At 56.8% G+C, this 114232-nt stretch carries 109 protein-coding genes, 1 tRNA gene and 2 pseudogenes (1 of these 112 cut by a window edge); 40 read left to right on the top strand and 72 right to left on the bottom strand.

The window, feature by feature from the left end:
• From QRN38_RS08130 to ffh, 8 genes are all read right to left on the bottom strand, one after another.
• A protein-coding gene (locus QRN38_RS08130) for a homoserine dehydrogenase (protein WP_005765880.1) crosses the window boundary here: on the bottom strand, nucleotides 1–893 show its 5' portion. It extends 412 nt beyond the left edge of the window; the window shows 893 of its 1305 coding nt (coding positions 1–893); the start codon lies at nucleotides 891–893; its stop codon lies beyond the left edge, outside the window.
• Nucleotides 894–1039: 146 nt separating this feature from the next.
• Nucleotides 1040–1780, bottom strand: a complete 741-nt coding sequence (gene dsbC, locus QRN38_RS08125) for a bifunctional protein-disulfide isomerase/oxidoreductase DsbC (RefSeq protein ID WP_007245372.1) — start codon at nucleotides 1778–1780, stop codon at nucleotides 1040–1042.
• A 145-nt stretch (nucleotides 1781–1925) separates the two neighbouring features.
• Nucleotides 1926–2822: a site-specific tyrosine recombinase XerD gene (gene xerD, locus QRN38_RS08120; RefSeq protein WP_005765876.1), complete on the bottom strand. Its 897-nt coding sequence runs from the start codon at nucleotides 2820–2822 to the stop codon at nucleotides 1926–1928.
• Nucleotides 2823–2925: 103 nt separating this feature from the next.
• Nucleotides 2926–3276, bottom strand: coding sequence for a 50S ribosomal protein L19 (gene rplS, locus QRN38_RS08115; RefSeq protein ID WP_002552524.1), 351 nt, complete (start codon nucleotides 3274–3276; stop codon nucleotides 2926–2928).
• Between the two features lie 44 nt (nucleotides 3277–3320).
• Entirely contained in the window at nucleotides 3321–4073 is a 753-nt protein-coding gene (gene trmD / locus QRN38_RS08110; protein WP_005765874.1) for a tRNA (guanosine(37)-N1)-methyltransferase TrmD, read from the bottom strand.
• A gap of 5 nt (nucleotides 4074–4078) precedes the next feature.
• The gene (gene rimM, locus QRN38_RS08105; RefSeq protein ID WP_057418891.1) at nucleotides 4079–4618 is read right to left on the bottom strand and encodes a ribosome maturation factor RimM; all 540 of its coding nucleotides are present in this window, start codon (nucleotides 4616–4618) and stop codon (nucleotides 4079–4081) included.
• Between the two features lie 5 nt (nucleotides 4619–4623).
• On the bottom strand, nucleotides 4624–4881 hold the full coding sequence (gene rpsP, locus QRN38_RS08100; RefSeq protein WP_003377687.1) for a 30S ribosomal protein S16: 258 nt from the start codon (nucleotides 4879–4881) through the stop codon (nucleotides 4624–4626).
• A gap of 247 nt (nucleotides 4882–5128) precedes the next feature.
• Nucleotides 5129–6505, bottom strand: a complete 1377-nt coding sequence (gene ffh, locus QRN38_RS08095) for a signal recognition particle protein (RefSeq protein WP_057418890.1) — start codon at nucleotides 6503–6505, stop codon at nucleotides 5129–5131.
• Nucleotides 6506–6720: 215 nt separating this feature from the next.
• Between ffh and QRN38_RS08090 the strand changes: the two genes are divergently transcribed.
• The 3 genes from QRN38_RS08090 (at nucleotide 6721) to QRN38_RS08080 (ending at nucleotide 10234) form a co-directional block, all read left to right on the top strand.
• A complete protein-coding gene (locus QRN38_RS08090; RefSeq protein ID WP_003377684.1) occupies nucleotides 6721–7533 on the top strand; it encodes a cytochrome C assembly family protein in 813 nt (270 codons plus the stop codon).
• Nucleotides 7534–7545: 12 nt separating this feature from the next.
• Nucleotides 7546–8793, top strand: a complete 1248-nt coding sequence (locus tag QRN38_RS08085) for a CNNM domain-containing protein (protein ID WP_007245369.1) — start codon at nucleotides 7546–7548, stop codon at nucleotides 8791–8793.
• Nucleotides 8794–8923: 130 nt separating this feature from the next.
• Nucleotides 8924–10234 (top strand): MFS transporter, encoded by a 1311-nt coding sequence (locus tag QRN38_RS08080; protein ID WP_122223253.1) that lies wholly within the window; start codon nucleotides 8924–8926, stop codon nucleotides 10232–10234.
• A 119-nt stretch (nucleotides 10235–10353) separates the two neighbouring features.
• Here the strand turns inward: QRN38_RS08080 and purT are convergent, their stop codons facing one another.
• The 5 genes from purT to QRN38_RS08055 all read right to left on the bottom strand — a co-directional run bounded on the left by purT (nucleotide 10354) and on the right by QRN38_RS08055 (nucleotide 14258).
• Nucleotides 10354–11535, bottom strand: coding sequence for a formate-dependent phosphoribosylglycinamide formyltransferase (gene purT / locus QRN38_RS08075; RefSeq protein ID WP_007245367.1), 1182 nt, complete (start codon nucleotides 11533–11535; stop codon nucleotides 10354–10356).
• Nucleotides 11536–11638: 103 nt separating this feature from the next.
• Nucleotides 11639–12106 carry a preQ0 transporter gene (locus tag QRN38_RS08070; RefSeq protein ID WP_005765859.1) on the bottom strand — a complete coding sequence of 156 codons (468 nt, stop codon included), beginning with the start codon at nucleotides 12104–12106 and terminating at the stop codon, nucleotides 11639–11641.
• A 754-nt stretch (nucleotides 12107–12860) separates the two neighbouring features.
• Nucleotides 12861–13079 (bottom strand): DUF1289 domain-containing protein, encoded by a 219-nt coding sequence (locus QRN38_RS08065; protein WP_005771683.1) that lies wholly within the window; start codon nucleotides 13077–13079, stop codon nucleotides 12861–12863.
• Nucleotides 13079–13603 (bottom strand): gamma carbonic anhydrase family protein, encoded by a 525-nt coding sequence (locus QRN38_RS08060; RefSeq protein ID WP_005615845.1) that lies wholly within the window; start codon nucleotides 13601–13603, stop codon nucleotides 13079–13081. The genes QRN38_RS08065 and QRN38_RS08060 overlap by 1 nt, the downstream gene beginning before the upstream one ends.
• A 58-nt stretch (nucleotides 13604–13661) precedes the next feature.
• The gene (locus QRN38_RS08055) at nucleotides 13662–14258 is read right to left on the bottom strand and encodes a CoA pyrophosphatase (protein WP_007247472.1); all 597 of its coding nucleotides are present in this window, start codon (nucleotides 14256–14258) and stop codon (nucleotides 13662–13664) included.
• A gap of 150 nt (nucleotides 14259–14408) precedes the next feature.
• Here QRN38_RS08055 and QRN38_RS08050 point away from each other — a divergent pair, with 150 nt between their 5' ends.
• Together QRN38_RS08050 and QRN38_RS08045 are read left to right on the top strand one after the other, a co-directional pair.
• Nucleotides 14409–14960 (top strand): NUDIX hydrolase, encoded by a 552-nt coding sequence (locus QRN38_RS08050; protein ID WP_024666923.1) that lies wholly within the window; start codon nucleotides 14409–14411, stop codon nucleotides 14958–14960.
• 59 nt (nucleotides 14961–15019) lie between these two features.
• A complete protein-coding gene (locus QRN38_RS08045) occupies nucleotides 15020–15583 on the top strand; it encodes a L,D-transpeptidase family protein (RefSeq protein ID WP_007247474.1) in 564 nt (187 codons plus the stop codon).
• A gap of 138 nt (nucleotides 15584–15721) precedes the next feature.
• On the opposite strand, the gene QRN38_RS08040 is transcribed toward QRN38_RS08045, so the two are convergent.
• Together QRN38_RS08040 and purL are read right to left on the bottom strand one after the other, a co-directional pair.
• A complete protein-coding gene (locus QRN38_RS08040; protein ID WP_057419115.1) occupies nucleotides 15722–16033 on the bottom strand; it encodes a YqfO family protein in 312 nt (103 codons plus the stop codon).
• A 5-nt stretch (nucleotides 16034–16038) separates the two neighbouring features.
• Nucleotides 16039–19935 (bottom strand): phosphoribosylformylglycinamidine synthase, encoded by a 3897-nt coding sequence (purL, locus tag QRN38_RS08035; RefSeq protein WP_057419114.1) that lies wholly within the window; start codon nucleotides 19933–19935, stop codon nucleotides 16039–16041.
• Between the two features lie 212 nt (nucleotides 19936–20147).
• Between purL and mltF the strand changes: the two genes are divergently transcribed.
• Nucleotides 20148–21641: a membrane-bound lytic murein transglycosylase MltF gene (gene mltF, locus QRN38_RS08030; protein ID WP_007247478.1), complete on the top strand. Its 1494-nt coding sequence runs from the start codon at nucleotides 20148–20150 to the stop codon at nucleotides 21639–21641.
• On the opposite strand, the gene tadA is transcribed toward mltF, so the two are convergent.
• The 4 genes from tadA to QRN38_RS08010 form a co-directional block, all read right to left on the bottom strand.
• A complete protein-coding gene (gene tadA, locus QRN38_RS08025; RefSeq protein ID WP_057419113.1) occupies nucleotides 21638–22147 on the bottom strand; it encodes a tRNA adenosine(34) deaminase TadA in 510 nt (169 codons plus the stop codon). The genes mltF and tadA overlap by 4 nt on opposite strands.
• Complete coding sequence (locus QRN38_RS08020) at nucleotides 22147–23520, bottom strand: multicopper oxidase family protein (protein ID WP_057419122.1); 1374 nt, start codon at nucleotides 23518–23520, stop codon at nucleotides 22147–22149. The genes tadA and QRN38_RS08020 overlap by 1 nt, the downstream gene beginning before the upstream one ends.
• A gap of 328 nt (nucleotides 23521–23848) precedes the next feature.
• The gene (locus QRN38_RS08015; protein WP_057419112.1) at nucleotides 23849–26572 is read right to left on the bottom strand and encodes a DEAD/DEAH box helicase; all 2724 of its coding nucleotides are present in this window, start codon (nucleotides 26570–26572) and stop codon (nucleotides 23849–23851) included.
• A gap of 359 nt (nucleotides 26573–26931) precedes the next feature.
• Complete coding sequence (locus QRN38_RS08010) at nucleotides 26932–27417, bottom strand: hypothetical protein (protein ID WP_057419111.1); 486 nt, start codon at nucleotides 27415–27417, stop codon at nucleotides 26932–26934.
• Nucleotides 27418–27652: 235 nt separating this feature from the next.
• Between QRN38_RS08010 and QRN38_RS08005 the strand changes: the two genes are divergently transcribed.
• The 6 genes from QRN38_RS08005 (at nucleotide 27653) to QRN38_RS07980 (ending at nucleotide 35877) form a co-directional block, all read left to right on the top strand.
• Nucleotides 27653–28642 carry a dipeptidase gene (locus QRN38_RS08005; RefSeq protein WP_057419110.1) on the top strand — a complete coding sequence of 330 codons (990 nt, stop codon included), beginning with the start codon at nucleotides 27653–27655 and terminating at the stop codon, nucleotides 28640–28642.
• Nucleotides 28643–29067: 425 nt separating this feature from the next.
• Complete coding sequence (locus QRN38_RS08000; protein WP_003317600.1) at nucleotides 29068–29253, top strand: Com family DNA-binding transcriptional regulator; 186 nt, start codon at nucleotides 29068–29070, stop codon at nucleotides 29251–29253.
• 11 nt (nucleotides 29254–29264) lie between these two features.
• Complete coding sequence (locus QRN38_RS07995) at nucleotides 29265–30560, top strand: glycoside hydrolase family 68 protein (RefSeq protein ID WP_057419109.1); 1296 nt, start codon at nucleotides 29265–29267, stop codon at nucleotides 30558–30560.
• Between the two features lie 219 nt (nucleotides 30561–30779).
• The gene (locus QRN38_RS07990; protein WP_057419108.1) at nucleotides 30780–31961 is read left to right on the top strand and encodes a glycoside hydrolase family 10-like protein; all 1182 of its coding nucleotides are present in this window, start codon (nucleotides 30780–30782) and stop codon (nucleotides 31959–31961) included.
• Nucleotides 31962–32906: 945 nt separating this feature from the next.
• A complete protein-coding gene (locus QRN38_RS07985) occupies nucleotides 32907–34745 on the top strand; it encodes an ATP-binding protein (protein ID WP_057419121.1) in 1839 nt (612 codons plus the stop codon).
• Between the two features lie 37 nt (nucleotides 34746–34782).
• Nucleotides 34783–35877 carry a hypothetical protein gene (locus tag QRN38_RS07980; protein WP_057419107.1) on the top strand — a complete coding sequence of 365 codons (1095 nt, stop codon included), beginning with the start codon at nucleotides 34783–34785 and terminating at the stop codon, nucleotides 35875–35877.
• Nucleotides 35878–36697: 820 nt separating this feature from the next.
• On the opposite strand, the gene QRN38_RS07975 is transcribed toward QRN38_RS07980, so the two are convergent.
• The 3 genes from QRN38_RS07975 to QRN38_RS07965 all read right to left on the bottom strand — a co-directional run bounded on the left by QRN38_RS07975 (nucleotide 36698) and on the right by QRN38_RS07965 (nucleotide 38709).
• Complete coding sequence (locus QRN38_RS07975; protein ID WP_144433591.1) at nucleotides 36698–36907, bottom strand: hypothetical protein; 210 nt, start codon at nucleotides 36905–36907, stop codon at nucleotides 36698–36700.
• A 193-nt stretch (nucleotides 36908–37100) separates the two neighbouring features.
• Nucleotides 37101–37922 (bottom strand): hypothetical protein, encoded by an 822-nt coding sequence (locus QRN38_RS07970; RefSeq protein WP_217998292.1) that lies wholly within the window; start codon nucleotides 37920–37922, stop codon nucleotides 37101–37103.
• A 499-nt stretch (nucleotides 37923–38421) separates the two neighbouring features.
• Nucleotides 38422–38709, bottom strand: a complete 288-nt coding sequence (locus QRN38_RS07965; RefSeq protein WP_144433590.1) for a hypothetical protein — start codon at nucleotides 38707–38709, stop codon at nucleotides 38422–38424.
• A 182-nt stretch (nucleotides 38710–38891) separates the two neighbouring features.
• Between QRN38_RS07965 and QRN38_RS07960 the strand changes: the two genes are divergently transcribed.
• The gene (locus QRN38_RS07960; RefSeq protein ID WP_057419105.1) at nucleotides 38892–39515 is read left to right on the top strand and encodes a hypothetical protein; all 624 of its coding nucleotides are present in this window, start codon (nucleotides 38892–38894) and stop codon (nucleotides 39513–39515) included.
• A gap of 36 nt (nucleotides 39516–39551) precedes the next feature.
• On the opposite strand, the gene QRN38_RS07955 is transcribed toward QRN38_RS07960, so the two are convergent.
• Entirely contained in the window at nucleotides 39552–40190 is a 639-nt protein-coding gene (locus QRN38_RS07955; RefSeq protein ID WP_235814766.1) for an RES domain-containing protein, read from the bottom strand.
• A gap of 358 nt (nucleotides 40191–40548) precedes the next feature.
• On the bottom strand, nucleotides 40549–40980 hold the full coding sequence (locus tag QRN38_RS28205) for a hypothetical protein (protein WP_174518917.1): 432 nt from the start codon (nucleotides 40978–40980) through the stop codon (nucleotides 40549–40551).
• Nucleotides 40981–41067: 87 nt separating this feature from the next.
• On the opposite strand from QRN38_RS28205, the gene QRN38_RS07945 reads away from it, so the two are divergent.
• Nucleotides 41068–41592 (top strand): hypothetical protein, encoded by a 525-nt coding sequence (locus tag QRN38_RS07945; protein ID WP_057419104.1) that lies wholly within the window; start codon nucleotides 41068–41070, stop codon nucleotides 41590–41592.
• A 108-nt stretch (nucleotides 41593–41700) separates the two neighbouring features.
• Here QRN38_RS07945 and QRN38_RS07940 read toward each other — a convergent pair whose 3' ends face one another.
• The 5 genes from QRN38_RS07940 to QRN38_RS07920 form a co-directional block, all read right to left on the bottom strand.
• Nucleotides 41701–41895, bottom strand: a complete 195-nt coding sequence (locus QRN38_RS07940; RefSeq protein WP_057419103.1) for a hypothetical protein — start codon at nucleotides 41893–41895, stop codon at nucleotides 41701–41703.
• 95 nt (nucleotides 41896–41990) lie between these two features.
• Nucleotides 41991–44537 carry a S8 family peptidase gene (locus QRN38_RS07935; protein WP_057419102.1) on the bottom strand — a complete coding sequence of 849 codons (2547 nt, stop codon included), beginning with the start codon at nucleotides 44535–44537 and terminating at the stop codon, nucleotides 41991–41993.
• Complete coding sequence (locus QRN38_RS07930; protein ID WP_081025522.1) at nucleotides 44446–45549, bottom strand: AAA family ATPase; 1104 nt, start codon at nucleotides 45547–45549, stop codon at nucleotides 44446–44448. Before QRN38_RS07930 ends, QRN38_RS07935 begins: the two co-directional genes overlap by 92 nt.
• 1 nt (nucleotide 45550) lies before the next feature.
• Nucleotides 45551–45811 (bottom strand): hypothetical protein, encoded by a 261-nt coding sequence (locus tag QRN38_RS07925; protein ID WP_144433589.1) that lies wholly within the window; start codon nucleotides 45809–45811, stop codon nucleotides 45551–45553.
• A 10-nt stretch (nucleotides 45812–45821) separates the two neighbouring features.
• Nucleotides 45822–46709 carry a trypsin-like serine peptidase gene (locus QRN38_RS07920; RefSeq protein ID WP_081025521.1) on the bottom strand — a complete coding sequence of 296 codons (888 nt, stop codon included), beginning with the start codon at nucleotides 46707–46709 and terminating at the stop codon, nucleotides 45822–45824.
• 1153 nt (nucleotides 46710–47862) lie between these two features.
• On the opposite strand from QRN38_RS07920, the gene trbJ reads away from it, so the two are divergent.
• From trbJ to QRN38_RS07900, 4 genes are read left to right on the top strand one after another with little or no spacing between them, the layout of a single operon-like run.
• Nucleotides 47863–48657 (top strand): P-type conjugative transfer protein TrbJ, encoded by a 795-nt coding sequence (gene trbJ / locus QRN38_RS07915; protein ID WP_057419101.1) that lies wholly within the window; start codon nucleotides 47863–47865, stop codon nucleotides 48655–48657.
• A 2-nt stretch (nucleotides 48658–48659) separates the two neighbouring features.
• The gene (locus QRN38_RS07910; protein WP_057419100.1) at nucleotides 48660–48845 is read left to right on the top strand and encodes a hypothetical protein; all 186 of its coding nucleotides are present in this window, start codon (nucleotides 48660–48662) and stop codon (nucleotides 48843–48845) included.
• A gap of 2 nt (nucleotides 48846–48847) precedes the next feature.
• Nucleotides 48848–50458, top strand: a complete 1611-nt coding sequence (trbL, locus tag QRN38_RS07905; protein ID WP_057419099.1) for a P-type conjugative transfer protein TrbL — start codon at nucleotides 48848–48850, stop codon at nucleotides 50456–50458.
• 2 nt (nucleotides 50459–50460) lie between these two features.
• Complete coding sequence (locus QRN38_RS07900; RefSeq protein WP_057419098.1) at nucleotides 50461–50781, top strand: hypothetical protein; 321 nt, start codon at nucleotides 50461–50463, stop codon at nucleotides 50779–50781.
• A 1059-nt stretch (nucleotides 50782–51840) separates the two neighbouring features.
• Here QRN38_RS07900 and QRN38_RS07895 read toward each other — a convergent pair.
• The 9 genes and pseudogenes from QRN38_RS07895 to QRN38_RS07855 all read right to left on the bottom strand — a co-directional run.
• Nucleotides 51841–52797 carry a hypothetical protein gene (locus QRN38_RS07895; protein WP_081025520.1) on the bottom strand — a complete coding sequence of 319 codons (957 nt, stop codon included), beginning with the start codon at nucleotides 52795–52797 and terminating at the stop codon, nucleotides 51841–51843.
• A gap of 55 nt (nucleotides 52798–52852) precedes the next feature.
• On the bottom strand, nucleotides 52853–53740 hold the full coding sequence (locus QRN38_RS07890; protein WP_081025519.1) for a restriction endonuclease: 888 nt from the start codon (nucleotides 53738–53740) through the stop codon (nucleotides 52853–52855).
• 524 nt (nucleotides 53741–54264) lie between these two features.
• Complete coding sequence (locus tag QRN38_RS07885) at nucleotides 54265–55107, bottom strand: replication protein RepA (RefSeq protein WP_235814765.1); 843 nt, start codon at nucleotides 55105–55107, stop codon at nucleotides 54265–54267.
• An 18-nt stretch (nucleotides 55108–55125) separates the two neighbouring features.
• Nucleotides 55126–55356 (bottom strand): helix-turn-helix transcriptional regulator, encoded by a 231-nt coding sequence (locus QRN38_RS07880; RefSeq protein ID WP_081025526.1) that lies wholly within the window; start codon nucleotides 55354–55356, stop codon nucleotides 55126–55128.
• Nucleotides 55357–55659: 303 nt separating this feature from the next.
• Nucleotides 55660–56868 (bottom strand): tyrosine-type recombinase/integrase, encoded by a 1209-nt coding sequence (locus tag QRN38_RS07875; RefSeq protein ID WP_057419117.1) that lies wholly within the window; start codon nucleotides 56866–56868, stop codon nucleotides 55660–55662.
• Nucleotides 56869–57177: 309 nt separating this feature from the next.
• The gene (gene guaA / locus QRN38_RS07870) at nucleotides 57178–58755 is read right to left on the bottom strand and encodes a glutamine-hydrolyzing GMP synthase (RefSeq protein ID WP_003380634.1); all 1578 of its coding nucleotides are present in this window, start codon (nucleotides 58753–58755) and stop codon (nucleotides 57178–57180) included.
• Nucleotides 58756–58878: 123 nt separating this feature from the next.
• A complete protein-coding gene (gene guaB / locus QRN38_RS07865; protein WP_003380633.1) occupies nucleotides 58879–60348 on the bottom strand; it encodes an IMP dehydrogenase in 1470 nt (489 codons plus the stop codon).
• Between the two features lie 94 nt (nucleotides 60349–60442).
• Nucleotides 60443–60991, bottom strand: a complete 549-nt coding sequence (locus QRN38_RS07860; protein WP_024657192.1) for a hypothetical protein — start codon at nucleotides 60989–60991, stop codon at nucleotides 60443–60445.
• 75 nt (nucleotides 60992–61066) lie between these two features.
• A pseudogene (locus QRN38_RS07855) lies at nucleotides 61067–61213 on the bottom strand (hypothetical protein); the annotation flags it as partial.
• Between the two features lie 68 nt (nucleotides 61214–61281).
• Here QRN38_RS07855 and xseA point away from each other — a divergent pair.
• From xseA to QRN38_RS07835, 4 genes are all read left to right on the top strand, one after another.
• Complete coding sequence (gene xseA, locus QRN38_RS07850; protein WP_162491808.1) at nucleotides 61282–62661, top strand: exodeoxyribonuclease VII large subunit; 1380 nt, start codon at nucleotides 61282–61284, stop codon at nucleotides 62659–62661.
• Between the two features lie 6 nt (nucleotides 62662–62667).
• Nucleotides 62668–63492, top strand: coding sequence for a peptidoglycan DD-metalloendopeptidase family protein (locus tag QRN38_RS07845; protein ID WP_005771007.1), 825 nt, complete (start codon nucleotides 62668–62670; stop codon nucleotides 63490–63492).
• 380 nt (nucleotides 63493–63872) lie between these two features.
• Nucleotides 63873–65543, top strand: coding sequence for a 2-isopropylmalate synthase (gene leuA, locus QRN38_RS07840; protein ID WP_024666428.1), 1671 nt, complete (start codon nucleotides 63873–63875; stop codon nucleotides 65541–65543).
• Between the two features lie 371 nt (nucleotides 65544–65914).
• Complete coding sequence (locus QRN38_RS07835) at nucleotides 65915–66784, top strand: oxaloacetate decarboxylase (RefSeq protein WP_024657240.1); 870 nt, start codon at nucleotides 65915–65917, stop codon at nucleotides 66782–66784.
• A gap of 115 nt (nucleotides 66785–66899) precedes the next feature.
• Here the strand turns inward: QRN38_RS07835 and QRN38_RS07830 are convergent, their stop codons facing one another.
• The 22 genes from QRN38_RS07830 to trmJ all read right to left on the bottom strand — a co-directional run bounded on the left by QRN38_RS07830 (nucleotide 66900) and on the right by trmJ (nucleotide 86074).
• A complete protein-coding gene (locus QRN38_RS07830) occupies nucleotides 66900–67343 on the bottom strand; it encodes a hypothetical protein (RefSeq protein WP_057419092.1) in 444 nt (147 codons plus the stop codon).
• Between the two features lie 59 nt (nucleotides 67344–67402).
• Nucleotides 67403–68194: an amidohydrolase gene (locus tag QRN38_RS07825; RefSeq protein WP_057419091.1), complete on the bottom strand. Its 792-nt coding sequence runs from the start codon at nucleotides 68192–68194 to the stop codon at nucleotides 67403–67405.
• Nucleotides 68182–69330, bottom strand: coding sequence for a pyridoxal phosphate-dependent aminotransferase (locus QRN38_RS07820; protein ID WP_057419090.1), 1149 nt, complete (start codon nucleotides 69328–69330; stop codon nucleotides 68182–68184). The genes QRN38_RS07825 and QRN38_RS07820 overlap by 13 nt, the downstream gene beginning before the upstream one ends.
• Nucleotides 69331–69442: 112 nt before the next feature.
• Nucleotides 69443–70912 carry a ribosome biogenesis GTPase Der gene (gene der / locus QRN38_RS07815; RefSeq protein WP_003380618.1) on the bottom strand — a complete coding sequence of 490 codons (1470 nt, stop codon included), beginning with the start codon at nucleotides 70910–70912 and terminating at the stop codon, nucleotides 69443–69445.
• Between the two features lie 131 nt (nucleotides 70913–71043).
• Nucleotides 71044–72198, bottom strand: coding sequence for an outer membrane protein assembly factor BamB (gene bamB, locus QRN38_RS07810; RefSeq protein ID WP_005771013.1), 1155 nt, complete (start codon nucleotides 72196–72198; stop codon nucleotides 71044–71046).
• The gene (locus tag QRN38_RS07805) at nucleotides 72191–72832 is read right to left on the bottom strand and encodes a YfgM family protein (RefSeq protein WP_003380615.1); all 642 of its coding nucleotides are present in this window, start codon (nucleotides 72830–72832) and stop codon (nucleotides 72191–72193) included. Before QRN38_RS07805 ends, bamB begins: the two co-directional genes overlap by 8 nt.
• A gap of 38 nt (nucleotides 72833–72870) precedes the next feature.
• Nucleotides 72871–74160, bottom strand: a complete 1290-nt coding sequence (hisS, locus tag QRN38_RS07800; RefSeq protein WP_032710990.1) for a histidine--tRNA ligase — start codon at nucleotides 74158–74160, stop codon at nucleotides 72871–72873.
• Between the two features lie 22 nt (nucleotides 74161–74182).
• Nucleotides 74183–75292, bottom strand: coding sequence for a flavodoxin-dependent (E)-4-hydroxy-3-methylbut-2-enyl-diphosphate synthase (gene ispG, locus QRN38_RS07795; RefSeq protein WP_003380613.1), 1110 nt, complete (start codon nucleotides 75290–75292; stop codon nucleotides 74183–74185).
• 3 nt (nucleotides 75293–75295) lie between these two features.
• Nucleotides 75296–76291: a RodZ domain-containing protein gene (locus QRN38_RS07790; RefSeq protein WP_057419089.1), complete on the bottom strand. Its 996-nt coding sequence runs from the start codon at nucleotides 76289–76291 to the stop codon at nucleotides 75296–75298.
• On the bottom strand, nucleotides 76291–77049 hold the full coding sequence (gene pilW, locus QRN38_RS07785; protein WP_005771019.1) for a type IV pilus biogenesis/stability protein PilW: 759 nt from the start codon (nucleotides 77047–77049) through the stop codon (nucleotides 76291–76293). Before pilW ends, QRN38_RS07790 begins: the two co-directional genes overlap by 1 nt.
• Before the next feature lie 26 nt (nucleotides 77050–77075).
• Nucleotides 77076–78224: a dual-specificity RNA methyltransferase RlmN gene (gene rlmN / locus QRN38_RS07780; RefSeq protein ID WP_007247079.1), complete on the bottom strand. Its 1149-nt coding sequence runs from the start codon at nucleotides 78222–78224 to the stop codon at nucleotides 77076–77078.
• A 33-nt stretch (nucleotides 78225–78257) separates the two neighbouring features.
• Nucleotides 78258–78683 (bottom strand): nucleoside-diphosphate kinase, encoded by a 426-nt coding sequence (gene ndk / locus QRN38_RS07775; RefSeq protein ID WP_002552482.1) that lies wholly within the window; start codon nucleotides 78681–78683, stop codon nucleotides 78258–78260.
• A 96-nt stretch (nucleotides 78684–78779) separates the two neighbouring features.
• Nucleotides 78780–78980, bottom strand: a complete 201-nt coding sequence (iscX, locus tag QRN38_RS07770) for a Fe-S cluster assembly protein IscX (RefSeq protein ID WP_003314176.1) — start codon at nucleotides 78978–78980, stop codon at nucleotides 78780–78782.
• Between the two features lie 14 nt (nucleotides 78981–78994).
• Nucleotides 78995–79336 carry an ISC system 2Fe-2S type ferredoxin gene (gene fdx / locus QRN38_RS07765; protein WP_007247080.1) on the bottom strand — a complete coding sequence of 114 codons (342 nt, stop codon included), beginning with the start codon at nucleotides 79334–79336 and terminating at the stop codon, nucleotides 78995–78997.
• A gap of 3 nt (nucleotides 79337–79339) precedes the next feature.
• Nucleotides 79340–81202 (bottom strand): Fe-S protein assembly chaperone HscA, encoded by a 1863-nt coding sequence (hscA, locus tag QRN38_RS07760; RefSeq protein WP_057419116.1) that lies wholly within the window; start codon nucleotides 81200–81202, stop codon nucleotides 79340–79342.
• A gap of 44 nt (nucleotides 81203–81246) precedes the next feature.
• A complete protein-coding gene (gene hscB, locus QRN38_RS07755; RefSeq protein ID WP_057419088.1) occupies nucleotides 81247–81768 on the bottom strand; it encodes a co-chaperone HscB in 522 nt (173 codons plus the stop codon).
• Nucleotides 81769–81779: 11 nt separating this feature from the next.
• Nucleotides 81780–82103: an iron-sulfur cluster assembly protein IscA gene (gene iscA, locus QRN38_RS07750; RefSeq protein ID WP_003380604.1), complete on the bottom strand. Its 324-nt coding sequence runs from the start codon at nucleotides 82101–82103 to the stop codon at nucleotides 81780–81782.
• Nucleotides 82104–82145: 42 nt separating this feature from the next.
• Nucleotides 82146–82532 (bottom strand): Fe-S cluster assembly scaffold IscU, encoded by a 387-nt coding sequence (gene iscU, locus QRN38_RS07745; RefSeq protein WP_003380603.1) that lies wholly within the window; start codon nucleotides 82530–82532, stop codon nucleotides 82146–82148.
• A gap of 82 nt (nucleotides 82533–82614) precedes the next feature.
• Nucleotides 82615–83829: an IscS subfamily cysteine desulfurase gene (locus tag QRN38_RS07740; RefSeq protein WP_005771029.1), complete on the bottom strand. Its 1215-nt coding sequence runs from the start codon at nucleotides 83827–83829 to the stop codon at nucleotides 82615–82617.
• A 44-nt stretch (nucleotides 83830–83873) separates the two neighbouring features.
• Nucleotides 83874–84365, bottom strand: coding sequence for a Fe-S cluster assembly transcriptional regulator IscR (iscR, locus tag QRN38_RS07735; protein WP_003380601.1), 492 nt, complete (start codon nucleotides 84363–84365; stop codon nucleotides 83874–83876).
• A gap of 159 nt (nucleotides 84366–84524) precedes the next feature.
• Entirely contained in the window at nucleotides 84525–85301 is a 777-nt protein-coding gene (gene cysE / locus QRN38_RS07730; protein ID WP_007247084.1) for a serine O-acetyltransferase, read from the bottom strand.
• Nucleotides 85301–86074 carry a tRNA (cytosine(32)/uridine(32)-2'-O)-methyltransferase TrmJ gene (trmJ, locus tag QRN38_RS07725; RefSeq protein ID WP_057419087.1) on the bottom strand — a complete coding sequence of 258 codons (774 nt, stop codon included), beginning with the start codon at nucleotides 86072–86074 and terminating at the stop codon, nucleotides 85301–85303. The genes cysE and trmJ overlap by 1 nt, the downstream gene beginning before the upstream one ends.
• Nucleotides 86075–86289: 215 nt before the next feature.
• Here trmJ and suhB point away from each other — a divergent pair, with 215 nt between their 5' ends.
• Nucleotides 86290–87105 carry a type III secretion system regulator SuhB gene (gene suhB / locus QRN38_RS07720; protein WP_003380594.1) on the top strand — a complete coding sequence of 272 codons (816 nt, stop codon included), beginning with the start codon at nucleotides 86290–86292 and terminating at the stop codon, nucleotides 87103–87105.
• Nucleotides 87106–87172: 67 nt separating this feature from the next.
• Here suhB and QRN38_RS07715 read toward each other — a convergent pair whose 3' ends face one another.
• The 6 genes from QRN38_RS07715 to queA form a co-directional block, all read right to left on the bottom strand.
• Nucleotides 87173–87712 (bottom strand): glycine zipper 2TM domain-containing protein, encoded by a 540-nt coding sequence (locus tag QRN38_RS07715; RefSeq protein ID WP_007247086.1) that lies wholly within the window; start codon nucleotides 87710–87712, stop codon nucleotides 87173–87175.
• 108 nt (nucleotides 87713–87820) lie between these two features.
• Nucleotides 87821–88732 (bottom strand): protein translocase subunit SecF, encoded by a 912-nt coding sequence (gene secF, locus QRN38_RS07710; protein ID WP_003380592.1) that lies wholly within the window; start codon nucleotides 88730–88732, stop codon nucleotides 87821–87823.
• A gap of 9 nt (nucleotides 88733–88741) precedes the next feature.
• A complete protein-coding gene (gene secD, locus QRN38_RS07705) occupies nucleotides 88742–90610 on the bottom strand; it encodes a protein translocase subunit SecD (protein ID WP_005771039.1) in 1869 nt (622 codons plus the stop codon).
• A 62-nt stretch (nucleotides 90611–90672) separates the two neighbouring features.
• Nucleotides 90673–91008, bottom strand: coding sequence for a preprotein translocase subunit YajC (gene yajC / locus QRN38_RS07700; protein ID WP_002552468.1), 336 nt, complete (start codon nucleotides 91006–91008; stop codon nucleotides 90673–90675).
• A 53-nt stretch (nucleotides 91009–91061) separates the two neighbouring features.
• A complete protein-coding gene (gene tgt, locus QRN38_RS07695; protein WP_005736309.1) occupies nucleotides 91062–92177 on the bottom strand; it encodes a tRNA guanosine(34) transglycosylase Tgt in 1116 nt (371 codons plus the stop codon).
• A 14-nt stretch (nucleotides 92178–92191) separates the two neighbouring features.
• Nucleotides 92192–93256, bottom strand: a complete 1065-nt coding sequence (queA, locus tag QRN38_RS07690) for a tRNA preQ1(34) S-adenosylmethionine ribosyltransferase-isomerase QueA (protein ID WP_054090519.1) — start codon at nucleotides 93254–93256, stop codon at nucleotides 92192–92194.
• 117 nt (nucleotides 93257–93373) lie between these two features.
• On the opposite strand from queA, the gene QRN38_RS07685 reads away from it, so the two are divergent.
• The 4 genes from QRN38_RS07685 to QRN38_RS07670 all read left to right on the top strand — a co-directional run bounded on the left by QRN38_RS07685 (nucleotide 93374) and on the right by QRN38_RS07670 (nucleotide 95708).
• Nucleotides 93374–93458: transfer RNA gene (locus QRN38_RS07685), tRNA-Leu, on the top strand.
• Between the two features lie 168 nt (nucleotides 93459–93626).
• Nucleotides 93627–94037 carry a hypothetical protein gene (locus QRN38_RS07680; protein WP_010206511.1) on the top strand — a complete coding sequence of 137 codons (411 nt, stop codon included), beginning with the start codon at nucleotides 93627–93629 and terminating at the stop codon, nucleotides 94035–94037.
• A gap of 465 nt (nucleotides 94038–94502) precedes the next feature.
• Nucleotides 94503–94898, top strand: a complete 396-nt coding sequence (locus tag QRN38_RS07675; protein WP_007244813.1) for a type III secretion system chaperone family protein — start codon at nucleotides 94503–94505, stop codon at nucleotides 94896–94898.
• 162 nt (nucleotides 94899–95060) lie between these two features.
• Nucleotides 95061–95708, top strand: coding sequence for an AvrPphF family type III effector (locus tag QRN38_RS07670; protein ID WP_007244814.1), 648 nt, complete (start codon nucleotides 95061–95063; stop codon nucleotides 95706–95708).
• Nucleotides 95709–95768: 60 nt separating this feature from the next.
• Here the strand turns inward: QRN38_RS07670 and QRN38_RS07665 are convergent, their stop codons facing one another.
• Nucleotides 95769–96614, bottom strand: a complete 846-nt coding sequence (locus tag QRN38_RS07665; protein WP_054090511.1) for a DUF1460 domain-containing protein — start codon at nucleotides 96612–96614, stop codon at nucleotides 95769–95771.
• Nucleotides 96615–96934: 320 nt separating this feature from the next.
• Here QRN38_RS07665 and QRN38_RS07660 point away from each other — a divergent pair, with 320 nt between their 5' ends.
• The gene (locus tag QRN38_RS07660) at nucleotides 96935–97216 is read left to right on the top strand and encodes a hypothetical protein (RefSeq protein ID WP_010206509.1); all 282 of its coding nucleotides are present in this window, start codon (nucleotides 96935–96937) and stop codon (nucleotides 97214–97216) included.
• Nucleotides 97217–97477: 261 nt separating this feature from the next.
• Here the strand turns inward: QRN38_RS07660 and QRN38_RS07655 are convergent, their stop codons facing one another.
• The 5 genes and pseudogenes from QRN38_RS07655 to hrpL form a co-directional block, all read right to left on the bottom strand.
• Nucleotides 97478–97963 carry a CesT family type III secretion system chaperone gene (locus QRN38_RS07655; protein WP_057419086.1) on the bottom strand — a complete coding sequence of 162 codons (486 nt, stop codon included), beginning with the start codon at nucleotides 97961–97963 and terminating at the stop codon, nucleotides 97478–97480.
• Between the two features lie 74 nt (nucleotides 97964–98037).
• Complete coding sequence (locus QRN38_RS07650) at nucleotides 98038–98985, bottom strand: hypothetical protein (RefSeq protein WP_057419085.1); 948 nt, start codon at nucleotides 98983–98985, stop codon at nucleotides 98038–98040.
• A 123-nt stretch (nucleotides 98986–99108) separates the two neighbouring features.
• Nucleotides 99109–100191: pseudogene (gene hopB1, locus QRN38_RS07645) on the bottom strand (type III secretion system effector HopB1); the annotation flags it as partial.
• Nucleotides 100192–100268: 77 nt separating this feature from the next.
• Nucleotides 100269–102611, bottom strand: coding sequence for a type III secretion system helper protein HrpK1 (hrpK1, locus tag QRN38_RS07640; protein WP_007244818.1), 2343 nt, complete (start codon nucleotides 102609–102611; stop codon nucleotides 100269–100271).
• Nucleotides 102612–102697: 86 nt separating this feature from the next.
• Complete coding sequence (gene hrpL / locus QRN38_RS07635) at nucleotides 102698–103252, bottom strand: RNA polymerase sigma factor HrpL (protein ID WP_007244819.1); 555 nt, start codon at nucleotides 103250–103252, stop codon at nucleotides 102698–102700.
• Nucleotides 103253–103495: 243 nt separating this feature from the next.
• Here hrpL and sctW point away from each other — a divergent pair, with 243 nt between their 5' ends.
• The 12 genes from sctW to sctU are packed head-to-tail and all read left to right on the top strand — an operon-like array spanning nucleotide 103496 to nucleotide 113997.
• Nucleotides 103496–104602: a type III secretion system gatekeeper subunit SctW gene (sctW, locus tag QRN38_RS07630; RefSeq protein ID WP_005615731.1), complete on the top strand. Its 1107-nt coding sequence runs from the start codon at nucleotides 103496–103498 to the stop codon at nucleotides 104600–104602.
• The gene (sctV, locus tag QRN38_RS07625; protein WP_007244820.1) at nucleotides 104602–106689 is read left to right on the top strand and encodes a type III secretion system export apparatus subunit SctV; all 2088 of its coding nucleotides are present in this window, start codon (nucleotides 104602–104604) and stop codon (nucleotides 106687–106689) included. The genes sctW and sctV overlap by 1 nt, the downstream gene beginning before the upstream one ends.
• 33 nt (nucleotides 106690–106722) lie before the next feature.
• Nucleotides 106723–107715, top strand: coding sequence for a type III secretion system inner membrane ring subunit SctD (gene sctD / locus QRN38_RS07620; RefSeq protein ID WP_007244821.1), 993 nt, complete (start codon nucleotides 106723–106725; stop codon nucleotides 107713–107715).
• Entirely contained in the window at nucleotides 107712–109061 is a 1350-nt protein-coding gene (gene hrcN, locus QRN38_RS07615) for a type III secretion system ATPase HrcN (protein WP_005763862.1), read from the top strand. The genes sctD and hrcN overlap by 4 nt, the downstream gene beginning before the upstream one ends.
• A gap of 2 nt (nucleotides 109062–109063) precedes the next feature.
• Nucleotides 109064–109510, top strand: coding sequence for a hypothetical protein (locus tag QRN38_RS07610; protein WP_005736326.1), 447 nt, complete (start codon nucleotides 109064–109066; stop codon nucleotides 109508–109510).
• 6 nt (nucleotides 109511–109516) lie between these two features.
• The gene (locus QRN38_RS07605) at nucleotides 109517–110086 is read left to right on the top strand and encodes a flagellar hook-length control protein FliK (RefSeq protein ID WP_007244822.1); all 570 of its coding nucleotides are present in this window, start codon (nucleotides 109517–109519) and stop codon (nucleotides 110084–110086) included.
• The gene (locus QRN38_RS07600; RefSeq protein ID WP_007244823.1) at nucleotides 110083–110799 is read left to right on the top strand and encodes a type III secretion system protein; all 717 of its coding nucleotides are present in this window, start codon (nucleotides 110083–110085) and stop codon (nucleotides 110797–110799) included. The genes QRN38_RS07605 and QRN38_RS07600 overlap by 4 nt, the downstream gene beginning before the upstream one ends.
• Nucleotides 110789–111202 (top strand): FliM/FliN family flagellar motor switch protein, encoded by a 414-nt coding sequence (locus tag QRN38_RS07595; RefSeq protein WP_007244824.1) that lies wholly within the window; start codon nucleotides 110789–110791, stop codon nucleotides 111200–111202. Before QRN38_RS07600 ends, QRN38_RS07595 begins: the two co-directional genes overlap by 11 nt.
• Nucleotides 111199–111852: a type III secretion system export apparatus subunit SctR gene (gene sctR, locus QRN38_RS07590; RefSeq protein ID WP_003375709.1), complete on the top strand. Its 654-nt coding sequence runs from the start codon at nucleotides 111199–111201 to the stop codon at nucleotides 111850–111852. Before QRN38_RS07595 ends, sctR begins: the two co-directional genes overlap by 4 nt.
• A 7-nt stretch (nucleotides 111853–111859) precedes the next feature.
• Entirely contained in the window at nucleotides 111860–112126 is a 267-nt protein-coding gene (gene sctS / locus QRN38_RS07585) for a type III secretion system export apparatus subunit SctS (protein WP_003375712.1), read from the top strand.
• Nucleotides 112127–112921, top strand: a complete 795-nt coding sequence (sctT, locus tag QRN38_RS07580) for a type III secretion system export apparatus subunit SctT (protein WP_005763879.1) — start codon at nucleotides 112127–112129, stop codon at nucleotides 112919–112921.
• Nucleotides 112918–113997: a type III secretion system export apparatus subunit SctU gene (gene sctU / locus QRN38_RS07575; RefSeq protein ID WP_003375716.1), complete on the top strand. Its 1080-nt coding sequence runs from the start codon at nucleotides 112918–112920 to the stop codon at nucleotides 113995–113997. The genes sctT and sctU overlap by 4 nt, the downstream gene beginning before the upstream one ends.
• Nucleotides 113998–114232: the final 235 nt, after the last annotated feature.

Raw genomic sequence — 114232 nt, 5'->3', positions numbered from 1 at the left:
CCAGCACCGTAGAACAGCGTCGAACCGGAGGCATCACCGTTGACCATCACGGCGTTCATGACGCCATTGACGTTGGCGATCAGGCGATCGGCCGGGATCAGCGTCGGGTGTACGCGCAACTCGATGCCCTGGGCGGTGCTGCGCGCAACCCCCAGATGCTTGATGCGGTAGCCAAGCGCTTCGGCGTAGTTCACGTCCGCAGTCGTCAGCTTGGTGATGCCTTCGGTGTAGGCCTTGTCGAATTGCAACGGAATGCCAAAGGCAATGGAAGCCAGGATGGTCAGCTTGTGCGCCGCATCGATCCCCTCGACGTCAAAGGTCGGGTCGACTTCGGCGTAACCCAGCGCCTGGGCTTCAGCCAGCACATCCGGGAACGTGCGGCCTTTCTCGCGCATTTCAGTAAGGATGAAGTTACCCGTGCCGTTGATGATGCCCGCCACCCAGTTGATACGGTTCGCCGACAGGCCTTCACGAATGGCCTTGATGACCGGAATACCACCGGCAACAGCCGCTTCAAACGCCACGATCACGCCCTTCTCACGCGCCTTGGCGAAGATTTCGTTGCCGTGCACCGCGATCAGCGCCTTGTTGGCAGTGACCACGTGCTTGCCGTTTTCGATGGCCTTGAGGACCAGTTCACGGGCAAGAGTGTATCCGCCGATCAGTTCGACGACGATGTCGATTTCAGGGTTGGTCGCAACGGCGAACACATCGCTGGTGGTAGGCGTACTGCCAATCTGGCAGTTGGGGTTTGGTGTACGAACTGCAATTTGCGCCACTTCGATTCCACGCCCGGCGCGGCGGGCAATCTCCTCGGCGTTACGCTGAAGTACGTTGAAAGTACCGCCACCGACAGTACCCAGCCCACATATGCCTACTTTGACCGGTTTCACTGATGAACTCCCCGAAAAACGGCCGATCCTTGATCAGCCGTGAAATCCGCCGCATGTTGCCATGTGGCTACAAATTTGAAGAGGCGCCAAAGGCCCGGGCCTCGTATCACGCACGCTCCTGTAAAGCATGCTTGAGTGCCAAGGAATTACTTGGCGCCCATTGCCAGTTTGGCAACCTGAGCAGCAGGCTGATAACCCGGAATCACCTGACCGTCGGCGAGGACAATCGCAGGGGTGCCGTTGACGCCGATCGACTGACCGATTTCATACTGCTTGCTCACCGGATTGTCGCACTTGGCAGCTTTGATGTCCTTGCCATCGACCATGCGATCCATGGCGCTTTTACGGTCCTTGGAACACCAGACGGCCTGCAACTGTTCGTCACCCGGAGAACCCAGACCCTGGCGCGGGAAGGCCATGTAACGGACTTCAACGCCCATTTTGTTCAACTGCCCGACTTCTTCATGCAGCTTGTGGCAGTACGGGCAGGTGGTGTCGGTGAACACCGTAATGTGCGATTTGGTCTCGCCCACCGCCGGGTAGACGACCATGTCGGAAAGCGGAATGGCATTGATGGTCTTGGAAATGGCCAGACGCTCGGTCTTTTCGGTCAGGTTGACCGGCTTGCCGTTCTGCACCTGAAACAGATAACCCTGCACCACGAACTGACCGTCGGCGCTGGCGTACAGCACGCGACCGCCCTTGAGTTTGACCTCGTAAAGGCCATTGAGCGGGCTCGGCGAAATGCTCTCGACCGGCAGCTCCAGCTGGAGCGAATCCAGTGTCTTGCGAATGGCCTGATCGGGGGCAGCATCTGCAACGGCAAACATACTGAATGTGCTGGCCAGCATGACAGCGGCGGCAGCGAAAATCTGATGCAAACGCATGAAAACTCCTATGACGGCGGACAGGCTGGCAACTGTCGAAAAAAGGCGTGCCAGCCTTGATAGGCGAAACCGGCAAAGCCTATCACATAAGGCTCGCGGGGCCGACCTGGACTGACGTAAGACTCTTCGCAAAATACTTCAATAATCATCCCCGAGGATGATGCTTCGCGTGCATTTCCTGCAGCCGTGCACGCGCCACATGGGTGTAGATCTGGGTCGTCGACAGATCGCTGTGCCCGAGCAACATCTGCACTACACGCAAGTCGGCGCCGTGATTGAGCAAATGAGTCGCGAAGGCGTGACGCAGGGTGTGCGGTGACAGGGATTTGCCGATGCCGGCAACCGTCGCCTGATGCTTGATACGGTGCCAGAAAGTCTGCCGGGTCATCTGGTCGCCGCGGGTGCTGGGGAACAGGACGTCGCTGGGCTTGCCGCCCAACAACTCGTCGCGGGCACCACGCATGTAGCGTTCGACCCAGACGATGGCCTCTTCACCCATCGGCACCAGCCGCTCCTTGCTTCCCTTGCCCATGACCCGCAGCACGCCCTGGCGCAGGTTGACCTGCTCCAGGGTCAGGCTGATCAACTCAGTCACGCGCAGACCGCAGGCATACAGCACTTCAAGCATGGCACGGTCACGTTCGCCGATGGGCTCGCTCAGGTCGGGAGCAGCAAGCAATGCTTCGACATCGGCTTCGGAAAGCGATTTAGGCAACGGTTTGCCCAACTGAGGCATGTCGATCTGCAGGGTAGGATCGACGGAAATCAGCTTTTCGCGCAGCAGGTAGCGGTAGAAGCCACGCGCGCCGGACAGAAAACGCGCCGTAGAGCGTGGCTTGTAGGCATTTTCCACGCGCCATGCAAGGTGATCGAGGATCACTTCGCGCCCGGCACCGGGCAGATCGACGTTGCGCTCCTGCAACCAGCCATTGAACAGCGCAAGGTCACTGCGGTATGAGTCACGGGTATTATCGGACAAGCCCTTTTCGAGCCAGAGCGCGTCGAGAAACCGGTCAATCAGCGGGTGGTCGATGGCAGCCATTTTTACTCATTACGTGTGGAGATACGACAGGAGCGAATCATCAAACAGCAGGCAACAAAAAGGCAGCCCTGAGGCTGCCTTTTTTATGCATCGAAAAACTGTATCAGGACAGTTTTTCCTTGATGCGCGCTGCTTTACCGGACAGGTCACGCAGGTAGTACAGTTTGGCCTTGCGAACGTCACCGCGACGTTTCACAGCCATGCTGTCGATTTGCGGGCTGTAAGTCTGGAAAGTACGCTCAACGCCAACACCGTTGGAGATTTTACGAACAGTGAAAGCACTGTTCACGCCACGGTTACGCTTGGCAATGACAACGCCTTCGAATGCTTGCAGACGAGCGCGGTCGCCTTCCTTCACTTTAACCTGGACGACGATGGTGTCGCCTGGTGCAAAGGTAGGGATCTCTTTGGTCATCTGCTCTGCTTCGAGGGCAAGAATGATTTTGTTAGTCATGCTGGTGCTCCTAAGGTAATCCGTATGGATCGACCATCGATACGTTAACTATCGTCCCGCTCACGGATGTATTCCGCCAGCAGCTTCTTCTCTTCTCCAGAAAGCGAGCGGCTTTCCAGAAGATCAGCGCGTCGTTCATAGGTCCGCCCAAGGGACTGCTGTAAACGCCAACGCCGGATGTGCGCGTGATTGCCACTTAGCAACACGTCGGGAACACGCTGATCCGCATACACCTCAGGTCGGGTGTAGTGCGGGCAATCCAGCAGACCATCCGTGAAGGAATCTTCCTCCGCGGAGTCCACATGCCCTAAAGCTCCGGGCAGCAGCCGCGTAACCGCGTCAATCAGGACCATCGCCGGCAGCTCGCCACCGGAAAGAACATAGTCACCAATCGACCACTCTTCATCGACATGAGCTTCAATGAAACGCTCGTCAATGCCTTCATAACGACCGGCGATGAGGATAATCGCTTCCTCCTGCGCCAGTTCGCGTACCGCAGCCTGATTCAGCTGGCGGCCTTGTGGCGACAGGTAAATCACCTTCGCCGCATCCCCTGCCGCCTGCCTGGCCTGAACCAGAGCATCTTCAAGGGGCTTGATCTTCATCACCATGCCCGGACCACCGCCAAATGGGCGATCATCCACAGTGTGATGGCGATCAGTGGTGTAATCCCGCGGATTCCAACAAGTCAGCTGCAACAGCCCTTGTTTCACCGCACGGCTGGTAATGCCGTATTCGCTGATGGCGGAAAACATCTCGGGAAACAGACTGATGACTTCTATGCGCAGGCTGGCCATGGCATTCAGAAGTCCGCGTCCCATTCCACCTTCATCTCGCCAGCGGCCATGTCGATTGCCAACACGCATTGCTCTGTATAGGGCAACAGGCGTTCACGATCATCAAGGCTGCCCGCGCAGGGCTTTACAACCATTACATCGTTCGAACCGGTTTCGAGCAGGTGATCGATTTTTCCGAGCAATTGCCCGAGTTGGTCGATGACCTTGAGGCCTTCAAGCTGGTACCAGTAGTACTCGCCGTCGTCCAGATCAGGGAACAGGTTGCGCGGCACGCAGATTTCGTAACCGGAGAGAAGACGGGCTTCTTCACGATCATCGAGACCCTTGAGCTTTACGACCAGAAACTTGCTCTGCAAGCGTCCGCTGACCAGCTCCACCTGTTTCTCAACGCTGCCTTCGCGCCGAAGCGTCCAGGTTTTGTAGCCCAACAGGTTTCCAATCGGATCAGTAAAGGAATAGACCTTCACTTCGCCGCGAACGCCATGAACCGAGTAAATCTTGCCAATGACGATCAGATCGTCGGCAGATGCAGGCGTCGCGTTCATAAGACTCAGGCCGCGGCCTTGGTCTTGTTGTGCTCTTTGAGCAGCTGGGCAACGCGCTCGGAAGTTTGTGCACCCACGCTCAACCAGTAGTTGACGCGCTCTTCGTTAACGGACAAACGGATTTCCTGACCACGGGCAACCGGGTTGAAGAAACCAATTTGTTCCTTGTGGGAACCGTCACGAGCGTTGCGGCTGTCGGTTACGGTCAAGTGGTAGAACGGGCGCTTTTTGGAGCCGCCAAGGGCAAGACGGATGGTAAGCATTGAACATCATTCCTGTAGTCGGTGCTGCAAATCTAAGATGCACAGCGGGCATAGGTGCCCGAAAGGCCGCATATTCTAAGGAATATCCCGACTTTTGCAAATGTCTTTTTCCGGCGCCTATCGGCATGCCTTCCAGATTTGCCAAGAAGCTGTCGGTATGACAGCAGGTAAAAGCCCGCATAGCGCGGGCTGGCCGGGGGTCACCCCCCAGATGGACAGCGTGCAAAGTGTCTTGCACGCCACGCAATTACATTTTCGGCATGCCGCCGCCGGGGAGCATTCCACCCATGCCGCGCATCATTTTCGCCATTCCGCCCTTGGCGGAGAACTTCTTCATCATCTTCTGCATCTGTTTGTGCTGCTTGATCAGACGCCCGATATCCTGAACCTGAGTGCCCGACCCTTGGGAGATACGGCGCTTGCGCGAGCCGCTGATCAGGTCCGGGTCGAGGCGCTCGGCTGGCGTCATCGAGTTGATGATGGCTTCCATCTGCTTGAACTGTTTCTCGGCTGCGCCCTGGGCGTTGCCCATCTGCGACAGGTTGACGCCGCCGATGCTTGGCAGTTTGTCCATGAGGCCACCAAGGCCGCCCATGTTTTTCATCTGCTGCAACTGGTCGCGGAAGTCTTCGAGATCGAAGCCTTTGCCCTTCTTGAGTTTTTTCGCCAGTTTGTCGGCTTTGTCCTTGTCGAGGGTCTGTTCGGCCTGCTCGATCAGGCTGAGCACGTCGCCCATGCCGAGGATTCGCGAAGCGATACGGTCCGGGTGGAACGGCTCCAGCGCCTCGCTCTTCTCGCCCATACCGATGAACTTGATCGGCTTGCCGGTGATTGCACGCACCGACAGTGCAGCACCGCCACGAGCATCGCCATCGACCTTGGTCAGGATGACACCGGTCAGCGGCAGCGCATCGCCGAATGCCTTGGCGGTGTTGGCCGCATCCTGGCCGGTCATGGCATCGACCACGAACAGCGTTTCGGCTGGCTTGGTCGCAGCGTGCAGCGCCTGGATCTCGCCCATCATCTCGACATCGACGTGCAGACGACCGGCGGTGTCGACGATGACCACGTCGATGAACTTCAGCCTGGCTTCCTTGATGGCAGCCAGGGCGATGTCCACCGGCTTCTGGCTGATGTCGGACGCGAAGAACGTCACGCCGATGTCGTTGGCCAGGGTTTCAAGCTGCTTGATGGCGGCGGGACGGTAAACGTCGACCGACACCACCATCACGGTTTTCTTTTTGCGCTCTTTAAGGAACCGCGCCAGCTTGCCGGCAGTGGTGGTCTTGCCCGCACCCTGCAAGCCAGCCATGAGGATGACCGCAGGCGGCGTGACATTGAGCACCAGGTCTTCGTTGGCGGCGCCCATTAGGCTTTCGAGTTCGGCCTGGACGATCTTCACGAACGCCTGGCCCGGCGTCAGGCTGCGCGACACCTCGGTGCCGACAGCACGCTCCTTGACGCTGTTGACGAAGTCTTTGACCACCGGCAAGGCGACGTCGGCTTCGAGCAACGCCATACGCACTTCGCGCAAGGTATCTTTGATGTTGTCCTCGTTCAGCTTGGCCTTGCCAGTAACGTGGCGCAGCGTCTGTGAGAGGCGGTCAGTCAGATTTTCAAACATGCGCGATCCTTTCAGGCTCTCATCGAGCCCCGGTTGGTGCGGCCCGGCCCGTTATGCAGAAAATGGCGCTCGGCGAGCCTGCGGCTTGAGCAGGTCGCGGATTATAGCGAAGACTCCGCCGCACGGACACCATGCAGACTGCTTCTGTGGTCTTTCGTGATTTGCCGGTTGTATGCCAAACTCAGCGTCTTTATCAGGCCCGTCCATCAGGATCTATGTCCCCTTTGCCACCCAGCCTGCTTCCCAGCCTCGCCGCCGCCGCTCTTTATGCCGCTGCGACCGCCTATCAAGGTGTGCGTCTGAGTCAGACCGCCCGGCCCGACAAACGGCTACTGTGCCTGCTCGGCGCGCTTGCGGTCATCGCCCACGCCATCGGCCTTTATTCCCAGTTGACGCATTCTGTCGGCCTTGGCCTGGACTTCTTCAATTCGGCCAGCCTCATCGCCGCTTCGGTGATTGTCGTGACATTGATCGCCACGTCGCGCATTCCGGTGGAAAACCTGCTGGTGCTGCTCTTCCCGCTCGGGATGATCACCGTGCTGCTCGCCCAGTTCGCACCCAGCGGCACGGTGCAGCCGATCATGGAAGAGCCCGGCATCCTCAGCCATATTCTGCTGTCGCTGCTGGCCTACGGCATGTTCACCATTGCGGTGTTTCAGGCCTTGCTGTTGCTGTTGCAGGACTACCGGCTCAAGCACAAACACCCTTCCGGGCTGATCAAGAACTTCCCTCCCCTGCAAACCATGGAAAGCCTGCTGTTCGGCTTCCTCTGGGCTGGCTGGACGCTGCTCTCGCTGTCGCTGCTTTCCGGCTGGCTGTTCGTCGAAAACCTGTTTGCCCAGCATCTGGTGCACAAAACCCTGCTGGCGTTTCTGGCGTGGGTAGTGTTCAGCGTGTTGTTATGGGGACGCAATCGCCTCGGATGGCGCGGGCACAAGGCTATTCGCTGGACCCTGGGCGGCTTCTGCCTGCTGATGCTCGCCTACTTCGGCAGCAAGCTGGTACGCGAATTCATTCTGCACATCTGACGGGCTATGATCATGGATAATCTGCCCCTTGGCCCACTGCTCGGCGTTCTCGCCCTTCTGACGCTCTGGGCCGGCCTGCTGACAGCAGTGGAAGCTGCGCACCATCAGCTCAAGGCACTGCGCGCTGCCAACCGCCCGGACAAGGCAGCGACGCTTGCTGAACTTGCGTTCAACCTGAACAGCCTGATCCTGGTCAACACACTGATCAAAGTGCTGATCACTGTCATCGCCACGCTCATTGCCGTCAGTTACTGGCTGTACAACGGCGCGACCGTGGCATGGCTTGGCACAGTTGGCGTCATACTGGTGTTCGCCGAATACATACCTAGACGCCTGGCGAATCGCTATCCGGTCTCGACGCTGATGCTGGGCAACGGCGTACTGCGCATCCCGATGAAGCTCGTCTGGCCGCTGGCATACATCTTCAACGCGCTCGCCAAAGCGCTGCTGCGCCCGTTTCTGTCACGCCACGTTCAGCCGCAGGAACAGGCCTTCGATGACGATTCGCACACAGCACAGCCGCGCAGCATCGTTCAGGAGCATCACCCGCGCATCAACGTGCTGTCGGGCATCCGCGCGCTGGACAGCATCACCGTCAATGACATTCTGATCCCCCGCAATGAGGTGGACGGCGTCAACCTCGACGATTCGATCGAGCTGATCATCGAACGCCTGATCATCTCTCGCCACACCCGGCTGCCGGTTTACCACAACGACATCAATCAGGTGCAGGGCGTCATCAATACCCGAGACATCAGCCACCTGCTGCCCAAGGGCACCTTGACCAAAGAACAGCTGCTGGCCGTCTGCTACGAGCCGTATTTCGTCCCGGAGAGCACCCCGCTGCAGCTGCAACTGCTGAACTTTCATAAACAGCAGCGTCGTTTGGGTGTTGTAGTGGATGAATATGGCGAAGTGCTGGGCATTGTGACCCTTGAAGACATCCTCGAAGAAATCGTCGGCGAATTCGAAAGCGAGCAGAAGCTCGACAACCCGCATGTCAAGCCTCAGGAAGACGGACGCCTTGAAGTGGAAGGTGCTGCGTCCATTCGCGAACTGAATAAAAGCCTTGGCTGGCACCTGCCGTGCGATGGCCCGAAAACCCTTAACGGGCTGGTGACCGAAGCACTGGAAACCATCCCGCAGGCGCCGGTCTGCCTGAAAATCGGGCCTTACCGGCTGGAAATTCTCGAAACCGAAGACAATCGCGTAAAGCGTGTGGCTATGTGGCAGAACACGCTCGTACGCACTTTCAAATAGATTCCTGGCCCCGATTACCTCCCGGCCCATTCGGGTTACTCTGCTCGATGCTGCACCCACAATCACAATAATGAACACTTGCCGGAGCCCGGCACCGGCCGACCGGTGAGACGAAAGCCAGGGAATCCGCATGACCAGCACCCCGCTCTCTCGCGAAGATAACGACGCACCCGCACAACCGGTGAACTCGGCGACCCGCGTCGCCACTGCCAGCTTCATCGGCACCGCCATCGAGTTCTACGACTTCTATGTCTACGCCACCGCCGCCGCACTGGTGATCGGTCCGGTGTTTTTCCCGCAGACCTCAGGCACGGCACAAATGCTGTCGTCATTTCTGACATTCGGTATCGCCTTTCTCGCACGTCCACTGGGCTCGGCACTGTTTGGTCACTTCGGCGACCGGATCGGCCGCAAGTCGACGCTGGTTGCATCGCTACTGCTGATGGGGGTCTGCACCACGCTGATCGGCGTACTGCCTGGCTACGCAACCATCGGCGCATGGGCACCGATTCTGTTGTGCGTGCTGCGCTTCGGCCAAGGGCTTGGTCTGGGCGGGGAATGGGGCGGGGCGGCCTTGCTGGCGACTGAAAATGCCCCCAAAGGCCAGCGCGCGTGGTTCGGCATGTTTCCGCAACTAGGGCCATCGATCGGCTTTCTGGCGGCCAATGGCCTGTTTCTGGCGCTGGCAATGACCCTGGACGACGAACAGTTCCGTTCGTGGGGCTGGCGAATTCCGTTTCTGCTCAGCGCCGTGCTGGTCATGGTCGGGCTCTACGTGCGCCTGAAACTGGAAGAAACACCCGTGTTCGCCAAAGCGATGGCACGTCACCAGCGCGTCAGTCTGCCGATAGTTGAAACGGTCAGCCAGCACTGGAAGCCCATGTTGCTCGGCGCAGCGTCGATGGTGGTCTGCTACGCGCTGTTTTATATCTCGACCGTGTTTTCGCTGAGCTACGGCGTGTCTACGCTGGGCTATACCCGCGAGATATTCCTCGGGCTGCTGTGCTTCGCGGTGCTGTTCATGGCGGCAGCAACGCCATTGGCTGCGCTGGCGAGTGACCGATTCGGGCGCAAGCCGGTGCTGATTGTCGGCGGCGTGCTGGCGATCCTCTCGGGTTTCACCATGGAACCGCTGTTGACACATGGCAGTACCTGGGCCGTGGCGCTGTTTCTGTGCATCGAACTGTTCTTGATGGGAGTGACTTTCGCTCCGATGGGCGCCCTGCTACCGGAACTATTCCCGACGCACGTGCGCTACACAGGCGCATCGGCGGCCTACAACCTGGGCGGAATCGTGGGCGCATCGGTCGCCCCCTTCTTCGCCCAGAAACTGGTGGCGATGGGCGGCTTGAGCTGGGTTGGCGGGTATGTGTCTGCCGCGGCGCTGATCAGCGTGCTGGCGGTGCTGAGCTTGAAGGAGACGAGAGATAGGGAGCTTTGAGCTGCAAGCTGCAAGCTGCAAGCTGCAAGCCTCAAGCCTCAAGCCTCAAGCCTCAAGCCTCAAGCCTCAAGAAAAAGCGTGGTGCTCTTTCTTGTAGCTTGAGGCTTGCAGCTACCAACCTACAACTCGACGACTACCGCACTGGATGCCCGGGTCGCCTTGGCCCGAGCCGCTTCGATGGACTCGTCTCGTGCCAGGGCTACGCCCATGCGGCGCTGACCGTTGACCTCCGGCTTGCCGAACAGACGCAAGGCGGTGTCGGGCTCTGCCAGAGCAGCGCCAAGGTTGGCGAAAGCGGTCTGCGTGGACTGACCCTCGACCAGAATCACCGCAGAGGCCGATGGCCCGAACTGGCGAATCAGCGGGATCGGCAGGCCCAGAATCGCGCGAGCGTGCAGGGCAAACTGCGACAGGTCCTGAGAAATCAGGGTCACCAGGCCAGTGTCATGCGGGCGTGGCGAGACTTCGCTGAACCACACCTGATCGCCTTTGATGAACAGCTCGACGCCGAACATGCCACGACCGCCCAAGGACTCGGTCACCGCCTTGGCGACGCGCTCGGACTCGGCCAGTGCGGCCGGGCTCATGGCCTGTGGCTGCCAGGATTCCTGATAGTCGCCCTTCTCCTGACGATGCCCCACCGGCGCGCAGAAGGTGGTGCCGCCGATGTGGCGCACGGTCAGCAGGGTGATTTCGTAATCGAAGTCGATAAAGCCTTCAATGATCACGCGGCCCTTGCCGGCACGACCGCCTTCCTGCGCGTAATCCCAGGCTTTCTGTACGTCATCAACGCTCTTGAGCAGGCTCTGCCCCTTGCCCGAAGAACTCATGACCGGCTTGACCACGCATGGGAAACCGAGGTCTTCGACGGCCTTGCTGTACGCCTCGAAGGTGTCGGCAAAGTGGTAAGGCGAGGTCGGCAGCTTCAACTCTTCAGCGGCCAGACGGCGAATACCTTCACGGTTCATGGTCAGCTGTGCCGCACGCGCGGTCGGAATTACCGTGAAGCCTTCGGCCTCAAGCTCCACCAGCGTAGCGGTGGCGATGGCTTCGATTTCAGGGACGATAAAGTGCGGTTTTTCAAGCTCGATGACAGCGCGCAAGGCAGCACCGTCAAGCATGTTGATCACATGACTGCGATGAGCGACCTGCATCGCCGGCGCGTTCTCGTAACGGTCAACAGCGATCACTTCAACGCCCAGGCGCTGCAATTCGATCACGACTTCCTTGCCCAGTTCGCCGCTGCCGCAGAACAGTACGCGAGTCGCGGTAGGCGACAGTGGAGTTCCGATTCGGGTCATCTCAAGTCCTCGTGAAACAGATATCGAGAGCTGCCTGCTTTATGCGGGCAACCGCTGTGAAGAAAGGCGCGCAATTTACCACGAAGCCCCGCCAAACGGGGGCCTAACCCGGACAAGCGTTGTTGCGCGCACGCCAGGCCATGATCATCCACACAATGCTCACACCGGCGAACTTCGAGGCCAGCGCGGTCACGACGACAGGCGCTGTCAGGGCGTCGATCATGCCGAAGAAGATAAAAGTATCCAGCGGGATGCTCAGCGCCGAGCTGATCCACAAGCGATCACGCAGCGGACGCTTGGTGATGCTGAAGACCAGCCAGTCGATGCACTCGGATACGGCAAACGCCGTGGCGCTGGCCAGGGCAATGGAGGGATCGCTGGTGACATAAGACAGCACCAGCGCCGCCAGCATGGCGAGGATCGCGCCATGACCGAAGCGAATCTGCACCATGTCGCGCAACACAAACACCAACCCGCCCCAGGCAGACCAGATGACGTCCAGATGCGGCGCACTGGAAAAGGCGAAGTTGATCAGCACGACACTGCTGATGTAGACGAGCAGGAAAAACATGACGGGTTACACGCCTGGAGAAACGGATGGCAATGATAACTCAACTATCGTGCGACGCTCCGCGTCGGCATGCCGTTCAGGATGCTCAGCGTCCTCTTTGCGACGCAGAGCGTCGAGAACTGCATTCCCACGCTGGAGCGTAGGGAACGATAATCTCAACCACGAACACTATCGTGCGACGCTCCGCGTCGGCATGCCGTTCAGGACGCTCTGCGTACTCTTTGCGACGCAGAGCGTCGAGAACTGCATTCCCACGCTGGAGCGTAGGGAACGATAATCTCAGCCACGACCACTATCGTGCGACGCTCCGCGTCGACATGCCGTTCAGGATGCTCAGCGTCCTCTTTGCGACGCAGAGCGTCGAGAACTGCATTCCCACGCTGGAGCGTAGGGAACGAGAATCTCAACCACGACCACTATCGTGCGACGCTCCGCGTCGGCATGCCGTTCAGGATGCTCAGCGTCCTCTTTGTGACGCAGAGCGTCGAGAACTGCATTCCCACGCTGGAGCGTAGGGAACGAGAATCTCAGCTACGACCACTATCGTGCGACGCTCCGCGTCGGCATGCCGTTCAGGATGCTCAGCGTCCTCTTTGCGACGCAGAGCGTCGAGAACTGCATTCCCACGCTGGAGCGTAGGGAACGAGAATCTCAGCCACGACCACTATCGTGCGACGCTCCGCGTCGACATGCCGTTCAGGACGCTCTGCGTCCTCTTCGCAAACACGTTCGCTCCCACGTGGCCACGTGAACGTCAGCGTGACCCGCCCACCGTCCACATCAATCCGCTGGCCCGTGCGCGCTCGTCGCACAGGCCCAGCACCACTCGGCGCTCGTCGTTGCTCATTCGGCTCCATTGGGTGATTTCGCTCACGGTGCGTTGGCACCCGGTGCAGATATCCTGTTCATCCAGCGCGCAGATGCTGACGCAGGGAGAACGGACTGGTTTCTCAATCGGGGCATCAGTACTCATCAATCTTCCTGCACGGCCAGGTCACGGGCGTAACGCCGGGCGTTGTGTACGTAATGGGCGGCGCTGGCTTCCAGCATTTTCTTCTGCACGTCGGTGAGCTCGCGCACCACTTTACCCGGCGACCCCATGACCAGCGAGCCATCGGGGATGACTTTGCCTTCACCGATCAGCGAATTGGCGCCGATGATGCAGTATTTTCCGATTCTTGCCCCGTTTAGAATCACCGCATTGATGCCGATCAGGCTGTAATCGTCAACGCTGCACCCATGCAGCATGGCGTTATGACCAATGGTCACGCCCTTGCCGATCGCAAGCGGCGAGCCCATGTCAGTGTGCATAACTGTGCCATCCTGCACGTTGCTGTTTTCACCGATGTGAATCAGTTCGTTATCGCCGCGCAGCACTGCGTTGAACCAGACACTGGCGCCAGCCTCAAGCTTCACATTGCCAATGAGCACCGCGCTGGGCGCAACCCAGCTCTGCGGATCGGTCTGGACACTGGAATCTCCCAGGCGAAATTTCATGCAGCCTCCTCGGGCCGAGCGTACTCGTAGGTGCGAATTGTTATGTACGCCACTTGAATCAGTTGGTCGAGCGCTCGGGCGGATGGTGCAGGCTGATCCTGGTGTCGTACAGTACGTTGACCAGCTCGACGATCATGATCGCGGTCAGCCCCCAGATCTTGTATTCGCCGTATCGATAACTGGGCACGTACCAGCTGCGACCTTCGTAATCGATACGGTGAGTGTGTTCGCGGGTGTCCTGACGAAAGAACTCCAGCGGCACACTGAACACCGCCGCGATCTCGCCGTCATTGGGCCGGTACTCGACAAAGTCGGGGATAACCCCCACATAAGGCGTGACCTTGATGCCGTGTTTGGAGATCAGCGGGCTAAGCGGTCCGATGACTTCAACCAGCCCCGGAGGCAGACCGATCTCTTCCTCGGCTTCGCGCAGGGCCGTGAAGATCAGATCGGGATCACCCGGATCGCGACGACCGCCCGGAAAAGCAACTTCGCCCCCGTGAGTCGACAAGCCACTGGCACGCAAGGTCAGGATCAGCTCGGGCTGCTCACTGCGGGTGACAGGCACCAGAACAGCGGCCTCGGGGAATTGTCGATCCGAGTCCAAGGTTTCTGGCGTATGACTGACTACACGGCGAAGTAGCTCATCCAGCATGGGAAATCTCGATCTGTTGCCTGTCTGGCATCATGCACCAAAGCGGCGGCGCGCCCAACCCCTTGCAGAACAACTCATCAGCTACGAAAGGTTGCCGACCTGCTGCACGACAGGCCAAGATAGCGACTGCGTTCACTACCGACTGACCCCATGAAATTTTGCAGCCAGTGTGGCAACACCGTCATCCAGCGTATCCCCGAAGGCGACAGCCGTCTGCGGTACGTCTGCGAGCATTGCCAGACCATTCATTATCAGAACCCCAATATTGTTGCGGGCTGCCTGGTGACGCTGGGCGACAAGGTTCTGCTGTGCCGCCGGGCCATCGAACCACGCCTGGGTTTCTGGACGTTGCCGGCCGGCTTCATGGAAAACGGCGAAACCATCGAACAGGCCGCGCGCCGCGAAACCCAGGAAGAAGCCTGCGCCACGCTGACTGATCTGCACCTGTACACGCTGATCGACGTGCCGCACATCAATCAGGTGCATGTGTTTTATCGGGCAGAAATGGCCACCGAAGCGTTCGCCGCAGGTATCGAGAGCCTCGAAGTGCAGTTATTCGACGAAGCCGACATTCCGTGGGCAGACCTGGCTTTCATGACGGTCGGGCGTACCCTAGAATACTTCTTCGCGGATCGGCATCGGCAGGTCTACCCGGTTCATACCAGCGCCCTTCCTCCGTCACGCCCACTGCTGGACACTTGAAACGGGTTCGCAAACACCATCGGCGCTTTTTATCGAAAAGTACTTTCAGGGATATCGTAATGCGCTGGTTGCTCGCCCTCTTCTGTGTGTCGTTCATTCCGCTTTCGCAGGCGGCGTTTACTCAGACCATCGTGCCCAAGGGCAGCGAACAGAAGATCATCAATAATAAAGTCATCAACACCGAAAGTATTGCCAGCAAGAAGATAGACAAGGTGCTGGTGCTCAAATCTGCGCGTCAGTTGCAATTGATCAGCGGCGGCGAAGCCCTGAAGACGTATCGCGTCTCGCTGGGTAAAAACCCTACGGGCACCAAGTTGCAGGAAGGCGACCAGCGCACGCCGGAAGGCTTTTACTGGCTCGACTGGCGCAAGCCCAGCAATAACTACAACCTGTCGATGCACATTTCCTACCCGAACATCTCAGACTCGGCACGTGCTCGTCGCGAAGGCGTGAAACCGGGCAGCATGATCATGATTCATGGCACGCCGGTGGATGAGGAGTACCCGGAATGGTATTTCCATACCCTGGACTGGACCAACGGCTGCATCGCGCTGAAGAACAACGACATGCGGGAAATCTGGGATCTGGTGAAAGACGGGACGATGATCGAGATTCGGCCTTGATCATTGCAGCTAGCAGTCAGGATCGGACGCAGAGCGTCCAGAACGGCATGCCGACGCGGGGCGTCGCACGATAGTTGTACACCGTGGGAGCGAGCCGGGCGACGCTTCGCTTGCTCGCGAAGAGGCCAGTACAGCCCGTCAGAAATCTTCCAGCCGCCATACTTCGTAAGCAGGCGTTTCGTAGGGATGGCTCTGCTTGAGCGCCAGCACCGCTTGCTGAATCAGATCATCCGCCACGACCAACTCGACCTTCCACTCCTTCACCGACTCGACCACTCCGCCCTGCCCGATAAATGGCTGACTGCCATTCAGCGGGCGGAACTGACCTTGGCCGAGCACTTGCCACGAGCATTGATCGTAAGCGCCGATTCGCCCTGCCCCAGCAGCGAATACGGCGTTCTTGACCTTGTCCACATGGCTTGGTGGAACAAAGAAGGCAAGTTTGTACATGCGCCTTAGTTAACCCAGGCCCGCGCATTGCGGAACATACGCATCCAGGCAGCGTCTTCGTTCCAGTCCTCAGGACGCCATGAGTTCTGCACCGCGCGGAATACGCGCTCCGGGTGCGGCATCATGATGGTCACGCGACCGTCGAGGGTGGTCATGCCGCCGATACCGCGCGGCGAGCCGTTCGGGTTGGCCGGGTAGCTTTCAGTGACCTTGCCGTGGTTATCCACGAAACGCAGCGCCACAGTACCGGACACGTCCGCTTCAAGCAGTGCATCGTCGTTGCGGAATTCCGCATGCCCTTCGCCGTGAGCGATGGCGATCGGCATGCGCGAGCCGGCCATGCCCTGCAGGAAGATCGACGCCGACTCCTGAACCTGAACCATTGCCACACGCGCTTCGAACTGCTCGGAGCGGTTACGCACAAAGTGCGGCCAGAACTCGCTGCCCGGAATCAGTTCGTGCAGGTTGGAAAGCATCTGGCAACCGTTGCACACACCCAGCGTGAAGCTGTCGGAACGCTCGAAGAAGCCCTGGAACGCATCGCGGGCACGGCTGTTGAACAGTGCCGACTTGGCCCAACCCTCACCGGCACCCAGCACGTCGCCATAAGAGAAACCGCCACAGGCAACCATGCCCTTGAAGTCGTTCAGATCGACACGACCGGCCAGAATGTCGCTCATGTGCACGTCAATCGCGTTGAAACCGGCGCGATCAAAGGCTGCGGCCATTTCGACCTGACCATTGACACCCTGCTCACGCAGAACGGCGACCTGAGGGCGCACGCCCGTCTTGATGTACGGTGCGGCGATGTCTTCGTTGACGTCGAAGCCCAGCTTGACGGTCAGGCCTGGATTGTCTTCTTCCAGCAGTGCGTCGAATTCCTGATCAGCGCACTCGGCGTTATCACGCAGACGCTGGATCTGGTAGCTGGTCTCGGCCCACTGGCGTTGCAGCAGACGGCGCTGACCACTGAATACCGGCTCGCCAAGGAAGCTGATCGACACTTCGTCATTGTTGATCGGCTGACCGATGACAGCGACGCAATCTTCCAGCCCGGCAGCGCTGAACTGCGCCAAGACCAGCGGCGTAGCGTCCTGACGCACCTGAATGACCGCACCCAGCTCTTCGTTGAACAGGATGGCGCTCAGCTCGGAAACATTGTCGGCCAGACCGTCGAGGTGCAGGTTCAGGCCGCAGTGACCGGCAAAGGCCATTTCCAGCGTGCTGACCAGCAGACCACCGTCGGAACGGTCGTGATAGGAGAGGATATGGCCATCTGAATTGAGGCCCTGAATCACGGCAAAGAAGGCTTTGAGGTCTTCAGCGTCATCGACGTCCGGTGCCACACGCCCCAGTTTGCCGTGGGTCTGGGCGAGGATCGACGCGCCCATGCGGTTCTGGCCACGACCCAGGTCGATCAGGATCAGGTCAGTGATGCCCTTGTCCATGCGCAGCTCGGGGGTCAGGGTCTTGCGGATATCGACCACTGGCGCAAAGCCGGTCACGATCAGCGACAGCGGCGAGGTCACGCTCTTCTCGGTGCCTTCGTCGCTCCAGCGGGTTTTCATGGACATCGAGTCCTTGCCGACCGGAATAGTGATGCCCAGTTCCGGACACAGCTCCATGCCGACCGCTTTGACGGTGTCATAAAGGCGCGCATCTTCGCCGGGATGGCCTGCCGCCGACATCCAGTTGGCCGACAGTTTGATGTCAGACAGCTTTTCAATGCGCGAAGCCGCGATGTTGGTCAGCGTCTCGCCGATCGCCATGCGCCCGGACGCCGGAGCATCCAGCAGGGCCAGCGGAGTACGCTCGCCCATCGCCATGGCTTCACCGGTGTTGACGTCGAAGCTGGTCGCGGTCACGGCGCAGTCAGCCACAGGCACCTGCCACGGGCCGACCATCTGATCGCGGGCTACCAGGCCCGTGATGCTGCGGTCGCCGATGGTGATCAAAAAGCTTTTGCTGGCAACGGCCGGGTGACGCAAGACGCGCTGTACGCTTTCTTCGATATCCAGTGTGCTCGGGTCGAAGTCGTCGCCGATTTCGGCTTCACGCGCAACCGAACGGTGCATGCGCGGCGCCTTGCCGAGCAAGACTTCCAGCGGCATGTCCACCGGGCTGTTGCCGAAGTGGCTGTCGGTCACGGTCAGTTGCGGCTCGGCAGTGGCTTCGCCGACCACTGCAAACGGGCAACGCTCGCGCTCGCAGATGGCCTTGAAGCGTTCGTAGTCTGCGACACCGACCGCCAGAACGTAACGCTCCTGGGACTCGTTGCTCCAGATTTCCAGCGGGGCCATCCCCGGCTCGTCATTAGGCACGTTACGCAGCTCGAAACGACCACCGCGATCGCCATCGTTGACCAGCTCGGGGAAGGCGTTGGACAGACCGCCAGCGCCGACGTCATGAATGAAGCTGATCGGGTTACGACCGCCCAACTGCCAGCAGCGGTCGATCACTTCCTGACAACGACGCTCCATCTCAGGGTTTTCACGCTGAACCGAAGCAAAATCCAGGTCTGCAGAACTGGTACCGGTTGCCATCGAGGACGCTGCACCGCCGCCCAGACCGATCAGCATCGCCGGGCCACCCAGCACGATCAGCTTGGAGCCGACAGTGATTTCGGCCTTCTGGACGTGATCTTCGCGGATATTGCCCATACCGCCTGCCAGCATGATCGGCTTGTGGTAACCACGCACCTCATCGCCATGCGGTGTGGTAATGGACTGCTCGAAGGTACGGAAGTAGCCAGTCAGCGCCGGGCGACCGAACTCGTTGTTGAACGCCGCGCCACCCAGCGGGCCTTCAATCATGATGTCCAGCGCGGTGACGATGCGCTCGGGCTTGCCGTACGGCACTTCCCAAGGCTGCACAAAACCGGGGATCTGCAGGTTGGACACGGTGAAACCGGTCAGACCCGCTTTCGGTTTGGCACCGCGACCGGTTGCACCTTCGTCGCGAATCTCGCCACCCGAGCCGGTCGCTGCGCCCGGAAACGGCGCAATGGCAGTCGGGTGATTGTGGGTTTCAACCTTCATCAGAATATGCACCGGCTCCTGCACCGCGCCGTACTGGCGGGTGTCAGGGTCCGGGAAGAAACGGCCGGCAACGCTGCCGACGATCACCGAGGCGTTGTCCTTGTAAGCGGACAGAACGCCTTCGCTGTGCATCTCATAGGTGTTCTTGATCATGCCGAACAGGCTTTTTTCCTGGCTCTGGCCGTCGATATCCCAACTGGCGTTGAAGATCTTGTGCCGGCAGTGCTCGGAGTTGGCCTGGGCAAACATCATCAGTTCGATGTCGTGCGGGTTGCGCCCCAGACCGTTGAAGCTGGTGATCAGGTAATCGATTTCATCTTCAGCCAGGGCCAGGCCCAGCTCGACGTTGGCTTTTTCCAGCGCCGCGCGGCCACCACCGAGGATGTCCACAGCGGTCAGCGGTTTGGGCTCGGCGTGGCTGAACAGACCGGCGGCCTGCGCATGGTCGCCCAATACCAGCTGCGTCATGCGGTCGTGCAGGCTGTCAGCAATGGCCTGAGCGTCTGCATCGCTGAACTGGCCTTCTACATAGAAGGCAATCCCGCGCTCGATACGCTGGATTTTAGTCAGGCCGCAATTGCGGGCGATGTCGCTGGCCTTGCTCGACCAGGGTGAAATAGTGCCAAAACGCGGCAACACCAGAAACAGACGGCCGGCAGGCTCTTGAACCGGCACACTCGGGCCGTATTTCAGGAGGCGGTCGAGAACCTGCTGTTCTTCGCCGGTCAACACGTCATTGACGTCAGCGAAGTGGGCGAATTCGGCGTACAGACCACTGACAGCTGAAACTTTTTGTTTCAGTTGTTCCAGCAATTTGCTGTGGCGAAAGGCAGAAAGGGCAGGAGCACCGCGCAGGATCAACATCTTCGGGACAGCCTCGAGAGGGGGGTGTGCTTTGAGGCCGCATATTCTAGCCTAAACCGGGACGTTGATCACCCAAAACGGCGGCATCCCGTGCGCCCAAATGTCGCCCCGCTCAAAAAAACACGAAAAAGCCGCTAAAGCGCCCTCGCCTATCAGACGCAAGCTTCACTGTCGAGATATGGCACCCGGTGCGCTTTGCGTATACTGCACCGATGTTCTTCAGACCAGATTTCCGCCCACGTTGTGCCAAGTGGCTCATCGCAACCGGACTCTTCCTGATGCTCGGCGCCTGCGTGGAGAAACCCACCACACTGGAGCGAGTCAAGGAGGACGGCGTGCTGCGCGTGATTACCCGTAACAGCCCGGCGACTTATTTTCAGGATCGCAACGGTGAAACCGGCTTCGAATACGAGCTGGTCAAGCGTTTCGCCGACGACCTGGGCGTCGAACTGAAGATCGAAACAGCCGACAATCTGGACGATCTGTTCGATCAGATGAACAAACCGGGCGGTCCGGTCCTCGGCGCAGCGGGCCTGATCGAGACGTCAAAGCGCAAGCAACAGGCGCGTTTCTCGCACTCTTACCTGGAAGTCACCCCTCAGGTTGTCTACCGCAACGGCCAGTCGCGCCCCACCGACCCCGGCGATCTGGTGGGTAAACGCATTGTGGTCCTCAAAGGCAGCGCGCACGCCGAGCAGCTTGCAGCGCTCAAGGCGCAGACCCCCGCTATCGAATATGAAGAGTCGGACGCGGTCGAGGTCGTCGATCTCCTGCGTATGGTCGACGAAGGCCAGATTGACCTGACGCTGGTCGACTCCAATGAACTGGCGATGAACCAGGTGTACTTCCCCAATGTGCGTGTGGCGTTTGACCTGGGCGAAGCCCGTGAGCAGCGCTGGGCGGTGGCACCGGGTGAAGACAACAGCCTGCTCAACGAAATAAACGCTTACCTGGACAAGGTCGAGAAAAACGGCACGCTGCAGCGCCTCAAGGACCGCTATTACGGTCACGTTGACGTGCTCGGCTACGTCGGCGCCTACACCTTTGCCCAGCACCTGCAGGAACGCTTGCCCAAATACGAGAAACACTTCCAGACATCGGCCAAGAAAGAACAGGTTGACTGGAGGCTGCTGGCTGCCATCGGCTATCAGGAATCGATGTGGCAACCGGCCGTCACGTCGAAAACCGGCGTACGCGGCCTGATGATGCTGACCCAGAACACTGCTCAGGCGATGGGCGTGACCAACAGGCTCGATGCACGGCAAAGCATTCAGGGCGGGGCCAAGTACTTTGCCTACGTAAAGGATCAGCTGGACGACAAGATTCAAGAGCCCGATCGTACGTGGCTCGCTCTTGCTTCCTACAACATTGGTGGCGGTCATCTCGAAGATGCGCGAAAACTGGCTGAAAACGAGGGGCTGAACCCTAATAAATGGCTGGACGTTAAAAAAATGTTGCCGCGTCTGGCGCAGAAGAAGTGGTACAGCAAAACGCGTTACGGTTATGCACGGGGCGGCGAACCCGTGCATTTTGTCGCCAACATTCGCCGCTACTACGACATTCTGACCTGGGTCACGCAGCCGCAACTTGAAGGCAGCCAGGTCGCCGATGGCAACCTGCACGTTCCCGGCGTCGACAAGACCCAGCCACCTGCGCCGACCGCACCCGTTGCACCCGCTTCCAGCCCGGAAAAGCCCGCGCTCTAGACGTCGATCCTGCTTTTTCCTGCATCCCTGGCGGCCCGGCGCAGCCTGAAAAACTCGCTCAGCATTGCCCCACACTCCTCGCCCAGCACCCCACCGTCAAACAGTACGCGGTGATTGAGAAAGCCCTGGCTGAAAAACTGCCCCTGGCTCTGGACGATGCCCGCTTTGGGCTCCAGCGCCCCGTAAACTACACGTGCCACCCGCGAATGGACGATCAAACCGGCGCACATGCTGCACGGTTCCAGCGTCACGTAGAGCGTACTGCCCGGCAGCCGGTAATTGCCCAGCGCCCTGGCGGCGTCGCGAATGGCGACCATTTCGGCGTGCGCGCTCGGGTCGCTGCCGCTGATCGGGCAATTGTAGCCACGGCCGATGATCTCGCCGTTGTGCACCACAACTGCGCCGACCGGCACTTCGCCCAGCAGTGCGCCTTGCGCGGCGAGCGCCAGCGCCTCACGCATGAAGTGTTGATCGTTGCTGCGGTCGATGATTAGCGGCTGGCGCATCACGACACCTCAATGGCGGCCATGAGGCCGGTTTCCATGTGATCGATCACGTGGCAGTGAAACATCCACACGCCGGGGTTATCCGCCACCAGCGCCACGCGCGCCCGTTCGTTGCGGCCCAGCAGGAAGGTGTCGGTGAAGTAGGGAATGATCTTGCGCCGATTGGACGCGATCACCTTGAAACTCATGCCGTGCAAGTGAATAGGGTGCTGATACTGGGTCATGTTTTTCAGTTCGAAGATGTAACTCTTGCCCAGCTTCAGTTTGGCGATGGGGCGATCAGCGCAGGTCTTGTCGGTGATGTCCCAGGCTTCACCGTTGATCTGCCACAGGCTCGGCGGCTTGCCGTTGTCGGTGTTGACCGACATGGAGCCGACCCACTCGAAGTTGAAATTGATCTTCTCGGCGTTAGCCATATCGGGCTCGGCCACCGGATTGGCCGGCAACTCAGGTGGCCACTGACCGGGCGCATCGCTGTTGGCAACCGAACGAAAGGTGCCCAGACGCACCGGGCCGTTACGCAACGAGATTTCCTCACCCGCAGGCGGAGCCTTGATCGCCAGGCAGATGCGCATGCCCGGCCCCAGCCAGTACTCGTCACCAAACGGGCGCGGCGTGACCGGGTTGCCATCCAGCGCATAAATCTGCGCCTCGGCATCCGGCAGGTTGAGCCGATAGGTCACGGTATTGTCGAGGTTGAGCAGGCGCACACGAGTGATCTGCCCGGCAGGCAGTTCGATGACTGCCTGAGGCACGCCGTTCAAGGTAGACAACCGCCCTGCCGTGCCTTCGCGCGCTGCCTCACGCAGCACACTGAACTCGGTGAATGCGCCCACGTCATCCACATGCCAGCTTTTCAGACTGACCGTGCGCTCATGGGCAAAACCGGTCGGCTCGCGCTCTTCGACGATCAGCGGCCCGACCAGCCCACGGCCCAGCTCTTCGCTGCTGCTGACGTGCGGGTGATACCAATAGCTGCCGGCATCCGGCACACGGAATTTGTAATCGAAGTATTCGCCCGGTTTGACCGGCAACTGCGACACATACGGCACGCCGTCCATCTCCAGCGGCAGCCGAATGCCATGCCAGTGAATGGTCGTCTCCACGGGCAACTGATTGATGAAGCGCAACCGCAGCCAATCGCCCTGCCGAACGCGCAACTCTGTGCCTGGAGCAGAACCGCCGAATGCCCAGGCTGGTGTCTTGTGACCCGATACCAGCTCTATATCCAGCGGTGCAGCGATCAGCACAAAGTCCGACCCCGCTTCAGACTCGCGGCGCCCCATCCAGTAACGCGAAGCACCGCCCGCGCCCAGGCCGACTACGGCAAGACCGGCGATGCCTGTGAGGATCTGGCGACGGGTGAAAGACATGAACGGCGGGACCTCTGATACGAAAACGGGAGGCATCTGCAGGCAGATGCGCGGGGCGAATACGATACACCTGCATTTGCGGAAAGATAAGGGTCGATACCACGAACTGAAGTCGAGGCGTAAAAAAGCCGGGCAAGGCAGTGGTGCCCGCTCCGGCTTTTCGCACCCCGCGTGCGCGCAGAGCTCGGCATTTCGTAAACCGTAACCTCGGACCGGTTTACCCAGCGCCAGCTTAATGATCGTCAAGCTGCCAGGATCGAGCCAGATCAACTCGATGATCTGGCTCTTGTTCTACACGTAAATTGCCTGCGTGATGCCAAGGCAATTTTCAACCTGATGAAGCGTTGCGACCGTCATCTGGTACAGGTGGCGTCCATTGATCCACAAACGCCGCGATCTTTTCTTCAATATGGCTCTCGATAGTCCGCAGACGAAGCAAAGGAATGCCGCACTTTTCCAGAATGCTGTTTTTCACGGTGTCTCGTTCGATCTGTACCAGGTCGTTGTGGTGTCCACCGTCGACTTCAATCACGCCCAGCGGACGCTTCCCTACTTTGAAATAAAGTACGAAATCACAGCAGGAACCGTTGTTCATGAACTCCCGCTCTCGCTCCGTGAAGCTTGCATCGGCGACCGATGCCAGCTGTATCAACAGAACTTCGCGATGAAACATGATCGATTGGCGAGCCTCCTGAGCCAGCGCCTCACGAAGTATCTGCGCTACGATCTGCTCGGACTTGAAGGGCGAGTCATCTGGCCTGAGCCTTTTATTCAGACGTTCCTGTGATCGATCATATTCCTTGTAAAGCAGATCGAACGCCGAAATGACCGGCGCCCGGTGGATGTGCCCGTCCTCTGCGTAATATTCCATATAGCGGATCAGCGCCGCGATATGTCCATTGCCGGCTTTGAAAACGCCGTCGCCGGTCACCAGCGTGAACCTGTTTTTAGCTCTGGATACCGCCACATTGACCATCCGCGCATCGTCTACAAAACTCAGGCGCTCCGGGCTTTTATGCTTATCCAGTACGGTAGAAAAGACAATTTCGTCGCATTCACGGCCTTGGAACTTGTGCACGGTGTCGTTGATGAAATCAGCTGGCAGACATGAGCCTGAAAGTGTTGCCTGATTCTTGAACGGCGCAATGAACCCTCTGCCATCCTCACCCTCCCAGATACTCTCACCACTCCCATCAAGCACTGCCAATAAAGAGTCCAGCTCACGGAGATTGGAGTTGTTGCGCGTATGGTTGCCCTTGGCGGTCACGAGCAGCGTCAACGATTGTTCGCCAGCGTCCTGAGTCATCGGGACGAGCTGGTTATCGTAGAACTGCTGATTGCAAAACTGAATGATGCGGGGGTGGCATCGATAGTGCTCTTTGAGCAATGTCATTGGAATCGAATCACCGAACACACCCACGCATGAATCCAGCAAGCTGTACGTCTCACAGTCATACCAAGGAGCGGGGGCTTCCAGGCCCAACTTTTCCGGAATATGCGCAAGCTGTTTTCTGTCGCCGACAATAATCAGATTCTTCGCACAACTCAGCGCCAGCACACCCGGAACAATGTCCTGCTGCGAAGCCTCGTCGATGATGACGTAATCAAGGACAGCCTTGCCTCCCAAGGAATTGACGATCGAGTGCGTACTGCTGCCGATGACCGGATAGCGCTTCAGAAAGGCATCCAGGTGATTTCGGTACGTTATGTCGAAGTCATCATTAGGCGAAATGTGAAGATCCAGATGGTGCTTGAGGTGACGCATCGAAGAGGAGGTCAGTTCTTCCAGCAAGGCATTGAAATTACCGATGCGCAACGCTTCCTTATGGGCAGACAATTCCCTCTTCTTCTTTTGCAGGACCTTGTCGTAGTAATCGAGCTGCAAGCTGTAAAAGGCTGACATACGCTTGCCCCGGTCATTCAACTGGCCGGTGCGCAGAATCCTGAAGTTGAACAGCAACTCAATCCGGTCCTTGATCCGGATCCGGTCGCTGGGTATATGCGGTAGATACGCCATCAAGTCAGTAGTCTTTTGCGGCGATAATTTATACCTGTCATGCACAGGCACTATTCCATTGTCCTGTTGCCACTGCACGAGATAACGCCGTTCTATCTCCAGCTCGTTAATCTCGATCTGCAACTGCGCCACTGCATTGCGAGCACTCAGATAACGCCTGAGCCGCTGGAGAACGCCCTGAATATCTTCCATTGCAGGCGCAGGTTCAGATTCAGGGTCTACTGAAGGTCGCAAAGAGCGCTCGGCAAAAAACGTTTCCCGGTTTTCCTTATTGCCCAGTCTGGCGACCAGGTAATCCAGACCGCACTTGCCCAGCTTTTCATAAACATTCTTGACCGCAGCGTTGTTGTTGGACACCACCGCTACGGTTTTCCCCTGCAACAGGATATTGGCGATGATGTTCAGAATCGTCTGTGTCTTGCCAGTCCCGGGAGGTCCTTCGATGAGGCTTATCTGCGAACTGAAAGCCTGCTCTACCGCCTTGAGCTGACTGTCATTGAGACCAAAAGGAAAGATGAAGTTGCCCGGCGAGTCCTGCTGTACAGGCTGGCCTTTGCAATAGGCATTGAGCGCCGTAGCCGGGGACAATGAGAGTGTGCCCATCTGGCGATCAACGTTTTCGGCAATGCCTTTTTTTTGCTCATCGTCAGCCGCGTTGTTGACCCGAGCTGCGGCCACGGAGCGAAAGTAAGTGAATACGGGCTCGTCGGTAATCGAGGTCGGGGAAACGAACTCAATGTTATCCATATGGAACAGGTAGCTATCCGGACTCCCCGGAAACTGAACGAGCGCGTATTTCTCGCCGTAAACCAACGCTTTCTCGATGGGGCTTAAAACATGCCCTCCTGTTCTTAGAAGAAGCATGCCCTTGACCTCCCGGGTTGGATCGACCTTGCAGTCGCCAAGCGGGCGGGAGTAGGTTTTTTGAGAGGGGTAGTGGCAAGTCAGTCTGAACTCACCCTTGCCATTCTTTTTAATAACCCAGTCGCTGATCTGCCGGGTCTTGTCCTCGCCACACATATAGATAGAAACCATAAATCCCTTAATCAGGCGTAATCACCGCCTGTCCGCATCCGTGCCAAAAAATCCGAATTCATTGATTCGGGTAGTGGGTGCCATTTTGGCATTGCTGATCGGGTTGAGGCCAGTGCTGCTCTTATCGGTGTGATGACGATGGGAGCGTGATTGGCTTTGTGCGGGCCTGATGGCGCTGGCCGGTCTCAGGCTACCGAAAGCCAGCGGATACACAGCTTCAAGGACCCGATGCTGCCGCCACCAAGCGCTGCTTGGTAACTGATGATCCGATAGGCGGATCAACTATCGCGGACGCGCCCTCCCCCCTCCAAGGAGCCCCACAGGTGCGGGGCTTGGACGGTCGCGCGACACTTCCGTGATCAGTCTCGCACGAGCTTCAGCATTCCGCCGTCATACCAGGAAAGAGCCAAGGACCCATTCTGTGCTAGAAAAAATACCGGGCTTTCTTTATCGAGAGGACCCCAGCTTCCAGATGTGCACTCAACGCCATAAGGTACGGCTTTTTCGATGCCAAGCTTATGAAGTTGTGGCTCCAGTTCAGCTCCACTGATCGTAGGAAGCTTGTGAAAAACAGGCCCCTTGCACACATCTTCCGTTGAGCCTGCCGACGCTTTCCATGCCAGTTGGTCGTGATTGAAACTGAGACGTCGCCCCATAAAACTCGGGGCATTATCCTCCAGTGCTTGCACGCCCGAATCCGATACCTCTACACCTGCAACATGCCAACTGCCGTACAACGCGTTTTCTCCAGGCTGATCGCGCTTTGGAGTATCCATATTCACTGCGCATCCTGTCAGCGACAACATGATCAGGAAGGATGAACAGCAAGAAAATCGAGATTTCATGAACGGGTTCCTTGGTTTTGGCGGATACGATATCGAATCCTTTTGCTGAGCTGCCCCTGCCTCGACGTTGGGGTTGAGGTGCATCTGAGCCACTTCTCCGTGACGATTTTCCTCGAACTTCAGGTCAGTTTCAAATGAGGTGCTTTGCGGATTGCTTAATGTACCGGCCTGCTCACCTTTGGTAGGTTTGGAGAGAGCCTGCTGATACCCGCCCCACGAATCCCGGAGTTGTGCAATGAATCCAAATACCGTGCCTACGCCTGCCCGCGGCGCCATTCGTTGGGAGGCCCATACCTGCCTGCCGCTGCTGCCCAATCAGGACATGTCTGCGCTGCTGCGCTACCGCGACAACGGCTTTCACCACGTCTCGGTCAATGTCGGCATGGACATGACCGCTGTTGGCGATGTGATGCAGGTCATCGCAGGCTTTCGCCAGTGGCTGATCAAGCATCCAGAGAACTTCATGCTGGCCGGTACCCTTGCAGATCTGCAACGCGCCCGCGTGCAGGACAAGCTGGCAGTGTCTTTCGACTTGGAAGGCTCCAACATGCTGCTGCAAGACCCGGCAATGGTCCGCTTGTATGCCGACCTGGGCGTCCGCCAGATGCTTCTGGCGTACAACCTCGATAACAGCTGTGCGGGCGGTTGCCATGGCAGTGGCATGGGATTAACTGCGCTGGGGCGGGAGTTTGTGGGAGCCATCAATTCGGCGGGTATCGTGATGGACTGCTCACATGCCAGCAAGCGCGCGAGTATGGAAATAATCGAGCTGTCACAGCGACCGGTTGTCTTTTCACACACTAATATCAAGGCAGTGTATGACCATCCACGCACGGTGGATGATGAGCAGATCATGGCCTGTGTTGAAACAGGTGGTGTGATCGGGCTGACCGGTCTGGGGATTTTTCTGGGCGATCCGCAGGCATCGGTCGAAGCCTTCGTGCGCCAAATCGATTATCTGGCCGAACGAGCGGGAACGGCACATATCGGCCTGGGCCTGGACATCGAACTGCACCCCGACGATAAGGATTTGGCCGAGGGCGTGAATGAAAACGATTGGTGGCCAAAAGAATTCTATGGCGGCATCAACGGGCATCGTCAACTGCAGCCGGAAGCGCTGGGTCAGGTCGCAGAAGCATTGCTACGGCTTGGATATGACGCCACGCAGATCAACGGCATTTTTGGCGGCAACTTTATGCGGGTCGCTCAGGCCACTTGGCCATAAGCGTCCGGTGATCACGCTGGGCGAACCGTGCTGTCGGTGTGCTGTGGAGAAATGAATTGTTTCATGGCTGTCATTAGCGCGATCGCCAGAACGGCGAGCCCACCGCAGAATCGGCTTAACGTACCTTCAATTCCGTTTTCTGAAGCGCCCCCAATGAAGCGCTGTTTCGCACCGTTTATCCGGGTCAATTGCGCAACTGCGGTCGAACTCGTGTTGAACTCCGGCCACACTCGACCTACCCCGAAACTGCCCCTTTCCAGCCTTTCCGGAGGGGGGGTAAAAAGGTACCACGATATGCGATTTGCGCCTCAGGGCAGCCGCCGGATACGGGCTTTCCAACAGCGCCAACCGGTAAATTGCGATCCCCTCCAAACCCCGCCTCGGCGGGGTTTTTCATTGGGCGAAGCACAAGGAGACCATTGCAAATGTTGAAAGACTACCGATGCGGACAGTGCAAGAAGCTGCTGGCTCGCATGGGTGACTACACCGAACTCCAAATCAAGTGCCCCCGCTGCGGGACGCTGAATCATGTGAAGGCCGCGAGCCTCGAGTTATCGCCTTTGAGCGAAAGAGGTACAGCAGCGTCGCTGCTGCCTCCCAAAGCTATTTAAAGGTATCAATTATGTCCAATAGCAGCTCTGCTGTAATCCAGCACAAAAATAGTCCTCTCGTAGGTAACATCAAATACGCCCCCACTGTCTGGTCCCGCGCCGACGCGCTGAAGGTCAATGAAAATGACCCGACCACCACGCAGCCACTGGTGAGTGCGGACTTCCCGGTCATGAGTGATACGGTATTCATCTGGGACACCATGCCGCTGCGCGAACTGGATGGCACGGTGGTTTCGGTCAACGGCTGGTCGGTCATCCTGACCCTGACGGCTGACCGTCACCCCAATGATCCGCAATACCTCGACGCCAATGGCCGTTATGACATCAAGCGTGACTGGGAAGATCGTCATGGCCGCGCACGCATGTGCTACTGGTACTCGCGTACCGGCAAGGACTGGATCTTTGGTGGTCGCGTAATGGCCGAGGGTGTATCGCCCACCACGCGAGAGTGGGCGGGCACCCCGATATTGTTGAATGACAAAGGCGATATTGATCTTTATTACACCTGCGTCACGCCCGGCGCAGCGATCGCCAAAGTACGTGGCCGTATTGTGACGTCCGATCAGGGCGTGGAGTTGAAAGACTTTACCCAGGTCAAAAAGCTGTTCGAGGCCGACGGCACCTATTATCAAACCGAAGCGCAGAACTCGAGCTGGAACTTTCGCGACCCCAGCCCGTTCATTGATCCCCATGACGGCAAGTTGTATATGGTGTTTGAAGGCAACGTCGCCGGTGAACGCGGCTCGCACACAGTAGGGAGTGTCGAACTGGGTCCTGTGCCGCCGGGTCATGAAGACGTGGGGGGTGCCAGATTCCAGGTGGGTTGTATCGGTCTGGCGGTCGCAAAAGATCTCAGTGGTGAGGAGTGGGAAATACTTCCGCCGTTGGTGACGGCCGTCGGCGTGAACGATCAGACCGAGCGCCCGCACTATGTTTTTCAAGACGGCAAATATTACTTGTTCACCATCAGTCACAAGTTCACGTATGCCGATGGTGTTACAGGGCCAGACGGGGTGTACGGTTTTGTCGGCGAACATTTGTTCGGTCCGTACCGGCCAATGAACGCTTCCGGCCTAGTGCTCGGCAATCCGCCCGAGCAGCCTTTCCAGACGTATTCGCACTGCGTCATGCCGAACGGTCTGGTGACTTCGTTCATCGACAGCGTGCCCACCATAGGCGAGGATTACCGTATCGGCGGGACCGAAGCGCCGACGGTGAGAATCCTCTTGAAAGGGGATCGCTCGTTCGTGCAGGAAGAATATGACTACGGTTATATTCCTGCGATGAAGGACGTGACGCTGAGCTGACACGTCGTTCCCATGTGATGCCTAAAGAACGCTTGTGCGAGCAGGCGCTCTTCGTGCGTTCAGCCCAGCAGCTCGCTCATCGCGATAATCTGCTCGGCTATGGTCACATACCAGCGCCTTGGCACGTGTAGTGCTCGTTCATGCATGGGCATTTCAAAATGCCCGTGCATGGACAGCATATTTTGTCCCCTCAGAACCATACCCAAAGGAGAAATCGCAATGGCGACTGCGAACAAAAATCTCAAGGCGACCTGGGTCGCAACAGTTACGAATCTTGACTGGCCGTCCGCCTCATCTCTGACCATCACTGATGAGGCTGCACGTGTCAGCACACAGAAAGAAGAGTTGACCGGCATTCTTGATGATATTGTGGCAATGAAAATGAATGCAGTGATATTCCAGGTTGTTCCCTGCGCAGATGCACTCTACGCATCAGATCTGCTTCCATGGTCGAAGTACCTGACAGGTACGCTCGGAAAAAATCCCGGCTTCGACCCACTGGCTTATGCTGTTGAGCAGGCGCATGCTCGTCATATTGGGCTGCACGCATGGGTGAACCCGTACCGCATATCAATGAACGCCAGCGACGGAACAATGGAAGAGCTGAATAACTCATCATCTGACTCGCCAGCCAGTGTGTTTAATACGCATCCAGAGTGGACTGGGACCGCAGCGAACCGCTTTGTTCTCAATCCCGGCATACCTGAAGTTCAAGCGTGGGTTGGTAGTATTGTTGAAGAAATTGTCACCAAATACGATGTTGATGCCATTCAGTTCGATGATTATTTTTATTATGAAACTGCGGATTCCCTGCTGCAGGATGATGCTACCTACCAGACATACAATACAACCTTTACCACAAAGGCCGACTGGCGACGAAATAACACGTATTCGCTGGTTGATGCATGCCATAAAAAAATAGCCGCAGTTAACACGGATGTCTTGTTTGGTATCAGCCCGGCAGGCGTCTGGCGGAATAAATCTGACGACCCGCTGGGGTCTGATACGCAGGCAGGTGCACCTAATTACGATTTTGCGTATGCAGACACCCGGAAATGGGTAATTGACGGCATCATTGATTATATCGCCCCACAGGTCTACTGGCCGTTTGCCCGGGAGGTTGCCCGCTACGACGTCATCACACAGTGGTGGGCGGATACCGTCAGGGGTACCGGCACAGCGTTATATGTAGGTATGGCTCTGTATAAGGTGGGAGCCGCCTCAGCAGCCGAGCCCGACTGGACTGTTGAGGCGGGCGTGCCTGAAATGACCCGTCAGCTTGACCTGAATGATTCTCTAGCTGAGGTGTCCGGGTGCATGTTATTTCGACATATGTTTCTGCGGGCCTCACAAACTCAGCAGGTAGTTGACTATCTAAAGCTTCGCTGGGCCGACGTCTAATATTTTTCTTGTTGGGGTTTGGGGAGCAACGTAACAGAAAGTGCACTCAAGCCGAGTGCCTGTCCGCAAACCCTCGTGCAGCCTGGCCAATACGATAAAACACGTTTTCAGGAAATCGGGTTAGCGAGCACCACGGAGGGAAATATGCCCCCAAAAAGCGGTGTTATAAACTCGAACAGCAAATCAAAGTTCGCTATTCCCCACCACCTGACGGGAGAAGCAAACGCTACCCATGCCTTACGTTGGTTTTTAGCTCCATTGCTCCCCCACCACAGACTATCTGCGGTCAAATGCCGGGAAGCTCCGTCCTCAGTAATACGCACGAGCTTGTCTAAACCCCATCTACTACCTACGCCGGGGACACTTCCAACTTAGGCCGGGAATGTTGCCACTTATGCCGGGACATGACCTAAGCAGTAATGCTCACTGCCTATTGCCACCTGAACGCTGTTCGATCAGTGGCACTCGCTTCGGGCGACTGACTAGCACCAAACCACTGCTCATCTGGTCTACAGACCAGCCATAGCCTCCATGCAGGCTTCGGGTTTGTTCAGCAATCTCTTGCAACGCCGCCCGCAGTTGGCCACGTTTTTTTTGCTGCGGTCTATACGGCGAAGCCAGCCCAAGCCGCCCCGCCCCAAACATATTTACTCAAGATCCAATGCCGGAAAGTGATCGCATGTCAGGAGTCACGATCAGTGAAATGTTGGTAAATGGGCCAATGCTTCATAAGGTGAAACACGCTCGCCTATGGGAATAATGAAAGTGCTGCACGGCAATCAGACAGTGCACAACCGCCATCGCGGCGCTGCAAAGCGCAGGCAACCCCTCATCGCCCTCAGCAGCACCGACGGTATTTCATCCACAGCCCGTATAGTTGAGAATGCCCGGTCGTAAGAGTTTTTCCAATGAAAGCGGATTTTCATCAAGTGGTCGATTATGGACATGCACAGCAGTTCTGCGACAAATGATTGCGCCCGGATTCATCGCGCCGGCGTGGATCTTAATGGGCTGATGTCGGTCCTTGGCAAACACCTGTATTCCTCCCCCACCGTGGCCTTGCGCGAACTGGTACAGAACGCACATGACTCAATCCTGCGCCGACGTCTGGAAGGCGACTGGCAGGGCATGGGCCGTATAGATGTGATCGGTGATCCCCAGGCAAACACCATCAGTATCATTGATACCGGCGCCGGCCTGACAGAGCATGAGATTCACGCGTACCTCGCGACCGTAGGTGTTGGCTACACCAGAGGTCTGCGCGAGGCCGGCGAGGAAGCGGGAGGATTGATTGGCATGTTCGGACTGGGCTTTCTGTCGGCGTTTGTACTAGCCAATCGGGTCATCGTTCGCAGCACCTCCTATCAGCAGCCGAACCTAGGGTTCTGTTACCAGTCCAGCAATGGCGAGCAGTACAGCGTGGTGGCCTGCGAGGCGCGCCCGGTGGGCACGCATGTCACCCTGGAACTGCATGAGCATCATCGAGCCCTGGCCGAGGCCCCACGTCTGCGTGCGATTCTGGAACGCTATTGCGCACTGCTGGAGGTGCCCATCCATGTAGGTGCGGGTGCCGGCGAGGCCATCAACCGGGAACTGCCACCCTGGAGACTGTCTGCGGGAGGCGGTTTGCATCCATTGCAATTGCACAAACGGCAACTGGCGTTCGCCGAGGGCTTTGAACACACCTTCAAACCGATCTGCTGCATGCCTGTATATTCGCTAGAACAGACCGATCTGCAAGGGTTGCTGTGGGTTCAGGACGGCGCGACCTATGGTTCAAACGATAACCGCAATCTAAGTGTATTCCTGCGCGGGATGCTGTTGGATGACAATGCCCGCGACCTGTTGCCGTCTTGGGCGGGTTTTATCGGCGGCGTGATCGAGTCCAGACACCTGACCCCAACGGCGAGCCGCGAGGCTCTGCAGCGCGATCAGCACTACCTCGAGACCCGTCATGCTATCGGCGAGGCACTGATTGATGGCCTGGTGGGGCTCGCCGAGCATCAGCCGCAGGCTTGGCGACGGGTGCTGTCGCGCCATAACGAATCGTTGTTAGGGGCGACCCTGTGCGATCAGCGCCTCTTTGATCTGCTCAAGGACAGCCTGAGTATTCCCACCTCTCAGGGTGAACTGCCGGTTCGCCATCTGGTAGTCGAGGGTGCTGTCCATGTGTTGCTCGACAGCCAAGACGGCTTCGAAACAATGTTGTTCCATGCTTTGGGTTTTCCGGTGGCCCATGGCAATCGTTATGCCGTGCTGCCGTTCCTGCGCCTCTGGTGCGAGGTTCAAGGTATGCGTCTGGTCGAGTTGGGCAGCGAAAGTGGCAACCGGCAATTGTTCACGCCGGTCAGCCTGCCGACGTCACAACTTGATTGGCTAAGTACACGGCTGGCGGTGAACGAAGAACTGGTGGTGGCGCGTTTTGCTCCCGAGGCACTGCCACTGGTGGTAGTCAGTAATCACGAGGCGCAGTTGAAGGCCCGGCTTGAAAGCGACGAGGCGGATCGGCATATTGCATCGGCAGCCTTGCACCTTGCCCGTCAGTACACGCAGCAGATAACAACCCAGGCCGCTAACCGTCTCTATCTAAACTTCGCCAACCCGGCAATCCAGGCCCTGATCCAGGCCGTTGACGGCAATCAGCCGGGCGCCCTGAATGCGGCCCGGTTGCTCAAGGCGTTCAAGGTAATTATCGCCGGACAGGCCGCACTGCAGACGCCATCCGCCCTGACAGAGGCGCTGGAAGGACTCGCGCAGTCGATGCAGGTGTTGCTGGCCCGATGATTGATGATCCTGATGGATCGAGTGGAGAGTGACGTACATGGATATCTGGAGTTGGTTGGGAAAACTCAAGGCCGAGTTGCGAGAGTCGGGTAAGGGGCAGGCTGTCGATTCGCTGGACCGCATGCTTCAACACATATTCAACCTAGAAGTCACTCAGGCTCAAGCTTTGCTTCCAGAGGTCAAGGCGCTGGCCAAGACCGTTGGCAATCCTTGGCTGGAAGTATTCGTCGGCCATTGGGAAATGCGCAATCGCGTCGGCAGCCTGCTGGAAGGTGAAACTGCACTGGCGCAGGTGGTGACGCTGTTCGAGCGGGCCAACCGGGAAGATGCCCGACAATGCCCGCAATCGGTCTGCGTGACCCAAGATCTGGTGTCCTGCTATGCCAATGTCGACGGTGCGGGGTGGGCAGAGGAACGGATCGCCGTCTGTGATGAAACATTACAACGCTTGGACCCGAGCAGGGGATGCTTTTCCTGCATAAGTTACGAAAAAGCCGATGCCTTGCTCGACGATGGACGCCCCGAGGACGCGCTCGCATTCCTAGACGAGCAGCAGGGCAAGATCCTGGCCGCAGGGCAACCGACCTACGACTGCATGCACGAGGTGCGCATAGCAACCCTACTGCAACTGAAGCGGCCTGAGCAGGCCTGGACGGTGATGGCTGAGTGGGATGCGGGGGTGAAGGGTCATGAGTGGCCAACAGAACGTCAGCAGCGAATGATGTACAAGGCTCAGGTGTTGGCCCAGTTAAAGCAGGACGACGAGGCCTTGGCATTGTTGCTTGCCGAGGACGAGTTGATCCCGCGCTATCGCCTGTTCCGGCTTCGAGCACTCGAAGAGCTGTTGCAGCGGGCCCCGGAGCGCAATACTCAAGCACTGGCCGATCTCTTGCAGCAGGTCATTGAGCAGCACGACCATCATGGTGCACACCGAATAGTCATTCAGGTCGCCGCTATGAGCATTCCACTGGCACTGCAGCGCGAAGACCTGGCCCAGGCTCGCCATCATCTAAAGCTGGCACGCACGCATATCGGGCAACTGCGCCGGGATCGTGGTGCGCAGACGCTGCTGGAGTCGCTGGCGAGACAGATTGATGCTACCTCCCCTCAAGGCGAGAAATCGTTGCGCTGACAATTCGGGTAACGCAGTACCAAAAATGACGGCTATGAGCCAGCGACGCATTTGTCGATAAGCCAAATTGCACAACAGGTGGTACTGACATCTGCATTGCTAAGAGTCTCGATACCATGCCGGCATTCCTTATCCGGGACATGGTGTCGATACAGCTTTCTCACATACTTACGATGTGCGCCATTAACAACGCCATTGATGACGTATCAAACATAACTATTCAATTTTATTTTTTTAAATAAAATCAAATAGTTATGATCCAGCCCTACTCCCACTCGAACATAAACAATCATAAAAAATCTTTATAAATCATATATTTATTTTAATGCTTTCAGCTAATACCACGAAAAATGCCATTAACAAAAAGCTGTTTTCGTACGCACCGCATTACTCATGTGGTGTGGTCATCACTAGTAGCAAGAGCGTGCGTTTCATATTTTTCCATTGTGTCTGTGACTGTCGGCAACCGACTCCCAGAATCGGCTTCCGACAGGCCCGGCGCACCGGACTTGCCTTGAATCATTAACGCTTCAACTGTCTGACGCCTGAATACACTGGGCGAGGTCTGAGGTGCGTTTTTCCCAGTCGAGCAAACCTCAAAGGAGCAGTTAGGTTCTTTTTCATCGCATTTTTCGCAAACTTGGGCGGCGTGAATCGTGCCCTCCTACTGCCTAGGCCCCGGTACAAGGCCGGAGTTTGAGGTGTACATAGTGCTGCGATTATCCGTAATCGTAGAGCTGATAGTGGGTGCTTTGCCGTCCATTTGCGGAGATCAAAAAATACGCCAGCGCTAACAGCAAACGCCGAGCTAGTTTCTTGATCAGCTCAGACGCAGACGCTCGCCCGGCTCCTCAGTAAGCTGACCCGAGGCTTTCCCTTCTTCTACAGCGGTACGAAACTCATCAGAGCTGAACCCGGCAGCGCGACAGCGTGCTAATAGATTATGAGGAGGGAAGGTTCCATCGTTCGGAGTACCCCGCTCTGCGATCAGGCTAGCTGCAATGTCGAGCACTTCATTCAATCTGGTCATGTATCAACTCCAAAATTTAAAGAGGGGCCTAACCTCAGCCAAATTTTTCTGCAGGATCCTGAGCAACGTGAATCGTGCCACTCCTATGGCCTCGACCCAGCGCATGGCTGGGCTTGGGGTGCACCTGCTAGGAATTTCCTTCCTACGACCATTCGGCATGATTGGGCTCGATCATTGCGCTTCCCCGGAGGTGTTACACCGGCGGGATAACAGAGGAGTACATTGGCCCCGAGTAATCGATAGGTCGCCCAGCGAGCTGCTCTGCCATACGGTTTTTTTCCTCGAACCAGTTCTTGAACACGTCTATGCGTTCATCGAGCAAGGGGTGATGATCAGCCGATGCCGCGATAAGAAAGGCGATAGCCTGACTGACCTCAACACAGGCCAATAGCGCATGGTTGACGTGCCAGCTATTCACCCCGTAAACGACCGTCATATCGAAGCCTTCTGTCGAATCTGTTCGTATAGCCATCGCACTCGCATGAGCAAGGATCGATCGCTGGTTGGGATGAGCGCCGAAGTCGATCGATGCATCGTAAAGCCCCTGGACGTACTCTGCCATTTCGGTGCTGACGGGCTTCAGCGCTGAGACAGCGTTGCTGACAGTGAACATCTGCCGACAGCGCTTCAGGGAGTCCTTATCCCTGTGGCGGTTCCCCCAGATTGATGCTTTGTCGTTGTCTGAGCCGATCAGAAAGCCGTAGCACGCCGACTCAAGAGCCGTTCGGGCAATCGGATAGGTGCAGCTTATGTGCCCTGATAGCGCCTCCCGCACGGCACCAGCAAGCATCGTGTACGAGTTCAGTAGCAGCATTGCTGAGAAAGGATGAACGTCGACCGGGAAACTGAACAATTCCTCATGGAAGATTTGGTCCATCTGATCGACCATGTACATCAGTTGAGGTGGAGTCGCCGCATGTTCATTGGCATTCTCGCTAGTGTCCTTGAGATACTCATTCAGCCTTCCTGATGTGAGGCGCATTTGGTATATCCCCTGCATGATTGTGCGGGCCAAGAGCGCCCTTTTCCTTTGTTAGAGGGATTACTCGGACCTATGCGAGTAACAGAGTCATGCCCACAACCCCAAAGGTCAGGCCTAAGAGGAGGGCAACTCTATAACTCCTCTGATAAGGCCGGTAATGCGAGCTTGCAATCCTTTCGAACTCTGTATCTCCGATTGAACAATCGTTCCTTACATACAGCGCGGTTTGCAGATTGCGCTTAGATTGCTCCGGGTCCTGCTTCGCCTCAAGGTATCGTGAATAGTTCCAGTACGAAATCCAAATTGCTACCGCGAACAGCGTCCATAGCACTATCTGGATGATGAATTTTGCCATGTCAATATCTCCTCGATTCTAGGGAAATGCGTCCCTCTTCTACGGTTTGAGCCCCGACTGACGGGGCTGGTGGTGGACCGATTTTTCCTATCTGCATAGCTGCATTGCGATTGCATGAAGCTCGCGATCGAAACTAGCTCTCTCAGCAGCGCTCAAGAAGCCTTGCTGGTTTACAAATCAGTAGGTCTGGTTTCGGATATCTACAACACGTTTGATCATAAGGTCAGCTTCAACCTGAGTGATCTTGCGGGCTTTTCGTGATGTACCGATATGGGCACTCAGGATACTCGCTCGCAACGATACCACCGCCTGAAGGTAGAATTTTTCTACACCGTGCCTTGCTAGACCATTGCTCAGTTCGCCTAATTCTTGCTCCAGGTTCTCTTTTGTCCAACCTCTGCTCCGGTATGTATCTGGGACGGCATAGCCAACCTGAAAGCATCCAATCCCGTCGATCTTTTCCATACTCACGAACATTGCCATCGCTTTCACCCGACCGTGCTCTATCCGGGCATAGGTGGATACGACCGAATTCCGACGATACGAAGGCTATTCGTCAGGCTTGGTTGACAGCTTGACGAAGCGACAAGTTGACCATATAGTAGCAACCAATTGATCACTGCATCAGCGCGTCGTTAGGAGGTTTTATGTCCGTCCCTACTATAGAATCCGCCCCCACTTCGAGAGTGGATCTTGAGTCTGCGGTGGACAGACGTTTCCGCCAGTTCATCGCAAAGCTGCCCCAGGCGGTGCTCGAAAAGTCTCTGAAACTTTCAGATAGAGAGGCCCTCGCTGAGCTGGCGAGATCCGCAGCTGAGGCGGCGAGAAGCATTGAAATCGAGAACCAGGAGGCTATCGCTGAAATGCGAGCTAGAGCCTTTGTGAGGGTCCGAGAAAGATGCGAACTGCTAGAGAGCAAGGACCTCGTTAGAATTTTGGGTATCACAAAACAGGCGTTGAGCAAGCGTATCCAGGCTGGCCAGATCGCCGTGTACACCAACCAAAGCAACGGCAGAAAATACTACCCAGCCTTCCAGATCAGAGATAACAGGGTCCGACCTGTAATAGCCGATCTGATCTCCGAATTCGGCGTCGATCCCACAGACCAAGTGGCCATGAACCTGTTTGTTCAGCACCTGATCACAAGAATCGATTACTCGAACCCAGGTGAGCCCGAGAACCTCGTCGAGATGCACACGCTCATGGACGATCCTGCCGCCCGCAGAATCATCAAGCGGGAATGGGACAACAAGTACCTCCACGGTAGATAAAAACCGCCCCCCTCTTACGAGGGGGCCGGGTGTTGCTTACTCCAGGCTTACGCCCAGGTCTTGCAGGTGCTTCACGGCAGTCTTACCGTTCGACAAGCGCTCTTTGAGGAGCGGCTTGTGGCTGACCGGTTTAACCTGCTCGCCCCGTTCGTCGAAGAGGGCGGCATTGCACCCTTCAAGGGTGCCGGCTGGCGAATACACGGAAGAGGTGTACAGAAGTCCATCGACCTCTGCGCCACATTCCATGCACGCCTTGCTCAGTGCCCGAGTTGGATCATAACCTTCAGAGCCCTGCCCCTTTGCCCGGACGACATCGCGTAGCTTGAGACCCGCCAGATTAGCCAACATCGGCAGGTCTATCAGCTTCAAATCCCGTACAGCCACCAGCTGGTGCAAGGAGCTTTGCTCCAGCTTGGCATACGCCACCGGGGAGTCATCTCCCGGCGGTTGGAACACCTCGGCGACGGCAACAGTATCGCTGAATCCTAGATACAGAACTCCTACGGGAAGGTCGGCGCTGCCATAGCGGCTATCCGACTTTTTGTTGTAGAAGCGGGGCTCAGCGTCATGCTCCGAATCCTGGGCACGGGCAAACGCGGTTCCTTCAGGCGTGATCCGGACAACCTCAGGGTTGGTGTCCAGAATTGCCTTTACATCGTTAACATCGATAATCACCTTTGTCGTACTCCTGATAAAAAATGAGAGGGTATTTTTGGATTCGCATGGGTTACTTCCCTTGCTGGTTGGTTGACCCGCGCAGACATCCGCACGGGGCGTGTTTGGCCCAATCGGGCCGAGAGCGAATATAAGGCAAAGTGCCAGTCCTTCATAAGGCTTAACGCACGTATTCGATCTTTTTTTGTTATTCATGACAGCAGGTTGCGTCAATCGCCCGCGACATTGCCTACCTGATGAATGGCATCAGCACCTCTTATAAGGTCGAGCGTGAGAAGATCACCGTGACGAGTGGTCTTGGCCGGCATGCTGGCCACCTGAGCCGGGAGCTGCTATTGGTAAGCGACAGTTTTAATTCTCAGAAACCACGAGAGACAGGTCGCCAATCGATGTGAAACTGACGAACTTCTATTGCACGAAAGACGCGGACTTTAAACGTAAGGACAATATGGATCTGTGCAAGCAAGGCCGCATCGGCGAATACCCGGTGTGCGAAGGCCGCCGGTAACCCATTACCAAAAAGGAAAATAGGGAATGAACGATCTACACAACGGACTGTACGGCACCGCATTGGTGTTGGCAGCAGCGTTGGGCGGCTGGCTGTGTCTCCTCGTCCGCAGTCTCCGGCGAGCTTGGTAAACAGGGGGACAGCTACCAAAAGGTGATCGCCGTGGTCAGCCGCAACAATACCGTGATTAAACAGGTCGATGGCCAAGGCTTCCAGGCTTAGGGTTACTCGACAATGTTCAAGGACTGTCGCACCAAGTACTTCCTGTTCAAGGGTGCCCATGGTTTGCAGCGCGTGAGCTATGAACCGGCGCCGCATCTGTGGGCCAGGCAGAACTGCCGCCAGCCTTAACCTCTCCCCTGCGAATCGATGCCTGATGAAGTTTTGTCTGTAATCCCCGCAGTGCTGCTAGCGCTCGGGGGCTGCGGCCAAGTGGCGAACGCGCCCCCGCAGGGCGGAGAGACTGCCCGTATCCGCCTGCTCACCGGCGGCCTGGTGCGCGCCGTGCCGGGGCGTGATTGCCTCGACTGCAACGTGCCCGGCGCGGGGGTGATGGCGTCGGCGAAATCCGGCCTCCCCGACCATAACGGCGAAAACCTCGGCAGTCCCGGACAGATCTACTCGTGGGCGGGTGCAGTCTCGTCGGAGCTGGTGGTGTCGGCGAGCAAGCCGATCGAGCTCCATTACCTAGGGCGCCTGCAATATTCACAGCAGTGTGCCAAGACCATGACCTTCGTGCCTTGGCCTGGGGTGGATTACATGGCGCAGGCATCTATGTCGGGAGACTGTTCATTCAAGCTGGATGAGCTTTCATCTGACGGTATGCAATGGATATTTGTCGAGCCGAAGACTAATGGCAAGGTGTCAATGTGTAACGCGATTGATAACTCCTAGCCCGAAATCAGCGTCGGTTGAAGGCTGCGCGTGAAGCTCCTCCAAAACACATACCAACACCATAGCGGAGACTGGCAAACAGTTACTGCTGGCATCTATACCATCCTATTATTCGGATGGGGCTCTGTGCGAACACTCGGCCTCCCCCTCTTCCTGACCAAAGGCCTTGGCCATCTGCCTTAGTAGGATGGCTAGTTCGGCAGGATCGCCGTTACGACGTACCTCACTCAGAAGCTCGGCCGCATAGTCGGGATAGACCTCGAAATGCACGGCCATTGCCTCGTCGTGGGATCGATCTTTCATCTAGCACCATCCCTAATCAGTTAAACGGGCGATTCAAGATTACAACGATAAACGTAAAGGAGCTTTTAACGCATTCCTGAATCTTGAATGTCGCCTCAACTCTGAATTTTGCTACGCAGAGGCAGCCTAATCCTATCCCTAATCTCAGAATAGACATTGGCCTTCAGCGTATCAGCCACCTCGAAAGTTACAATCAAGGCATATGGTATAGCGGGTAAAGCCCCAGCGCCCTGCGTACGACACTCTACTCTGATACGCAGAACATCGTCTTCACCAATGGGCACCGCATCTTCCCCTTCATAAATCTCATGTATCACCGTGCCACGGCGTGATGTATCAAAAGGCGGCTGATTCGCAGGTACTCTAGAAACTCCGATTGGCGATCCATTAGTATCTTCAGTAACAAAATCTAAAAGAGCATCTTTATAAAACTGCTCTGCGGGTTTTGTAGGACTAAGCCAAGATAAAGTGACAACCAGCTTTCTAACGTCCTTCTTACCCGAAAGTGATTTAGGCAAAGGAAAGCTGAAAAGACCCGCGCCCTCACTCTGCAAAGCACCAACACCCAGCATGGTAACTCGATGTTCGGTACATTCGAGGACTCTAGAGAGATCGATTTTTCCATAGCCTAAAAAGCGAGTGATGTTGGAGCGCCTATTTTTCCACAGCCTACCATCTTTTGGCTCCAGAGCACCTTCTAGAAAAGCCCCGGCGCTACCCCAACTTGCGGAATGCACAATTAAGCCTTTAACAATTGAAGGTAGAAAGGGGCGAATACGCTCAAATTCCGCTGCCGAAAACTGAGACATTAGCTCATCATGAATGATTACTGCGGCCCTAGTCGCTAGCGCAGCAGAGTTGCTTGTACCTATAGTGCGTACGAGATCAGTTGTGCTAGAAACACCGGCGACCTGCTGCCCAAAGTAGCGCCCTGCCTTCCCAGGAACCAACAGGAGCCCATCTGCAGTCGCGATGTAGGAATACAGCGCCCTTCCCCCACAATTCAGCACCTCAGGTTTAACAGCTTGTTTATAGCCCAATCCTAAACCAGATATTAGACTAGGAAATTTCTCACTAGAATACGGTTCAATAAGATATGGACTAGGGGCAGTCAGGCAGCCGTCAGAGTGACTCGCACCTACGGTAAGAGCATTGATCGCTTCTGCAGGCGAGAAAATGCTTCGATGAGCCATTTTAGCTTGGACAGCTGTTACGAAAAGTAAATGCCGCTCGTCATCCGTCAATTTAGTGAGTTGGATTGGTTGCTTGATAGTAGCTAGAGATAAGCCTTCCGCTATATTTCCTGCACTAATTATAAATAGCAGGTTATATTTCCACGCGAGGTAGTCTATCAACCTCCCCCAAGCACTCATCTGCCCTGAAAACGGTCTATTTATATCACCCAAAGACAAATTGATGACAAAAACATCCCCACCTAATTCTTTAGGTGCCTGCTTTAAGCGTAAAACTGCCGAGTAGATTACATCCAATAACAATCGTGACTGAGGGGTTGTTTCAACTGAAGAATCTTGGTTTGCAGCGAGCAGATATTGCACATATAGTTTACGCTGTAGAGCACCTTCGTCTTTCGCAATGTCGCCATGTAAAATTAGCGACGCCATGGCGGTGCCATGATGTCGAGTATTGACGGGAGATGTCCTTTCTAGATCTTCACCATCATCAATTACGAGACGCCCTTTTAAAAGGTCATGGTTCTGCACCAACACCCCATCAAACAATGCAGCAACAGGCGGGTGCAATAAAACCCCATCAGACGATTCAACAAGCTGCTCTACATCTTCAGGGTCTGAAGATGATATACTCATCGCCTGAGGACGCAAATAAGCAACTTCATCAAAATTTAACAACCCTGACTCTAGATCTAGTAACTTCCTAGCCTCCGCTTTAGAAATGGAAACCAAGAGCGCGTGATACCTAATTTCAGGTATATACGACGTATCCAAAACCTCTGCCGATTCAATATTAATTTTTCCCAATAGAGATTTAACCGCTACTGCATCACGGTTTTTATTACCATGAAATACGAGCTCTAACTCAAAGTTTGCTTTATCATCGCCCGCATCTCCCAAGCCTGCAATATACCTCGCTGCTTCGGGCGTGAGTCTATCCTGTGCCCCCCAGGCGCGAATATCCAGCAAATGAGAAAATAGTTTCTTCCAGTCCCCGTAGCCCCTAGGAAGCTCTTTACCAGAGCTATAAATTGTCCAAAGTTTCAGTAACTCACTAATTGCTCGCTGATTAGGAACAGTTAGATAAAGCCGACCCTCCATTGCCTTCCCAAGCTTCTTTTTATCAAAGAAGTCATCATCGCTTGCGTACGAAAAATCTGCCTCATCGACCCAAGTCAGTCCAAGCTTTTCAGCGGCCTTCTTAAATTCTTGTTTCGATTGAGCCAGTTCAAATACGATTGCTTTTTCAGGATGCAAACCATCAGTATCATCAGAAATGGTCCCGCTAGAGACGGGGTTTTCGGAGTACCGCTTCAGAGTTTCAAATTTTGGGCCCAGCCTGGCTAACTGACGGTCGGAACTAGGTGTCGAGATGCTGAAAAATTTCGGACTGCCCTTCAGGCGAGCGTCTTGGCTTGGTGGATTTAGAATCAGCAGTGGAAGCTTTTCCATGATTTCTACGATCATCCTTAGTCGAGTTACCAGGGCGGCAGTGTAATAGACGCTGCTTGACAGCGGCTTTTAAGCTCAGCCGACCTTCAGAGAGAATCAACTTCCTTCGAATATCAAGCAACGTTTGTTCGATATCAGAAAAACTACTACCATTCAACGCATTAACAAAATCATTTTTAAATTCTTCAAAACGCTCACCAACCAAAACCTCAAACTTACCCAACCATTCTCCAATCTGCTCTGAGGTTGGTGACGCAAGATTGGCGTGAATCTGAAATCGGCGCCAAGCTGCCCTATCGATTATCTCTGGGTGGTTAGTTGCAGCTATAAATACATTATATGATGGAAGATCATCCACCTGTAAAAGCAAAGTGCTAACGATTCTCTTTATCTCTCCTGCATCATTCGCATCTGCTCGCTCTTTACCAATTGCATCAAACTCATCAAAAAAAACGACGCATGGTCGTGTTCTAAAAAAGTCGAAAGCAGCTTGAAGCCTTGCGGCAGTCTCACCTAGATAACTACCGATAATCCTTTCATATCTCATTACGAAAAAAGGGAGACCGAGTTCATAGGCAATAGCTCCAGCCAAGCTAGTTTTACCATTGCCTGGTGGCCCAGTTAGTAAAATTTTGCTGCGTGGCTCCAAAGCAAATGAGCGCAATAAATCAGCTCGCTTATGCTCCTCAATTAGCTCCGCACATGCGAGATTGACTTCGGGTGCTAAGTAGAGATCTGAAACACCTCGAGTGCTCACAATCTCAGAATACAAATCTTGAACTGGCTCCTTTTGATTGGAATTCCCGTATGTAAATGCCTCAGTTTTAGCTACAGGCTCTCCGGAATTACTCCACCTTGCAGAACGGAGCGTATCCGTTAATTTTTGAGCGTAAATGTGGTGTTGCCTAGCACTCTCCTCAGAGACTATAGCTTCAACCACACGCCTAACTGAGGCTTTATCGCCACTTAGACCTGCCTGGGCGAGTTTTACAACAAGATCGCTTCTTGCCATATCAATTATGCACGCAAATTGTTGGTGTTACGCTCGAAGGTGCGTACTTTGATATTTTCTTCACACCTTTCATGCCTGACTTTGTGACTGCGGATATACAACAATCACCGCCAGGCAACTCCAGTCTAAAAACACCGTACTCGTTCGTAACAATAGCTATATCTTTAGCCGGAACTTCAGAACTCTCCACCACGACAAATGCCCCCTTAACAGGGTGCCCCATATCATCTACCACACATCCACAAACTATCTTTGATTTCATCGTCGCACCTTTATTGACGCGCACGCCACTCAGCGATTTTATCGGCCAAAAGCGGAGTAATTCTGACCCCCGAATTTGCATTAAGCGACCTACCAGCACCATTACTATGAACACCAACAACTACTGGAGTATTCGAGCCACTGGAATAGAGCCAAATGGGCGATCCGCTTTGCCCACCTTCTGTATCTACATCATAGTAGAGTTTATGGTCGGTAACGGCGCAAATCCTATTGGAGTGATGCATTTGCTCCTCACCCACTACACAAATTGGATAACCAGAGATGTTCACCATTTGCGAGGTCAAATGCGACTCGGGATAAGAACCAAAGGAAAACCAGCCAAGCCGACTATCCAAATCCTCAGAGAGAATTATTGCGCCAATATCGTAATTTTCATCCCCGGCGGAAGTCCATCTTTCCATCGAGCAGAAACTCTCAGATCGGTATCGCCCGAATGGCTCTGATTCGCCATCACGACCCGGAATAACATCAATACTTTTCATCCAACCATTATAAGCATCATTAAACACACAATGACCGGCAGTAATAATTAACCGTGGTCCGGCAATCCAGCCTGTGCCAATACATGAATCACCATCTTTCGATGTAATTTCTAACGCACATATTTTACGCCATGGGTCAAAAGCTGTATCTAGCACACGTGAACGCCGGTCATGGCCTGGAACCAGCAGGCTTTGCCCAAAAGACGTTTTTGACACCAGAGCGGCATCCTGTCTGCCGCGGACGATCAGCTTATCCGACGAGCAAACCTGTTCTGGGACTGGGAGTGCGCCGACTTCACCGTCAGATACCTTGATCCTCTGGATAGCCGCAACTTCGAGTTTTGGAGAGTCACTGCAAATATCCCTATCGTAACGCGAACTCATTTCATCACCCATGGATTTCAATAACCAGCTTTTGGATCGTAATCGTTTAACGGCAGCCCGATGAACCTCGACTCAGGCTCGTAGGACTCTAGACACGTGCGCCCTGCAGCCAGAGCTCGCGCACGTGCGCGCGCTCATCCTAGCATTGCTCGAAGCCATCTCACCGTCATGAAAAAAAAATGTCGAGAAATTCCACTCCCACGGGCACAGATAGAGCTTGGACATACCTCAAAACGAACGCTATAGGCGAGCCAAATCCGTGGTTCCTCTTGGCAGCTTCGAAAACACAGCGGTCGAACCAGCATACGTTCAAAGACTCGAGTTCAACCGATATCAGCAGCCGGTTGAGGACGACAGAGACACTCGCTCGACGGCAACATGCAAATGTCGGACGGATTCCGACGCCCTACTTTGGTGCGACCTTTCGCAGATAAGTCCTACTGCTGATACTGATTTTTGGGCGCGGCAGCGGATGTACGCCTCGCAGAGCAAGACCGTTGAGCCGAAGGCGAATAAGGGTAGGTGGTGAGGGAGCACAGGCGAAGCCTGTGGGCCCACAACACACATCTTGCCGTCTTAATCTATGCGTGTGCGTGCGTTCGAATCGATCACGATCCATCGGAGCCCCGAAACATAGGGCTAAACGCATAAGGACGCATTGAAGCGCATACCAGCGCACTTTGTGTGTCGCAAAAAAGCTAAAAGGCGCATAGAAACGCACCCAGACGCATAACAACGCAGTTTTTAGCTAGGGCCGATTCCATGACCGCCACTTGCTCAATGCGCAAAACACATACAGAAGGTGCGCATGATATGAACCAAGCAAAGAACGATGTGCACCAAAGAAAAAGTGGCGAGCAAATCACTCCCCATCCCCATCCCCATCACTTACAGGAAGCCCAGAAAGTCAAACCAAGACCACCTTCGCTAGGTTTTTTCTGTCCGGAAACTACCGTTTGTTGGACACATTTTTCTTGAGGTTTCTGACGAAAAAAACTCCTGAGAGAACAACGAGATCGCGTCGTTTTTTTGTCCGGGAACTATACGTTTTTCGGACAGTAAGACACTGATTTTTAAAAGAATAAATCCATAAATACCAGTGGAATGCTCTGGAAATATGGGGCAATAATCGAACCTCGAAATACTACAAAACGAGGTGTTCGTTATGAATGCAGAAGCGCTAAAGCAGCCGATTTCATTAGCTCGAAAATCCAGAAGACGCACTGCATTGATTTTAGCAATGATAAGCACAGGCTTTAGTGTGGGTCTCTACTTGGCATCGCCTCCCGCCTATGCAATTTACTGCTCGAACTGCTCGACGTTTTATCAACAGATGTTCGAGTACGCCGAAGCAGTCAACACGTCGCTGAACACTGCTGAGCAGCTACAGACGCAGATTCAGCAGTATAAAAACATGGTCACTCAGGGCACGGGCTTGCCCAGTTCCATGTTTGGCAGCATCGCGGCCGATCTTAAAAATGTGGCCAACATCTACAACCGGTCGCAGTCCCTGGGCCGCCAGATCCAGAATATGGACTCGCAGTTCAACACCGCTTTTCCTGGCTTTCAGTCTTACCTAAATCAAGCCGCAAACTCGGCGCAATTACCGGCGCGTGAGCGCTATCAGAAGTGGTCAAAGCAAAACCGCGACAGCGTAAAAGCGGCCCTTGAAGCTGCCAATCTCAATACCAGCACTTTTGAGTCTGAGGATACCCAGCTCGACTACATGGTGGCTCGCTCACAGTCGGCCGTGGGCCGGATGCAAGCCATTCAGGCAGGCAACGAGATAGCCTCTCAGAACGTGCAGCAGTTGCAAAAACTGCGCGATCTACTGGCTACGCAAATAAATATGCAAGGTAACTATATGGCTCAGCAGGGCGACCGAAATGCTGCTAGCGAAGCCGCCGAGCAAAAGTTCGAGGCTCGTAGAAACAACTGGGGGCCCTCCGAGGATTTCTAACTATGTTCATATCCAAAAATCTGATCGCTGGGTTATGCATCGTCTCTGCTCTTAGTGGTGCTGCTCTGTCCGGATTCATTGTCTTTATCCGCACCGACTGCGTGGCTACTGAGCGTTCGATGCAATCAAACACGGATAAAAACTATGAAGCTCGGAAAAACAACTGGGGCCCGTCTGAGGATTTCTAACTATGCAACGTTCAACATTTCTAGCATTCGTCAGTACAACACTCTTTCTTTCGGCCAGTTGCGCGATGGCAGCAGGAGATGTAACTCAAAGCAATGAAATGAACGGGCTTTTGCGGATGCTTTATCAAGCCGCAAGTGAATGGTCACCACGGCTACAAGGATATGCACTCAAATTGCTGGCCTCTCTCGCTCTCATTCAGTTGGTTTGGACGTTCATGCCTTTAGTGATGAAACAAGCTGACTTAGGCGAAGTTGTCGGCGAGCTGATCCGCTTCTTCATGGTCATTGGCTTTTTCTACGCAGTCATTGAGCATTCCGTTCCATGGGCGACAGCCGTAGTGGACAGCTTTCGAGAAGCAGCGGGCACGGCTAGCGGTCTGGGCCGTGCGCTTCAGCCCGGTGATATGTTCGCAGTGGCTGTCAACTTCTCACGCACCATCGTGGAGGGAATATCACTTTTTTCTCCGGGTAAAGCAGTCCTTATCGCGCTTGTTGGTTGCTTGGTTTTACTGTCCTTCGCCTTTATTGCGGCATTCATGTTTGTGACGCTCGTAGAGTCGTACGTCATCATCAATGCCTCCGTGCTTTTCTTCGGCTTCGGTGGTTCGCAATGGACACGCGATTTTGCAATTGCACCACTCCGCTTCGTTGTTGCCGTAGGTGCCAAGCTGTTCGTCTTAACATTGATCGTAGGAATTATTGTCACATCGGCGAAGTCCTGGTTAGCCGCTTATACCAATGACGAAGCATCTCTGATGACATTGGCAGGTTTAGCTCTGGTATGCGCCTATCTGACCAAGACTATTCCCGAACTGATTGGCGGGATGATAAGCGGCACGTCTATGGGCGGCGGTTCGGCCCTCGGCGGAATGGCTGCGGCCGGTGCGGCCGGTGCTGCTGCCGCAGTCGCCACCATCGCCACGGCCGGTGCCGCTGCGCCCGCCGCCGCTGGTGCGCTTGGCGCTGCCAGTAGTGGTGGTAGTGCTGCAGGGGCTGCAGGTAGCGGAGGATTGGCTGGAGCTATCAACTCCAGCTTTGCCGGTGCGGCAAACTCCGGCACCGGTGCAGTAGCGTCAATGGGCAATACCGCATCCTCTGGAGTGGGTGCCAGCACTGGTGGCGGCGCGGCCCTCAAGGGCTCTACATCAGCGGGATCGAGCGTAGGGGGCAGTACGGCTAATGCGAGGCCTAGCCTTGCCCAGCAATCTAACAGCGGCGTACAGCAGGCCGCCAAGCAGGCTGGAAAGCCAATGCAAGACAACGACGACAAAGACAAACAGCAAGAGACACCAAAAAGAGGTACTGAAGTCTCTGGAAATGCCCTTTCTCAAGCGGCGAATGGAGGTGCAAAGGTGCTTGGGGCGATGGCTTCAATGGCTGTACCGGGCATGGAGAATGCGCATGGCCTGTCCTTTGGGGCTGGATCAACCCCGCCTTCAAATAGCGAGGTCGATTCGACCCCGATAAATAGCAGTGGAGATTTAGCCGCTGATTCCGAGCTGGGGGATTCCAACGTGATCCGTCCGGCCTCAGAAGCAAGCTCTGCTAATGGTCGCCTGGCCTCGCTGAGTGTGCCGGGTACGGCCTCCAACAACGAAAAAACGGAGAAATAGTCATGATGGGCTTTCTGATGTTCGCTGGATTCGTAGTATTCGCTTTTACATTCGCCGTCGGCATGTGGGCACTCGGCCGGTGGCTGCGAAGCAAAGGTTACGGGCCGCAACTAGATAAGCTGGATCGGCAATACACGGCGTTGCAGCTTCGCGTTAGCCCGCTCGCAATGTCCGCTTCATATCGCATGTTTGTCGGGGCACGGGCTCTCAATCTTATGCCTTTACTGGGTAGCAAGACTAACGCTAACTTGAACCAGCAGGTTTTGACGGCCATCGAAGCCGCGCGGCAAGCACAGCTGCAGAAAAACCCTGACAATCGTTAATCACTACCCTGCCCTAAAGACAACCCCGCCCGAGTGCGGGGTTTTGTTTGCATGTCGCACATCAGGAAGGCCTCTGTGCTGCGCTCAGAGCGCTTTTGACATCTTAGGCCCCCAAGCCATTACACCTCTCCTGAAAAGCGGGCTCGGCGGCTCCCACGCGCCTGAATGACAAGCCAGCCTGCGGCTATCCCCTTTTGGTGTCCAGCGGCCGCAGCCCAACCTGAAAGGGGAACCCGAAGAATGTGAAAAAATCGTACGCCAAGGTCGCGGGCTCCAGTGTCGGCCGAGTGAAGTGCGGCTTACCAGTTCCATCTGGATGGTTCGCGCAGACCGACGGGCAGCGGCTTACACTGAATCGGTCAAGGTATTCGCAACCAACGTGCGGTAATGAAAGGATCCCAAACCTCCGAATCAATGCGAACGAGACGACGTCAACAGCTTGGGGCTTGGCCATCAGTAATACGCACGGACTTGTCTCACCCTCTTCTATTCGGACACCCTTGCAATACGCATGGACCTTGAACACCTATCATACGAAGGCTGGCAACTATCAATACGCATAGATTTTTACCAGTTCTTTGCCATAACACTTTTTAAGCGCCCTGACCCTGACACTCCCTTTGGTGTCCATCCTCTTACAGGTTATTTATAGGATTTTATCTAGAGGATAATCCTACAGGTTTAGGGGGGGGCCGATTTCACGTTATTTAGGGGTCTGATTTCACGTAAGAAATGGGGTCCGATTTCACGTCGTTAAGGGGTCCGATTTCACGCATGCAATCTACCATGGTTGACCACTACAATAGGCCAAGGCTTATGAGCTCCCGATACGGATAGTTTTCTTCCGTATAGCAGCGCGGGTAATTGCACCGACTCGACCACCTATTTGCATTCGGCTTGACCAACACGCTGCGTGTCTTTGACCGGCAGACGTCGGCCAGAAGCGGTCGCTCATACCAGAAGGATTGCGATCCCAAACGGCCCTAGCTTTTGAGTCAGTGGCGCACCGCCGACGGGGGATCGTCCCCTGCAACGAATGGTTATAGATCGCATCGAAACTCAAGATAGGGCCTTCTTGGTGTCAAAGATGAACGCGAGTTCATGTCCCGACTGCCAGTCTTTCAGGTCGTGGTGCTTCTCCGCGATATTGACTGCAATCTTCCCAACTTCAATCGCCGCTGCGGCTGATAGACCAATAAGCGGCCCTCCAAACAGCCCAGCCACAAGACCCGCTCCAGCAGATGTCTGGAGATCCTTAGCGTCAAGCAGTAGCGACAGTGAGGACAAAGTTGTTTTCAACCCAAATTTTTTCGTCACGCGCTCATATTCTTCGAGCCGCTGAGAAAGATCGTCCTCTATGTAGGCGAATGAGCAGTCTGCGTAATTCTTATGAATGAACAGCCGTAATCTCGCTAACTTCCGGTGCGAAACAGTGTCTTTTCGAAGCTCTATGATTTGACGCCATTCGGCTTTACTAGCATCGATGAGGTTCAGCTTAGATAGGGTAATGCTAGGGTCGCATTGACTTCCGCCTGACCCAATTGCTGAAGGTACAGCAACACAGAAATGATCGAACCCGATACCCTTCGCGTAGCGGCGGAACGCCTCGCGAATCGGGGTAACCCCAGGGATTGACGCGTCTGCGAAATAGGATTCTTGGAGCTTTTGGTATTGATTTCGAACGTCATCATTGTCGGAACGACTGGGGTCGGACGACCATAGCCTCGCATACGGCTCCACCTCTTTAGCGAATTCAACCCATCTGTTGGCGGTGAACTCCATTACGCGAGTGGCGTGACTATAGGTAACTGTGTTCCCTTCGATCCCATCGATAAGATGGGAAAGAGCGGCAGATGGAACTTCTTCTGGATAGCCAACCAGAATGTCGCCGACAGTCGAATCGCCACGCATCCGTCCCATGTTCAAAGGAAGCACGCGATCAAAATACAGCGATGCTTCCTTAACATTCTCAAAACACAAGATGGTGCTTGATGGGCGATAGTCGTTGTTAGTCATCTTGATCTCCAACGTTTGGTTAGGGAGCAGCCCAGTGAGCGAAGCGAACGATTTGTTATGCGCCGCGCGGACGATACATTCCAAGAATGAACTGCCCCATGTAACGATCATAGAAGTCGTAATGATCTGGATCATAATGATCGCTATGCTCTAGATAACCCCTAATTTTTATGTCGTAACTATCATTCCAGCCTTGAGGTAGCTCTTCAGCTAGTTGCTCTGCGGTATAGACAGGTTGCTGTGCATTCGGATGCATGTAGTCAACGTACCAGACGAACGTGCCGTGCTTATCGTCAAAATATACGCTTCGCAATCTGAAGAAATGTTTTTCTGGGAGCGGGTATGCAATCAGTTGCTCTAGCTTAGACTCGATGGTTTTTAGATAGAATTGACAGTTTGATCCAATGCGATTTGTTATGTGGAAATAATATCCATTGAAATTCGCCGTCCAATGATTTGGTCTTTCGCTTGAGAATATTTGCCACCCACTGGCACTCTTCGGAAAGAAGCGTTGCGCTATATTCCAATGCTGAGCGGTTCTTAGTCGCCTTTCTAACTCAACTGAGTCCCAATACGTGGCAATAACTGGTGCTTTGTCATTGCTTGTGATTTGCTCAAGTCTCGATACCACTGCGGAAGAGGGTTGGGTTGATGTTACCAAAACATAACCATCACACTCATGTTGAACACAACTTGTGATGATATCATCTAGATCACCAATTCCGACGCTATTTCCTGATCTTGCCTTATGTTTGCATTGAATCAACCATTTTTTTGATGTTTTTAAAAATATGCTATCGTTCTCTTCGATACATACAAGATCGCGACCTCCATCTGGGCCACGACCACTCCAATAGACTTTGTACCCAATGCTGAATAGTAGTTCTCGAATCAAAAGCTCAAGATCTTGGCCGTTATCTGAAAGTTCTGTGAAGTCAAGCATTGCGAGTGATGATCCTTGGAAAGCGCATAGCTATGAGTAGGCGACACAATCGCGGGGTAATATTTTCCGCCCCCTTGTGCCCGATAACGTTCCTTGTCCATGGATAGCCCCTTTCAGCAGCATGCAAGGCGTGGTGGAGACGCGACATGAGGCAGTGAGAAAGAGAAACATGGCCTGTACGTAGCTTACGAAGTCGGTAGCAGCGTGTCCATGGCCTGTTTTTGACCGAGAGCAGCTTGTTACGACTGGTAGCTTTTACCTGAAAGTGATGAGCGGAGTGTCCGCTTCTGGCCGACTTCTGCCGGTCAAGAGCACGCAGTGTGCCGGTAAAATCCTATGCAAGAGCATGGCCAAGTTGAATGCAAATGACTGGTAAGCAGCACTGGAACAGGTGGTGAAGTGGGATGCAGTTACACTAGCAGCGTGGGTATGTAGCAAAAAAGGGGCTCAGCTGTGTGCGTGAATTGGCGGGGATCAAAGGGGTCCGATTTCGCGAGACGATTGAGGGAAACATAGGAGCAGCATCATTTGAGCGGGCCATCCTTATAGGGGATCGGCGGCGGCGATCCGACGAGAAGAAAACCTCCCCTAATTTGACTAACCTTGGCTTGCGGGTATACCGCTAGCACCTTGCGTAACGCCGGAACGAATTTCTTCTTGAAATCCTTATCAGGGTCCTTTCCAGTGTATTCCTGCGCAAACTGCTCGCGCAGGGGCTTCCAGTATAGCTTTGTTCCCCTGCCCTCGATCCGATGCAACCGGTGAGCCAGCCAAGAATATATGTCCAAGGCCAGCGCTGAGCCCTTGAGGGCAATTAGAGCTCGGTTATCTAGAGGTACGGCGCTATCAATAAGGGAATTGAAATACCCCTCGGAAAGCACCATCTTCCCAGGCCATAGTAGCCGCTGTTTACTATTTCGGTTCGCTATCCAGGCGTCAAATTGCTCGATGGGCTGGCCATTGTAGGTACGCCCCTTGAATCCGAGTTGCAAGCGGCACGCTGCTAGTGCGTGCATCTGTTTACGCAGAGTGGAGTAACGGCGCCCGTCATCGCCCATCCCCATCAGACGCAGGAACTCGGCCGCACTATCGCCTATCCTGATTTCACGCTCTTTGTTGCGCACGGCGATGGTAGACACCCAAGCTAGCGCAAGGCGGGGCATAGCGCCATAAGGGATAGGCTGCAATATCGGACCGTTACCTTCGTCTAGGTAGCCAGACTGTATGTTGACCCATGCCGCGCCGCTCTGGCGCATGAAAACCTGTCCTTCTACCTTGGAGCGGGGCAAGCCAACTTGGCAAAGTACTGCATGGGTAAAGGCTATGTCTTCAGGCGGGAAAGCCGCAATGTTGGCTGCAATATTCAATAAGTCAACCGCCACAATTCAGGCCCCAATTCCGGGACGAAGAGCCTGGCCCGAATGCCTGCACGTATCAATCCATGTCTCGACCTCTTCCAAATCCCAAACGACCTTCCGGCTGCTGACGGCAATACGACGAGGGAATTTTCCCTGCTTTTCGAAGTTATAAATCGTCCGCTCACACAAGGGGATCATTGCCAGCAACTGCTTTTTGCTGATGAGCACTTTGCTCGACTTCCTCAATTCTTTCTCCACACCGAACTCCTCGTTTTGTCGCATTCGAGGTTCGATTATTGCCCCATATTTCCAGAGCATTCCACTCATATTTATGGATATATTCCTTTCAAAATCAGTATCTTACTGTCCGACAAACGTATAATTCCGGACAAACGAGACAACGAGATGTCGTTGTTCTTTCAGGAATTTTTTCCGTCAGAAACCTCAAGAAAAATGTGTCCCACAAACGGGTAGTTTCCGGACAGAAAAAAAACCACGAATGTGTTTTTTTGATAGGTAAAAATAGATCAGCTTCCACTTATCCCCTCACGAAAAACGGAATCAACTCTCTGAACGCGTTTTTTTGCGCGTCCATTCATCAATCATATCCGCCCAATCCTGCAACATCGCCCGACGCTGATCACGGTATTCAGCCTTGTTGTAGACGGCCCGTATGCCCTTCTGCTCGTGCGCAAGACACTTCTCAATCCAGTCTGAGTTGTACCCCGCTTCATGCAGCAGCGTACTCGCTGTGCGCCTCAAATCATGTGGTCCGAACTTACTCAGTGGCTGCCCCTCTTTCTGCGCGAGCCGATAGGTAAGCGTCAGAACCTGATTGATCGTCGCGGTACTCATCGGCAAATCAGAATCGTACCGGGAGGGGAAGACGTAATCTGAACCGCCGGCAAACGTCTTCAATGCAATGAAGAAATCCAAAGCCTGCTGGGATAAGAACACCAAATGGGGGTTGCGGCGCTTCATCCGCTCTTTCGGAATAGTCCACAAGGCTTCGCTGAAATTGATTTCGCTCCAGGTAGCGTTGGTCAATTCACTTTTACGAACCATGGTCAACAACAGCAGCTTAGCGGCGACTCTCACGGATGAGGCAGTGCCGATGCGGTCCAGGTACTGATACATCAACGCGATTTCGTCAGGCCCTAAAGCACGGTCACGTGGCTCAAATTTAGCGATGCTTGCAGGACGTACCAAATCAGCCGGATTCTCGACCTTCTGGCCTCGCTCTATCGCCCATCGGAACACCTGCATCACAATCTCGCGGGAGTGCACGGCCGTGGCTGGAGCTCCACGCTCCACGATTGCATCAGTCAGCGTTCGCAGGTCCTCATGATTGATTTCCACCAGTTTCTGATTACCGAAGTGCGGCTTGAGCTCGCGCTCGTAAACAGATCGGCGCATGTCACGGGTCGAGTCAGCCATCTGATACCCACGCAGCCATTTCTCAGCCCACGCATCAAACGTCTCTGCCCCTTTGGTGCGTGCCTTGGCACGAGCTTTCTCTTTGGCAGGTGACTTACCCGCCGAAACCATCTTTTTAGCCTCGCCCAGGCGCTCTCGGGCTTCCGCAAGTGTGATGCCACCCACGCCATAACGACCGAAGGTGATGGTCTCCTGACGACCGTTGATTGAATAGTTGTAGCGAAATGAGATGGAACCGGCAGCAGTGACGGCCACGTACAGCCCGTCGCGGTCGTTCACTTTGTAGAGTTTTTCTTTCGGTTTAAGGTTACGCAGCTTGGTATCGGTCAACATGGCAGTTATGGATTCCATGGAAAAAAATACCATGCTCAGAAAAGCACTCATGCACCACGTTAAAACCCAATGAAACCGGGGTAATGATGAGATTTGATACCATGCCCTTCCCTACTAAGGCGACATGGTATCGAGCACCAAGCATGGCATTTGGCTCAGTCAATGCCCCGTACCATGCCACATAAACACGGTGCTTGGCGATGCAGAAAGCTGCCAGAACTTGCCAGACCCAAAAAGCCAAAAGCCCGCAATTACGCGGGCTCCAGGGCATTTTTTGCTAGATCGTGCCGGGCAATGCCGGACGTCCAATCATTCCCACTCAATCGTAGCCGGCGGCTTGCTCGACACATCATAAGTCACCCGCGAAATCCCCTCGATCTCGTTGATGATCCGGCCACTCACCGTCTCCAGCAGCTCATAAGGCAGGTGCGCCCAACGAGCGGTCATGAAGTCGATGGTTTCCACCGCGCGCAGCGCTACAACCCAGGCGTAACGACGACCGTCGCCGACTACACCAACCGATTTGACTGGCTGGAACACGACGAAGGCCTGGCTGACTTTGTGATACCAGTCGGCCTTGCGCAGTTCTTCGATGAAGATGTGGTCGGCGCGACGCAGGATGTCTGCGTATTCCTTCTTCACTTCACCGAGGATGCGCACGCCCAGGCCTGGGCCCGGGAATGGGTGGCGGTAGACCATGTCGTATGGCAGGCCGAGTTCGAGGCCCAGACGGCGGACTTCGTCCTTGAACAGCTCGCGAAGGGGTTCGACCAGCTTGAGGTTCATTTCTTCCGGCAGGCCGCCCACGTTGTGGTGCGACTTGATGACGTGGGCCTTGCCGCTTTTCGCGCCAGCCGACTCGATCACGTCCGGGTAGATGGTGCCTTGCGCCAGGTACTTGATGTTGTCCAGCTTGCAGGATTCGGCATCGAACACGTCGATGAAGGTGCGGCCGATGATCTTGCGCTTTTTCTCTGGATCGCTTTCGCCTTCCAGGTTGTTCAGGAACTGTTCTTCGGCGTTGGCGCGAATGACTTTGACGCCCATGTTCTCGGCGAACATGGCCATCACTTGCTCGCCTTCGTGCAGGCGCAGCAGGCCGTTGTCGACGAATACGCAGGTCAGTTGATCGCCGATGGCCTTGTGCAGCAGCGCCGCGACCACGGAGGAGTCAACGCCGCCGGACAGGCCCAGCAATACGTTATCAGTACCCACCTGAGCGCGAACCTGAGCGATAGCGTCTTCAGCAATCTTCGAAGGGGTCCACAGTGCTTCGCAGCCGCAGATGTCGAGGATGAAGCGCGACAGGATGCGACCGCCCTGCTTGGTGTGGGTCACTTCCGGGTGGAACTGCACGCCGTAGTAACCGCGAGCGTCGTCAGCCATACCGGCAATCGGGCAGCTAGGGGTACTGGCCAGAATATGGAAGTCTTCCGGCAGTTTGGTGACCTTGTCACCGTGACTCATCCATACGTCGAGGCCAAACAGGCCGTCGGCGTCGATATGGTCTTCGATACCATCGAGCAGACGGCTTTTGCCGACTACGTCAACGCGAGCGTAGCCGAACTCGCGCAGCTCGGAACCAGCAACCTTGCCGCCCAGTTGCTCGGCCATGGTCTGCATGCCGTAGCAGATACCGAAAACCGGCACACCGAGGTCAAATACCGCTTGCGGGCAGCGCGGGCTGTTGGCTTCGTGCACGGACTCGGGGCCGCCGGCGAGGATCACGCCTTTTGGAGCGAATTCGCGAATCGCTTCGTCGTCCATGTCAAACGGATGCAGCTCGCAATACACGCCGATTTCACGCACGCGGCGGGCGATCAGTTGGGTGTACTGGGAACCGAAGTCGAGGATCAAGATACGGTGGGCGTGAATGTCGAGGGCCATGGAAACTCTCTGAGCAGCTGCGAGCTATAAGCTGCAAGCGGCAAGTTGTCGGAATCAATGCGGTAGTTACATTTGCGTAACTACCGCTTGTAGCTGATTGCTTGGGGCTTGAAGCTGAAGGCGTTAGCCGACGCGATAGTTCGGCGCTTCCTTGGTGATCTGCACGTCATGGACGTGGGATTCAGCCATGCCTGCGCCGGTAATGCGGACGAACTCGGGCTTGGTGCGCATCTGCTCGATGTCGGCACTGCCGGTGTAGCCCATGGAGGAGCGCAGACCGCCCATCAACTGATGGATGATGGCGGACAGCGGGCCTTTGTAGGCAACACGGCCTTCGATGCCTTCCGGCACGAGCTTCTCGGCGCCTGCGGACGAGTCCTGGAAGTAGCGATCCGAGGAGCCTTGCGCCTGGGACATTGCACCCAGCGAACCCATGCCGCGATAAGCCTTGTAGGAACGGCCCTGGAACAGCTCGATCTCGCCTGGCGCTTCTTCAGTACCGGCGAACATCGAGCCCATCATCACGCAGGAGGCACCGGCCACGATGGCCTTGGACAGGTCACCGGAGAAACGGATACCGCCGTCGGCGATCATCGGCACGCCGGTGCCTTCAAGGGCAGCGGCGACGTTGGCAATGGCGCTGATTTGCGGCACGCCGACACCGGCGACGATGCGCGTGGTGCAGATGGAGCCTGGGCCGATACCGACCTTGACCGCATCGGCACCCGCAGCGACCAGCGCCAGGGCAGCTTCGCCGGTGGCGATGTTGCCGCCGATGACCTGCACTTGCGGAAAGTTGTCCTTGACCCAGCGAACGCGGTCGATCACGCCTTTGGAGTGACCGTGAGCGGTGTCAACCACAACAACGTCAACGCCTGCGGCAACCAGCGCAGTCACGCGCTCGCCGGTGTCCTTGCCGGTGCCGACAGCAGCGCCGACACGTAGACGGGCTTGATCGTCCTTGCTGGCCAGCGGGTAAGCCTTGGCTTTTTCGATGTCCTTGACGGTCATCATGCCCTTAAGGGCAAAGTTGGCGTCGACGATCAGGACTTTTTCCAGACGGTGTTTGTGCAGCAGCTCGCGCACTTCGTTCTTGTCGGCGCCTTCACGCACGGTGACCAGACGCTCTTTGGGCGTCATCACTTCGCGGACAGGGACATCAAGACGGTTTTCGAAGCGTACGTCGCGGGACGTCACGATGCCGACCAGGTCGCCATTGTGCAGCACGGGCACGCCGGAAATGTTGTGCATGCGGGTCAGTTCGAACAGGTCACGAACAGTGGCGTCGGCTTCGATCGTGATCGGGTCCTTGACGACACCGGCCTCGAACTTCTTGACCTTGCGCACTTCGGCAGCTTGCTGCTCGATGGTCATGTTCTTGTGGATGATACCGATACCGCCTTCCTGGGCCATGGCAATTGCCAGACGGGCCTCGGTGACTGTATCCATTGCAGCAGAGACCAAAGGAATATTCAGCTCGATGCCACGGGTCAAACGGGTTTTCAGACTGACTTCGTTGGGAAGTACCTCGGAATAACCGGGCACAAGGAGAATGTCGTCGAATGTAAGGGCTTCTTGCTTGATACGCAGCATCGCGGGGGCTCCCGGGCGGGAAATTGGAAGCGCGCCATTATACCCACAGACCCCGCCCGGCTCAATGTAAACCTCAGCCTATTATCAAAGCTGTTTATAGACGCACATGAACGAAAGACACCGGGCGATCCAGACGTTCGGCGAAGTCGTCGAGAAAGGTCTGGGTGAAGGAGGCGTCCAGCCAGTTGTTGAAGATGAAACCGAGGTTGGAAAACCCGCAGGCGTCCAGGAACAGAAAGCCGTTGATGTCGTCTTCGTGGCGGCATTCAGGGCAGGTGAAATTGTCGGTGTGGCCGGGCATCCAGTCTTCAAGGCTGTCGAACAGCGCCTCGCCGACTTCGCGACGACACTCCGGGCAGCCGGCCTCTTCGGCGAAGTTGTTCAGAGGCGTGAAGATGCAGCGCTTGGTGACGATCTCCAGCCCGTTGATGACCTGCCCGAACGGCAAGGCCTCGGGCTTCTTCACCACCCTTCTGGCGCCAGGCGCCACGGCATAGGCCATTTTGTTGTAGGTACGGCCGCAGGTGGTCAGTTCCGGCTCGACCACATCGAGCTTGACCAGCCAGCGCAGGATCAGGCGCGCTCGGGCCTCGTGGCCGGGAAAGGTGGAGATTTGCGGAACGATGATGCTTTGGGTGTTCATGGCAGAGCGTCGCTGAAAAGCTGTTCGAGGCCGCAGCTTAATAGGCCACAACCTCAGGTCAAGGCCCAATACCGTTCAGGCGGTGAGGTAGCGGACGATCAGCGCAAGGCCGCTGACCAGCACCAGCCAGGTCACCAGCCGTACAAAGGCTTCGCGGGAGAGCTTTTTGATCAGCGCCCTGCCCGCCAGCGACCCCAGCAGCAGGGGCGGGCGAAGCGCTGCCAGAGACGTTGTGCTTCCCGTCAATAGCAAGCTCGCTCCCACACGGCATTACCATTATGATGCCGGGCATGATCAAAGACCCTTTCGCAAGACTCGGCCCCGACCGGGAAGTCCTTACTGTCAGCCAGCTCAACGGCCGTGCCCGGGTGTTGCTGGAGGATGTGTTCAGCAGCATCTGGGTCGAGGGCGAGATTTCCAATCTGTCGCGTCCGGCGTCGGGGCATGTCTACTTCACGCTGAAGGATTCCGGCGCGCAGGTGCGTTGCGCGCTGTTCCGACAAAGCGCTGCTCGCGTGCGCCAGGCGCTCAAGGATGGTTTGCAGGTCAAGGTGCGCGGCAAGGTTTCGCTGTTTGAAGGCCGTGGCGACTATCAACTCATTCTCGACACTGTCGAACCTGCCGGTGATGGTGCTTTGCGCCTGGCATTCGATGCGTTGAAGGCCAAGCTCAGCGATGAAGGACTATTCAGCGCCGAGCGCAAGGTTGCCTTGCCGCTGCACCCACAACGTATCGGGATTATCAGTTCGCCGACGGGCGCGGTGATCCGCGACATCATCAGTGTGTTTCGTCGTCGCGCGCCGCGGGTCGAGCTGACGCTTATCCCTACCGCCGTTCAGGGCCGTGAGGCGATCAATCAGATTGTTCGCGCGCTGAAACTGGCGGATGCCAGAGGCTTTGACGCCTTGATTCTCGCCCGGGGCGGCGGTTCGCTGGAAGACCTGTGGTGTTTCAACGAGGAAGCCGTGGCCCGCGCCATTGACGCCTGCGTAACGCCGATTGTCAGTGCCGTCGGGCATGAAACCGATGTGTCCATCAGTGACTTCGTGGCCGATGTGCGAGCCCCGACGCCCTCCGCCGCGGCCGAGTTGTTGGCCCCGGATTCCAGTGACCTGCACCGCCGCGTCGATAACCTGCACCGCCGACTGGTCAGCCGTATGCAGGATCGCCTGATGCGTGAGCGGTTGCGTCTGGAGGGGATTTCCCGGCGTCTGCGTCACCCCGGCGAGCGATTGCGCCAGCAGTCCCAGCGCCTGGATGATCTGGACATGCGCCTGCGCCGTGCTTTCGAGCAGAGCATGCATAAAAGGCAGGTGCGTCTCGCGCACATGGAAAGTCGTCTGACTGCGCAGCACCCAGGTCGGACCCTGGCCTTTTTGCGCCAGCGGCTTGATGCGCTGGCCGAGCGTCTGCCGAGAGCCATTCGCGAGCAGATCAAGGCGCGCAAGCTGCAACTGCAAAGCCAGATGCAGACCCTCAATGTTGTCAGCCCGCTCGCCACACTGGGCCGTGGCTACAGCATCCTGCTCGATGAGCGGGGTCATGCGATCCGTAATGCCGCTCAAACGCAACCCGGCCAGCGACTGACCGCAAGGCTGGGCGAAGGCGAACTGCAAGTACGCGTCGAAGACAATCACCTCACGCCTGTGACCCTCTCCCTTCTGGACTGACTGCCGATGCTACGTTTTATCGCCCCGCTGTTCGCCCTGCTGCTCTGCCTGCCCGCCCATGCCGACAGCTTTATCACTCGCGCACTCGATAAACCGGTGCCCGGTGGCGTTGCGGTGATTGATCTGGGCACCGGCGCGCAGGCACCGACTGCCACCTATCAAGGCAAACCGGTGCTGGTGGTCAAGGAACAAGGCACTCGCTGGCTGGCCATCGTCGGCATCCCGCTGACCGTCAAACCCGGCACTCAGCAAGTGACCTCGGGCGGGCGCACGATGAGCTTCACGGTCGGCAGCAAGAAGTACCCGGAACAGCACATCACCCTAAAGAACAAGCGTCAGGTCAACCCCAACCCTGAGGACAACAAACGGATCGAGGGCGAACTGGCCGAGCAGATCCGCGCCTACCGCAGCTTCAGCCCAGGCACGCCGAGCAATCTGATTCTGGACAAGCCGGTCAACGGCCCGCTGTCGAGCAAGTTCGGTGTGCGTCGCTTCTTCAACGGCGAAGAGCGCAACCCGCACTCGGGGCTGGATTTCGCCGTACCGGCCGGTACACCGATCAAATCCCCGGCAGCGGGCAAAGTCATCCTGACCGGCAATTACTTCTTCAATGGCAACACCGTGTTTGTCGACCATGGGCAAGGCTTCATCAGCATGTTCTGCCACCTGTCGAAAATCGACGTGAAAGTCGGCGATCAGGTGCCTCGTGGCGGCGTGGTCGGCAAAGTCGGCGCTACCGGTCGGGCAACCGGTCCGCACATGCACTGGAACGTCAGCCTGAACGATGCACGGGTTGACCCGGCAATTTTCATTGGTGCGTTTCAGCCCTGACCTGAATTGCGAACAAGCGATATAACGCTTGTTCGCAATAGCCAAAGCCGGCGAACTATCGTTGCGCACATCGTCTTTAGCCAACAAAAAATGGTAATAAAAGCTGGAAAATCCGCTATAAAAAATCGTAAAAACGGCAATTACGAGAATATATCCCGATTTTTTTCAAGTGCTTGCCATTGCTCCTGCCAATGGTTACGGTTGGCCTCATGAAAAATCCTCAAACCCTTATTCTGTTGCGCCAACACCGGTGCCTCAGCCTGGTCAGCGCCCGACTGCCAGGCTAGATTGCTGTGCCTCGCCCCTGTGTTCGCTACCCCCATGTTTTTAGAACGGCAGGCCGCCTTTATCCGGCCCCTTCACTACAAAAGGATTTCCAGATGACCATGCTCAACAATCCATCGAAGAAGTACCGCGCGTTCCCGACCATTGACTTGCCTGACCGCACCTGGCCATCGAAAACCATTGATGCGGCGCCGATCTGGTGCAGTTCTGACCTGCGCGACGGCAATCAGTCGCTGATCGAGCCGATGGACTCAGTCAAAAAGCTGCGTTTCTGGAAAACCCTGGTCAGCGTCGGCGTCAAGGAAATCGAGGCGTCGTTCCCGGCGGCTTCGCAAACTGACTTCGATTTCGTTCGTACTCTGATCGAAGACGGCCACATCCCGGATGACACCACCATTCAGGTGCTGACCCAAGCGCGTGAAGACCTGATCGCTCGTACTTTTGAATCGCTGCGTGGCGCCAAGAAGGCCATCGTTCACCTGTATAACGCTACCTGCCCATCGTTTCGCCGTATTGTCTTCAATCAGGACAAAGCTGGCGTGAAGGAAATCGCGGTCAACGCTGCCAAGCTGTTCGTGAAATACGCGGCGCAACAGCCAGAAACCCAGTGGACGTTCGAGTACTCGCCGGAAACCTTCAGTGCCACCGAGCTGGAGTTCGCCAAGGAAGTCTGCGACGCGGTCATCGAAGTGTGGAACCCGACGCCCGAGAACAAGGTGATCCTGAACCTGCCGGCCACCGTTGAAGTCGCTACACCCAATATTTATGCGGACCAGATTGAATGGTTCGGCCGCCACATCACTCGCCGCGACAGCGTGCTGATCAGCCTGCACACTCACAACGACCGTGGCACTGGCGTGGCCGCTACCGAGCTTGGCCTGATGGCAGGCGCGGATCGCGTCGAAGGCTGCCTGTTCGGCAACGGCGAGCGTACCGGCAACGTCGATCTGGTCACTGTCGCACTGAACCTTTACACCCAGGGCATCAACCCTGAACTGGACTTTTCGGACATCGACGGCGTGCGCAAGGTCGTCGAGGAGTGCAATCAGATTCCGGTTCACCCTCGTCACCCGTACGTTGGCGACCTGGTCCACACCGCGTTCTCCGGCTCGCACCAGGACGCCATCCGCAAGGGCTTCACGCAGCAGAAGGAAGGCGAATTGTGGGAAGTGCCTTACCTGCCTATCGACCCGGCTGATATCGGTCGCAGCTACGAAGCCGTGATTCGCGTCAACAGCCAGTCCGGCAAAGGCGGCATCGCCTACCTGCTGGAGCAGGAATACGGTATCTCCCTGCCACGTCGCATGCAGATCGAGTTCAGCCAGGTGGTTCAGGGTGAAACCGACCGACTGGGCCTGGAAATGACCGCTGAACAGATCCACGCGCTGCTGCGCCGTGAATACCTGCAGGCCAACACGCCTTATGCGTTGATCAGCCATCGGTTGCAGGAAGAGAACGGCAACAGCGCGGTAGATGCCGAAGTGCACGTGGATGGCGAAACGCAGCATTGGCGCGGCAAGGGCAAAGGTGCTCTGGAAGCACTGGTGGCTGGCCTGCCGGTTGCCGTCGAAATCATGGACTATAACGAGCATGCCATCGGTTCGGGCACCACGGCCAAGGCCGCTGCCTATATCGAATTGCGCGTGAATGGCGACCGTGCCGTGCACGGCGTGGGTATTGACGAAAACATCACCACGGCCAGCTTCCGCGCCCTGTTCAGCGCATTGAACCGCTCGCTGAGCCAGGCCCAGGCCAAAGCAGCCTGAGTCGACAATGACGATGGCGGACGCAAGTCCGCCATCACATGATCTGTTCTGAAACGCCCTCCTCCTCTCGCAAGCCTGTCAGCTCAGCCTCTTGCAGTCTGTGCATGACCCTGCCTGTTTCGGCATAATCTTTTTCATTTATGCTGTGGTAGCATGCTGCCCTTATCCGAGAATGGCCATAATCCAACAGCAATTCATATGCTGACGGTGCCGCTCCGGACTTTCCTGCCAGCGACACCTTTCTTATAAAAACCAAGACGACCACTGCATTGATTTCCGGACGAAAAGAATGCTCGGGCAGACTCACCGTGCATTGAAATTACTATCGGCCTCGGTAATGCTGAGCTGATCCAATCACATTTGGAGCGATTATGCCCAAGGCTTCCCATCAAGATTTGCGCCGCAGTTTCCGTGCGCTTACCTCGTCGAACTCGTGCTTTCACACGGCCTCGGTATTTGACCCCATGTCAGCGCGAATCGCGGCAGACCTGGGTTTTGAAGTAGGCATCCTCGGCGGCTCTGTCGCTTCGCTGCAAGTACTGGCAGCCCCTGATTTCGCACTGATCACGCTCAGCGAATTCGTCGAACAGGCCACGCGCATCGGTCGCGTCGCGCAACTTCCAGTGATCGCGGACGCAGACCATGGTTATGGCAATGCCCTTAACGTCATGCGTACCGTTGTGGAACTGGAGCGTGCAGGTATTTCGGCACTGACCATCGAAGACACCCTGCTGCCTGCGCAATTCGGGCGCAAATCCACGGACCTGATTTCCACCGCTGAAGGCGTTGGCAAAATCCGCGCGGCACTGGAAGCACGCGTCGATCCGGAAATGTCGATCTTTGCCCGCACCAATGCGGCGATCATCCCGGTTCAGGAAGCCATCAGCCGTGTGCAGCAGTACCAGGCTGCCGGGGCTGACGGCATCACCATCGTCGGCATTCGTGACTTTGATCACCTGGCACAGATATCAGAAGGCATTACCGTGCCACTGATGCTGGTGACCTACGGCAACCCGGAGCTGCACGACAACGCGCGCCTTGCCGAAATGGGAGTGAGGGTCTGCGTGCATGGCCACGCTGCTTACTTTGCTGCGATCAAGGCCACTTACGACTGCCTGCGCGAGCAACGCCAGATACTGGGCAGCGAGTCGAACATGAGCGCGACAGAACTGACCCACACCTATACCCAGCCCGAAGACTACGTCGAATGGGCCAAAAAGTTCATGAACGTAAGCGAGTAAGAGCGAGGGTTATCAGTACTGCATAGACGCTTTGCAGCGCACGATCAAGCGCGGCCGCAGAGCGTCACCTGCTGCAGGCCAGCACTTCAAGGTATTGGCATGTGAGCCGTGTGTATCACGCCGTGGTATTTACACCACGCTGAGTCTCCAGTTGCAAAAGCGAGCCTTGCAGGGTCTGCAAGGTGGCGCTGGTCGCAGAGATCTGAGCCTGGATCGCAAGGGCTTTCATGGCCTTTTCCTCAGGTGTCCCTTTGCCGCTTTGCGCTGCTGCCAGTTGCGCCTGCTGCTGGGCGAGCTGCTTCTGAGCATCTTTAATCTGCTGCTTTATTTTCTCGATCGTATCATCGAGGGCCGACTGGCTCGAACCGCCAACGCTGCCACCACCACCTGCTGCAACAGCCTTGCCGCCTTCGGTGGAAGCCTGATCCGAGCTTTTCTCTGTCTCAGTGGTGGTCGTCGCAGTAGCAGCCGCCTTGGTTGCTTCGGCGTCGGTAGGCTTGACCGCGATCGTCAACGAGCTGGCGTAGCTGTTCAGTGTAGAAGTATTGATGGTAGTCATGACGGTCTCCTAGGGTTCTGAACAGCCTATCGGCCGACTCGTAACATTCTGAAGTAATTTTATTGAATATTAAAAGAGTCAGCGTCCAGCCCTGCTGGAAAGCGCGTGCGATAGGCCTGCAGGTCCGAGGCACTCAGTGTTGCGCGAAAGACGCCGTCAGCTTCTCCGACGCCCAACAGGCTCTCACCCTGAAAATCCAGAACCTGACTGTCACCGGTGTACGCGAAGCCCTTGCCGTCAGACCCGACCCGATTGACCGCCGCAACGTAACACAGGTTTTCAATCGCCCTGGCAGGTAGCAACCGGTTCCAGTGCAAACGTCGAGCGCCGGGCCAGTTGGCGGTGTACAGCAACAGGTCCGTACCCTCTGCATCACGGCTCCATACCGGGAAACGCAGGTCGTAGCAGATCAGCGGCCGGATACGCCAACCATTGAGCTCAAACGTCACCTGGCGCTCGCCCGGCGTGTAATGCTCGTGCTCGCTGGCCATGCGAAACAGGTGGCGCTTGTCGTAGTGCAACAACTCGCCATCCGGCCGCGCCCACAGCAGGCGATTACGATGACTGCCATCGGCGTCGCGAATAATCACACTGCCGGTCACAACCGCATTGATGCGCTTGGCTTGTGCCAGTAACCACGTCGATGTCGGCCCAGCCTCCGGTTCCGCCAGCATCTCGGACTCCATCGAAAACCCGGTGGTGAACATTTCAGGCAGGATCACCAGATCGACACCTTGCGCCTGATCCAGCAACGGCGCGAAATGTTCGAAATTGGCTTCGCGGTCATGCCACGCCAGAGTCGTCTGAATCAGCGCGATGTTCAGGTTTGGCAGATCGCTTATATCGCGCATAGTTTCTCCGCAGCCAGACGCAGCGTGTCTTCCTGTTTGGCAAAGCACAGGCGGATCAAGCGCTGCCCAGACGGCGGGCTCTGATAGAACACAGAAATGGGAATGCTCGCCACGCCGTGCTCACGGGTCATCCACAGGGCCATGTCGACATCGTTCAGGTCAGGCCTGATCTGCGAGTAATCCACCAACTGGAAATACGTACCGCCAACTGGCTTGAAGCTGAAACGTGAATCCGCCAACTGATTACAGAAGTAATCCCGCTTGGCCTGATAGAACCCCGGCAGCTCATCAACATGCTCGGGATGCTCGGCCATGAAGTCGGCCAGTGCGTATTGCAGCGGTGTCACGCCACAAAAACTGACGTACTGATGCACCTTGCGCAACTCGGCGGTCAACGCTGGCGGCGCGACCACATAGCCGGTTTTCCAGCCGGTGACGTGATAGGTCTTGCCGAACGAGCTGACCACAAACGCACGCTGATACAACTCATCGTGATCAAGCACGCTGACATGCCGCGCGCCGTCGAAGACCAGATGTTCGTACACCTCATCGCTGAGCAGGTAGATGTCACGGTCGGCAATCAGCGCCGCCAGCCGATCCAGCTCGGCACGGCTGATCAGTGCGCCGCTCGGGTTATGCGGGCTGTTGATGACGATCATGCGCGTGCGCGGGCTCAGTGCATCGCTGAGTTTTTGCCAGTCGATGGAGAAGTCGTCCAGCCCAAGTTGCACATGCACGCAGCGCCCACCGGCCAGCTCCACCGCAGGCTCGTAGCTGTCGTAGCACGGGTCAAAAATGATGACTTCGTCGCCGGGACGAATGACCGAATGGATGGCGCAGAAAATCGCCTGGGTCGCGCCGGGCGTTATGGTGATTTCGCTGTCCGGGTTGATCTCACGCCCATAGCTGCGAGCGATCTTGGCCGCGACCTGCTGACGAAGTGCAGGCAGACCGGTCATGGGTGAATATTGGTTATGGCCTTGAGTGATATGTCGGCAGACCGCATCGCGCAGCGCCTGCGGCCCGTCAAAATCGGGAAACCCCTGGGACAGGTTGATCGCGCCGGTTTCGGCGGCCAGTTGTGACATGACGGTGAAGATAGTGGTGCCCACATTGGGCAACTTGCTGTCGATCATGAAACCCTTTCCCTGCAATCTCTCCGCAACCAGAACGGCCCGGGCCAACCAGAATAGCTCAAAAAACACGTACAAAAAAAGGCGCCGAAGCGCCCTTTTTGAAGTGGCTGACTCAGCGCTTGTCGCGGCGCTTCTTGTCAGCTTTCTTGTGGTGCGACATCATTCGACGCTTCTTGTTGACCTGACGGTCAGTCAGCGTGTTCTTGTTGCCTTCATACGGGTTCTCGCCACCCTTGAACTCGATGCGGATCGGCGTACCGACCAGCTTGAGCACACGGCGATAGGTGTTTTCCAGGTAACGGACGTAGGACTTGGGTACTTTTTCGACCTGATTACCGTGAATCACGATCAACGGCGGGTTGGCGCCGCCCAAGTGAGCGTAGCGCAGCTTGATGCGGCGGCTGCCGACCATCGGTGGTGCGTGCTCGCTGACCGCATCTTCCAGAATCTGGGTCAGGCGGCTGGTAGGCCAGCGCGTTACCGCAGATTTGAACGAGTTCTGTACCGACTGATACAGGTTACCCACGCCCGTGCCATGCAAGGCCGAGATGAAGTGGATATCCGCGAAATCAACGAAGAACAATCGGCGTTCCAGCTCGATTTTCACGAAGTCACGTTCGCCCGGCGTCATGCCATCCCACTTGTTCAGTGCGATGACCAGTGCACGCCCCGCTTCAAGTGCGAAGCCCAGCAGGTTGAGGTCGTGGTCGACCACACCTTCACGGGCGTCCATCACGAAGATCACCACGTTGGCGTCCTTGATGGCCTGCAGCGTCTTGACCACGGAGAACTTTTCTACTTCTTCGTGGATCTTGCCGCGCTTGCGCACACCGGCGGTGTCGATCAGCGTGTACTTCTCTTCGTTACGCTCGAAGGGAATGTAGATACTGTCGCGGGTGGTGCCGGGCTCGTCATAGACGATAACCCGGTCTTCGCCGAGCATACGGTTGACCAGCGTCGATTTGCCGACGTTCGGGCGGCCGATGATAGCGATCTTGATGCCGTCTTTTTCGCTCGGGCCGGGAATGCGCTTGGCTTCCTGACCTTCGGCAACTTCCTCGACTTCACCTTCTTCGAGCTCATCCTCGTCCTTGGGGAATTCGCGCAGGGCGATTTCGAGCATCTGCGAGATGCCGCGACCGTGGGCACCGGCCACCGGAATGGCATCGCCCAGCCCCATCGGGCTGAACTCGGCACGCGCCAGGTTCTCATCGATGTTGTCGATCTTGTTGGCAACCACGTAAGAACGTTTGTTGCGCTTGCGCAGGTGCTCACCAATCATCTGATCAGCGGCGGTATAGCCCGCACGGGCGTCCACCAGAAACAGCACCACATCGGCTTCTTCAATGGCGAGCAGCGATTGCTCGGCCATTTTTTCGTCCATGCCATGCTCGTCACCGGAAATACCGCCGGTGTCGATCAGAATATAGGAGCGCCCTTGCCACTTCGCCTCTCCGTATTGGCGATCACGGGTAAGACCGGACAGATCGCCGACAATAGCGTCGCGGGTCCTGGTCAGGCGGTTGAACATGGTGGACTTGCCGACGTTCGGTCGACCCACCAGGGCGATTACGGGAACCATTAGGCTCTCCACTTCGTTATTTCAGAAAATACAAAAGCCGCTGCAGGGCAGCGGCCGGAGTTCGGAGCGGTGCACACCGCAGCCTTGCCTGAGCAAGGGCACCCGGGGCCAGCAGCCCCGGGCATGGACACTTATTGCTTGATGGACAGCGCTTCCAGTTTGCCGCTGTTGCCATACACGTAAATCATGTCCCCAACCACCAGCGGACGAGCACGCAGGCCGTCGCTGTCAATGCGCTCGCGACCGACAAAACGACCGTCGACCTGGCTCAACAGGTGAAGGTAGCCTTCCATGTCACCCACTGCTACATAGCTTGAATACACTTCCGGTGCGCCCAGTTGGCGGCGAGCCAGCGATTCGTTGCTCCACAGTGCAGAGGACGAGCGCTCGTCGATGCCTTCGACAGTGCCGGAGGCCAGGGTTGCGTAAACACTGCCAAAGCCTTGGGCAACGCCCGAGTAGCTTGAAGCATCACGCTGCCACAGCACACGACCGCTTTCCAGTTCCAGGCCGGCAACTCGACCCTGATAGGTAGCGACGTACAGTGTACCGCCGGACAGCAGCAGGCCACCGTCGATATCGACCACGCGGTCCAGTTCCGAGCGACCTTTAGGGATCGCTACGCGCTGTTCCCAGATCGGCACGCCATTGGAAATATCCAGCGCGACGACTTTGCCGGTCGACAGACCCGCTACAGCGAGGCGGTTGGTGGCCAGTGGAGCACCGGTGCCGCGCAGTGTCAGCACCGCTGGCGTGCTTTCGTAGATCCAGAGCTGGGAGCCGGTGGAGGCATCAAAGCCGACAACACGGTCATCCTGAGTCTGAACCACAACCACGGAACCGTTGGTGGCAGGCGGAGCCAGCACTTCACTGGTTACGCGGGCGCGCCATTTTTCTTCGCCGGTCGAGGCGTCCATGGCGACCACTTCACCCTTGAGGGTGCCGATCATCACCAGGCCGTAGCCCACACCTACAGCGCCGGAAACCGGAAGATCGAGATCTTTCTTCCAGATCACGTCACCGGTCAGACGATCCAGCGAAAAAACTTCGCCAGTGACGTCAGCCGCATAAATACGGTCGCCATCAATGGCCGGGACCATCATGTTGTAGGTCTTGCCCTGGCCGTCACCAATCGAACGGCTCCACTGCTTGTGCAGAACCACTTCTTCTTTGAAGTCGGTCAGCTCGGCCGGAGGCAATTCCTTTTTGCTGTTGCTGCTGCAACCCGCGGCCAGAATGGCCAGAGCCAGCAATGCTGCATGTTTCCAACGAATCACGTCACGCATCCCCTTTCGCCAGATCGTCGAGCTTCATTTGCAGGCCGCCTACCGCTGCGTCTTCGGACAGCGCAGATTTGGCCTTTTGGTATGCAGCATGTGCCTCGTCGGTACGACCCAGCTGCTCGAGCAGGTCACCCTTGAGTTCTTCACGACTGGCGAGGAATGCCTTGTCGGCATCGCCGGCGAGCAGTTTCAGCGCGTCATCGGTCTTGTTCTGCGCAGCCAGCACGCGAGCCAGACGCTGACGGGCGATTTCACCCAGCGTGTCGTTGGCAGGCTTGTCGGCCACGGCTTTCAGCTCGGCAGCAGCGTCGTCCAGCTTGCCGGCATCGACCGCCACCTTAGCGACGAACAGGCTACCGAACTGTGCATAGGTAGTGCCACCGAATTCGCTCTTCAGTTTGCCGGATATCTCGGCAACACGCGCGGTGTCGGCCTGACCACTTGGCGTCAATGCGGTTTCCAGCAGTTGCTGATAAAGCATCGAGGCGCCCTGCGACTGGCTGGCTTGATACCTGTGCCAGAACTGCCAACCCAAGACCACAACCAGCGCCAGCAAACCACCGGTCAGCAAAGGTTTGCCGTTGCGCTGCCACCAGTCCTTCATTACCGCCAGCTCTTCATCTTCGGTACCCGACACCCCAATACTCCTATTCGCAAAACGGCTGTTAATCAGCTTCAACCCTGCACAACGCAGGAGGCCAGGTGCTCTGACAGAGCGTCCCAGGCAATATTTTGTTGTTCACCCTGACCACGCAGGGGTTTGACGCCTATGATCTTTGCAGCCAGTTCTTCTTCACCGAGGATCAGCGCGTACAGCGCGCCGCTCTTGTCAGCCTTCTTGAACTGGCTCTTGAAGCTGCCCGCACCGGCGTTGACCTGCAGGCGCAGGTTGGGCAACCGGTCACGGACCTGTTCGGTCAGCGCCAGCGCAGCCAGTTCGGCCGCTTCGCCGAAGGCACACAGGTAGACATCGACCTGACGGGCAATTTCTTCGGGAACCTGCTCAAGGGTTTCAAGCAGCAATACCAGCCGCTCGATGCCCATTGCAAAACCGACGCCGGCAGTGGGCTTGCCGCCCATCTGCTCGACCAGACCGTCGTAACGACCGCCCGCGCAGACCGTACCCTGGGCACCCAGTTGATCAGTGACCCATTCGAAAACAGTCTTGCTGTAGTAATCCAGCCCGCGTACCAGCTTGGGGTTGATGACATAAGGAATGCCGGCGGCGTCCAGACGGGCCTTGAGGCCGTCGAAGTGGATGCGCGACTCGTCATCCAGGTAATCCGCCAGCTTGGGCGCATCGACCAGCACAGCCTGGGTTTCAGGGTGTTTGGTGTCCAGTACACGCAGCGGATTGGTTTTCAGGCGACGCTGGCTGTCTTCATCCAGTTGATCAAGATGGGCCGAAAGAAACTCGACCAGCGCATCGCGGTAACGCGCACGCGCCTCGCTGGTGCCCAGGCTGTTCAGCTCAAGCTTGACCGCATTGCGAATGCCCAGCATGCCCCACAGCCGCCAGGTCATGACGATCAGTTCTGCATCGATGTCCGGGCCGTCAAGATTGAAAACCTCGACACCGATCTGGTGAAACTGGCGATAGCGGCCTTTCTGTGGACGCTCGTGGCGAAACATCGGCCCGATGTACCACAGTTTCTGAACCTGACCGCCACCGGTAATACCGTGTTCAAGAACCGCACGCACACAGGCGGCAGTGCCTTCCGGGCGCAGGGTCAGAGAGTCGCCGTTACGGTCGGCGAAGGTGTACATCTCTTTTTCGACGATATCGGTCACTTCGCCGATAGAGCGCTTGAACAGGTCGGTAAATTCGACGACAGGCATACGAATCTGCCGGTAACCGTAGTTATCCAGCAAACGCGAAACAGTGCCCTCAAAGTGACGCCACAGGGGCGTCTGCTCGGGCAGAATGTCGTTCATGCCACGAATGGCTTGTAGAGACTTACTCACAGAAAATCCTTAGCAATCCTGGTTAGCCGCGCACGATGACCGAGGCGTCGGCTGCGGTCTTTTCGGCCGCTTTCTCGCGAATCAAGCGTTCAAGCTCATCCACGAGATTGTCATTGGTCAGTTTCTGCGCGGGCTTGCCGTCGATGTAGATCAGGTTCGGCGTACCGCCCGTGAGGCCGATATGCGCCTCCTTGGCTTCGCCAGGACCGTTGACCACACAGCCGATCACCGCGACATCAAGTGGCACCAGCAAATCTTCGAGGCGACCTTCCAGCTCGTTCATGGTCTTGACCACATCAAAGTTCTGCCGCGAGCAGCTCGGACAGGCGATGAAGTTGATCCCACGGGAACGAAGGCGCAACGATTTGAGAATGTCATACCCGACCTTCACCTCTTCGACCGGGTCAGCGGCCAGCGAGATGCGGATAGTATCGCCAATCCCTTCGGCAAGCAGCATACCGAGACCGACAGCCGATTTCACGGTGCCCGAACGCAAGCCACCGGCTTCGGTGATTCCCAGATGCAGCGGCTGGACAATCTGTTTGGCCAGCAGGCGATAAGCAGCGACCGCCATGAACACATCGGAGGCCTTGACGCTGACCTTGAAGTCCTTGAAGTTCAGGCGCTCAAGGTGCTCCACATGACGCAGCGCCGACTCTACCAACGCCTCTGGCGTGGGCTCGCCATACTTCTTCTGCAGGTCTTTTTCCAGCGAACCGGCGTTGACGCCGATACGGATCGGTATGCCGCGATCACGCGCCGCGTCGACAACCGCGCGCACGCGGTCTTCACGACCGATGTTGCCAGGGTTGATACGCAGACAGTCGACACCCAGCTCTGCCACGCGCAACGCGATGCGGTAATCGAAATGGATATCGGCGACCAGTGGCACCTTGACCAGTTGCTTGATGCGACCGAAAGCCTCGGCAGCATCCATGTCCGGTACGGAGATGCGCACGATATCGACACCGGCCGCTTCCAGACGATTGATCTGCGCAACAGTGGCCGCCACATCATTGGTATCGCTGTTGGTCATGCTCTGCACAGCAATCGGCGCATCGCCGCCGACCGGTACAGAACCGACCCATATTTTTCGGGATTCGCGACGCTTGATCGGAGATTCGCCGTGCATGACTTATTGCCCTAGCTTCAGGCGAGCAGTCTCGCCGCTGGTGAAAGGTGCCACGTCTACCGCCTGACCGTTATAGCTGACCTGCGCACCGCGCGCGAAGCCCAGACGCAGGGTCAAAGGTGGCTTGCCGCTGACGTCGAGGGTCTCGCCCTTGCGCTTGAGGCCGCTGACCAGCACTTTACCGTTTCCGTCAGTGACCTGGGTCCAGCAATCGGCGACAAACTGCACGCTGACCTGACCGGCACCGGCCATGACAGGCGCGGGTTGCTCGGCAGGGGTCGTCGGCATGGACGGTACGTTGGGCGACGCCACTGGCGCTTGTGTGGTGCTGACAGGCGGTGTCGCCACAGCAGGGGCCTGCGACTGAGCAGTAGCATGACCGGAAGCAGGGGCAGCAGGGGCAGCGCTCGGTGCCTCACTGGCAGGCGCACCAGCGTTCAGCGGCAACGAGGTCTGACCTGCGGGCGGGGCTTCAACCACGGCAGGCTCTTCCGGCTCGTCGAGCGGGTGGATCTGGGTAGTGCCGTCGGCGCTCTCGACCTCGACGTGCTCCATGTTCAGCCCGGACTGATCCTTGCCGCGCAATGAAGCCTGATCCTGCCACCAGACAAACCCGCCACCGACCAGTATGACCAGCAATAAAAGACTGACGATACGCAGAATGTTGTGTGACAGCCTGACAGGCTCTTCGATACGGCCCAGGGCGTGAACAGAGCTGCCCTTGCCGTCGGTGCCGGTAAACTGGTCGAACTGTTCGACCAGCGCGGTCTGATCAAGGCCAAGCAGTTTGGCGTAGGCACGCACATAGCCCCGGGCAAACGTATGCCCAGGCAACTTTTCAAAATTACCGTTCTCCAGATTGCTCAGGGAGGTCACGGTGAGGTTCAGCCTCAAAGCCACATCTGGCAGCGACCAGCTCCTGCTCTCGCGGGCCTGGCGCAGTGTTTCTCCAGGGTTCACGCGGGTGGTTGCTACAACTTCGGGATGCGCCGCTTTCATCATTGCTCCGACAGGTATTGCTGATATTCCGGCGTACCGGGATAGAGTCTTTTCAATTGCAGGCCATAGCTGGCTGCCTTGTTGCGGTCATCGTAGACCTTCGCCAAACGTGTGCCGAGCAATAGACTACGTGCATTTTGCTCACTGAGTTGGCTAAAACGGTCGTAATAATCACGTGCGGGCACATATTGCCTGTCTTCGTAATACAACTGAGCCATTTCCAGTAACGAACGCGGCTGTTGACGATCCAGACGCAGCGCCTTGGTGAATTGCTCGCGGGCCTGCTCACGATTGCCCAGCTTGAGCGAGGTCATGCCCAGACTTTCAAAGACCCGTGACCGCTCAGGATACAGGTTGTCGGCAGCGGCCTGCTCAAACCGCTCGTAAGCTTCCTGGTAACGCTTTTGCTCGAACAGAAAGCTGCCGTAATTATTGACGATGCGTGTTTCGTTGTTACTGGAAGCCAGCGCCTTGCGAAAGTATTGCTCGGCCAGTTGCGGCTCCATTTCGGTCTGAAACACCAGCGCCAGCGCAGCATTGGCCTGCGCATCTGAACTGTCGAGCTCAAGTGCCTTTTTCAGCGGAACCTTGGCGCGCTCGGTCTGACCCTGCTCGAAGTAGCCGAGCCCCAGCTGCACGTAGGCCCTGCGCGCCTCTTCACGCCCCTGCGTCGTGGTCATCGGGTTGACGTTGCCCGTGGACACGCACCCCGTCAGCAACACGACAGCACATAGCAGCAACGAGGCACGCACAGACATGGAGTCTCTCTCGGTCAGGTTCGCAGTCAGGTTCGAGTGGCTGCAGCCGGCGCCGTATCGACGTCGGCGCTCAACTCACGCACAGCAATGTAGCGTTCACTACGGCGCGTGCGATCCATCACCTGCCCGACCAACTGGCCGCATGCAGCATCGATGTCTTCACCGCGCGTGGTGCGCACAGTGACGTTATAACCGGCCTGATGCAACAGGTCCTGAAAACGACGGATTGCGTTATTGCTTGGGCGCTCGTAACCGGAGTGCGGAAACGGGTTGAACGGGATCAGGTTGATCTTGCAAGGTGTGTCCTTGAGCAACTCGATCATCTCGACCGCGTGCTCGACCTTGTCGTTGATGTCCTTGAGCATGGTGTACTCGATGGTGAGCACACGTTTTTCGCCCAGACTGGACATGTAGCGACGGCAGGACTCAAGAAGCATCTGCAACGGGTATTTCTTGTTAATCGGCACCAACTGGTTGCGCAGCGCGTCGTTCGGCGCGTGCAGCGACAGGGCCAGCGAGACGTCGATATGCCTGGAAAGCTCGTCGATCATCGGCACCACACCGGAGGTGGATAACGTCACCCGGCGCTTGGAAATGCCATACCCCAGGTCATCCATCATCAGACGCATGGCGGCAATGACATTGTCGAAATTCAGCAGCGGCTCACCCATGCCCATCATCACCACGTTGGTGATGGCACGGTCGACGGTAGCCGGGACGCTGCCAAAGGATTTGTTGGCAATCCACACCTGGCCGATAACTTCGGCGGCGGTGAGGTTGCTGTTGAAGCCTTGTTTGCCGGTGGAGCAGAAACTGCAATCCAGGGCACAGCCCGCCTGGGACGAAACACACAAGGTGCCACGCTTGCCCTGCGGAATATAAACGGTCTCGACACAGCTGCCGGACTCTACACGCACCACCCACTTGCGGGTGCCGTCGGTGGAGATGTCCTCGCTGACCACTTCAGGACCGCGAACTTCAGCGCAGGCCTTGAGCTTCTCGCGCAGGGCCTTGCTGACGTTCGTCATTGCGTCGAAATCATCGACGCCGAAGTGGTGAATCCACTTCATGACCTGACCGGCACGGAAGCGCTTCTCCCCGATAGAGTCGAAGAATTTCTCCATTTCCTGTTGAGTCAGCCCCAGCAGGTTGGTTTTACCAGTCGATGCAATCATGAATTCACCCTTCACTAGTCAGTCAAAAATGACTTAGCGAGCGGTTACTTCGGTAGCTGCGAAGAAGTACGAGATTTCGCGAGCAGCGGCGGCTTCCGAATCGGAACCGTGTACAGCGTTGGCGTCGATGGAATCAGCGAAGTCAGCGCGGATGGTGCCGGCAGCAGCTTCTTTAGGGTTGGTAGCGCCCATCAGCTCACGGTTCAGAGCGATAGCGTTTTCGCCTTCCAGAACCTGAACGACAACCGGGCCGGAGATCATGAAAGCAACCAGGTCGCCGAAGAAACCACGAGCGCTGTGCTCAGCGTAGAAACCTTCAGCTTCGGCCTTGGACAGCTGCTTCAGTTTGGAAGCGACAACGCGCAGACCGGCTTTTTCGAAACGAGTGGTGATCTCGCCGATTACGTTCTTTGCAACGGCGTCAGGCTTGATGATGGAGAAAGTACGTTGAACAGCCATGGTGAAACTCCAGAAACAGTGATTGAAGCGAAAAATTAAACCCGCGAATTATACGCGGGTTCTGGTGTATTGCCTAACGGCGTACGTTACTGAACGTCAATCCAGCTCTTCGATCCACAATGTCTGGATCGCTTCGAGGACTTTTTCCCCGCTGCGGTCCGGGTGGTCATCGAATTCAGGCAAGGCCATCACCAGGCCACGCAGCTTGGGGAAACTCACAGTGAGCGGATTTACTTCCGGGTGGCTTTCAGCCAGCTGGATAGCAATTTCCTGCACATCAACCCATTTGAGACTCATGAGCAATCCTTGAATCAGTGCGGCGCTTCGGCAGCGTGGTTGAGCGAATACTTGGGAATTTCGACGGTCAGGTCTTCTGTGCCGACAATTGCCTGACAGGATAGACGCGATTGCGCTTCCAGGCCCCAGGCTTTGTCGAGCATGTCCTCTTCCAGCTCGTCCGCTTCATTCAGCGAACTGAAACCTTCGCGAATGACACAGTGACAGGTAGTGCAGGCACACACGCCACCACAGGCGCTCTCGATCTCGATGTGGTGCTCGTGGGCGATCTCGAGAATAGACGTACCGGGCTCAGCTTCTACAACCAGCCCGTCCGGGCAAAGCTTGTCGTGGGGCAGAAAAATTACCTGCGGCATCAGTTATTCCTCAATCTCATTCAAGTTGCGCCCGGCCAGTGCGGCTTTTACCGTCGAATCTAGGCGTCGGGCAGCAAATGCATCGGTCACCTGCGACAGACGCTTGGTCTGCTGCTCGATGGCATAACCATCGGTGCCTTGCATCAGTTCACGGAGTTCGTCCATCTGCAGGTTGATAACCAGGCGCTCTTCTTCGTCGAGAAGACGCTCGCCATCGGCGTCCAGCGCGCCCTGAACGGCTTCAAGCAGACGCTCGGCGTCAACCTGATGCTCACGCAGCACGCGGGCAACCTTGTCGTCACCGGCGTACGCGAAGGAATCCTTGAGCATGCGGGTGATTTCGCCATCAGTCAGGCCGTAGGACGGCTTGACCTGGATGCTCGACTCGATACCCGAGCCCATTTCACGCGCCGAAACGCTGAGCAAACCGTCTGCATCGACCTGGAAGGTGACACGAATCTTTGCCGCACCCGCGACCATCGGCGGGATGCCACGCAATTCAAAACGCGCCAGGGAACGGCAATCGCTGACCAGCTCGCGCTCGCCCTGCAGAACATGAATTTTCATGGCCGTCTGGCCATCTTTGTAAGTGGTGAATTCCTGGCCACGCGCTACCGGGATCGTGGTGTTGCGCGGAATGACCTTTTCCATGAGCCCGCCCATGGTTTCGAGCCCCAGCGAAAGCGGAATCACGTCGAGCAACAGCAGTTCGCCGCCATCACGCTTGTTGCCTGCCAGTGTATCGGCCTGGATCGCAGCCCCAATGGCCACCACTTGATCCGGGTCAATCTGGGTCAGCGGCTGACGGCCGAACAATTCAGCGACGGCCTCACGCACACGCGGAACACGGGTCGAACCACCGACCATGACCACCGCCTCGACTTCTTCAAGCTCGATGCCGGTGTCACGCACCGCACGACGGCAGGCTTTCAGGCTACGCGCGATCATCGGCTCGATCAGCGCATTGAGCGCGTCGCGAGTCAGGGTGCCGCGCCAATCGCCATGAGCAACCTCGACGAACTCGGCGTCGGTCAGCGCTTCCTTGGCCGAGCAGGCCGCCTGTAACAGGCTGCGCTGTGCGGAAGGGTCCAGATCGGCAGACAGGCCGGCGTCGGCGACGATCCAGCTGGCAATCGCATGATCGAAATCGTCACCGCCCAGCGCGGTATCACCGCCGGTGGCCAGTACTTCAAAGACGCCGCCCGTCAGGCGCAGGATCGAAATATCAAAGGTCCCGCCGCCCAGGTCGTAGATGGCGATCACGCCCTCGGCTTTCTGGTCCAAGCCGTAGGCAACAGCCGCAGCGGTCGGCTCATTGAGCAGGCGCAGCACGTTCAGGCCGGCCAGCTTGGCGGCATCTTTGGTCGCCTGACGCTGAGAGTCGTCGAAATAGGCCGGAACAGTGATGACCGCACCGACCAGTTCGCCGCCCAGCGCCGCCTCAGCACGCTGACGCAACACCTTGAGAATGTCGGCAGACACTTCAACCGGGCTTTTAGCCCCCTGAACAGTGTCGATGAACGGCATGTGCGATTCACCGCCGACGAAGCGGTAAGGCAACTGCTCACCCAACTGCTTGACGTCGGACAGGCCACGGCCCATCAGGCGCTTGACTGACAGCACGGTGTTGAACGGGTCCTGCGAGGCCGCGGCTTTCGCCGCCTGCCCCACTTCGACGCGATCCGCGTGATAGCGAACGGCAGACGGCAGGATAACCTGCCCTTCTGCATCGGCCAGCGGTTCGGACAGGCCGCTGCGCACTGCAGCAACCAGAGAATTGGTGGTGCCAAGGTCGATACCCACAGCCAGTCGACGCTGGTGCGGTTGAGGACTCAGGCCGGGTTCGGCGATTTGCAGTAAGGCCATGCTGTTCAGAATAATCACTGGCGCGCAGCCGGGGCTGCGCGGGGTTAATCGTCGAGGCGCTCTTCTAACTGGCGCACTTCGTGAGAAAGCTTGTCGAGAAACTGCATACGCCGCATCAGCTTTTCAGCGTGCTCGCGCTGTGCAGCGTCATTCCAACAGGCAGCGAAGCTCTGGTTCAACTCGTCCTGAGCGACCTTGAGCTGACGCTTGAAGGTCGCCACCCCGGCAAGATCGGCCTCGTCCTGCAAGTCCTCAAGATCTTCGCGCAATTGCATCTGCTGCAGAAGAAATTCAGGATCGTGCACGGTGACCTCAAGCGGCACCTCGTTGCCATTCATTGCCAGAAGGTAGCGCGCCCGTTTCGGCGGGCTCTTCAGGGTCTGATAGGCTTCATTGAGACTGGCTGAACGCTCCAGCGCCAGACGCTGCTCACGCTCGGGAGCGTCAGCGAAGCGATCCGGGTGGACGTTGCGCGCCAGTTCACGGTAGCGCTTTGCCAACTGGTCGAGATCAAGCTGAAACTCGGGCTTGAGTTCGAACAGGGCAAAATGACAGGGACTGCCCACAATAAAGAGCCTCAGACGTTGAAGCTTTCGCCACAGCCGCACTCACCGCGCGAATTGGGGTTGTTGAACTTGAAGCCTTCGTTCAACCCTTCACGCACGAAATCGAGCTCGGTGCCATCCAGATAGACCAGGCTTTTCGGGTCGATGATCACCTTGACACCGTGCAGTTCAAATACGGTGTCTTCGCTGGCCGCCTCATCGACGAACTCGAGCACATAGGCGAGACCTGAACAGCCTGTGGTGCGAACACCCAGACGAACGCCATCACCCTTGCCGCGCCCGTCGAGGGAACGGCGTACGTGGTTAGCGGCAGCTTCTGTCATGCTGATAGCCATCGGAGCTCCTTACTTGTCTCTGACTTCTTTTGGAAGACCCGCTTACAGCAGGCCTTTCTTCTGCTTATAGTCACGAACAGCCGCCTTGATGGCGTCTTCGGCGAGTACCGAGCAGTGGATCTTTACCGGAGGCAGCGCCAGCTCTTCAGCCAGTTGAGTGTTTTTGATGGTCTCTGCTTCATCCAGAGTCTTGCCCTTCATCCACTCGGTGGCCAGCGAGCTGGAGGCAATTGCCGAGCCGCAGCCGTAGGTCTTGAACTTGGCGTCTTCGATAACGCCGTGCTCGTTGACCTTGATCTGCAGGCGCATCACGTCGCCGCACGCAGGAGCGCCGACCATGCCGGTGCCCACATCAGGGTCTTCCGCGTTCATCTTGCCGACGTTGCGCGGGTTTTCGTAGTGGTCGATGACCTTTTCGCTGTAAGCCATGATTCTGTTCCTCTCACATCAGGGAGCCGCTCTGCAGGTCACGCCGGTGTTGCACATGACCTGTCTTGAAGGCAGCTTTAAGTTAGTGCGCCGCCCACTCGATCTTGGAGATATCGACGCCGTCTTTGAACATGTCCCACAGCGGCGAAAGTGCACGCAGCCTGGTAACAGCCTCGCACACCTTCTGCGCGGCGTAATCGATCTCTTCTTCAGTGCTGAAACGACCGAAGGTGAAGCGAATCGAGCTGTGCGCCAGTTCGTCGTTACGACCCAGAGCGCGCAGTACATACGACGGCTCAAGCGAGGCCGACGTACAGGCCGAACCGGACGATACCGCCAGGTCCTTGAGCGCCATGATCAGCGACTCGCCTTCGACATAGTTGAAGCTCAGGTTCAGGTTGTGCGGTACGCGGGCAGTCAGGCTGCCGTTGACGTAGAGCTCTTCCAGGTTTTCGACTTGCTTGTAGAAGCGATCGCTCAGCGCTTTGATACGCACGCTTTCAGCGGCCATTTCTTCCTTGGCGATACGGAACGCTTCACCCATACCGACAATCTGGTGCGTCGCCAGCGTACCGGAACGCATGCCGCGCTCGTGACCACCGCCGTGCATGGCCGCTTCAAGGCGGACCCGCGGTTTGCGGCTGACGTACAGCGCGCCGATACCCTTCGGACCGTAGGTCTTGTGTGCGGAAAACGACATGAGGTCAACCTTGAGGCTGGCCAGATCGATTTCAACCTTGCCGGTCGACTGGGCACCGTCAACGTGGAACAGCACGCCACGCGAACGGGTCAGTTCACCAATGGCAGCGATGTCGTTGATGGTGCCGATTTCGTTGTTCACGTGCATGATCGACACCAGAATGGTGTCGTCGCGCAGTGCGGCTTCAATCATCGATGGCGTGATCAGACCGTCTTCGCCCGGCTCGATGTAGGTCACTTCAAAACCTTCACGCTCCAGTTGGCGCGTTGTGTCCAGCACAGCCTTGTGCTCAACTTTCGAAGTGATCAGGTGCTTGCCTTTGCTGGCATAGAAATGCGCAACACCCTTGATCGCCAGGTTGTTGGATTCGGTGGCACCCGAAGTCCAGACGATTTCACGAGGGTCGGCACTGACCAGATCGGCGACCTGACGACGCGCGTTCTCGACCGCCTCTTCAGCTTTCCAGCCAAAAACGTGGGAGCGCGATGCAGGGTTGCCGAAGTTTCCTTCGACCGTCAGGCATTCGATCATTTTCTGCGCGACACGCGGGTCGACCGGGGTCGTCGCGGAGTAATCGAGGTAAATCGGCAATTTCATTGAAGCTCTCCTATCAGGCAGGCGCACCGCTCATTCATCTGCGTTCATTCGACGGCGGACGTTTCGATCTTACCCAGTTGCGACGTGTGGTTATGACCACGGCGCATATCCTGGCGCTGAGCGACTTCTTGTACCTCACGGCGAGTGACAAGATCCGCCAAGCTGATACCGCTTAGAAATTCGTGAATCTGCTGGCTCAGATCGCACCACAAGTGGTGGGTCAGGCAGGTATCGCCAGCGTGGCAATCACCCAGCCCCTGACAACGCGTGGCATCGACCGATTCATTGACCGCGTCGACGACTTGGGCGACCTGGATGCCTTTCATGTCACGAGACAGCTGATAACCGCCGCCCGGACCGCGAACACTGGAAACCAGATTGCCGCGACGCAGTTTGGCGAACAGCTGCTCGAGATAAGACAGGGAAATACCCTGCCGCTCGGAGATGTCGGCCAGAGACACTGGCCCGTTCTGCGCATGCAACGCCAGGTCAAGCATGGCTGTCACAGCGTATCGGCCTTTAGTAGTCAGTCGCATGGCGTATACCGCAGAGGTTCGGAATGAGAGCGAGTATGCTATTCCCGAGCAAATTAGTCAACTATTAGACCAAGTAAAACAGTCGGGATTAGCGAAAAGTGCGGGCTGCATCATAGCAAAGCTGCGGCGCAATGGCACGCGCCACGCAGTCTGGGTACGCTAGCCGACGGTGTCTTCGCGAGCATCCTTGACACAGTCGAAGACCTCGTTGCGTAACTCGGGAAGGTCTTTGGCGCAATAATCGCTGCCCAGCCTGCCGAGGGCGTCGCACATGCCTTCAAGACGGCCATCGACCGCCTGCAGGTGATCCAGCATCTGACCGATGGCACGGGCGATGGGGTCTGGCATGTCGCCACTGACACCATAGGCATCGAAGCCAAGCTTTTCCGCCATGACCTTGCGCCTGGCTTCGGTTTCGTCGTCGGACTTGACGATGATGCGCCCCGGAATACCCACGGCAGTCGCGCCCGCAGGCACGGCCTTGGTCACCACGGCATTGGAACCGATCTTGGCGCCTGCACCCACGGTAAACGGCCCGAGCACCTTGGCACCGGCACCCACGACCACGCCGTCTTCCAGCGTGGGGTGGCGCTTGCCGGCGTTCCAGCTGGTACCGCCCAGGGTCACCCCCTGATAAAGCGTCACGTCATTGCCGATTTCGGCGGTTTCGCCGATCACTATGCCCATGCCGTGATCAATGAAGAAGCGACGGCCTATGCGTGCGCCCGGATGAATCTCGACACCGGTCATCCAGCGACCGAAGCTGGACACCACTCGCGCAAGCCATTTCCAGCCATTGCGCCACAGAACATGAGCGAAACGGTGCAGCCAGATGGCATGCATGCCCGGGTAGCAGGTCAGCACTTCAAAAGCATTGCGCGCCGCAGGGTCGCGATGAAATACGCTTTGAATGTCTTCTCGCAGACGCTCGAACATTACTGGTCCTTCCGCTTGTAGGGTTCACCGCGTGCGGCTTTCTGGGTTTCGGTCAGGACGCCGCGCAGAATACTCAGCTCGGAGCGCTCCACTTCACTGCGACCGAACAGCCTGCGCAGCCGCGCCATCAGGTGCCGCGGTTTTTCCGGGTCAAGGAAGCCGATGTTCACCAGCGTGGTTTCCAGATGACCATAGAAACCTTCCATCTCATCCATCGTCGCCAGCTCGGCGTTATGCGCCGACGCGGCCTTGGGCGTTTCGCCCTCGCCGGCCTGCACCGAAGCCGCCAGCCAGGCCATGCGCACTTCATAGCTGAGCACTTGCACGGCAGCGGCGAGGTTGAGCGAGCTGAACGTGGGGTCCGACGGAATGTGCACATGGAAGTGACAGCGCTGCAGTTCTTCGTTGGTCAGGCCGGCATGCTCGCGACCAAAGACCAGCGCCACTTCAGCGCGCTCCCCGGCCTGCTCGATGACTTTCTCACCGGACGCCCGCGGATCAAGCAACGGCCACGGCAGACTGCGATCACGCGCACTGGTGCCGAGCACCAGACGACAGCCGACCAAAGCCTCTTCAAGGGTCGCAACAACCTGCGCGCCTTCGAGAATATCGGTGGCGCCCGACGCCCGTGCATCGGCATCGGGCGAAGGAAAGATGCGAGGATCGACCAGTACCAGACGCGTGAGCCCCATGTTTTTCATGGCGCGAGCGGCACCGCCGATATTTCCGGGATGGGTAGTGCCGACCAGGACAACACGGATGTTCTGCAACAAGGCGAATGCTCACTGATGCGAATTAGGGGGGCAAATCTTACAGAAACGACTCGCCTAGCGCTATGAAGCCGTGCACCCCTGAAGATCGTGACGGCCCGCCCGCGAGGTAAAAAAACACACGCGAACCCGACAACCGTAACAACGCAAGGCTGGAAATAATTCGAATCAGCCCATAGAATGCCCGGCTCTCTTTAACAACCTTAGGTGAATTGTCCATGCAGCCCATGCTGAATATCGCGCTGCGCGCCGCCCGCAGCGCCAGCGAATTGATTTTCCGCTCCATCGAGCGCTTGGATACCATCAAGGTTGACGAAAAAGAAGCCAAAGACTACGTCACAGAGATCGACCGTGCCGCCGAGCTGAGCATCATCACCGCCCTGCGCAAGGCCTATCCGACTCACGGCATCCTTGGCGAAGAAAGCGGCATGCACGAAGGCAGCGGCGAAGGCACCGACTACCTGTGGATCATCGACCCACTGGACGGCACCACCAACTTCGTTCGCGGCATTCCTCACTTCGCAGTCAGCATTGCCTGCAAATACCGCGGTCGTCTTGAGCACGCCGTCATTCTGGACCCGGTTCGCCAGGAAGAATTCACCGCCAGCCGTGGTCGCGGCGCAGCCCTGAACGGTCGCCGCCTGCGCGTCAGCCAGCGCAAGAGCCTGGAAGGCGCCCTGCTGGGCACGGGCTTCCCGTTCCGTGACAACCAGATGGACAACCTCGAAAACTACCTGGGTATGTTCCGCAGCCTGGTCGGCCAGACCGCCGGCATTCGTCGTGCAGGCGCTGCCAGCCTCGACCTGGCCTATGTCGCTGCCGGTCGTTTCGATGCGTTCTGGGAGTCGGGCCTGTCCGAGTGGGATATGGCCGCAGGCGCACTGCTGATTCAGGAAGCAGGCGGCCTGGTCAGCGATTTCACCGGCGGTCACGACTTCCTTGAAAAAGGCCACATCGTCGCCGGCAACACCAAGTGCTTCAAGGCCGTTCTGACAGCCATCGCACCGCACCTGCCCGCCTCGCTCAAGCGCTAAGCTGCAGATGTAAAAAAACCGGCTTTCGCCGGTTTTTTTATGCCTTGAAGAAGCTCAGCGGCAGGCGTTATTGCGCCTGACCCAGTATCAGCTGACCTTCTTTGTCGACCGGAATGCGGCTGCCTGGATCGCTCGCCATGCGAACCTGACCGACCTTCTCGTTCAGCTTGTACTTGACGTTGTAGCCCACCACCTTGTCGCTCACATCGTTAACGGTGGTGCAACGGTTCTGCGTCGTAGTGTAGGTATCACGCTCCTGCATGCCTTCCTGCACCTTATTACCTGCGTAACCGCCACCGACCGCACCTGCTACGGTTGCGAGCTTCTTGCCGTTGCCGCCGCCGACCTGATTGCCGAGCAGACCACCGGCAACTGCGCCGATGACGCTGCCCACGATCTGGTGCTGGTCCTTGACCGGCGCCTGACGGGTAACGGTTACGTCCTTGCAAACTTCACGGGGGGTTTTGATCTGCTGATTGATTGGCTCGACGGCCAATACGTCCGCGTATTCAGGACCACCCTTGACCAGGCTATAGGTGGCAACGGCGCCGCCAGCAGTTACCACAGCAGCACCTAACACAGCACCAACAAGCATAGACTTGTTCACTTGAACCTCCTGACCAATCGAAACGCAGCATGACTGCGCAATGCCTAGCCTTGGAGCATAAAAAAAGGCGCGAGTTCAGAACTCGCGCCTTTTTTATGATGGCCGGACCTACGGGAGATCGTCAGCCTTCTCGACAACCACCGGAGGGATCAGGTCCTCGGTGGTCAGGTTCAGCCAGATCAGCACCACGTTGGCGATGTAGATCGACGAGTAGGTACCCGCCAGCACACCGATGAACAACGCAATGGAGAAGCCTTCCAGGCTGTCGCCACCGAACGCCCACAATGCAGAGATCGCCAACAGGGTCGAAACCGAGGTAGCAATGGTGCGCAGCAATGTCTGCGTGGTGGAGATGTTGATATTCTCGATCAGCGAAGCCTTGCGCAGCAGGCGGAAGTTTTCGCGAACACGGTCGAAGACCACAATGGTGTCGTTCAGCGAGTAACCGATGATCGCCAGCACCGCCGCCAATACCGTCAGGTCGAAAGTAATCTGGAAGAACGACAGGATACCCATCGTCACGACCACGTCGTGGATCAGCGAAATGATCGCGCCGACGGCAAACTTCCACTGGAAGCGGAACGCCAGGTAGATCAGAACACCGCCCAGCGCCATCAGCATGCCGAGGCCACCCTGATCACGCAGCTCTTCGCCGACCTGCGGGCCGACGAACTCGACACGCTTGACCACTGCCGGGTTATCGGCACCGGCCTTGCGCAGCGCTTCAGCGACCTGAGTGCCCAATTGCGGGTCTTCACCCGGCATGCGCACCAGCAAGTCAGTCGTGGCGCCAAAGCTCTGCACAACAGCTTCGTGGTAGCCGGCCGAAACCAGCTCCTGACGAACCTTGCCCAGATCGGCAGGACGCTCGTAGGTCAGCTCGATGAGCGTACCGCCGGTGAAGTCCAGACCAAAGTTGAGCCCTTTATGGAACCAGCTGAACAACGCCAGTGCGGTAAGGAGCATCGTGATGGCGAACGCAACATTGCGAACGCCCATGAAGTTGATGGTACGTAACATGGCAGCCCCTTAAATCCACAACTTCTTGAAGTCACGACCGCCGTAGATCAGGTTGACCATAGCGCGGGTCACCATGATGGCCGTGAACATCGAGGTAAAGATCCCGAGCGACATGGTCACCGCAAACCCTTTGACCGGGCCGGTGCCCATCGCAAAGAGAATGCCGCCGACCAGCAGCGTCGTCAGGTTGGCGTCGAGGATCGCCGTGTAGGCACGATCGAAACCTTCGTTGATAGCGCGTTGCACCGTCATGCCATTGGCGATCTCTTCACGGATCCGCGAGAAGATCAACACGTTGGCATCCACCGCCATACCCATGGTCAACACGATACCGGCGATACCCGGCAGGGTCAGTGTGGCACCCAGCAAGGACATCAGCGCCAGCAGCATGACCATGTTCAGGGCCAGGGCAACGGTAGCGATCAGACCGAAGAAGCGGTAGATCGCCATGATGAAGATGGATACGAACAGCATGCCCCACAGGGAAGCGTCGATACCCTTGGTGATGTTGTCGGCACCCAGGCTCGGACCGATGGTGCGCTCTTCAGCGAAGTACATCGGCGCGGCCAGACCACCCGCGCGCAACAGCAGCGCCAGCTCGGAAGACTCACCCTGACCATTCAGACCGGTAATCCGGAACTGACTGCCCAGCGGCGACTGGATGGTCGCCAGGCTGATGATTTTCTTTTCTTCCTTGAAGGTCTGCACCGGCACGTCTTTTTCGACGCCGTTGACCATCTGCCTGGTGTAGGTGGTGGTCGGACGTTGCTCGATGAAGATCACCGCCATGCTGCGACCCACATTGCTGCGGGTTGCGCGACTCATCAGTTCGCCACCGTGACCATCAAGGTTGATGTTCACCTGTGGACGGCCATGCTCGTCGAAACTGGCCTTGGCGTCAGTCACCTGGTCGCCGGTGATGATCAGACCACGCTCTACCGCCGCTGCCGGACGTCCGCCCTCGCGGAATTCGAACATCTCGGTAGTGCCCTTCGAATCATCCGGGCCTGCACCCAGACGGAACTCGAGGTTGGCGGTCTTGCCCAGAATACGCTTGGCTTCGGCCGTGTCCTGCACACCCGGCAGCTCGACCACGATGCGGTTGGCACCCTGACGCTGAACCAGCGGCTCGGCAACACCCAACTCGTTGACCCGGTTACGGACGGTGGTCAGGTTCTGCTTGATCGAGTATTCGCGAATTTCGGCCAGTTTGGCCGGGGTCAGCGCCATGCGCAGCACGGGAATACCGTTCAGCTCGGCAGGCGTGATCTCGAAATCGGTGAAGGTCTTGCGCACCAGCGCACGAGCCTGCTCGCGCTCTGCATCATCGGTAAAGCCCAGCTGAATCACATTGCCCAGCTGCGGCAGGCTGCGATAACGCGCCTTTTCCTTGCGCAACAGGGATTTGACTTCGCCTTCGTAGACTTTCAGACGCGCATCGATCGCCTTGTCCATGTCGACTTCCAGCAGGAAGTGCACACCACCGGACAGGTCGAGGCCGAGCTTCATCGGGCTTGCGCCCAGATTGCGCAACCAAGTCGGCGTTGTACGCGCCAGGTTCAGTGCGACTACATAGTCATCACCCAACGCCTTGCGCACGACATCCTTGGCTGGTAACTGATCTTCCTGCTTGCTCAGACGCAACAAACCGCCCTTGCCATTCTCGGCCAGAGAAGAAGCCTTGACCGAGATGCCGGCATCGGTAAGCGCCTTGGCTGCACGATCCACGTCTGCCTGATTGACTTGCAGCGCAGTGCTCGCGCCGCTGATCTGGATGGCAGAATCATCAGGGTAGAGATTGGGTGCGGAATAAATGAAACCGACCACCAGCACCGCCAGGATCAGTACGTATTTCCACAGAGGGTATTTGTTCAGCATCACGCCGCCCGCTTAAAACGCGGGGCGCCTTGCGCGCCCCGTCGATGGGTAAAAGTTGCTACTCAGATCGCTTTCAGGGTGCCTTTAGGCAGAGTGGCCGCGATGGCGCCTTTCTGGATTTTCAGCTCAACAGTGTCGGACACTTCGATTACCACGAAGTCATCGGTCACTTTGTTGATCTTGCCGGCGATACCGCCGCTGGTCACGACTTCGTCGCCTTTCTGCAGGTTGCCCAGCAGGTTTTTCTGCTCTTTGGCGCGCTTGGCCTGTGGACGCCAGATCATCAGATAGAAGATGACCAGAAAGCCGACCAGAAAGATCCACTCGAAACCACTGCCCGCAGGACCGGCAGCCGGTGCAGCAGCATCCGCAAAAGCGGGAGAGATGAAAAAGCTCATTTGTCGCTCCAGTTACATAATTAGTATAAAAAGCAGGAAAAACTCGTTCTGTTTCAACCCAGAGGCGGCGTTGGAAGGCCGCGTTTGGCATAGAAGGCATCGACGAAGGCGGCCAATGTACCCTGTTGAATAGCCTCGCGCAAACCAGCCATGAGCAGCTGGTAGTGCCGCAAATTGTGGATCGTATTGAGCATGCTCCCCAGCATTTCGCCGCACTTGTCCAGGTGATGCAGATAAGCGCGCGAGAAGTTCTTGCAGGTGTAGCAATCGCAGGTCGGATCCAGCGGCGTATTGTCGTGGCGATGGAACGCGTTACGGATTTTCAGCACACCGGTATCGATGAACAGGTGGCCGTTGCGGGCGTTGCGGGTCGGCATGACACAATCGAACATATCAACGCCACGGCGCACACCTTCGACCAGATCTTCGGGCTTGCCTACACCCATCAAGTAACGAGGTTTGTCTGCTGGCATAAGGCCCGGCAGGTAATCCAGCACCTTGATCATCTCGTGCTTGGGCTCGCCCACCGACAGACCGCCAATCGCCAGGCCGTCAAAGCCGATCTCATCCAGGCCTTCTAGCGAACGCTTGCGCAGGTTCTCGTGCATGCCACCCTGAACAATGCCGAACAGCGCGGCAGTGTTTTCGCCGTGCGCGACCTTGGAGCGCTTGGCCCAGCGCAACGACAGTTCCATGGAGACACGCGCTACGTCTTCGTCGGCCGGGTACGGCGTGCATTCGTCGAAAATCATCACAACGTCCGAGCCCAGATCACGCTGGACCTGCATCGACTCTTCCGGGCCCATGAACACCTTGGCGCCATCGACCGGAGAGGCGAAGGTCACGCCCTCCTCCTTGATCTTGCGCATGGCGCCCAGGCTGAACACCTGAAAACCGCCAGAGTCGGTCAGAATCGGCCCTTTCCACTGCATGAAATCGTGCAGGTCGCCGTGGCCTTTGATGACCTCGGTGCCCGGACGCAGCCACAAGTGGAAGGTGTTGCCCAGAATCATCTGCGCACCGGTGGCCTCGATATCACGCGGCAACATGCCCTTGACCGTGCCGTAGGTGCCCACCGGCATGAACGCCGGGGTCTCGACCACGCCACGCGGAAAGGTCAGGCGACCGCGACGGGCCTTGCCGTCGGTGGCCAACAACTCGAAAGACATACGACAGGTGCGACTCATGCGTGATCCTCTGGTGCCGATTCCTGTGGGGCCGTCGGCGCGGGATTGCGGGTGATGAACATGGCATCACCGTAACTGAAGAAGCGGTACCCGTGCTCGATGGCCGCCGCGTAGGCCGCCATGGTTTCGGGATAACCGGCGAACGCCGAAACCAGCATCAGCAGCGTGGATTCGGGCAAATGAAAATTGGTCACCAGGGCATCGACGACATGAAACGGCCGCCCCGGATAGATGAAGATGTCGGTGTCACCACTGAACGGCTTCAACCGGCCATCACGCGCGGCACTCTCCAGCGAACGCACGCTGGTGGTCCCGACCGCAATCACCCGCCCGCCCCGCGCGCGGCACGCCGCCACGGCATCGACCACGTCCTGGCTGACTTCCAGCCACTCACTGTGCATGTGGTGATCTTCGATCTGCTCGACACGCACCGGCTGGAACGTGCCTGCGCCGACGTGCAACGTGACGAAAGCGGTCTCGATGCCCTTGGCGGCAATCGCCTCCAGCAACGGTTGATCGAAATGCAGGCCGGCAGTCGGCGCCGCCACCGCACCGGCGCGCTGGGCGTAAACGGTCTGATAACGCTCGCGGTCCGCACCTTCGTCCGGGCGATCTATATAAGGAGGCAACGGCATGTGCCCGACACGATCCAGCAACGGCAGCACTTCTTCGGCAAAGCGCAGCTCGAACAGCGCGTCATGCCGCGCCACCATCTCGGCTTCGCCGCCGCCATCGATCAGAATCGACGAGCCCGGCTTGGGCGACTTGCTGGCACGCACGTGCGCCAGCACACGATGGCTGTCCAGCACGCGCTCGACCAGAATCTCCAGCTTGCCGCCGGACGCCTTCTGCCCGAACAAACGTGCGGGAATGACACGGGTATTGTTGAACACCATCAAGTCGCCCGAGCGCAAATGCTCGAGCAAATCGGTGAATTGACGATGTGCCAGCGCGCCCGTCGGCCCATCAAGGGTCAACAGACGACTGCTGCGACGCTCGGCCAACGGGTGACGAGCAATCAGGGAATCGGGGAGTTCGAAGGTAAAGTCAGCGACGCGCATGATCGGGTTCGTTTAGCAGGGCCGGGAAGTTTATCCGGTTTGACGGCATTAGTAAAAAACCTGCGTAAATCCCTGTTGACCAACGGAAAACTCATCCTTATACTTCGCCGCCATTGAGCCCTGATGGCGGAATTGGTAGACGCGGCGGATTCAAAATCCGTTTTCGAAAGAAGTGGGAGTTCGATTCTCCCTCGGGGCACCACCATTGAAAAAAGACCTTGAAATTCAAGGTCTTTTTTTTCGTCTGGGGGAAAGTGGTCTGACTGAGACTGCGATCTGCCCCACCTGCCCGGCACTGGCCGCGGAGCGCCCAAGACTGCTTTCCAGCGCAGAGCGTCGGCACCCGGATCACACAACCAAGGATAACGCTGTGAACAAGATCGTCTACGTAAAGGCTTACTTCAAACCCATTGGGGAGGAAGTCTCGGTTAAAGTACCTACAGGCGAAATTAAAAAGGGCTTTTTCGGCGACAAGGAAATCATGAAAAAAGAGACCCAGTGGCAGCAAACCGGGTGGTCTGATTGTCAGATAGACGGTGAGCGGCTATCGAAAGACGTCGAAGACGCAGTGGCGCAACTCAATGCTGACGGTTATGAGATTCAAACGGTATTGCCTATATTGTCTGGGGCTTATGATTATGCGCTCAAATACCGATACGAAATACGTCACAATAGAACTGAACTAAACCCAGGAGACCAGTCCTATGTCTTCGGCTATGGCTACAGCTTCACCGAAGGCGTGACTCTGGTGGCGAAAAAAATTCAGTCGTCTGCAAGCTGAATAATAGTGACCTCGTGCCACGGACTCCGCTCTTCCCCCTGACACGAAAACGCCTGCCTCAACAAGAGGCAAGCGTGCTCACGTGCACAAGACCTGTCCGTATAAGCAAGCGCAAGACGCTCGCCTCCACGAAATAACACGGTAGGTCGCGTTGCTACTATTTAGCGGCAGAGGGCGTGCCGTTGTAGTTGTCGGTGTTGTTGTCGTTATCAAGATCGCGGTCGTTTAGTTGGCATTGCTGAATCCCCACATTCCAGGCGCCTATCTGATGCTCGATGCTGTGCTCCCGACCCTCCCAAGAACCCATTCGCCATGATGCGACCCGATACAAAAATCGAAAAAGTCTAACATTCTCGCATGACGGCTGTGCGATAGCGTGGCATCTCCATCTACTGACTCGATCAAAAATGGAACCTGATACCTCTCGATGACCACCCAGCGTCTTCAGATTCGCTGAGGTGTATGATGAAAAACTCATTTGATCTTCTTGTCGACGGTTTGGCGAAAGACTACAGCATGCCGAGTTTGCCGAACAAGAAACACGACAATGAAGTCTATTGCTTCAAATTCCAGAGTGGGCTCGAAGTAAACATTTATCAGGACGACTGTCGATGGGTGCATTTCGCGGCCACAATCGGACAATTTAACGACGCCAGCAATGACACGCTCAGCCACGCACTTCAATTGAACAATTTCAGTCTTAGAAAGCCCTTCTTCACCTTTGGAATGAACGGAGAAAAGGTCGGCTTACTTCACACACGCATTCCGTTGATTGAAATGAATGCCGTTGAAATGCGCAAGGTATTCGAGGACTTGCTCGATGTAGCAGGCGGCATCAGAGCGACATTCAAGCTCAATTAAAACAAGCAAGTGGACGGCAGCTCGCCAGCACTCTTGAGCATGTGCTCATATCGCGCTTCGCAAAACGGAGCAGCTGCACATCGCCCGACAGGCGTGCTATCGCAATAAAGCCAGACCGGTGCACTCACCGCATACGCTGGCACTTTAGAAAAGGACATTATGATGAGTACCATACCCGGCACCTCGGGCACTCACCCGATTTACAGCTCAATTTCCAGCCCACGAAACATGTCTGGCTCGCCCACACCGAGTCACCGTATTGGCGGGGAAACCCTGACCTCTATTCATCAGCTATCGGTCAGCCAGAGAGAACAGTTTCTGAATACTCATGACCCCATGAGAAAACTCAGGATTAACAACGATACGCCGCTCTACAGAACAACCGAGAAGCGCTTCATACAGGAAGGCAAACTGGCAGGCAATCCAAAGTCCATTGCACGTGTCAACCTGCATGAAGAGCTGCAGCTTAATCCACTCGCGAGTATTTTAGGAGACTTACCTCACGAGGCAAGCGCTTACTTTCCGAAAAGCGCCCGCGCTGCGGATCTGAAAGACCCTTCACTGAATGTAATGACAGGCTCTCGGGCAAAAAATGCTATTCGCGGCTACGCCCATGACGACCATGTGGCGGTCAAGATGCGACTGGGCGACTTTCTTGAAAAAGGCGGCAAGGTGTACGCGGACACTTCATCAGTCATTGACGGCGGAGACGAGGCGAGCGCGCTGATCGTTACACTGCCTAAAGGACAAAAAGTTCCAGTCGAGATTATCCCTACCCCTAACGACAACAGCAATAAAGGCAGAGGCTGAGCATTTTCGCTGTTTACACACGGACTGTGCAGAACGCGCCTATGCCAGCCCCCCGTTAACTCAATTGTCTTTTGCCCTGAAAACAACAATCCCTGGCTTTTCCGATACATAGTCCAGAAAAGGCAAATCCATTACCTTTCTGTTTTCTTTTCGTGAAGATGCATTTCGCAAGACAGGGCCTTTATCCGTCATGATGAAGAAACCGACGTGCGTCACATCCAGCCCGGGAAGCGGGGTGTAAATGCCAATGTAATCACCGGTGCGCAGGTGGCTCACTACCTGGCTGTCGACAAGGCGGCTCGGGATATAAGTCATACTGCGCTCCACCACAGGCAACCCGGGCAGATAGACGTTGCCCTTGCTCCTTTCATTAAGGCGTTTTCTGACACTTACCGCACCGGGGCTTATCTGCGCGGTAATGTCATCCGCCACAGGGTATGCCGTTCCGTAAGCCCAATCCGTGAAAAAGTGCTTGCGATTTGAAAAGCCAACATCACCACCCTTGTAACGAACCTGAACGAGATTCCTCACAAAATCCTGCTGCGATGTTGATCTTCGCAATGCTTCGACGTAATCCAGATAAGCAAAACAATCCAGACCTCTAAAGTCGATGATTAATTGTTCAGGTACATTCGCTGAGCCCACCAACATGTTTGAGCGGTACGGTGTTCCTAAAAACGCTCCTGATACAAGGTCGATCAGTTGACCTCTATCCAGATAGCTTTTGCTAGCCCGAGCTTCCAACACAGCATCAAGTTTTTTTGAGGTGTAGGCATCCAGATCTACTTTAATGGGTGTTTTCATCTCTGCTTGGGCACCCTGAATATCACTTCCCGGCGCCGGCCCCGAAACCCCACACCCTGCCAACATTGCAAGGGCTAAAGCCAATAGGGTCGTCTTTTGCATCTGATTCACCGTAATTCCAAAGCGTCATCGGATCTGATTTTGGCTCGCGATACGCGAGCAGGCTGCTCCACTTCTTCGATATGCCGTACCGGTTAGCTCAGCCACGGCGCACTATTTATCACGTGTCATCGGTTGTGTCATCGGCTGTCGGGTTTTGCAAACGTGGCTGGCTTGCGGCAACACCACGAGAAACGCGAGCAGAATACAGGGCTCTACCCTAAGCAGCTTTGGTGAAGCCATCGGCAGCGTGAGCTCGACTTTTGTGGAACCGGATGCTCTGCAAGGGCCACACATGCATGCAAGGAGCGCAAAGAACCGCAATGGACGCCCTCAACCCTTTTGCATGGCAAGCACTTAATTGCCATTCACAACCGATCAAGGTGCCCAAGATGAAAAAAACCAAACTGCTCAACCGCGCTATCTGCATTGCCTTTTTTCCGCTGGCAGCATTGGCTGGCAACGCCTTCGCGGACTCAGGCTCGGCCTCAGCAGGAACTGGTAGTTCGCAGAGTGCAGCGGATCAGCGTGCAGCCATGGAGGCTGCTGCAGAGGCCGCCAAGCGATGCGGATTCGTTTTCGGACAAGGCCATGTCTGCGATTGAATCAGCTGACTGGCCCGCCATAAAGGCCTGATGCCTTATTCCCCCACCTGGATGACCAGATGGATTACATTGCGATAGGTTTACACCTATCGCAATGTAAACGAACGATCATCAAAGCCTGAGTGACACACAGCGTGCATTCAAGCAGCGATTTTATCTCCGAGGAGCGGCCTTCTTTCAGTGCCAACGCGGCAGATTAAAAATGCTTTCAAAAAGACCTTGATGTTCAAGGTCTTTTTTTCGTACGTCGAAATTCCAGCGCTAGGCCAGAACTTTTCTCAAACCGGCGTTAAGACTGGTTTTGGCCTGTGGTGCTTGAGAAGGCAGCTTCACGTCCTCGCTCTCCTTCAAAGGCAGCGCGAGCCAACCTGTCATTCTCTGGGCTTGCTCGGTAAAACGGTTAAACAACTGGAGCATCGCTGCCTGGTCGAGCATCAAAAAAGCCTGTCGTGTCCACAGGATTATCTTCTGCTGTTCGACTATGGCACCTGTCAAAATGGGCGGATGTTCAAGCCCCAACAGGTTGGTCTGCAGCAATATCCCCAGGGTTTCCGGATCACTGAAACGTTCGGCAGGTATGGGAACAAGGCAGCTAACGGTAAGAAACTCGTCAGGTGACTCTTTCAGTTCAATCGCCAGCCCATCTTCCAGTGTCACCACATAACTGTCGCAGGCCTCCAGACTGTTTACCGGCACAGACAGGAGTTTAAAAACGGGCGACAAAATCTGTTTGAGTCGATTATCCATTATTTCTCCGTGACGCTCGATAAACAGGTCTTTAAAACGTGCATATTACTAGAGCGTTCTGACCGCAGCCCTTATCACTCACCATTTTGCACGCTGAAATCAAGCAGCTCCTCCCATGTCGGCGGCGGCAAATTAACATGAGGGTATGATGCCCTGACAAGGCGTTCGTTTAATTGACGCATGGACAGTGATTGATCTACAACTTGCGGGGTAGACCCGTTGTTATGATAAGAAACACCCAGATTCTGCGAAGCGTGCACTTGCTTATACAGCTTGACGTCCGGGCTGGTGAGCAATGAATGCGTTAACGCGTCGTTGTCGAGTTTGCCACGCAGCGGATCAACCTGAGCATAAGACTCATCTATCTGATGCTGCGAGTATTTGCCGGCATTGAGCAGGTTTTCCCGTACTTCAGGTTTGTACGCAACATCATAGGTACGAACGGTCTGGGGGGTTTGCCCGGCAAGTGCAAAGTCTCGTTGCAGAAGAGCCCGGCCAAACTCAGGCCAGGCATCCGAAATCACTGCGCCTCCGGGCATACGCTCATCTCCAACCGAAACGAACGCGTGCCCTAAATCGTTCGCATGAACAAGCGAGACCCGGTCATGGATACCCGAGACGGAAAGAAGCAGCGCATTGACATTAGCCATCTGATCACAATTACCAGCCTGAACAGATGCCGCTACGAAAGCCTGATGATAATTTGGATTGCTGTAACCCGTGTCCATCCGATTTTCGAATTCGTAGGCGAGAGCCGTGCGTTTATAGGACTCTCCCCGAGAAGATTGTACGTGCCCCTGCTGATTGCCTGAGCCGTAGAGCAATATTTCCCAGGTGTCATCAATGGCTTTATTGGCGGCCTTCAGTGCAGCTATTCGACCGGTCGAGATGTGCACTTGACTGGGCGCATGCGAACGATTGCCGGGCTCAAGCACATTATGCATCTGGACCCGATCGTTGAGGCGCAGCGTTTGCAAATGCGCAAGATTTGCAGCAATGCCCAGGTGAACAGAAGAAGGCATAGCGTTTACCTCTCATAGAGTACTTAACCTGAGTGGCGAGGCCAGATAAGCGAGTTCCTTTGTAGGATGCTGTTTCCAGCAACCTGACAAATTTCATGCATTGCCGCCCGCCTGTTCAAGCGCTCAGACCTTACAGGAAAGCCTCACGTCTGGATTCAGCTTGCCGCCGTAGTCTTTCACATTGATATCGACGGTCGCTCGGGACTTGAGGCCCAGATCATCGATCACCAGACTGCGTACCCCATGCAACTCTGCCAAGCCTGGAACTCCGTCACAGGAAGTGGCGTGCGTTGCCCCGACAAAAGCGACCCACTTACCTTCCGGTTTGCTCAGCCTTATTTTTTCTGCTGCGTAGCAATTCATGGCTTGGGCACGCTTTATCTCAGCCTTCTCCGGGGCCATATAGGTGGACGTTGTATCCAGCGAGACAACGCGCAGCCCGACGTGCTTGGCCGCCTCCACCAGGGTAGTGAAGTTATATTTCGTGTGGAGCTCTTCCGGAGCCTGATAACCCTGACCCTGCAAATCGAGGTAGTTTTTCAACCTGGCAGGCATCGGACTGCCTTTGGGCGCGCTCAGGTAATTATTGAGCACCTTGTCATGTGATTCGGCGCAGAGGTGCTCCATAAAAAGCGTGGTCACGCCACTGGCCTTCAAGCTCTTCATGTTATTGATCAGTTCACGCTTGCTGGACGTTGAATTGTGCCCCTCACCAATAACAAGCCCCGGCGCATCACGTAGCAGCTCGCGCATGACACCGAGACTGTCCTTGCTTTTCACCTTCGTCAACGGCGCCAGTTCAGGTAATTTTTGCGCGTTGAAATCATCAAAATAGCGCGCAGCCCTGGCGATCAGTTTCTTGTCGTTACTGTCAGGTGCCCATAAACCCTTGGACGTCCCCAGACAACTGTCCATTTCAAGGTAATTTAGATTTATATGAAGGTGGTCCCGACCTTCCGAAACAACAACGTCGGCCAGCTTGAGACCTTGAGCCTCAAGGCGCTGTTCAAGGGCGTGCTTGCCTTCTTGCAACAGGATGCTCACAACATTTGCAGACAGTTGGCTGCTTTTCCCCGCTGCTTTTGAGGGTGCCAGCGCATAGGGGTGCGGGCTCTCACACCAGCGCGCGAGCTCGGCAAGATCGCTCGCCTTGAAGTTCGTATCCTGCAATGCTTTGCTTTGAGCTGAAGCCGAGGTCGAGGCCACGATGATTGAATCTCCGCGTACGAAAAATAGTGCCGAGCCCGGGCGTGACGCTGCCCGGGCCCCGACATTTCAGTCAATCAATGCGCCTTCGCAATCCCGAACTGATCAAGCACCGGATCAACGTTATGGTCGAACGCCTTCTGCGCCTTATGCTTTTTCACAGCATCAATGATCATGGAAATACCGAAACCTACCGCCAGGGCGCCATCGATTGCCCAGCCGACCACTGGAATCGCAGCGCCCAGGGCGGCACCTGCGGCAAGGCCGGTGGCTTCACCGGCAACCATGCCGACGGCGCGACCGATCATCTGTCCGCCCAGACGCCCTAGGCCGGCTGAGGCTTCGCGGCCCATCATCTTCGCCCCGGCGTCGATGCCACCTTTAATGGCCTCGGCGCCCATCCTCGTGCTGTCGTAAATGGCCTGGGTTGCGCCAAGCTTGTCGCCATGAGCGATCAGGCTGGACACTGAAGCAAAGCCCACGATCGAGTTGAGCGCCTTGCCGCCGACGCCCGCCTCGGCGAGCTGAGTCAACATGGACGGTCCGCCCTCATCGCTTTTGCCTTCCAGAAGCTTGCGACCTTTTTTGGAGTCTTGCAGCGTACTCAACGTGCTGTTCATGTAGTTTTCATGCTGATTTTCGGTGAAATCAGGGGGCAGCACGCTGTCGTAAATGGCTTTCTGGTTATCGGCGGTTTGCAGAGACTGGCTGGCATCAGACTTTTTCTGGCCGAGCAGCTGCTTCAGTGCACCGCCTTCGCTGAAGTTGGTCACGTAGGACGTGGCAATCTTGTCTTGCAGATCGGGTTTGTTTTCAAGCACCTGATTGGTAGTGGGTACTTTGGAATCGGGGAACAGGTCTTTTTGCAGTTGCAACTGGGCGGACAAACCGCTGATGGCGCCGCTGTAATCGGCATTCGGATTATGTTTGTTGACGGCCTTGTCCGCCTTGTCCATATCAGTCTGCAGCGCCTGACCGCTATTGACGTTTTTCGTCTGCTCGACGACTGCCTTTTGCAGCGAGGCATCACTGCGGACCAGATTGCGCTCCTGCTCGGGAATGCTTTTATTGAGGTACGCTTGTACGTCAGGATCAGCCTGTAGCTGGGAAATCCGGTCGTTCAAACCCTGCTCGGTCTTGTCGGTGTTGCGCAGGCTGCGCCCGGCGATAACGCTTTGCTGGGTCTGCTGCAACTTGACCATGACGGCCGCTTTCTGTGCACCGCTGTAAGACTTGGGTTTGTCGAATACGTCCTTGTCCAGCTTGCTGATATCAATCCCGGCCACCGCATTGAGCGTCGCAGAATCGCTGAGCATGCTGGCGAACTGGCCGCCGTTGGTGGGTGCGCTTTTCTTGATCCACTCACTCAGATTTTTCGCGTCGAACATCTTATCAGGGCTGTGCGCAGCCTTCTTGCGCCCCGACATGCCCGCTTCGTCTACCTGACCCAAAAAGCCTGGTTGCGACCAGGTGCTGCAGGACTGTTTGAGCGCTCCGGACAACCCTGGGTTACTTTGTGCCAACCCCTTCAGGTCTTCGGCGTCGACATTAACGTCAACTTTGGTCTTGTCCGCTGCATCCACTGCATGATGTGGGTCGGCAGCAATCGCCAGTGGCATATTGGCTCGCATCACTGCCGCGCTGCGCACCATTTCCAGTGACTGCGGGTCAGCGTCGGGGTTGTCCTTGGTGTAGTTGGCCAAGTCCTTGTCGGCACTGTCTGCGGCCTTTTCCATATTTTTTGCGAAGGTCTTGAGATCTTTGTTAGTGATCTTGCCATCTGCGTTGCCACCACCCTGAGCAACGTCCACGGCGGTCTTCAGCGCCGGGTTGGCGTTGATGAAATCCATGGCCTTGCCGGCATCGGGGCCATCATCACGCGCCATCCATGCCGCTGCAATCGGGCGATTGAGCTCTTTCGCCGCCTGCTCGCGCTCTTCGGGCGGCAGATGGGCAACCATCGGTTCCCAACGTTTCAGAGCTTCTGGCGAGGAGTATTCAGAATTGTCGAGAAAGGCTGCGTCTGCGGCTTTTGGGGCGTTGGAAGCGTCGGTTGCATCTGTGTTCGTGGGAGCTGCGACCTGTTCAACCGGAGCGGCCGGGGCAGTCGCTTCAGTCGGTGCAGCCTCGGCAGGAGAATCTGCGCAGGGTTGCGGCTGGACCTGATTATTCACATTGGCATTGGCAGCTGCCCCGCCACTGCCCTGGAGCAAAAGAGCCAGGATAGACGACGCGGTCTGCTCGGCTCCTGTCGGCGCGCCTTGCGTGTTGCCGGCCGGCTGACCGAACTGCACGCCGGCTTGCCCACCGCCACCCGCAGGTGTCGGCAAGGCTTTGGCAAGAGGCGACTCAACAGCCAGAGCCAGTTCGCCAGGAGTGGGTTGGTTCACGATAACGAAGGGAGAACTGGATATACGCATGGTGAGTTGCCATCCGAGAGTGAGCGATGGCAACTGTGTGGTTGAAGGTGCAAGTTGGTTCCAGAAAAAATGATCGAGATCGCCATTCAGGCGAACGGGTCGATTTGCTGCTTGAGCTGAACCCGCGCGCGGGACAGGCGTGAGCGAACGGTGCCAATCGGCACGCCGAGGCTATTCGCTGTTTCCTGATAATTGCCGTCCATCTCCAGCGACACTTCCAGCACTCTTTGCATGTTCGACGGCAGGCAATCAATGGCCTGAATGACTCGCGCCAGTTGCCGATGCCCGTCTACCTGATGACTGACATCACCGTGCCCTTCCAGCTCGGAATGCACTTCGTCTTCCCAGCTTTCCTGATACGGCTGACGATACATTTTGCGGAAGTGATTGCGGATCAGGTTCAGCGCGATGCCACACAGCCAGGTCTGCGGTTTGCTGGCGTGCTGAAACTTGTGCTCGTTGCGCAGGGCTTCAAGAAACACGCACTGGAGAATGTCATCCACATCATCAGGGTTCATCACCCGCTTTTGGATAAACGCCCTGAGCATCTGAATCTGATCGGCCGTCATTTGGCGAATACCGGCGGACGAAGATGGCTGACGGGGCTGGGTTGAGTCGAGGATCACAATCTTCTGAAACATGGGCTTACCCTGATTTAGTGGTGTACAAGCCCTATAGCGATAACCATGCCAGCTTAAAAATAGAAATAAGTTATTGATTTATAAAGATATTTTAAAATGTGAAATTCTTTGTAATACAAAACTTTGCGCAAACCGTTTTTTGCCACAACAGCTTTTGGCACAAAAACATCGGTCAGCTTCGCAAGGGAACTGATCCGGGACCGTGACCCACTCAGCGGACATGACCCGGCTTAGAACTGCCCTATGAAAATCGTCGCTCCGCCTATCATGCGAATACTTCCGGTCGCGCCGACCCGCGTCGTGACGCCTGCTGCGCAGCCACTTCCCAATGCTGATCTGCACAATTCAGGGACTTCGCCACAACAGGTTTCGCGCTTCGCGGCCGCGCTCATCCAGCACAGACGCATCCTCATTCAGCGCGACCTGATCGCCAGCAACAATGCCTTGCAGTCGCGAGCGGTGAAGCTCGGTGAGCTTTATCAACTGCTGATGACCGATCAGGACACCGGGCTGGATAACGCGGCCAGGGTATTGCGCAAAAAGCTCATGCAGGACGACTCGTCCTCAGATCTGAAGCAGGTTCTGGATTACACCGACGGTGATGCCGCCAAGGCTCATGTGGTGTTGCAAGCCGCCAGAAAACAAGCCGAAGCCGACGGTGAGATGGGCGAGCATGTGGTCCTGACACAGCAGCTCAAACAGCTGCGTCGCAAGTACGGTCCACGTGCTCGCGCCGGGATCAACAGCGCCAAGGCGTTCGCGCGGCCAAATATCGATAACAAGCGTCGAGTCGCCCTGCGCAACCTCTATAGCGTGGCGGTTTCCGGCCAGCCAAACATTACCGGCCTGATCGAAGCATTGCTCGGCGAGCAGCAAGAAGCCGGGCAATTCAACATTGACCTGCGCGATATGCGCACCGCGATCGCCGACGACCTGTCCGCGATGACGCCGTCAGCTTCTCACGAGCAACTGCGCACACTGATGCACGGCCTCAACACGGCACGCCACGTGACCACGCTGCTGAAAGGTTGCGAGCACCTGCTGGGCCGTATGCGCAACAAGAACCCCGACCTGACGGTCGACCCGCCAGCCTTTCTCAAGCACTTGCTGACCCTGACGGCCAATGGAATGAATGTGAACCAGACCCTGCAACTGACTCAACACATTGGTGGCAAGCAGCTCAAGCACCAATTGGCGTTCCTCAACGGGTTGCGCCCCATGCTGCTGCAACTGCCGATCCTGCTCTGGCGCGACATGAAAAGCCGCCAGACCGCACTGAGCAACCTGCTCATCCTGATGGCTGAACTCACCACTCAGGAACAAAAGCAGCTCTACGGGGGGCTCGTCTGATGAATCAGATCATCAACTTTCTGAACATGGTCGCCTTGTCGGCCATGCGTCGCTCAGAGGTGGTCGGCGCGTTCTTCGTGATTGCCATCGTATTCATGATGATCACGCCACTGCCCACCGGGCTGGTCGACGTTCTGATCGCGGTGAACATCTGTATTTCCTGCCTGCTGATCATGCTGGCGATGCACCTGCCAAGGCCGCTGGCGTTTTCAACCTTCCCTGCGGTGCTGCTGCTGACCACCATGTTCCGTCTGGCGTTGTCGATCTCGACCACGCGGCTGATTCTGCTCAACCAGGACGCCGGACACATCGTCGAAGCCTTCGGCCAGTTCGTCGTGGGCGGCAACCTGGCAGTAGGCCTGGTGATCTTCCTGATCCTGACGGTGGTCAACTTTCTGGTGATCACCAAGGGCTCGGAACGGGTTGCAGAAGTGGGCGCCCGATTCACGCTGGACGCCATGCCCGGCAAACAGATGTCCATCGACAGTGACTTGCGGGCCAACCTGATTTCGGTCTACGAAGCACGTAACCGCCGCTCGGAACTGAACAAGGAAAGCCAACTGTTCGGTGCGATGGACGGGGCAATGAAGTTCGTCAACGGCGACGCCATTGCCAGCCTGATCATCGTTGCCATCAACATGATCGGTGGTATTTCCATCGGCGTGGTGCAGCACGGCATGACCGCCGGCGACGCCTTGCAGCTCTATACCGTACTGACCATCGGTGACGGCCTGATCGCGCAGATTCCGGCGCTGCTGATCTCTGTTACCTGCGGCATGATCATCACCCGCGTACCCAACACCGAAGCAGGCGTTGAAGCCAACATCGGTCGCGAAATCGCCGAGCAGATCACCAGCCAGCCCAAGGCCTGGATCATTGCCGCAGTGGCGATGCTCGGCTTCGCGGCGTTGCCGGGGATGCCGACCGGCGTGTTTATCACCATTGCGATCATTTGCGGTGCCGGCGGCATGCTGCAACTGCAACGGGCCAAACCCAAGGCAGAAGAACAAGGCGCCGTTGCGGTAGCGCCGGAGATGAATGGCAAGGAAGACTTGCGCACGTTCTCCCCCAGCCGTCAGTTTGTCCTGCAGTTTCACCCTGGCCAGAACAGCGCGCTGGTCGATGCGCTGGTCAGTGAGATCCGTCAACGACGCAACCGGCTGGTAGTGCAGTTCGGCCTGACGCTGCCCTCCTTCATCATCGAGTACGTGGATCATCTGCAGCCAGACGAATTTCGTTTCACGGTCTACGACGTGCCGATGCTCAAGGCGACCTTTACCCAGACACACGTGGCAGTGGATGTCCGCCAGTTCAACGGTGAGGACGTGCCCGCCGCCATCTCCGGCACCACGGATCGCCAGGAAGATCAGTGGGTCTGGCTACCGGCCGAGCAAGGCGGCGAGCTGGCCACTGTCAGTTCCATGACCCTCATCACCGAACGCATGGAGCGCGCGCTGCAATCCTGTGGCCCGCAGTTCATCGGCTTGCAGGAAACCAAAGCCATTCTCGGCTGGCTGGAATCGGAACAGCCTGAGCTTGCTCAGGAAATGCAGCGGGTGCTGACCCTCACGCGGTTCTCGGCGGTGTTGCAGCGACTGGCCTCCGAGTGCGTGCCATTGCGGGCGATCCGGGTGATTGCCGAAACACTGATCGAGCATTGCCAGCACGAGCGCGACACCAACGTGCTGACCGACTATGTGCGTATCGCCCTCAAGTCCCAGATTTACCACCAGTACTGCGGTGCCGATGGCTTGCAGGTGTGGTTGCTGACACCGGAAAGCGAAGGCTTGCTGCGTGACGGTCTGCGCCAGACACAGACAGAAACGTTCTTTGCCCTGAGCAACGACATCAGCCAGATGCTTGTGCAGCAGCTGCATATCGCCTTTCCGTTGCGCGCGCCTGAACAGGCGGTGCTGCTGGTTGCACAGGATCTGCGCAGCCCGCTGCGCACCTTGTTGCGAGAAGAGTTCTATCACGTTCCCGTACTGTCTTTTGCGGAAATCAGCAACGCAGCCAAGGTCAGGGTCATGGGTCGCTTCGACCTTGAAGATGACCTCGAACCGATGGACAACGAGCATGCCGCTTGAGCCTGTCAGGTTTGAGCATACGGAGATGGTCAGATGTTTGAATTACGCGTACTGAACGGCCAGCACCAGGGCGCAGCACTGCCCCTGATCGGCGAGCAGTGGTCGATCGGCTCTGCTCAACAGCAGGACCTGGCGCTGGACGATTCTGGCGTGGAAAGCCTGCATTGCCGCCTTCAACGCCTGGACGACAGCTGGACCCTCAACGCTGAAGAGGGCGCGGTGTGCGATGAAGAGGGCCATTCACAGGCCAGCGTGGACCTGACGCTCAACACCGCGTTCATGCTCGGTTCAGTGTGGTTGTGCGTCTCGCCAGCCGGCGATGAGTGGCCGTCGGTTCCGGCCGTTATCCCCAAGCAGCCGCAGGCTGAGGCCGAACCTGCACGTCACGAAGCGCCGCTGGAAAAGGTCAAGTCGCGCTCGCAATTTCTCAACCGCACCACCGGGATAATCGCCGGCTTGCTGGTAGGCGTGATCGGCAGCGCCTGGAGCCTGACACGCCCGGCAGCCATCGTGCTCGACCAAGGCCCGGCGCACATCGCCTCAGCCATGACAACCGCGCCCGGCATGCCGAGCGCTGCGCCCAAAACATCGCAACCTGCAGCGAAACCCGCCGGCCCGGCGACTGACAAGCGCGTTCGCCTGGCCAGCATGGAAGCTGTGCGGCATCAGCTCACTACCATGCTCAGCGACCGCATGCTGACTGACGTCAGCGTGGCCGAAACGCCAGAGGGATTGATGCTCAATGGGCATCTCAAGGAAGAGTCGCTGGTGGTCTATCAGCGCATGCTGCAGCGTTTCAAGGACCGTTATGACTCACCCGTGACGGTGCTTGATAACGTCGCCAGCGCGCGCAATACCCTGCCGTTTGTTGTCGTGCAGATCATGACCGGGCCGCATGCGCATCTGGTGACCGCCGACGGTCGCCGCATGTATGTGGGCGATGAAAAAGACGGCCTGCGCCTGACCAAAATCGACGATCAGCGTTTGCAGTTCGATGGCGACCGACACATTGAGGTGACCTGGTGAACGCCGCACTGAACCAGTGGAAAGACACCCACGCAGCGCGCTTGAGCCAGTACTCCGCCGTGCGCGTCAGTGGCCGGGTGAGCGCGGTGCGCGGGATTTTGCTGGAGTGCAAGATACCGGCAGCCAAGGTCGGCGATCTGTGCGAAGTGAGCAAAGCCGACGGCAGTTTTCTGCTGGCTGAAATCGTTGGCTTCACCCAGGAATGCACGCTGCTCAGCGCCCTCGGTGCGCCGGACGGCATTCAGGTCGGTGCGCCGATCCGCCCGCTCGGCATCGCCCATCGAATAGGCGTGGACGACACGTTGCTGGGCTGCGTGCTGGACGGTTTCGGACGGCCGCTGCTCGGTGATTGCCTGGGGGCCTTTGCCGGGCCGGATGATCGCCGCGACACGCTGCCGGTGATTGCCGACGCCTTGCCGCCAACCCAGCGGCCGCGTATCACCCGGTCTTTGCCTACCGGCATACGGGCCATCGACAGCGCCATTCTGCTCGGTGAAGGCCAGCGGGTCGGGCTGTTCGCCGGTGCCGGTTGCGGCAAGACCACGCTGATGGCCGAACTGGCCCGCAACATGGACTGCGACGTCATCGTCTTCGGGCTGATCGGTGAGCGGGGCCGCGAACTGCGCGAGTTTCTCGACCATGAACTGGACGAAACCCTGCGCGCTCGCTCGGTACTGGTTTGTGCCACGTCCGATCGATCCAGTATGGAACGCGCCCGCGCCGCTTTCACGGCAACCGCCATCGCCGAAGCCTTTCGCGCGCGGGGCCAGAAGGTCTTGCTGCTGCTCGACTCCCTGACCCGATTTGCCCGTGCGCAACGGGAAATCGGCATTGCATCGGGCGAACCGCTGGGCCGCGGCGGTCTGCCACCTTCGGTGTACACCTTGCTGCCACGGCTGGTGGAGCGTGCCGGGATGAGCGAAAACGGTTCGATCACCGCGCTCTACACCGTACTGATCGAGCAGGACTCGATGAACGACCCCGTGGCCGATGAAGTACGCTCGTTGCTCGACGGCCATATCGTGCTGTCGCGCAAGCTGGCCGAGCGCGGCCACTACCCCGCTATCGACGTGTCCGCCAGCATCAGCCGGATCCTCAGCAACGTCACCGGTCGCGATCACCAGCGCGCCAACAATCGTCTGCGCCAGTTGCTGGCGGCCTACAAGCAAGTGGAAATGCTCTTGCGCCTGGGTGAATACCAGGCCGGCGCCGACCCGGTGACCGATTGCGCGGTGCAACTGAACGACGCGATCAATGCGTTTCTGCGCCAGGACCTGCGTGAGCCGGTGCCCCTGCAGGAAACCCTCGACGGGTTGCTGCGCATCACCTCGCAACTGCCGGAGTAATCATGGACGAAACACTCGAGGAAGACCCGCAACGGGAGGCTCTGGAACAGGTGATCAGCCTGCTGACGCCGCTGCGCCAGCATCGTCAGGCAAGTGCCGAGCGAGCACATCGCCAGGCGCAGGTGGAACTGAAATCGATGCTCGACCACTTATCAGAGACCCGGGCGTCACTGGACCAGGAACGTGACAACCACAAGCGACGTCGCGAGAGCCTGTCGCAGGACCATCTGCAAAAAACCATCAGCCTGAACGATGTCGACCGATGGCATGAGAAAGAAAAAAACATGCTCGACCGCCTGGCCTTTATCCGCCAGGACGTGCAGCAACAGCAATTGCGGGTAGCCGAACAGCAGACGTTGCTTGAACAGAAACGTCTGCAAGCCAAAGCGTCTCAGCGCGCGGTCGAGAAACTCGCCTGCATGGAGGAGACGCTCAACGAAGAAGGTTAAGTGACGATGACCGCACCGATCAAAACCCCGGCCAAAGCGCCACCAGCACCCCAGCGCCCTGCGCCTGTCGAGCGGCCAGCCACAACTCTCAGTGAAAAACCATTCGGTGAAAAACGCCTTGCATCCGGTGGCCTGGGCCGTGGCGATGTACAGACCAGCCGTTCGGTACTGAGCAAGTCGCTGCAAGACACCCCGATGAGTGCCGACGGCATGTTCTTTTCGCAACTGCTGGTGCCGCCCGTAAGTGCCGAACCTGGTCAGCAAGGCTTTGGCGGGGGCGGTATAGCCTTTCCGGTACGCGCAGAACAAGTGCCGACCCAACTGATCGACGAGCTGGCGCAGCGCCTGCCGGATCAGCCTGACGGCCCCCTCAGTTTCACCCTGCTGATGCCCAGCCTGGGCAGCGTTCGGGTCAATGCCAACAAAACCGAAAACCGCTGGAGCGTGCAGCTGGGCTTTGCCCGCCGCGATGTACTCAAGCGTCTGAGTGCCCATACGGGCGCATGCCGCGACTCGCTGTCACAAGCGCTTGGGCAGGACGTTGAGCTGGACATGCATGAAGACCTTTCAGCATGAGCGCCTTGTGCCTGCGTAAGGTCGACCCGCTGCTGGCTAAGGTCTCGCGTGAGCTGGGCGCCGGTCAATGCCTGAGCTTCAGCGCCAAGGGCCAACAGGCAGAGCTGACCTTGCTGCCGCTGATCGCCGCTGACGAGACACCTGCCAAGGGCGTCTGGTTGAACACCGCCGTCGGGGCGCTGTGCCTGAGCGATGCCGAAGCACTGCTGAGCCTGCTGGGCGATATCCCCCTGACGCTGGGCGGCGAACAGCAAGCCTGGTACTGGCAGTTTTTCAATCAACGCCTGAGCCCGACCATTGCCGATCTGCTGGCCCCGGTCGAGCCGCTGCCCCAGGCGTGTGCAGAGCTTACTGTCGGCTGCCGGATTCAGGTCCGGCTGGCCGATCAACAGGTCCATGCCCACCTGCACGCAACGCCCGAGACGCTGCTCACGCTGCTGCGTTCCGCCCCTTGGCAAGCACGGTTGAAACCTCTCGACGAGCGCTGGTCGATCACCACGCCGCTGATTCTTGGCGAGCTATCGCTGACGCTTGAACAACTCGCTTCGCTGCGTCCTGGCGATGTGTTGCTGCCCGCCAACTGCAAGTTCGACAGCGCCGGACAGGGCTTTCTGACCCTGGCAGGACGGCAATGGGCAGCCCAGACCGACAGTCAGGACCAGCATCTTTTATTGCGGCTCAGCCACGAGGAGCACAGCCACCATGAGTACTGAAGATCTGTATCAGGATGATGTCGAAAGTCTCGAAGACTATGACGATGAAACGGCTGAGCAGGAGCACGAGCACGAGCACGAACAACAGTGGGCCGAGCCGGACGACGAGTCCGACTATGCAGAGGCCGAACCGGATGACGACGAGCAAGAGGAGCAAGAAGAGCAACAAGCACCCTCTGGCCTCGACTCTCTGGCACTGGACCTGACGCTGCGTTGCGGTGAATTGCGTTTGACGCTCGCCGAGTTGCGGCGGCTGGACGCCGGGACCATCCTCGAAGTGGGCGGCGTTGCGCCAGGTTATGCCACCTTGTGCCACGGCGAGCGCGTGGTGGCTGAAGGCGAACTGGTTGATGTCGATGGCCGGCTTGGCTTGCAGATTACCCGGCTGGCGGCCCAGCCATGATCATGGAAGGAGCGAACCCGCTCCTGCTGGCCCTGTTTCTCGGGGCCATGTCGCTGATCCCTTTTTTGCTGATCGTATGCACCGCGTTTCTCAAGATTGCCATGACCCTGTTGATCACCCGCAATGCCATCGGCGTGCAGCAGGTGCCACCAAACATGGCGCTGTACGGCATCGCTCTGGCGGCGACCATGTTCGTCATGGCCCCGGTGGCCCATGAAATGCAGCAGCGTGTGCATGACCATCCACTGGAACTGGGCAATACCGAAAAACTGCAAGCCAGCGCCAGAACCGTCATCGAACCGCTGCAACGGTTTATGACGCGTAACACCGACCCGGATGTCGTCGCTCACCTGCTCGACAACACCCAGCGCATGTGGCCCAAGGAAATGGCAGACCAGGCGAGCAAGAACGACTTGCTGCTGGCGATCCCGGCGTTCGTCCTGTCGGAGCTGCAAGCCGGTTTCGAGATCGGTTTTCTGATCTACATCCCGTTCATCGTTATCGACCTGATTGTCTCCAACCTGCTGCTGGCGCTGGGCATGCAGATGGTCTCGCCCATGACGCTGTCGCTGCCACTCAAGTTGCTGCTGTTTGTCATGGTGTCGGGCTGGTCGCGTCTGCTCGACAGCCTCTTCTATTCGTATATGTGAGGCGGTCATGGAAGCGTTGGCGTTGTTCAAGCAAGGCATGTTTCTGGTGGTGATCCTGACCGCTCCGCCACTGGGCGTTGCGGTGCTGGTGGGGGTGATCACCTCGCTGTTGCAGGCACTCATGCAGATTCAGGATCAGACCCTGCCGTTCGGTATCAAACTGGCGGCAGTGGGTATGACGCTGGCCATGACCGGTCGCTGGATCGGAGTCGAACTGATCCAGTTCATCAACATGGCTTTCGATCTTATCGCCCGCTCTGGAGTCGTCCACTAGATGCCTCTGGACGCGCAGAATTTCTTCGATCTCATCCTCGGCATGGGCCTGGCAATGGCGCGTCTGGTGCCGTGCATGCTGCTGGTGCCGGCCTTTTGTTTCAAATACCTGAAAGGCCCACTGCGCTATGCCGTAGTGGCGGTGGTAGCGATGATCCCTGCGCCCGGCATCAGCCGCGCACTGACCTCACTCAATGACGACTGGTTTGCCATCGGCGGCCTGCTGCTCAAGGAAGTCGTGCTGGGCACGCTGCTGGGGATGCTGCTGTATGCGCCCTTCTGGATGTTCGCCTCGGTGGGCGCTCTGCTCGACAGCCAGCGCGGTGCACTCAGCGGCGGCCAGATAAACCCGTCGCTGGGGCCTGACGCTACGCCGCTGGGCGAGCTGTTTCAGGAAACCCTGGTCATGCTGGTGCTCATTTCAGGCGGTTTGTCTCTGATTACCCAGGTCATCTGGGACAGTTACATGGTCTGGCCGCCCACTTCGTGGTTGCCAGGCATGACCGCGGAAGGCCTGGACGTGTTTCTCGGTCAGTTGAACCAGACCCTGCAACACATGATGCTGTATGCCGCGCCCTTCATCGCGTTGCTGCTGTTGATCGAGGCCGCGCTGGCGATCATCGGGCTGTACGCGCAACAGCTGAACGTCTCGATTCTGGCCATGCCGGCCAAAAGCATGGCGGGTATTGCTTTTCTGCTGGTCTACCTGCCGACCTTGCTGGAACTGGGCACTGGTGAACTGTCGAAGCTGGCTGATCTCAAGTCGATACTGGGCTTTGTGGTGCAGGTGCCGTGAGCGAAAAAACAGAAAAAGCCACGCCCAAACAGATCCGCGACGCGCGGGAAAAGGGCCAGGTCGGACAAAGCCAGGACCTCGGCAAGCTGCTGGTTCTTCTGGCTGTCAGTGAGGTCACGCTGGGCCTGGCCAATGAAAGCGTGAATCGCCTGCAGGCTTTGCTGGCGCTGACCTTCAAGGGTATTGAACGGCCTTTCATGTCGGCAGTCGAGCTGATCGCCAGCGAAGGGTTGTCCGTGGTACTGAGCTTTACCTTGTGCAGCGTGGGTCTGGCGATGCTCATGCGCTTGATCAGCAGTTGGGTGCAGATCGGCTTTCTCTTCGCGCCCAAGGCGTTGAAGCTCGATATCAAAAAGATCGACCCCTTTTCCCACGCCAAACAGATGTTTTCCGGGCAGAACATCCTCAATCTGTTGCTGAGCATTCTCAAGGCCGTGGCGATCGGAGCGACCTTGTATACCCAGGTCAAGCCGGCATTGGGCACTCTGATCCTGTTGGCCAACAGCGATCTGGCCACTTATCTGCATGCGCTGATCGAGCTGTTTCAACACGTGCTCAGGGTTATTCTGGGGTTGCTGCTGGTCATCGCCCTGATCGACTTTGCCATGCAGAAGTATTTCCATGCCAAGAAGCTGCGCATGAGCCACGAGGACATCAAGAAGGAATACAAACAGTCCGAGGGCGACCCGCACGTCAAGGGCCATCGCCGCCAACTGGCCCATGAAATTCTCAATCAGGAGCCAAGCGCTGCGCCGAAACCGGTGGAAGAAGCCGACATGCTGCTGGTCAACCCGACTCACTATGCGGTGGCGCTTTACTACCGGCCTGGCGAGACGCCATTGCCGATGATTCACTGCAAGGGCGAGGACGAAGATGCCCTGGCGCTGATCGCACAGGCAAAGAAAGCGGGCATTCCGGTCGTGCAAAGCATCTGGCTGGCGCGCACGCTGTACAAGGTCAACGTCGGAAAATACATCCCCCGCCCTACCCTGCTGGCCGTCGGCCACATCTACAAAGTGGTCCGCCAGCTGGAAGAGATCACTGACGAAGTGATTCGTATCGACGACGACATGTGAACAACCTCCACTCTTGTTCGCTCCCGCGTCCGACCTTGAATGCGCGGTGCTGTGCAGATCTGTGACGCGGAGCGTCACGCAAGGCATTCCACTGGAGCTTGAGGAACGATAATCCCAACTATCGTGCGACGCTCTATGTCCGGTCTTGAGTATCGCGATGCTGCGCAGATCTGTGACGCAGAGCGTCACGCAAGGCATTCCACTGGAGCTTGAGGAACGATAATCCCAACTATCG

This window comes from Pseudomonas sp. CFBP2511, from assembly GCF_030209255.1.
GTDB classification, from domain to species: domain Bacteria; phylum Pseudomonadota; class Gammaproteobacteria; order Pseudomonadales; family Pseudomonadaceae; genus Aquipseudomonas; species Aquipseudomonas avellanae.
Note: the sequence above shows the minus strand (reverse complement) of the source record. Positions and strands in the feature narration are given on the sequence as shown.

What these genes read in the sequence shown, in the direction of transcription:
- iscR (WP_003380601.1), bottom strand. Translation starts at nt 84,365, where the DNA reads ATGCGACTGACTACTAAAGGCCGATACGCTGTGACAGCCATGCTTGAC.
- yajC (WP_002552468.1), bottom strand. Translation starts at nt 91,008, where the DNA reads ATGAGCTTTTTCATCTCTCCCGCTTTTGCGGATGCTGCTGCACCGGCT.
- QRN38_RS07965 (WP_144433590.1), bottom strand. Translation starts at nt 38,709, where the DNA reads ATGGAAAAGATCGACGGGATTGGATGCTTTCAGGTTGGCTATGCCGTC.
- QRN38_RS07860 (WP_024657192.1), bottom strand. Translation starts at nt 60,991, where the DNA reads ATGAACACCCAAAGCATCATCGTTCCGCAAATCTCCACCTTTCCCGGC.
- xseA (WP_162491808.1), top strand. Translation starts at nt 61,282, where the DNA reads ATGATCAAAGACCCTTTCGCAAGACTCGGCCCCGACCGGGAAGTCCTT.
- QRN38_RS07925 (WP_144433589.1), bottom strand. Translation starts at nt 45,811, where the DNA reads ATGAAATCAAAGATAGTTTGTGGATGTGTGGTAGATGATATGGGGCAC.
- QRN38_RS08065 (WP_005771683.1), bottom strand. Translation starts at nt 13,079, where the DNA reads ATGAGTACTGATGCCCCGATTGAGAAACCAGTCCGTTCTCCCTGCGTC.
- sctS (WP_003375712.1), top strand. Translation starts at nt 111,860, where the DNA reads ATGGAAGCGTTGGCGTTGTTCAAGCAAGGCATGTTTCTGGTGGTGATC.
- QRN38_RS08015 (WP_057419112.1), bottom strand. Translation starts at nt 26,572, where the DNA reads ATGGTTTCTATCTATATGTGTGGCGAGGACAAGACCCGGCAGATCAGC.
- secF (WP_003380592.1), bottom strand. Translation starts at nt 88,732, where the DNA reads ATGTTACGTACCATCAACTTCATGGGCGTTCGCAATGTTGCGTTCGCC.
- QRN38_RS08085 (WP_007245369.1), top strand. Translation starts at nt 7,546, where the DNA reads ATGGATAATCTGCCCCTTGGCCCACTGCTCGGCGTTCTCGCCCTTCTG.
- QRN38_RS07900 (WP_057419098.1), top strand. Translation starts at nt 50,461, where the DNA reads ATGATGGGCTTTCTGATGTTCGCTGGATTCGTAGTATTCGCTTTTACA.
- iscA (WP_003380604.1), bottom strand. Translation starts at nt 82,103, where the DNA reads ATGGCTATCAGCATGACAGAAGCTGCCGCTAACCACGTACGCCGTTCC.
- QRN38_RS08000 (WP_003317600.1), top strand. Translation starts at nt 29,068, where the DNA reads ATGTTGAAAGACTACCGATGCGGACAGTGCAAGAAGCTGCTGGCTCGC.
- rimM (WP_057418891.1), bottom strand. Translation starts at nt 4,618, where the DNA reads ATGAACGCGACGCCTGCATCTGCCGACGATCTGATCGTCATTGGCAAG.
- rplS (WP_002552524.1), bottom strand. Translation starts at nt 3,276, where the DNA reads ATGACTAACAAAATCATTCTTGCCCTCGAAGCAGAGCAGATGACCAAA.
- ndk (WP_002552482.1), bottom strand. Translation starts at nt 78,683, where the DNA reads ATGGCTGTTCAACGTACTTTCTCCATCATCAAGCCTGACGCCGTTGCA.
- leuA (WP_024666428.1), top strand. Translation starts at nt 63,873, where the DNA reads ATGACCATGCTCAACAATCCATCGAAGAAGTACCGCGCGTTCCCGACC.
- trmD (WP_005765874.1), bottom strand. Translation starts at nt 4,073, where the DNA reads ATGGCCAGCCTGCGCATAGAAGTCATCAGTCTGTTTCCCGAGATGTTT.
- QRN38_RS07660 (WP_010206509.1), top strand. Translation starts at nt 96,935, where the DNA reads ATGGACGCCCTCAACCCTTTTGCATGGCAAGCACTTAATTGCCATTCA.
- der (WP_003380618.1), bottom strand. Translation starts at nt 70,912, where the DNA reads ATGGTTCCCGTAATCGCCCTGGTGGGTCGACCGAACGTCGGCAAGTCC.
- hscA (WP_057419116.1), bottom strand. Translation starts at nt 81,202, where the DNA reads ATGGCCTTACTGCAAATCGCCGAACCCGGCCTGAGTCCTCAACCGCAC.
- QRN38_RS08050 (WP_024666923.1), top strand. Translation starts at nt 14,409, where the DNA reads ATGAAATTTTGCAGCCAGTGTGGCAACACCGTCATCCAGCGTATCCCC.
- QRN38_RS08060 (WP_005615845.1), bottom strand. Translation starts at nt 13,603, where the DNA reads ATGAAATTTCGCCTGGGAGATTCCAGTGTCCAGACCGATCCGCAGAGC.
- QRN38_RS07825 (WP_057419091.1), bottom strand. Translation starts at nt 68,194, where the DNA reads ATGCGCGATATAAGCGATCTGCCAAACCTGAACATCGCGCTGATTCAG.
- QRN38_RS07790 (WP_057419089.1), bottom strand. Translation starts at nt 76,291, where the DNA reads ATGAAAGCGGCGCATCCCGAAGTTGTAGCAACCACCCGCGTGAACCCT.
- QRN38_RS07665 (WP_054090511.1), bottom strand. Translation starts at nt 96,614, where the DNA reads ATGCAAAAGACGACCCTATTGGCTTTAGCCCTTGCAATGTTGGCAGGG.
- trbL (WP_057419099.1), top strand. Translation starts at nt 48,848, where the DNA reads ATGCAACGTTCAACATTTCTAGCATTCGTCAGTACAACACTCTTTCTT.
- QRN38_RS07670 (WP_007244814.1), top strand. Translation starts at nt 95,061, where the DNA reads ATGAGTACCATACCCGGCACCTCGGGCACTCACCCGATTTACAGCTCA.
- tadA (WP_057419113.1), bottom strand. Translation starts at nt 22,147, where the DNA reads ATGCGCCAGCCGCTAATCATCGACCGCAGCAACGATCAACACTTCATG.
- hrpK1 (WP_007244818.1), bottom strand. Translation starts at nt 102,611, where the DNA reads ATGCGTATATCCAGTTCTCCCTTCGTTATCGTGAACCAACCCACTCCT.
- QRN38_RS07595 (WP_007244824.1), top strand. Translation starts at nt 110,789, where the DNA reads ATGAGTACTGAAGATCTGTATCAGGATGATGTCGAAAGTCTCGAAGAC.
- iscX (WP_003314176.1), bottom strand. Translation starts at nt 78,980, where the DNA reads ATGAGTCTCAAATGGGTTGATGTGCAGGAAATTGCTATCCAGCTGGCT.
- QRN38_RS08090 (WP_003377684.1), top strand. Translation starts at nt 6,721, where the DNA reads ATGTCCCCTTTGCCACCCAGCCTGCTTCCCAGCCTCGCCGCCGCCGCT.
- QRN38_RS07820 (WP_057419090.1), bottom strand. Translation starts at nt 69,330, where the DNA reads ATGATCGACAGCAAGTTGCCCAATGTGGGCACCACTATCTTCACCGTC.
- ffh (WP_057418890.1), bottom strand. Translation starts at nt 6,505, where the DNA reads ATGTTTGAAAATCTGACTGACCGCCTCTCACAGACGCTGCGCCACGTT.
- QRN38_RS07890 (WP_081025519.1), bottom strand. Translation starts at nt 53,740, where the DNA reads ATGCTTGACTTCACAGAACTTTCAGATAACGGCCAAGATCTTGAGCTT.
- fdx (WP_007247080.1), bottom strand. Translation starts at nt 79,336, where the DNA reads ATGCCGCAGGTAATTTTTCTGCCCCACGACAAGCTTTGCCCGGACGGG.
- QRN38_RS07995 (WP_057419109.1), top strand. Translation starts at nt 29,265, where the DNA reads ATGTCCAATAGCAGCTCTGCTGTAATCCAGCACAAAAATAGTCCTCTC.
- QRN38_RS07875 (WP_057419117.1), bottom strand. Translation starts at nt 56,868, where the DNA reads ATGTTGACCGATACCAAGCTGCGTAACCTTAAACCGAAAGAAAAACTC.
- sctT (WP_005763879.1), top strand. Translation starts at nt 112,127, where the DNA reads ATGCCTCTGGACGCGCAGAATTTCTTCGATCTCATCCTCGGCATGGGC.
- sctD (WP_007244821.1), top strand. Translation starts at nt 106,723, where the DNA reads ATGTTTGAATTACGCGTACTGAACGGCCAGCACCAGGGCGCAGCACTG.
- QRN38_RS07980 (WP_057419107.1), top strand. Translation starts at nt 34,783, where the DNA reads ATGGATATCTGGAGTTGGTTGGGAAAACTCAAGGCCGAGTTGCGAGAG.
- bamB (WP_005771013.1), bottom strand. Translation starts at nt 72,198, where the DNA reads ATGCGTGACGTGATTCGTTGGAAACATGCAGCATTGCTGGCTCTGGCC.
- QRN38_RS07985 (WP_057419121.1), top strand. Translation starts at nt 32,907, where the DNA reads ATGCACAGCAGTTCTGCGACAAATGATTGCGCCCGGATTCATCGCGCC.
- hrpL (WP_007244819.1), bottom strand. Translation starts at nt 103,252, where the DNA reads ATGTTTCAGAAGATTGTGATCCTCGACTCAACCCAGCCCCGTCAGCCA.
- QRN38_RS08010 (WP_057419111.1), bottom strand. Translation starts at nt 27,417, where the DNA reads ATGAAATCTCGATTTTCTTGCTGTTCATCCTTCCTGATCATGTTGTCG.
- QRN38_RS08020 (WP_057419122.1), bottom strand. Translation starts at nt 23,520, where the DNA reads ATGTCTTTCACCCGTCGCCAGATCCTCACAGGCATCGCCGGTCTTGCC.
- tgt (WP_005736309.1), bottom strand. Translation starts at nt 92,177, where the DNA reads ATGTCTTTCGAGTTGTTGGCCACCGACGGCAAGGCCCGTCGCGGTCGC.
- QRN38_RS07650 (WP_057419085.1), bottom strand. Translation starts at nt 98,985, where the DNA reads ATGCCTTCTTCTGTTCACCTGGGCATTGCTGCAAATCTTGCGCATTTG.
- pilW (WP_005771019.1), bottom strand. Translation starts at nt 77,049, where the DNA reads ATGTCTGTGCGTGCCTCGTTGCTGCTATGTGCTGTCGTGTTGCTGACG.
- QRN38_RS08040 (WP_057419115.1), bottom strand. Translation starts at nt 16,033, where the DNA reads ATGTACAAACTTGCCTTCTTTGTTCCACCAAGCCATGTGGACAAGGTC.
- cysE (WP_007247084.1), bottom strand. Translation starts at nt 85,301, where the DNA reads ATGTTCGAGCGTCTGCGAGAAGACATTCAAAGCGTATTTCATCGCGAC.
- QRN38_RS07845 (WP_005771007.1), top strand. Translation starts at nt 62,668, where the DNA reads ATGCTACGTTTTATCGCCCCGCTGTTCGCCCTGCTGCTCTGCCTGCCC.
- sctW (WP_005615731.1), top strand. Translation starts at nt 103,496, where the DNA reads ATGAAAATCGTCGCTCCGCCTATCATGCGAATACTTCCGGTCGCGCCG.
- QRN38_RS07940 (WP_057419103.1), bottom strand. Translation starts at nt 41,895, where the DNA reads ATGAAAGATCGATCCCACGACGAGGCAATGGCCGTGCATTTCGAGGTC.
- guaA (WP_003380634.1), bottom strand. Translation starts at nt 58,755, where the DNA reads ATGGCCCTCGACATTCACGCCCACCGTATCTTGATCCTCGACTTCGGT.
- QRN38_RS07605 (WP_007244822.1), top strand. Translation starts at nt 109,517, where the DNA reads ATGACCGCACCGATCAAAACCCCGGCCAAAGCGCCACCAGCACCCCAG.
- QRN38_RS08055 (WP_007247472.1), bottom strand. Translation starts at nt 14,258, where the DNA reads ATGCTGGATGAGCTACTTCGCCGTGTAGTCAGTCATACGCCAGAAACC.
- QRN38_RS07930 (WP_081025522.1), bottom strand. Translation starts at nt 45,549, where the DNA reads ATGGCAAGAAGCGATCTTGTTGTAAAACTCGCCCAGGCAGGTCTAAGT.
- QRN38_RS07835 (WP_024657240.1), top strand. Translation starts at nt 65,915, where the DNA reads ATGCCCAAGGCTTCCCATCAAGATTTGCGCCGCAGTTTCCGTGCGCTT.
- QRN38_RS08045 (WP_007247474.1), top strand. Translation starts at nt 15,020, where the DNA reads ATGCGCTGGTTGCTCGCCCTCTTCTGTGTGTCGTTCATTCCGCTTTCG.
- QRN38_RS07655 (WP_057419086.1), bottom strand. Translation starts at nt 97,963, where the DNA reads ATGGATAATCGACTCAAACAGATTTTGTCGCCCGTTTTTAAACTCCTG.
- QRN38_RS07920 (WP_081025521.1), bottom strand. Translation starts at nt 46,709, where the DNA reads ATGGGTGATGAAATGAGTTCGCGTTACGATAGGGATATTTGCAGTGAC.
- sctR (WP_003375709.1), top strand. Translation starts at nt 111,199, where the DNA reads ATGATCATGGAAGGAGCGAACCCGCTCCTGCTGGCCCTGTTTCTCGGG.
- QRN38_RS07910 (WP_057419100.1), top strand. Translation starts at nt 48,660, where the DNA reads ATGTTCATATCCAAAAATCTGATCGCTGGGTTATGCATCGTCTCTGCT.
- QRN38_RS07945 (WP_057419104.1), top strand. Translation starts at nt 41,068, where the DNA reads ATGCCTGATGAAGTTTTGTCTGTAATCCCCGCAGTGCTGCTAGCGCTC.
- QRN38_RS08070 (WP_005765859.1), bottom strand. Translation starts at nt 12,106, where the DNA reads ATGTTTTTCCTGCTCGTCTACATCAGCAGTGTCGTGCTGATCAACTTC.
- xerD (WP_005765876.1), bottom strand. Translation starts at nt 2,822, where the DNA reads ATGGCTGCCATCGACCACCCGCTGATTGACCGGTTTCTCGACGCGCTC.
- suhB (WP_003380594.1), top strand. Translation starts at nt 86,290, where the DNA reads ATGCAGCCCATGCTGAATATCGCGCTGCGCGCCGCCCGCAGCGCCAGC.
- QRN38_RS08080 (WP_122223253.1), top strand. Translation starts at nt 8,924, where the DNA reads ATGACCAGCACCCCGCTCTCTCGCGAAGATAACGACGCACCCGCACAA.
- QRN38_RS07600 (WP_007244823.1), top strand. Translation starts at nt 110,083, where the DNA reads ATGAGCGCCTTGTGCCTGCGTAAGGTCGACCCGCTGCTGGCTAAGGTC.
- ispG (WP_003380613.1), bottom strand. Translation starts at nt 75,292, where the DNA reads ATGCACGGCGAATCTCCGATCAAGCGTCGCGAATCCCGAAAAATATGG.
- trbJ (WP_057419101.1), top strand. Translation starts at nt 47,863, where the DNA reads ATGAATGCAGAAGCGCTAAAGCAGCCGATTTCATTAGCTCGAAAATCC.
- sctV (WP_007244820.1), top strand. Translation starts at nt 104,602, where the DNA reads ATGAATCAGATCATCAACTTTCTGAACATGGTCGCCTTGTCGGCCATG.
- purL (WP_057419114.1), bottom strand. Translation starts at nt 19,935, where the DNA reads ATGTTGATCCTGCGCGGTGCTCCTGCCCTTTCTGCCTTTCGCCACAGC.
- QRN38_RS07675 (WP_007244813.1), top strand. Translation starts at nt 94,503, where the DNA reads ATGAAAAACTCATTTGATCTTCTTGTCGACGGTTTGGCGAAAGACTAC.
- rpsP (WP_003377687.1), bottom strand. Translation starts at nt 4,881, where the DNA reads ATGCTTACCATCCGTCTTGCCCTTGGCGGCTCCAAAAAGCGCCCGTTC.
- guaB (WP_003380633.1), bottom strand. Translation starts at nt 60,348, where the DNA reads ATGCTGCGTATCAAGCAAGAAGCCCTTACATTCGACGACATTCTCCTT.
- QRN38_RS07610 (WP_005736326.1), top strand. Translation starts at nt 109,064, where the DNA reads ATGGACGAAACACTCGAGGAAGACCCGCAACGGGAGGCTCTGGAACAG.
- dsbC (WP_007245372.1), bottom strand. Translation starts at nt 1,780, where the DNA reads ATGCGTTTGCATCAGATTTTCGCTGCCGCCGCTGTCATGCTGGCCAGC.
- QRN38_RS07935 (WP_057419102.1), bottom strand. Translation starts at nt 44,537, where the DNA reads ATGGAAAAGCTTCCACTGCTGATTCTAAATCCACCAAGCCAAGACGCT.
- purT (WP_007245367.1), bottom strand. Translation starts at nt 11,535, where the DNA reads ATGACCCGAATCGGAACTCCACTGTCGCCTACCGCGACTCGCGTACTG.
- queA (WP_054090519.1), bottom strand. Translation starts at nt 93,256, where the DNA reads ATGCGCGTCGCTGACTTTACCTTCGAACTCCCCGATTCCCTGATTGCT.
- iscU (WP_003380603.1), bottom strand. Translation starts at nt 82,532, where the DNA reads ATGGCTTACAGCGAAAAGGTCATCGACCACTACGAAAACCCGCGCAAC.
- QRN38_RS07830 (WP_057419092.1), bottom strand. Translation starts at nt 67,343, where the DNA reads ATGACTACCATCAATACTTCTACACTGAACAGCTACGCCAGCTCGTTG.
- QRN38_RS07990 (WP_057419108.1), top strand. Translation starts at nt 30,780, where the DNA reads ATGGCGACTGCGAACAAAAATCTCAAGGCGACCTGGGTCGCAACAGTT.
- rlmN (WP_007247079.1), bottom strand. Translation starts at nt 78,224, where the DNA reads ATGATTGCATCGACTGGTAAAACCAACCTGCTGGGGCTGACTCAACAG.
- QRN38_RS07975 (WP_144433591.1), bottom strand. Translation starts at nt 36,907, where the DNA reads ATGACCAGATTGAATGAAGTGCTCGACATTGCAGCTAGCCTGATCGCA.
- QRN38_RS07895 (WP_081025520.1), bottom strand. Translation starts at nt 52,797, where the DNA reads ATGACTAACAACGACTATCGCCCATCAAGCACCATCTTGTGTTTTGAG.
- secD (WP_005771039.1), bottom strand. Translation starts at nt 90,610, where the DNA reads ATGCTGAACAAATACCCTCTGTGGAAATACGTACTGATCCTGGCGGTG.
- QRN38_RS08005 (WP_057419110.1), top strand. Translation starts at nt 27,653, where the DNA reads ATGAATCCAAATACCGTGCCTACGCCTGCCCGCGGCGCCATTCGTTGG.
- QRN38_RS07960 (WP_057419105.1), top strand. Translation starts at nt 38,892, where the DNA reads ATGTCCGTCCCTACTATAGAATCCGCCCCCACTTCGAGAGTGGATCTT.
- QRN38_RS07740 (WP_005771029.1), bottom strand. Translation starts at nt 83,829, where the DNA reads ATGAAATTGCCGATTTACCTCGATTACTCCGCGACGACCCCGGTCGAC.
- QRN38_RS28205 (WP_174518917.1), bottom strand. Translation starts at nt 40,980, where the DNA reads ATGGGCACCCTTGAACAGGAAGTACTTGGTGCGACAGTCCTTGAACAT.
- mltF (WP_007247478.1), top strand. Translation starts at nt 20,148, where the DNA reads ATGTTCTTCAGACCAGATTTCCGCCCACGTTGTGCCAAGTGGCTCATC.